105 protein-coding genes and 2 pseudogenes (2 of these 107 only partly in view) are annotated in these 112,397 nt (G+C 62.8%); 51 read left to right on the top strand and 56 right to left on the bottom strand.

Features of this window, described 5'->3' with window-relative positions; all coding sequences use genetic code 11:
* The 15 genes from AC3RCM_RS15280 to ureG form a co-directional block, all read left to right on the top strand.
* A protein-coding gene (locus AC3RCM_RS15280; protein ID WP_409320299.1) for a UxaA family hydrolase crosses the window boundary here: on the top strand, positions 1 to 55 show its 3' portion. The gene continues 1,487 nt to the left of window position 1, outside the view; only the last 55 of its 1,542 coding nucleotides appear in the window; its start codon lies off the left edge, out of view; it ends in the stop codon at positions 53 to 55.
* A 35-nt stretch (positions 56 to 90) separates the two neighbouring features.
* Positions 91 to 1,149, top strand: a complete 1,059-nt coding sequence (locus tag AC3RCM_RS15275) for an Ldh family oxidoreductase (RefSeq protein WP_336094869.1) — start codon at positions 91 to 93, stop codon at positions 1,147 to 1,149.
* Between the two features lie 20 nt (positions 1,150 to 1,169).
* A complete protein-coding gene (locus AC3RCM_RS15270; protein WP_409320298.1) occupies positions 1,170 to 2,387 on the top strand; it encodes a fumarylacetoacetate hydrolase family protein in 1,218 nt (405 codons plus the stop codon).
* A gap of 99 nt (positions 2,388 to 2,486) precedes the next feature.
* On the top strand, positions 2,487 to 3,794 hold the full coding sequence (locus AC3RCM_RS15265; protein ID WP_232968798.1) for an MFS transporter: 1,308 nt from the start codon (positions 2,487 to 2,489) through the stop codon (positions 3,792 to 3,794).
* A gap of 125 nt (positions 3,795 to 3,919) precedes the next feature.
* The gene (locus tag AC3RCM_RS15260) at positions 3,920 to 5,569 is read left to right on the top strand and encodes a VRR-NUC domain-containing protein (RefSeq protein ID WP_409320297.1); all 1,650 of its coding nucleotides are present in this window, start codon (positions 3,920 to 3,922) and stop codon (positions 5,567 to 5,569) included.
* Entirely contained in the window at positions 5,566 to 7,827 is a 2,262-nt protein-coding gene (locus tag AC3RCM_RS15255) for an ATP-dependent DNA helicase (protein ID WP_266022426.1), read from the top strand. The genes AC3RCM_RS15260 and AC3RCM_RS15255 overlap by 4 nt, the downstream gene beginning before the upstream one ends.
* Positions 7,828 to 8,195: 368 nt before the next feature.
* Positions 8,196 to 9,110: a site-specific integrase gene (locus AC3RCM_RS15250; protein WP_004576552.1), complete on the top strand. Its 915-nt coding sequence runs from the start codon at positions 8,196 to 8,198 to the stop codon at positions 9,108 to 9,110.
* Positions 9,111 to 9,387: 277 nt separating this feature from the next.
* Positions 9,388 to 10,221 (top strand): urease accessory protein UreD, encoded by an 834-nt coding sequence (locus AC3RCM_RS15245; protein ID WP_492628996.1) that lies wholly within the window; start codon positions 9,388 to 9,390, stop codon positions 10,219 to 10,221.
* Between the two features lie 9 nt (positions 10,222 to 10,230).
* Complete coding sequence (locus AC3RCM_RS15240; RefSeq protein ID WP_003253929.1) at positions 10,231 to 10,533, top strand: urease subunit gamma; 303 nt, start codon at positions 10,231 to 10,233, stop codon at positions 10,531 to 10,533.
* Between the two features lie 19 nt (positions 10,534 to 10,552).
* Positions 10,553 to 10,870, top strand: coding sequence for an urease subunit beta (locus tag AC3RCM_RS15235; protein ID WP_010953752.1), 318 nt, complete (start codon positions 10,553 to 10,555; stop codon positions 10,868 to 10,870).
* A complete protein-coding gene (ureC, locus tag AC3RCM_RS15230; RefSeq protein ID WP_014591285.1) occupies positions 10,867 to 12,570 on the top strand; it encodes an urease subunit alpha in 1,704 nt (567 codons plus the stop codon). Before AC3RCM_RS15235 ends, ureC begins: the two co-directional genes overlap by 4 nt.
* A 9-nt stretch (positions 12,571 to 12,579) precedes the next feature.
* Positions 12,580 to 13,089 (top strand): urease accessory protein UreE, encoded by a 510-nt coding sequence (gene ureE / locus AC3RCM_RS15225; protein ID WP_064493090.1) that lies wholly within the window; start codon positions 12,580 to 12,582, stop codon positions 13,087 to 13,089.
* Between the two features lie 18 nt (positions 13,090 to 13,107).
* A complete protein-coding gene (locus AC3RCM_RS15220) occupies positions 13,108 to 13,653 on the top strand; it encodes a HupE/UreJ family protein (protein WP_064493089.1) in 546 nt (181 codons plus the stop codon).
* Positions 13,653 to 14,327 carry an urease accessory protein UreF gene (locus tag AC3RCM_RS15215; RefSeq protein ID WP_492628995.1) on the top strand — a complete coding sequence of 225 codons (675 nt, stop codon included), beginning with the start codon at positions 13,653 to 13,655 and terminating at the stop codon, positions 14,325 to 14,327. Before AC3RCM_RS15220 ends, AC3RCM_RS15215 begins: the two co-directional genes overlap by 1 nt.
* An 11-nt stretch (positions 14,328 to 14,338) precedes the next feature.
* On the top strand, positions 14,339 to 14,962 hold the full coding sequence (ureG, locus tag AC3RCM_RS15210) for an urease accessory protein UreG (RefSeq protein ID WP_003253923.1): 624 nt from the start codon (positions 14,339 to 14,341) through the stop codon (positions 14,960 to 14,962).
* Between the two features lie 918 nt (positions 14,963 to 15,880).
* Here ureG and AC3RCM_RS15205 read toward each other — a convergent pair.
* The 12 genes and pseudogenes from AC3RCM_RS15205 to mcpP (AC3RCM_RS15150) all read right to left on the bottom strand — a co-directional run.
* On the bottom strand, positions 15,881 to 16,609 hold the full coding sequence (locus tag AC3RCM_RS15205) for a DUF899 domain-containing protein (RefSeq protein ID WP_198747073.1): 729 nt from the start codon (positions 16,607 to 16,609) through the stop codon (positions 15,881 to 15,883).
* A 94-nt stretch (positions 16,610 to 16,703) separates the two neighbouring features.
* Entirely contained in the window at positions 16,704 to 18,905 is a 2,202-nt protein-coding gene (locus AC3RCM_RS15200; protein ID WP_064491052.1) for an LTA synthase family protein, read from the bottom strand.
* A 135-nt stretch (positions 18,906 to 19,040) separates the two neighbouring features.
* On the bottom strand, positions 19,041 to 20,321 hold the full coding sequence (gene fapF, locus AC3RCM_RS15195) for a fibril amyloid transporter FapF (RefSeq protein ID WP_004577464.1): 1,281 nt from the start codon (positions 20,319 to 20,321) through the stop codon (positions 19,041 to 19,043).
* Positions 20,322 to 20,367: 46 nt separating this feature from the next.
* Positions 20,368 to 21,120 carry a fibril amyloid subunit FapE gene (fapE, locus tag AC3RCM_RS15190; RefSeq protein WP_010953760.1) on the bottom strand — a complete coding sequence of 251 codons (753 nt, stop codon included), beginning with the start codon at positions 21,118 to 21,120 and terminating at the stop codon, positions 20,368 to 20,370.
* A gap of 45 nt (positions 21,121 to 21,165) precedes the next feature.
* On the bottom strand, positions 21,166 to 21,846 hold the full coding sequence (fapD, locus tag AC3RCM_RS15185) for a fibril amyloid maturation endopeptidase FapD (protein ID WP_020191416.1): 681 nt from the start codon (positions 21,844 to 21,846) through the stop codon (positions 21,166 to 21,168).
* Between the two features lie 61 nt (positions 21,847 to 21,907).
* The gene (gene fapC / locus AC3RCM_RS15180) at positions 21,908 to 23,359 is read right to left on the bottom strand and encodes an amyloid-like fimbrin subunit FapC (protein ID WP_064491053.1); all 1,452 of its coding nucleotides are present in this window, start codon (positions 23,357 to 23,359) and stop codon (positions 21,908 to 21,910) included.
* A gap of 49 nt (positions 23,360 to 23,408) precedes the next feature.
* The gene (fapB, locus tag AC3RCM_RS15175; RefSeq protein ID WP_064491054.1) at positions 23,409 to 23,987 is read right to left on the bottom strand and encodes a fibril amyloid subunit FapB; all 579 of its coding nucleotides are present in this window, start codon (positions 23,985 to 23,987) and stop codon (positions 23,409 to 23,411) included.
* 1 nt (position 23,988) lies between these two features.
* Positions 23,989 to 24,426: a functional amyloid chaperone FapA gene (fapA, locus tag AC3RCM_RS15170; protein WP_014591274.1), complete on the bottom strand. Its 438-nt coding sequence runs from the start codon at positions 24,424 to 24,426 to the stop codon at positions 23,989 to 23,991.
* A gap of 297 nt (positions 24,427 to 24,723) precedes the next feature.
* The gene (locus AC3RCM_RS15165; RefSeq protein WP_064491055.1) at positions 24,724 to 25,293 is read right to left on the bottom strand and encodes an AAA family ATPase; all 570 of its coding nucleotides are present in this window, start codon (positions 25,291 to 25,293) and stop codon (positions 24,724 to 24,726) included.
* The gene (gene pnuC / locus AC3RCM_RS15160; protein WP_409320411.1) at positions 25,290 to 25,856 is read right to left on the bottom strand and encodes a nicotinamide riboside transporter PnuC; all 567 of its coding nucleotides are present in this window, start codon (positions 25,854 to 25,856) and stop codon (positions 25,290 to 25,292) included. The genes AC3RCM_RS15165 and pnuC overlap by 4 nt, the downstream gene beginning before the upstream one ends.
* 329 nt (positions 25,857 to 26,185) lie before the next feature.
* A pseudogene (gene mcpP / locus AC3RCM_RS15155) lies at positions 26,186 to 26,695 on the bottom strand (methyl-accepting chemotaxis protein McpP); the annotation flags it as partial.
* 411 nt (positions 26,696 to 27,106) lie between these two features.
* Positions 27,107 to 27,730: pseudogene (mcpP, locus tag AC3RCM_RS15150) on the bottom strand (methyl-accepting chemotaxis protein McpP); the annotation flags it as partial.
* A 390-nt stretch (positions 27,731 to 28,120) separates the two neighbouring features.
* On the opposite strand from mcpP (AC3RCM_RS15150), the gene AC3RCM_RS15145 reads away from it, so the two are divergent.
* Together AC3RCM_RS15145 and AC3RCM_RS15140 are read left to right on the top strand one after the other, a co-directional pair.
* Positions 28,121 to 28,951 (top strand): undecaprenyl-diphosphate phosphatase, encoded by an 831-nt coding sequence (locus tag AC3RCM_RS15145; protein WP_003253910.1) that lies wholly within the window; start codon positions 28,121 to 28,123, stop codon positions 28,949 to 28,951.
* Entirely contained in the window at positions 28,944 to 29,357 is a 414-nt protein-coding gene (locus AC3RCM_RS15140; RefSeq protein ID WP_064491057.1) for a DUF1294 domain-containing protein, read from the top strand. Before AC3RCM_RS15145 ends, AC3RCM_RS15140 begins: the two co-directional genes overlap by 8 nt.
* Before the next feature lie 58 nt (positions 29,358 to 29,415).
* On the opposite strand, the gene AC3RCM_RS15135 is transcribed toward AC3RCM_RS15140, so the two are convergent.
* The gene (locus AC3RCM_RS15135; protein WP_012052560.1) at positions 29,416 to 29,775 is read right to left on the bottom strand and encodes an MmcQ/YjbR family DNA-binding protein; all 360 of its coding nucleotides are present in this window, start codon (positions 29,773 to 29,775) and stop codon (positions 29,416 to 29,418) included.
* A complete protein-coding gene (locus AC3RCM_RS15130) occupies positions 29,768 to 30,670 on the bottom strand; it encodes a LysR substrate-binding domain-containing protein (protein WP_003253907.1) in 903 nt (300 codons plus the stop codon). The genes AC3RCM_RS15135 and AC3RCM_RS15130 overlap by 8 nt, the downstream gene beginning before the upstream one ends.
* Before the next feature lie 133 nt (positions 30,671 to 30,803).
* On the opposite strand from AC3RCM_RS15130, the gene AC3RCM_RS15125 reads away from it, so the two are divergent.
* Entirely contained in the window at positions 30,804 to 31,415 is a 612-nt protein-coding gene (locus tag AC3RCM_RS15125; RefSeq protein WP_020191409.1) for an FMN-dependent NADH-azoreductase, read from the top strand.
* Between the two features lie 68 nt (positions 31,416 to 31,483).
* On the opposite strand, the gene AC3RCM_RS15120 is transcribed toward AC3RCM_RS15125, so the two are convergent.
* The 3 genes from AC3RCM_RS15120 to AC3RCM_RS15110 all read right to left on the bottom strand — a co-directional run bounded on the left by AC3RCM_RS15120 (position 31,484) and on the right by AC3RCM_RS15110 (position 35,358).
* Positions 31,484 to 32,686: an NAD(P)/FAD-dependent oxidoreductase gene (locus AC3RCM_RS15120; RefSeq protein ID WP_492628994.1), complete on the bottom strand. Its 1,203-nt coding sequence runs from the start codon at positions 32,684 to 32,686 to the stop codon at positions 31,484 to 31,486.
* Positions 32,687 to 32,766: 80 nt separating this feature from the next.
* Complete coding sequence (locus tag AC3RCM_RS15115; RefSeq protein ID WP_014591264.1) at positions 32,767 to 33,366, bottom strand: helix-turn-helix domain-containing protein; 600 nt, start codon at positions 33,364 to 33,366, stop codon at positions 32,767 to 32,769.
* Between the two features lie 39 nt (positions 33,367 to 33,405).
* Positions 33,406 to 35,358 carry an oxidoreductase gene (locus AC3RCM_RS15110; protein WP_104887513.1) on the bottom strand — a complete coding sequence of 651 codons (1,953 nt, stop codon included), beginning with the start codon at positions 35,356 to 35,358 and terminating at the stop codon, positions 33,406 to 33,408.
* Between the two features lie 174 nt (positions 35,359 to 35,532).
* Between AC3RCM_RS15110 and AC3RCM_RS15105 the strand changes: the two genes are divergently transcribed.
* The 6 genes from AC3RCM_RS15105 to AC3RCM_RS15080 all read left to right on the top strand — a co-directional run bounded on the left by AC3RCM_RS15105 (position 35,533) and on the right by AC3RCM_RS15080 (position 39,574).
* Complete coding sequence (locus AC3RCM_RS15105; protein WP_064491060.1) at positions 35,533 to 36,576, top strand: ABC transporter substrate-binding protein; 1,044 nt, start codon at positions 35,533 to 35,535, stop codon at positions 36,574 to 36,576.
* Between the two features lie 22 nt (positions 36,577 to 36,598).
* Complete coding sequence (locus AC3RCM_RS15100; RefSeq protein ID WP_492628993.1) at positions 36,599 to 37,354, top strand: class II aldolase/adducin family protein; 756 nt, start codon at positions 36,599 to 36,601, stop codon at positions 37,352 to 37,354.
* 162 nt (positions 37,355 to 37,516) lie between these two features.
* Entirely contained in the window at positions 37,517 to 38,401 is an 885-nt protein-coding gene (locus AC3RCM_RS15095) for an EamA family transporter (protein ID WP_003253899.1), read from the top strand.
* A 70-nt stretch (positions 38,402 to 38,471) separates the two neighbouring features.
* Positions 38,472 to 38,792, top strand: a complete 321-nt coding sequence (locus AC3RCM_RS15090; protein WP_003258990.1) for a YbjQ family protein — start codon at positions 38,472 to 38,474, stop codon at positions 38,790 to 38,792.
* 138 nt (positions 38,793 to 38,930) lie between these two features.
* Positions 38,931 to 39,119, top strand: coding sequence for a hypothetical protein (locus tag AC3RCM_RS15085; RefSeq protein ID WP_003253897.1), 189 nt, complete (start codon positions 38,931 to 38,933; stop codon positions 39,117 to 39,119).
* Between the two features lie 143 nt (positions 39,120 to 39,262).
* Positions 39,263 to 39,574 (top strand): hypothetical protein, encoded by a 312-nt coding sequence (locus tag AC3RCM_RS15080; RefSeq protein ID WP_010953779.1) that lies wholly within the window; start codon positions 39,263 to 39,265, stop codon positions 39,572 to 39,574.
* A 46-nt stretch (positions 39,575 to 39,620) separates the two neighbouring features.
* Here the strand turns inward: AC3RCM_RS15080 and AC3RCM_RS15075 are convergent, their stop codons facing one another.
* Both AC3RCM_RS15075 and ampC read right to left on the bottom strand, forming a co-directional pair.
* Positions 39,621 to 39,953, bottom strand: coding sequence for a hypothetical protein (locus AC3RCM_RS15075; RefSeq protein WP_003253895.1), 333 nt, complete (start codon positions 39,951 to 39,953; stop codon positions 39,621 to 39,623).
* A gap of 330 nt (positions 39,954 to 40,283) precedes the next feature.
* Positions 40,284 to 41,396 carry a class C beta-lactamase gene (gene ampC / locus AC3RCM_RS15070; protein WP_492628992.1) on the bottom strand — a complete coding sequence of 371 codons (1,113 nt, stop codon included), beginning with the start codon at positions 41,394 to 41,396 and terminating at the stop codon, positions 40,284 to 40,286.
* Positions 41,397 to 41,502: 106 nt separating this feature from the next.
* Between ampC and AC3RCM_RS15065 the strand changes: the two genes are divergently transcribed.
* Positions 41,503 to 42,504: a bile acid:sodium symporter family protein gene (locus tag AC3RCM_RS15065; RefSeq protein ID WP_492628991.1), complete on the top strand. Its 1,002-nt coding sequence runs from the start codon at positions 41,503 to 41,505 to the stop codon at positions 42,502 to 42,504.
* 481 nt (positions 42,505 to 42,985) lie between these two features.
* Here AC3RCM_RS15065 and AC3RCM_RS15060 read toward each other — a convergent pair whose 3' ends face one another.
* The gene (locus AC3RCM_RS15060; RefSeq protein WP_064491064.1) at positions 42,986 to 43,579 is read right to left on the bottom strand and encodes an eCIS core domain-containing protein; all 594 of its coding nucleotides are present in this window, start codon (positions 43,577 to 43,579) and stop codon (positions 42,986 to 42,988) included.
* Positions 43,566 to 44,129, bottom strand: a complete 564-nt coding sequence (locus AC3RCM_RS15055; protein WP_020193790.1) for a TetR/AcrR family transcriptional regulator — start codon at positions 44,127 to 44,129, stop codon at positions 43,566 to 43,568. Before AC3RCM_RS15055 ends, AC3RCM_RS15060 begins: the two co-directional genes overlap by 14 nt.
* An 89-nt stretch (positions 44,130 to 44,218) precedes the next feature.
* Here AC3RCM_RS15055 and AC3RCM_RS15050 point away from each other — a divergent pair, with 89 nt between their 5' ends.
* Together AC3RCM_RS15050 and AC3RCM_RS15045 are read left to right on the top strand one after the other, a co-directional pair.
* Positions 44,219 to 44,950 (top strand): SDR family oxidoreductase, encoded by a 732-nt coding sequence (locus AC3RCM_RS15050; protein ID WP_064491066.1) that lies wholly within the window; start codon positions 44,219 to 44,221, stop codon positions 44,948 to 44,950.
* A gap of 28 nt (positions 44,951 to 44,978) precedes the next feature.
* Entirely contained in the window at positions 44,979 to 45,593 is a 615-nt protein-coding gene (locus tag AC3RCM_RS15045) for a 2-hydroxychromene-2-carboxylate isomerase (RefSeq protein ID WP_020192977.1), read from the top strand.
* Here AC3RCM_RS15045 and AC3RCM_RS15040 read toward each other — a convergent pair.
* From AC3RCM_RS15040 to AC3RCM_RS15020, 5 genes are all read right to left on the bottom strand, one after another.
* The gene (locus tag AC3RCM_RS15040; protein WP_231114224.1) at positions 45,566 to 45,865 is read right to left on the bottom strand and encodes a DUF7693 family protein; all 300 of its coding nucleotides are present in this window, start codon (positions 45,863 to 45,865) and stop codon (positions 45,566 to 45,568) included. The genes AC3RCM_RS15045 and AC3RCM_RS15040 overlap by 28 nt on opposite strands.
* Positions 45,866 to 45,867: 2 nt before the next feature.
* Positions 45,868 to 46,413, bottom strand: coding sequence for a cupin domain-containing protein (locus AC3RCM_RS15035; protein WP_003248033.1), 546 nt, complete (start codon positions 46,411 to 46,413; stop codon positions 45,868 to 45,870).
* A gap of 81 nt (positions 46,414 to 46,494) precedes the next feature.
* Positions 46,495 to 47,700 carry an MFS transporter gene (locus tag AC3RCM_RS15030; RefSeq protein ID WP_064491067.1) on the bottom strand — a complete coding sequence of 402 codons (1,206 nt, stop codon included), beginning with the start codon at positions 47,698 to 47,700 and terminating at the stop codon, positions 46,495 to 46,497.
* Between the two features lie 81 nt (positions 47,701 to 47,781).
* On the bottom strand, positions 47,782 to 48,315 hold the full coding sequence (locus AC3RCM_RS15025; RefSeq protein WP_064491068.1) for a cytochrome b: 534 nt from the start codon (positions 48,313 to 48,315) through the stop codon (positions 47,782 to 47,784).
* Positions 48,312 to 49,364 carry a catalase family peroxidase gene (locus AC3RCM_RS15020; RefSeq protein ID WP_010953791.1) on the bottom strand — a complete coding sequence of 351 codons (1,053 nt, stop codon included), beginning with the start codon at positions 49,362 to 49,364 and terminating at the stop codon, positions 48,312 to 48,314. Before AC3RCM_RS15020 ends, AC3RCM_RS15025 begins: the two co-directional genes overlap by 4 nt.
* Before the next feature lie 124 nt (positions 49,365 to 49,488).
* On the opposite strand from AC3RCM_RS15020, the gene AC3RCM_RS15015 reads away from it, so the two are divergent.
* On the top strand, positions 49,489 to 50,010 hold the full coding sequence (locus tag AC3RCM_RS15015) for a sigma-70 family RNA polymerase sigma factor (protein ID WP_492628990.1): 522 nt from the start codon (positions 49,489 to 49,491) through the stop codon (positions 50,008 to 50,010).
* Positions 50,007 to 50,759, top strand: coding sequence for an anti-sigma factor family protein (locus AC3RCM_RS15010; RefSeq protein WP_104887516.1), 753 nt, complete (start codon positions 50,007 to 50,009; stop codon positions 50,757 to 50,759). The genes AC3RCM_RS15015 and AC3RCM_RS15010 overlap by 4 nt, the downstream gene beginning before the upstream one ends.
* Before the next feature lie 40 nt (positions 50,760 to 50,799).
* On the opposite strand, the gene xthA is transcribed toward AC3RCM_RS15010, so the two are convergent.
* Positions 50,800 to 51,612 (bottom strand): exodeoxyribonuclease III, encoded by an 813-nt coding sequence (gene xthA, locus AC3RCM_RS15005; RefSeq protein WP_020192971.1) that lies wholly within the window; start codon positions 51,610 to 51,612, stop codon positions 50,800 to 50,802.
* A gap of 162 nt (positions 51,613 to 51,774) precedes the next feature.
* Here xthA and AC3RCM_RS15000 point away from each other — a divergent pair, with 162 nt between their 5' ends.
* The 3 genes from AC3RCM_RS15000 to AC3RCM_RS14990 are packed head-to-tail and all read left to right on the top strand — an operon-like array spanning position 51,775 to position 57,891.
* Positions 51,775 to 52,425, top strand: coding sequence for a GNAT family N-acetyltransferase (locus AC3RCM_RS15000; protein ID WP_104887517.1), 651 nt, complete (start codon positions 51,775 to 51,777; stop codon positions 52,423 to 52,425).
* Positions 52,426 to 52,477: 52 nt separating this feature from the next.
* Positions 52,478 to 54,220 carry an autotransporter assembly complex protein TamA gene (locus AC3RCM_RS14995; protein ID WP_492629690.1) on the top strand — a complete coding sequence of 581 codons (1,743 nt, stop codon included), beginning with the start codon at positions 52,478 to 52,480 and terminating at the stop codon, positions 54,218 to 54,220.
* Positions 54,217 to 57,891: a translocation/assembly module TamB domain-containing protein gene (locus AC3RCM_RS14990; RefSeq protein ID WP_492628989.1), complete on the top strand. Its 3,675-nt coding sequence runs from the start codon at positions 54,217 to 54,219 to the stop codon at positions 57,889 to 57,891. Before AC3RCM_RS14995 ends, AC3RCM_RS14990 begins: the two co-directional genes overlap by 4 nt.
* Positions 57,892 to 57,910: 19 nt before the next feature.
* Here AC3RCM_RS14990 and AC3RCM_RS14985 read toward each other — a convergent pair whose 3' ends face one another.
* The 4 genes from AC3RCM_RS14985 to AC3RCM_RS14970 all read right to left on the bottom strand — a co-directional run bounded on the left by AC3RCM_RS14985 (position 57,911) and on the right by AC3RCM_RS14970 (position 60,341).
* Positions 57,911 to 58,465, bottom strand: coding sequence for a DUF2589 domain-containing protein (locus AC3RCM_RS14985; RefSeq protein ID WP_010953797.1), 555 nt, complete (start codon positions 58,463 to 58,465; stop codon positions 57,911 to 57,913).
* 75 nt (positions 58,466 to 58,540) lie between these two features.
* Positions 58,541 to 59,185, bottom strand: a complete 645-nt coding sequence (locus AC3RCM_RS14980) for a DUF2589 domain-containing protein (protein ID WP_064490732.1) — start codon at positions 59,183 to 59,185, stop codon at positions 58,541 to 58,543.
* Positions 59,186 to 59,250: 65 nt separating this feature from the next.
* Positions 59,251 to 59,631, bottom strand: a complete 381-nt coding sequence (locus AC3RCM_RS14975; protein WP_010953799.1) for a Mor transcription activator family protein — start codon at positions 59,629 to 59,631, stop codon at positions 59,251 to 59,253.
* Positions 59,632 to 59,882: 251 nt separating this feature from the next.
* Positions 59,883 to 60,341 (bottom strand): hypothetical protein, encoded by a 459-nt coding sequence (locus AC3RCM_RS14970; protein ID WP_104887519.1) that lies wholly within the window; start codon positions 60,339 to 60,341, stop codon positions 59,883 to 59,885.
* A gap of 151 nt (positions 60,342 to 60,492) precedes the next feature.
* On the opposite strand from AC3RCM_RS14970, the gene AC3RCM_RS14965 reads away from it, so the two are divergent.
* Entirely contained in the window at positions 60,493 to 60,681 is a 189-nt protein-coding gene (locus AC3RCM_RS14965; RefSeq protein ID WP_003248064.1) for a hypothetical protein, read from the top strand.
* Between the two features lie 36 nt (positions 60,682 to 60,717).
* Here AC3RCM_RS14965 and AC3RCM_RS14960 read toward each other — a convergent pair whose 3' ends face one another.
* Positions 60,718 to 61,092: a hypothetical protein gene (locus AC3RCM_RS14960; protein ID WP_010953802.1), complete on the bottom strand. Its 375-nt coding sequence runs from the start codon at positions 61,090 to 61,092 to the stop codon at positions 60,718 to 60,720.
* A gap of 196 nt (positions 61,093 to 61,288) precedes the next feature.
* Here AC3RCM_RS14960 and pvdQ point away from each other — a divergent pair, with 196 nt between their 5' ends.
* Complete coding sequence (pvdQ, locus tag AC3RCM_RS14955; RefSeq protein ID WP_492628988.1) at positions 61,289 to 63,601, top strand: bifunctional acylase PvdQ; 2,313 nt, start codon at positions 61,289 to 61,291, stop codon at positions 63,599 to 63,601.
* Between the two features lie 121 nt (positions 63,602 to 63,722).
* Here the strand turns inward: pvdQ and AC3RCM_RS14950 are convergent, their stop codons facing one another.
* Both AC3RCM_RS14950 and AC3RCM_RS14945 read right to left on the bottom strand, forming a co-directional pair.
* Entirely contained in the window at positions 63,723 to 64,445 is a 723-nt protein-coding gene (locus AC3RCM_RS14950) for a UDP-2,3-diacylglucosamine diphosphatase (protein ID WP_104887521.1), read from the bottom strand.
* Positions 64,442 to 64,942: a peptidylprolyl isomerase gene (locus AC3RCM_RS14945; protein WP_010953805.1), complete on the bottom strand. Its 501-nt coding sequence runs from the start codon at positions 64,940 to 64,942 to the stop codon at positions 64,442 to 64,444. The genes AC3RCM_RS14950 and AC3RCM_RS14945 overlap by 4 nt, the downstream gene beginning before the upstream one ends.
* A gap of 248 nt (positions 64,943 to 65,190) precedes the next feature.
* Between AC3RCM_RS14945 and AC3RCM_RS14940 the strand changes: the two genes are divergently transcribed.
* Together AC3RCM_RS14940 and cysS are read left to right on the top strand one after the other, a co-directional pair.
* Positions 65,191 to 66,894 (top strand): glutamine--tRNA ligase/YqeY domain fusion protein, encoded by a 1,704-nt coding sequence (locus AC3RCM_RS14940; protein WP_003248073.1) that lies wholly within the window; start codon positions 65,191 to 65,193, stop codon positions 66,892 to 66,894.
* Positions 66,895 to 66,903: 9 nt separating this feature from the next.
* Complete coding sequence (cysS, locus tag AC3RCM_RS14935) at positions 66,904 to 68,286, top strand: cysteine--tRNA ligase (RefSeq protein ID WP_104887522.1); 1,383 nt, start codon at positions 66,904 to 66,906, stop codon at positions 68,284 to 68,286.
* Positions 68,287 to 68,601: 315 nt separating this feature from the next.
* Here cysS and AC3RCM_RS14930 read toward each other — a convergent pair whose 3' ends face one another.
* The 3 genes from AC3RCM_RS14930 to csiR all read right to left on the bottom strand — a co-directional run bounded on the left by AC3RCM_RS14930 (position 68,602) and on the right by csiR (position 71,421).
* On the bottom strand, positions 68,602 to 69,993 hold the full coding sequence (locus AC3RCM_RS14930) for a sensor histidine kinase (protein ID WP_104887523.1): 1,392 nt from the start codon (positions 69,991 to 69,993) through the stop codon (positions 68,602 to 68,604).
* Complete coding sequence (locus tag AC3RCM_RS14925) at positions 69,971 to 70,651, bottom strand: response regulator transcription factor (RefSeq protein ID WP_010953809.1); 681 nt, start codon at positions 70,649 to 70,651, stop codon at positions 69,971 to 69,973. The genes AC3RCM_RS14930 and AC3RCM_RS14925 overlap by 23 nt, the downstream gene beginning before the upstream one ends.
* A gap of 74 nt (positions 70,652 to 70,725) precedes the next feature.
* Positions 70,726 to 71,421: a DNA-binding transcriptional regulator CsiR gene (gene csiR / locus AC3RCM_RS14920; protein ID WP_010953810.1), complete on the bottom strand. Its 696-nt coding sequence runs from the start codon at positions 71,419 to 71,421 to the stop codon at positions 70,726 to 70,728.
* A 194-nt stretch (positions 71,422 to 71,615) separates the two neighbouring features.
* Here csiR and glaH point away from each other — a divergent pair, with 194 nt between their 5' ends.
* The 6 genes from glaH (at position 71,616) to proP (ending at position 79,279) form a co-directional block, all read left to right on the top strand.
* The gene (gene glaH / locus AC3RCM_RS14915; protein WP_010953811.1) at positions 71,616 to 72,593 is read left to right on the top strand and encodes a glutarate dioxygenase GlaH; all 978 of its coding nucleotides are present in this window, start codon (positions 71,616 to 71,618) and stop codon (positions 72,591 to 72,593) included.
* Positions 72,594 to 72,707: 114 nt separating this feature from the next.
* Entirely contained in the window at positions 72,708 to 73,958 is a 1,251-nt protein-coding gene (lhgO, locus tag AC3RCM_RS14910; protein WP_064490701.1) for an L-2-hydroxyglutarate oxidase, read from the top strand.
* Positions 73,959 to 74,109: 151 nt separating this feature from the next.
* Complete coding sequence (gene gabP / locus AC3RCM_RS14905; RefSeq protein ID WP_064490700.1) at positions 74,110 to 75,501, top strand: GABA permease; 1,392 nt, start codon at positions 74,110 to 74,112, stop codon at positions 75,499 to 75,501.
* A gap of 87 nt (positions 75,502 to 75,588) precedes the next feature.
* The gene (locus AC3RCM_RS14900; RefSeq protein ID WP_064490699.1) at positions 75,589 to 76,482 is read left to right on the top strand and encodes a PA4780 family RIO1-like protein kinase; all 894 of its coding nucleotides are present in this window, start codon (positions 75,589 to 75,591) and stop codon (positions 76,480 to 76,482) included.
* Between the two features lie 161 nt (positions 76,483 to 76,643).
* A complete protein-coding gene (gene hemB / locus AC3RCM_RS14895; protein ID WP_020192985.1) occupies positions 76,644 to 77,618 on the top strand; it encodes a porphobilinogen synthase in 975 nt (324 codons plus the stop codon).
* Positions 77,619 to 77,776: 158 nt separating this feature from the next.
* Entirely contained in the window at positions 77,777 to 79,279 is a 1,503-nt protein-coding gene (proP, locus tag AC3RCM_RS14890; protein ID WP_064490698.1) for a glycine betaine/L-proline transporter ProP, read from the top strand.
* On the opposite strand, the gene AC3RCM_RS14885 is transcribed toward proP, so the two are convergent.
* The 4 genes from AC3RCM_RS14885 to AC3RCM_RS14870 all read right to left on the bottom strand — a co-directional run bounded on the left by AC3RCM_RS14885 (position 79,280) and on the right by AC3RCM_RS14870 (position 83,968).
* The gene (locus AC3RCM_RS14885) at positions 79,280 to 79,981 is read right to left on the bottom strand and encodes a YoaK family protein (protein ID WP_088512230.1); all 702 of its coding nucleotides are present in this window, start codon (positions 79,979 to 79,981) and stop codon (positions 79,280 to 79,282) included. It lies immediately after the preceding gene.
* 9 nt (positions 79,982 to 79,990) lie between these two features.
* A complete protein-coding gene (locus AC3RCM_RS14880) occupies positions 79,991 to 80,620 on the bottom strand; it encodes a riboflavin synthase subunit alpha (protein ID WP_088512229.1) in 630 nt (209 codons plus the stop codon).
* A gap of 172 nt (positions 80,621 to 80,792) precedes the next feature.
* Positions 80,793 to 82,859, bottom strand: coding sequence for a maltose alpha-D-glucosyltransferase (gene treS / locus AC3RCM_RS14875; RefSeq protein WP_392522598.1), 2,067 nt, complete (start codon positions 82,857 to 82,859; stop codon positions 80,793 to 80,795).
* A gap of 191 nt (positions 82,860 to 83,050) precedes the next feature.
* Positions 83,051 to 83,968, bottom strand: a complete 918-nt coding sequence (locus AC3RCM_RS14870; RefSeq protein WP_010953821.1) for a LysR family transcriptional regulator — start codon at positions 83,966 to 83,968, stop codon at positions 83,051 to 83,053.
* Between the two features lie 120 nt (positions 83,969 to 84,088).
* Here AC3RCM_RS14870 and AC3RCM_RS14865 point away from each other — a divergent pair, with 120 nt between their 5' ends.
* The 3 genes from AC3RCM_RS14865 to AC3RCM_RS14855 all read left to right on the top strand — a co-directional run bounded on the left by AC3RCM_RS14865 (position 84,089) and on the right by AC3RCM_RS14855 (position 86,795).
* Positions 84,089 to 84,847: a 5-oxoprolinase subunit PxpA gene (locus AC3RCM_RS14865; RefSeq protein WP_064490695.1), complete on the top strand. Its 759-nt coding sequence runs from the start codon at positions 84,089 to 84,091 to the stop codon at positions 84,845 to 84,847.
* Between the two features lie 92 nt (positions 84,848 to 84,939).
* Positions 84,940 to 85,827, top strand: a complete 888-nt coding sequence (locus AC3RCM_RS14860) for a 5-oxoprolinase subunit B family protein (RefSeq protein WP_049586156.1) — start codon at positions 84,940 to 84,942, stop codon at positions 85,825 to 85,827.
* A complete protein-coding gene (locus AC3RCM_RS14855) occupies positions 85,824 to 86,795 on the top strand; it encodes a 5-oxoprolinase subunit C family protein (protein WP_014861077.1) in 972 nt (323 codons plus the stop codon). The genes AC3RCM_RS14860 and AC3RCM_RS14855 overlap by 4 nt, the downstream gene beginning before the upstream one ends.
* Positions 86,796 to 86,857: 62 nt before the next feature.
* Here the strand turns inward: AC3RCM_RS14855 and AC3RCM_RS14850 are convergent, their stop codons facing one another.
* Both AC3RCM_RS14850 and AC3RCM_RS14845 read right to left on the bottom strand, forming a co-directional pair.
* On the bottom strand, positions 86,858 to 87,706 hold the full coding sequence (locus AC3RCM_RS14850; RefSeq protein ID WP_104887526.1) for a TIGR03915 family putative DNA repair protein: 849 nt from the start codon (positions 87,704 to 87,706) through the stop codon (positions 86,858 to 86,860).
* On the bottom strand, positions 87,697 to 88,917 hold the full coding sequence (locus tag AC3RCM_RS14845) for a putative DNA modification/repair radical SAM protein (protein WP_104887527.1): 1,221 nt from the start codon (positions 88,915 to 88,917) through the stop codon (positions 87,697 to 87,699). The genes AC3RCM_RS14850 and AC3RCM_RS14845 overlap by 10 nt, the downstream gene beginning before the upstream one ends.
* A 142-nt stretch (positions 88,918 to 89,059) precedes the next feature.
* On the opposite strand from AC3RCM_RS14845, the gene mqo reads away from it, so the two are divergent.
* A complete protein-coding gene (mqo, locus tag AC3RCM_RS14840; protein WP_492628987.1) occupies positions 89,060 to 90,679 on the top strand; it encodes a malate dehydrogenase (quinone) in 1,620 nt (539 codons plus the stop codon).
* Positions 90,680 to 90,688: 9 nt separating this feature from the next.
* Here the strand turns inward: mqo and AC3RCM_RS14835 are convergent, their stop codons facing one another.
* Positions 90,689 to 92,017: a UDP-glucose dehydrogenase family protein gene (locus tag AC3RCM_RS14835; protein ID WP_020191326.1), complete on the bottom strand. Its 1,329-nt coding sequence runs from the start codon at positions 92,015 to 92,017 to the stop codon at positions 90,689 to 90,691.
* A gap of 244 nt (positions 92,018 to 92,261) precedes the next feature.
* Between AC3RCM_RS14835 and AC3RCM_RS14830 the strand changes: the two genes are divergently transcribed.
* Complete coding sequence (locus tag AC3RCM_RS14830) at positions 92,262 to 93,308, top strand: class I SAM-dependent methyltransferase (protein ID WP_064490690.1); 1,047 nt, start codon at positions 92,262 to 92,264, stop codon at positions 93,306 to 93,308.
* Positions 93,309 to 93,438: 130 nt separating this feature from the next.
* Here the strand turns inward: AC3RCM_RS14830 and AC3RCM_RS14825 are convergent, their stop codons facing one another.
* The 6 genes from AC3RCM_RS14825 to yghU all read right to left on the bottom strand — a co-directional run bounded on the left by AC3RCM_RS14825 (position 93,439) and on the right by yghU (position 100,407).
* Positions 93,439 to 94,683, bottom strand: a complete 1,245-nt coding sequence (locus tag AC3RCM_RS14825; protein ID WP_003248123.1) for a saccharopine dehydrogenase family protein — start codon at positions 94,681 to 94,683, stop codon at positions 93,439 to 93,441.
* A 32-nt stretch (positions 94,684 to 94,715) separates the two neighbouring features.
* Positions 94,716 to 95,813: a carboxynorspermidine decarboxylase gene (nspC, locus tag AC3RCM_RS14820; protein ID WP_003248125.1), complete on the bottom strand. Its 1,098-nt coding sequence runs from the start codon at positions 95,811 to 95,813 to the stop codon at positions 94,716 to 94,718.
* A gap of 184 nt (positions 95,814 to 95,997) precedes the next feature.
* Entirely contained in the window at positions 95,998 to 96,915 is a 918-nt protein-coding gene (locus AC3RCM_RS14815) for a pyridoxal-phosphate dependent enzyme (protein WP_198747064.1), read from the bottom strand.
* Positions 96,912 to 97,586: a helix-turn-helix transcriptional regulator gene (locus AC3RCM_RS14810; protein ID WP_104887529.1), complete on the bottom strand. Its 675-nt coding sequence runs from the start codon at positions 97,584 to 97,586 to the stop codon at positions 96,912 to 96,914. Before AC3RCM_RS14810 ends, AC3RCM_RS14815 begins: the two co-directional genes overlap by 4 nt.
* 82 nt (positions 97,587 to 97,668) lie before the next feature.
* A complete protein-coding gene (locus AC3RCM_RS14805) occupies positions 97,669 to 99,372 on the bottom strand; it encodes an amidase (RefSeq protein WP_266022367.1) in 1,704 nt (567 codons plus the stop codon).
* 192 nt (positions 99,373 to 99,564) lie between these two features.
* Positions 99,565 to 100,407, bottom strand: coding sequence for a glutathione-dependent disulfide-bond oxidoreductase (gene yghU / locus AC3RCM_RS14800; RefSeq protein WP_121783602.1), 843 nt, complete (start codon positions 100,405 to 100,407; stop codon positions 99,565 to 99,567).
* A 201-nt stretch (positions 100,408 to 100,608) separates the two neighbouring features.
* Here yghU and AC3RCM_RS14795 point away from each other — a divergent pair, with 201 nt between their 5' ends.
* Positions 100,609 to 101,655, top strand: a complete 1,047-nt coding sequence (locus tag AC3RCM_RS14795) for an alpha/beta hydrolase family protein (RefSeq protein ID WP_492628986.1) — start codon at positions 100,609 to 100,611, stop codon at positions 101,653 to 101,655.
* On the opposite strand, the gene AC3RCM_RS14790 is transcribed toward AC3RCM_RS14795, so the two are convergent.
* The 4 genes from AC3RCM_RS14790 to AC3RCM_RS14775 all read right to left on the bottom strand — a co-directional run bounded on the left by AC3RCM_RS14790 (position 101,617) and on the right by AC3RCM_RS14775 (position 105,740).
* A complete protein-coding gene (locus tag AC3RCM_RS14790; protein ID WP_076402995.1) occupies positions 101,617 to 102,810 on the bottom strand; it encodes an MFS transporter in 1,194 nt (397 codons plus the stop codon). The genes AC3RCM_RS14795 and AC3RCM_RS14790 overlap by 39 nt on opposite strands.
* Before the next feature lie 242 nt (positions 102,811 to 103,052).
* A complete protein-coding gene (locus AC3RCM_RS14785) occupies positions 103,053 to 104,639 on the bottom strand; it encodes an ABC-F family ATPase (RefSeq protein ID WP_010953836.1) in 1,587 nt (528 codons plus the stop codon).
* A 32-nt stretch (positions 104,640 to 104,671) separates the two neighbouring features.
* Complete coding sequence (locus tag AC3RCM_RS14780; protein ID WP_064490633.1) at positions 104,672 to 105,091, bottom strand: site-specific integrase; 420 nt, start codon at positions 105,089 to 105,091, stop codon at positions 104,672 to 104,674.
* Positions 105,092 to 105,266: 175 nt separating this feature from the next.
* Positions 105,267 to 105,740 carry an OsmC family protein gene (locus AC3RCM_RS14775; protein ID WP_017147656.1) on the bottom strand — a complete coding sequence of 158 codons (474 nt, stop codon included), beginning with the start codon at positions 105,738 to 105,740 and terminating at the stop codon, positions 105,267 to 105,269.
* A gap of 1,253 nt (positions 105,741 to 106,993) precedes the next feature.
* On the opposite strand from AC3RCM_RS14775, the gene AC3RCM_RS14770 reads away from it, so the two are divergent.
* Positions 106,994 to 107,251: a hypothetical protein gene (locus AC3RCM_RS14770; protein WP_020189883.1), complete on the top strand. Its 258-nt coding sequence runs from the start codon at positions 106,994 to 106,996 to the stop codon at positions 107,249 to 107,251.
* Between the two features lie 271 nt (positions 107,252 to 107,522).
* Here the strand turns inward: AC3RCM_RS14770 and AC3RCM_RS14765 are convergent, their stop codons facing one another.
* Positions 107,523 to 108,188: an SOS response-associated peptidase gene (locus AC3RCM_RS14765; RefSeq protein WP_457250315.1), complete on the bottom strand. Its 666-nt coding sequence runs from the start codon at positions 108,186 to 108,188 to the stop codon at positions 107,523 to 107,525.
* 119 nt (positions 108,189 to 108,307) lie between these two features.
* Positions 108,308 to 109,678, bottom strand: coding sequence for a response regulator c-di-GMP phosphodiesterase, NosR family (gene nosR / locus AC3RCM_RS14760; RefSeq protein WP_020189881.1), 1,371 nt, complete (start codon positions 109,676 to 109,678; stop codon positions 108,308 to 108,310).
* Positions 109,679 to 109,876: 198 nt separating this feature from the next.
* On the opposite strand from nosR, the gene AC3RCM_RS14755 reads away from it, so the two are divergent.
* Together AC3RCM_RS14755 and AC3RCM_RS14750 are read left to right on the top strand one after the other, a co-directional pair.
* On the top strand, positions 109,877 to 110,875 hold the full coding sequence (locus AC3RCM_RS14755; protein WP_064490630.1) for a cytochrome-c peroxidase: 999 nt from the start codon (positions 109,877 to 109,879) through the stop codon (positions 110,873 to 110,875).
* Positions 110,872 to 112,397, top strand: partial view of a DAHL domain-containing protein gene (locus AC3RCM_RS14750; protein ID WP_492628985.1) — the 5' portion only. The gene runs 289 nt beyond the window's last position; only the first 1,526 of its 1,815 coding nucleotides appear in the window; the start codon lies at positions 110,872 to 110,874; its stop codon lies off the right edge, out of view. Before AC3RCM_RS14755 ends, AC3RCM_RS14750 begins: the two co-directional genes overlap by 4 nt.

The following is a 112,397-nucleotide window of genomic DNA, read 5'->3' as shown; positions in this document are numbered from 1 at the left end:
GCACGGCTACGGGCAAAACGAGTTCGTCCCGTGGCAGATCGGCGCCGTGACCTGATCGACCGCTCCCGTCCCATTTGCGAGGCAACTGCAATGATTCAAACCACGCTGTACAACGTGCAAGCGCTTACCACGTTTGTCGAGCAACTGTTCATGAAAGCCGGAGCCGACGTGGACGTCGCCCAGGTGGTGACCCGTGTGCTGCTCGAAGGCGAACTGCTCGGCCACCGTACCCATGGCCTCAACCTGGTCAGCCGCTACATCGACGGCATGCTCAGCGGCCAGGTCAAGGCCAGCGCGCAGGCGCTGGAACAGGTCGCCGACAGTGGTATTTCCAGCCTGTTCGACGGCCACTACGTGTTGGGGCCCTATTGCGTCAGCCGGGCACTGGATTGCGCGGCCGCGGGCGCGACCAAGCAGGGCATCGGTATTGCGGTAGTACGCCGCGCTGCCCATATCGGCTGCCTGGCCGCCTACCTCAAGCCATACACAGACCAAGGGTTGCTGGCCATGGTCTACTCGTCGGATCCGTCGGTGGGGCTGGTCTGTGCTCATGGCGGCATCGACCCGGTGTACACCCCCAACCCGATTGCTGCCGGTATCCCGACCCAGGGTGAGCCGATCCTGCTGGATGTCAGTATGTCCACCGTCACCCTTGGCCTGGTCGGCCAATGCCGCGATGCCGGCCGACGTCTGCCGCACCCGGTGCTGGTGAGCAATGACGGGCAGCTCAGCGATGACCCGGGCGATTTCTTTACCCGCCCGCAAGGCAGCATCCTGCCGCTCGGCGGCCAGGCCTTTGGCCATAAAGGGTTTGCCCTTGCGCTGTTGGTCGAAGCCCTCACCTCGGGGCTGGCCGGCCATGGGCGCAAGGATGCACCGGACCAGTGGGGCGCCTCGGCCACTGCGCTGGTGATTGACCCGCGCATGTTCGGCGGCCTGGAGGCGTTCCTCGACGAAACCAGCTTCCTGGGGGGATTGGTTCTGGCAAGCCGCCCGCTCGACCCCGAACGCCCGGTACGCCTGCCGGGGCAAGCAGGCCTTGCCCTGCGTCGACAGGCCTTGGAGCAGGGCGTGAGCCTTTCGCCGCAGCTGATAGCCGACCTTGAGCGCGTGGCTGGGCAGTTGCAACTGCCGGGACTTTTCCAATGATGCAAAGCAAGGGAACACAGATGACTGATCGAACGAACGCCAATCAACCGCTGCCACTGAGCCATGATGCCAGCGTTTTCGACCGCGGCAGCTGGGTAGGGCGCGTCTGGTTGCCGGAGCAGGGGCCGGCGGTGGTGCTGGTGAAAGCCGGCGCCGTCTACGATATCAGCACCCACGTGGCGACCGTCTCGGCACTGCTGGAAGTGGCCGATCCGGTGGCCTACCTGCGTGCCTTGCCGCTGGCCGAACCCTTGATTGCACTGCCGGCATTGCTGGGCAACAGCGATCCCGCACGGCGCACCCCGCACCAGCCGTGGCTGCTGGCGCCGATCGACCTGCAAGCGGTGAAGGCCGCTGGTGTGACCTTCGCCACCAGCCTGCTGGAGCGTGTGGTGGAAGAACAGGCTAAGGGCGACCCGGCCAAGGCCGACGCCATCCGTGACACCCTGGCCAGCCGCATCGGCGCCGACCTGTCGCAGATCGTGCCCGGTTCGGCCCAGGCCGAAGCGCTGCGCAAGGTGCTGGTAGAGCAGGGCCTGTGGTCGCAGTACCTGGAGGTGGGTATCGGCCCGGATGCCGAAGTGTTCACCAAGGCCCAACCGCTGTCCGCGGTTGGCCACGGCGCAGACATCGGCATCCACCCCAAGTCCAGCTGGAACAACCCAGAGCCGGAAGTGGTGCTGGCCGTGTCGAGCAATGGCAGCATCAAGGGCGCCATGCTCGGCAACGACGTCAACCTGCGCGACTTCGAAGGGCGTAGTGCGTTGCTGCTGTCCAAGGCCAAGGACAACAACGCTTCCACTGCACTGGGCCCGCTGCTGCGGCTATTTGACGAAAGCTTCGGCCTGGACGATGTGCGTGCTGCCGAGGTGGACCTGCGGGTGGAAGGCGAGGACGGCTTTGTCCTGTCCGGGCGCAGCTCCATGCGCCAGATCAGCCGTGACCCGCAAGACCTGGTGCAGCAAACCCTCAACGAAAACCACCAGTACCCTGACGGCCTGGTGCTGTTCCTCGGTACCCTGTTCGCCCCCAAGCAGGACCGCGATCAGCCGGGTAACGGCTTTACCCACAAACCGGGTGACGTGGTGAGCATCAGCAACCCGCAACTGGGTACCCTGTGCAACCGCGTGACCACCAGCGATCTGGCACCGCAGTGGGACTTCGGCCTGCGCGCGTTGATCGACAACCTCGGCCGACGTGGCCTGCTGGAGGTCGCGGCCACCGCCCGCCCGCTTTGAACGGCTCGCTGCGTCAGGGAGGGGCGCAGCATCATCGAGGGATCGTCAAGGCGCTGACAGCGCGGCAACAATAATAATAAAGGTCATCACATGAACCCAATGAAGAAGTACCAGCGCATTACCGTCGTGTTCCTGCTGCTGATCGGCATCGTCAACTACCTGGACCGTAGTGCGCTGTCGATCGCCAACACCTCCATCCAGAAAGACATGATGATCAGCCCGTCGCAGATGGGCATCCTGTTGTCGGCGTTTTCCATTGCCTATGCCTTTGCCCAGTTGCCAATGGGCATGATCATTGACCGCCTGGGCAGCAAGATCGCCCTCGGCGCCTCGTTGCTGGGTTGGTCGGTTGCCCAGGCGGCGTTTGGCATGGTCAACAGTTTTGCCGGTTTCATGGGCCTGCGGGTGTTGCTGGGGATTGGCGAGGCGCCGATGTTCCCATCGGCGGCCAAAGCATTGTCGGAGTGGTTCGACGCCAACGAGCGCGGCACCCCGACCGGCGTGGTCTGGTCGTCGACCTGTCTTGGCCCCTGCCTGGCGCCGCCGTTGCTGACGCTGTTCATGGTCAACTTTGGCTGGCGCGGTATGTTCATCATTACCGGCGTGATCGGCGTGGTGCTGGCGCTGTGCTGGCTGACCTTCTACAAGAGCAAGGCCCGTTTTCTGGCAGAGCTTGCCGCCGAAGGCAAACCGCTGCCGAGTGAGCGCCAGGCTGCGGCCGCCACGGCAACCGCGCCGAAGGCTTCGTACTTTGCCGGCTGGCTTGATCTGTTCAAGCACCGCAGTACCTGGGGCGCGGTGTTGGGTTTCATGGGGGTGATCTACATGCTCTGGCTGCACCTGACCTGGCTGCCGGGCTACTTCGAGCGCGAGCATGGCCTGGACCTGTACAAGACCGCCTGGGTGGTGTCGCTGGCGTATGGCTTCGGTGCGGCGGGGACCATCGTTGCCGGGCGCTTCTGTGACTGGCTGGTAAGGCGTGGCATGAGCGTGCTGGGCAGCCGCAAGTTCAGTGTCATCACTGGCCTGGTGCTGGCAGCGCTGTTCACCTTGCCACTGTCGTTCGTCACCGGCCTGACGGGGTGCATCATGCTGCTTTGCCTGGCGCTGTTCAGCATCAATATGGCCAGTGCCACCGCCTGGATGATCGTCAACACCATTGTCGACAGCCAGCGCGTGGCTTCGTTTGGCTCGATCCAGAACTTCGGCGGTTACATCGCAGGCTCGGTGGCACCGATCGCGACGGGCTTCAGCATCCAGTACTCGGGCTCGTTCACCACAGCGTTCATGATCAGCGCGGTGGTGGCGCTGTGCTCGGCGGTGGCGTACTTCCTGCTGCTACAGGCACCCATTGGCAGTGCCAAGGTCGAGGCGGGCGGGATGGCTGGCGCAACTGAACAGGCGTGAACGCTACGGGGGCTGCAATGCAGCCCCTGAAGTATTGGTGGATCGTCAGGCGACCCGCGGCGCTTGTCAGGGATGGGTATCTGTATGTATAAACAGTGCCTGTTGCCGCAACCTGACCTCCGCCCGTGATCGCCCATTCCGTCGACGACCCGTTCTACTACCTGCATAACTTCCGGCAGGTCGTGCTGTGGGTCGAACAGCGCTACCAGGACCTGCTCGATGACCAGGAACTGGCCTTCATCCGTACCTTCAGTCAACTGCAAGCGCCAGCCCAGGCCTTGATGGTGCGCATGGTGATGCGCAAAGGCGAGTTGTTTCGCAGCGATCGGCTCGACTACGCCGAAATCGGCGATACTGCGCTGGCGCTGCAGCCGTTGCTCGCCCTCGGCTGGGTACGGGAGCCCGAGCAACTGGACCTTGAACAGCTGTTCGCGTTGCTGCGCAAGGAAGAACTGGCCCGCTGCTTCGCCCGGCAACTGAGCCGCCCGCGCGCGGCCAAGCATGAGTTGTTGGCACAGCTGCAACCCCTGGCGCTGGCAGCCCGGTCACTGGTCGAGTGGTTTCCTGACAGCGAGGTGCGCATCCTGCAGTGGTGCCTGCAACCTCTGTGCGACCGCATGCGCCTGCTGTTCTTCGGCAACCTGTACCAGGACTGGTCAGACTTCGTCCTCGCCGACCTGGGCGTGCTGCGTTACGAGCAGGTGCCGTTCAGCCCTGATTCGCGTGCCTTGCAGCAACGTGTCGATGTCGACCTGGCCATGGCCCTGCACCAGTGCGCCGAGCGCCTGGAGCAGGGCGGCGACCCCCTGCCGATCCTTGCCACCCTGCAGGGCCTGCACAGCAGCAACCCCTGGCTGGCCCGGCGCCATGCGCGGCTGCAGTTCGCCGTGGGCCAACAATGCGAACGCCTGGGTGAATGGGACCTGGCCACGGCTGTGTATGCGCAGTGCAACCATCCCCAGGCGCGCATTCGCCAGGTGAGGGTGCTGGAGCGCAGCGAACAGTGGCACCAGGCCCATGCACGGGCGTTGCAACTGGCAGCGGCACCTGCCAACGCGCTGGAGGAGCAGGCGCTGCAGCGCATGCTGCCACGCCTGGCGCGCAAACTCGGCGGCCCGCCACAGCGGCGCCAGCGCACCACGCCGCTGGAACTGATCGAGCTCGAACTGCCCCGTGGGCACGCTGCGCTGGGTGTTGAAGAAGCCGTGCGTCAGCACCTGATGCAAGAGGGGGGGCAGGCGCATTACGTGGAGAACACGCTGTTCAACAGCCTGTTTGGCCTGTTGTGCTGGGAGGCCATCTTCGCTCCAGTGCCCGGCGCATTCTTCAACCCGTTCCAGGCCGCGCCACAGGACCTGCACGACAGCGACTTCCAGCAACGGCGCAGTGCACTGTTCGAACGCTGCCTCGGGCGGCTCGACGAGGGTAGCCATCGCCAGGCGATTCTCGACTGCTACGTGGCCAAACAGGGGCTGCAGTCGCCGTTCGTGTCCTGGTCCATGCTCAGCGAGGAACTGCTGGAACAGGCCTTGGCGTGCCTGCCGGCCGCGGCGCTCAAGCAATGTTTCCTGCGCCTGTTGCAGGACATTCGCAGCAACCGTGCCGGCATGCCCGACCTGATTCAGTTCTGGCCCGAGCAGGGCCGTTATCGCATGGTCGAGGTCAAGGGGCCCGGTGACCGCCTGCAGGACAATCAGCTGCGCTGGCTGGAGTTCTGCAGGCAACACGGCCTGCCGGTCGCGGTGTGCCACGTGCGCTGGAGCGAAACACCTTGAGCTACAGCGTAGCGGTGCGCGCCTTGTGTGAGTTCAGCGCCAAGGTCGGCGACCTGGACCTGCGCTTCACGCCATCGCCCACCGCCCAGGAGGGTATCGAAGGGCATCAGCGGGTGGTCGCACGGCGGGCTGCTGGCTACGAGTCGGAAATCGCCCTTGAAGGCCAGTTCGAAACCCTCAGGGTGCGGGGCCGTGCCGACGGCTATGACCCTGCCAGCAATCGTCTGGAAGAGATCAAGACGCACCGTGGCGATCTGGCGCGTCAACCGGCCAATCACCGTCAGTTGCACTGGGCACAGGCCAAGGTCTATGGCTGGTTGATGTGCCAGGCACGACAACTGCCGGCCATCGAGGTGGCGCTGGTGTACCTCGACGTGGACAGCGACGGCCAGACGCTGTTCACTGAGCACTGTTCGGCTGCCGAGTTGCAGGCCTTCTTCGAAACCCAGTGCCAGCGCTTTCTGGGCTGGGCTCGATGGCAGCAACGACGCTTGGCCGAACGTGACCAAGGCCTGCTGGCGCTGAGTTTCCCCTACCCACAGTTCCGAAAGGGCCAGCGGCAGTTGGCTGAAACCTTGTACAAGGCGGTGAGCACCGGTCGTTGCCTGATGGCCCAGGCCAGCACCGGCATTGGCAAAACCCTTGGTACCTTGTTCCCGCTGCTCAAGGCCATGGTGCCGCAGCAGCTGGACAAGCTGTTTTTTCTCACCGCCAAGACACCAGGCCGGGCACTCGCCCTGGATGCCATGCGCCAGATCACCGATGCCACGCCGCAACCTGCCCTGCGCACACTGGAGCTGATCGCTCGCGACAAAGCCTGTGAATACCCGGACAAGGCCTGTCATGGTGAGTCCTGCCCATTGGCCGCAGGCTTCTACGACCGTTTGCCGGCTGCGCGCGAGGCTGCGGCAGCACTGCCGTTGCTCGACCGCGCCAACCTGCGTGAAGTGGCCTTGGCGCACCAGGTGTGCCCGTACTACCTGGGCCAGGAGATGGCGCGCTGGGCCGACGTGCTGGTCGCCGACTACAACTACTACTTCGATGCGCATGCTTTGCTGTTCGGCCTGACCCAGCTCAATCAGTGGCGAGTGGCAGTACTGGTGGATGAAGCGCATAACCTGGTCGAGCGTGGGCGCGGCATGTACAGCGCCAGCCTTGACCAGGGCCAGCTGCTGGCGTTGCGCCAGAGCAAACCGCCTGGGCTGGTCAGTGCGCTGGACCGCCTGAACAGGCAGTGGAACGCCCTGTATAAAGAGCAGCGTGCGCCGTACCAAGCCAGTGAGTCGCTGCCTGAAGGCCTGCTGCGCGCCCTGCAGCAGTGCGTCGGGCTGATTCAGGAGCAGATGAACCAGACGCCCACGCACATCGATCCCCAGGTGTTGCAGTTCTACTATCAGGCCTTGCAGTTCAGCCGGGTTGCCGAGCTGTTCGACGAGCACTTTCTGTTCGACATCAGCCAGCGCCAGGGCCCGCGCAAGCGGCGGCTGGCCACGCTGTGCCTGCGCAATGTCACCCCGGCACGGCTGCTGGCACCGCGCATGCAGGCGGCGCGCAGTGTGACGCTGTTTTCCGCCACGTTGAGCCCACGGCATTTCTACAGCGACCTGCTGGGCATGCCAGCCGATACTGCCTGGCTGGACGTGGCCGCGCCGTTCAGTGCCGAACAGCTGGAAGTGCGCATTGCCAGCCAGGTATCCACCCGTTACCAGCAGCGCCAAGCCTCCCTGGCGCCGATCGTTGACCTGATTGCCCGGCAGTATGAGCGCATGCCGGGTAACTACCTGGCGTTCTTCAGCAGCTTTGAATACCTGCAACAGGTGGCAGGGCTGTTGGCCGAGCAGCATGGGCAGATTCCGCTGTGGTCACAGGAGCCGGGCATGGACGAGGCGGCCCGCCAGGCATTTCTCGATCGCTTTGTCGCCGATGGCCGAGGTGTGGGCTTTGCCGTATTGGGCGGCGCTTTCGGCGAAGGGGTGGATTTGCCCGGCACGCGGCTGATTGGTGCGTTTGTCGCTACCCTGGGGCTGCCTCAGGTCAACCCGGTCAACGAGCAGTTCAAACAGCGCCTGGGGCGGCAATTTGGAGCGGGTTTCGATTACGCATATCTCTACCCGGGCGTGTGCAAGGTGATCCAGGCGGCGGGCCGGGTTATTCGGGGTGACCAGGACCGTGGTGTACTGGTGCTGATTGACGAACGCTTCGCCGAGCCCCGGGTGCAGCAGATGTTTCCAGGGTGGTGGGCGGCGGCTATTGTCTAGCGGTACTTTGGCCGCTGGTGATCAGCCGTAATCAGGCAAAAAGTATTTATGCAGGTCTCATCAGCATTTGTGGGGGGCGCTTTGGGGCCCTGTCGCGACACAAGGCCGCGCCTGGCTGTGTTGACCGGGCATTTCGTCTGCCCGGGGCTGCGGCAGGACCGGCAGGTTCGTTCAGTAGGCATCAATTGGGGTAAGATCACGATCCGTGCCAGTTGCAAAGCCCTTGAATACCAAGGTGATGGCACTTCTCAGGGTCCGAATGACACGCGCGTGTTGCGGTCATTCGGACTGGCTTGGCTGTCGTTTTGACTTGCTTCAGGGTTTGCCTGGTTCAGTGCCGGCTGACGCTTCGCTACAGGATTCACGTTTTGTCCGACCTCTCGAAAAATCCGCTGCTGCAGTACATGGCCCGTCTGGCCCCATCCAGCCAGCAAACCATGCGCTACATTCTTCAGGACGCCGCCGACCGGCTAGGTTTTGTCGACTGCAACATTGTCGATGTGCCTTGGCATCGGCTCGAGCCGGGCCATGTGATTGCACTGGTGGCTGCCCTGCGTGCCGATGGTTACGCGCCCAACAGCTCGTCGCTGTACGTCAACGCGATTCGCGGGGTGATGAACGAGGCCTGGCGTCAGGGCCTGATCGACCACGAGCAGCTGTTGCGTATTCGCGAGGTCAAGCCAGCCACAGGCTCGCGCCTGCCGCCAGGGCGCAACCTGCGCCGCAGCCTGATCCGCGAACTGATGGATGTGTGCGCTGCCGACCCGCGGCCACAGGGGGTGCGTGATGCGGCGATCATTGCCTTGCTGTACGGTACCGGCATGCGCAAGTCGGAGTCGGTCGACATCGACCTTGACCAGGTCGACTTCGAGGCACGCAGCCTGCAGGTGGTGGGCAAGGGCAATCACCAGCTGGTCAAGTACGCACCGCCGTGGGCGTTCGAGAAGCTGCAGGCCTGGCTTGAACTGCGCCGCCAGGACCTGCCTGCCGGGGCGGAAGATGACCCGTTCCTGTTCAACCGCATCCGTCGCGGCAATCACATTACCCGGGCACGCATTACCAAGCATGCGATCTACTACATAGCCCGCCAGCGCGGCGCGCAGGTGGGGGTGAAGATCATGCCGCACGATTTTCGCCGGGCATTCATTACCCGGGTGATCGAAGAGCACGACCTGTCGATTGCGCAGAAGCTGGCGCACCATGCCAATATCCAGACCACGGCCATCTATGACCGGCGTGATGACAACGAGCGTCGGCGTGCCGTGGACCGCTTCGATTACTGAGGCTTGATATTGTGGGGCTCAACGCAGCCCCATTTTCACGTATGCCGGCACCGAAACAGGGCCGACACACGCCCCTGCTTTGTGCGCCATTCCCCCGCATGCCCGATGCCAGAGCGGGCACTGCACAGGTTTCATCATCGTTCACCTGCGAAGTTGGCCCGCAACCTGCTATATCCAGCCTGCGAATTTGATCGAGTGGTCAGGCCGTGCGCGCTAGCAGGCGCCCGCGCCGGACCCTCTAAACGGCCAGCAGGCCACGGATTTCAGGGGCCGCAGGATGTCGCTCGCGGAGCAGATCGAACAACAGCAAGACGATGCGGGCTGGAGTGCTCACCTGCAGTTGCGCTTTGTCCAGCGTGACGGCGTGACCCGCCTTGGTGCGTGGAAGCATTTCGGACCTCTTTTGGTGCAGCGGCCTTTCTATCCTGAAGGTGCGCCGTGCCATGTCTATGTCCTGCACCCGCCAGGCGGCATCGTCGCCGGCGACCGCCTGGAACTGGACATTCACCTGGAACCGGGTAGCCACGCGCTGCTGACCATGCCCGGCGCCAGCAAGTTCTACCGCAGCATCGGCCCGACCGCGCGGTTGGCCCAACGCTTCCATCTGGCCGCGGGCAGCACCCTGGAGTGGCTGCCGCAGGACAGCATCTTCTTCTCCGGCGCCCGGGCCAGCCTCGCCAGCCGTTTTACCCTTGAACCGGGCGCCCGCCTGCTGGCCTGGGAAACCCTGTGCCTGGGCCGGCCGGTCATGCACGAGCGTTTCGACCACGGCGCCCTCGACAGCCTCTTGCACATCGAACTGCCTGACGAGGTTGGCCTGCATGAGCGCCTGCGTCTCGCAGGCGGGCACCTGGGCAAGCTGGGTGGGCACCCGCTACTCGCCACCTTCTGCGCCGCACCTGCCAATCAGGCCGTGTTGGAGCAGGTTCGCCCGCTACTCGATGAATTGGGCAACCCGGCCGGTGCGACCCTGCTCGGGTCGTTGCTGGTGATCCGGGTGCTCGACCATGACAACCAACACCTGCAACGCACCCTGCAACGCCTGTGGCATGTGCTGCGCCCGGCCATCCTCGGCCTGCCAGCCTGCCCACCGCGTATCTGGGCTACCTGAGAGAGCACCATGGAGCTTACCCCGAGAGAGAAAGACAAACTGCTGCTGTTCACTGCCGCGCTGCTGGCGGAGCGGCGGCTGGCCCGTGGCCTGAAGCTCAACTACCCGGAGGCCGTGGCGCTGATCAGTGCCGCGGTGCTCGAAGGCGCCCGCGATGGCCGCACAGTCGCCGAACTGATGAGCCTGGGGCGTGAAGTGCTGACCCGTGAGCAGGTGATGCCCGGTATCGCTGAAATGCTTCACGACGTGCAGGTCGAAGCGACCTTCCCGGATGGCACCAAGTTGGTGACCGTGCATGACCCCATCGTCTGAAACCGCCAAGGAGCGTCGCATGATCCCAGGTGAAATCCAGGTCGCCGCGGGCGACATCGAGTTGAACAGTGGCCGAGAAACGGTCAGCGTCAGTGTGGCCAACCATGGCGACCGGCCGGTGCAGGTCGGCTCGCACTACCACTTCTATGAAGTCAACGACGCGCTGGTGTTCGACCGGGCGCCCACCCTGGGCTTTCGCCTGGACATCCCGGCCGGCACTGCCGTGCGCTTCGAGCCGGGTCAGGCGCGTACCGTGCAACTGGTGGCTTACGCCGGCAAGCGTGAGGTCTATGGTTTTCAGGGCAAGGTGATGGGCGCGCTGGAGGGCAGGGCATGAGCCGTATTTCCCGTCAGGCCTATGCCGACATGTTCGGGCCCACAGTTGGCGACCGCGTGCGCCTGGCCGACACTGCGCTATGGGTGGAGGTCGAGAAAGACTTCACGATCTACGGCGAAGAGGTGAAGTTCGGCGGCGGCAAGGTCATTCGCGATGGCATGGGGCAGGGCCAGATGCTGGCGGCCGAGGCCATGGACCTGGTGTTGACCAATGCGCTGATCATCGACCACTGGGGCATCGTCAAGGCCGACATCGGCATCAAGCATGGACGCATCGCGGTGATCGGCAAGGCCGGCAACCCCGATGTGCAGCCGGGCGTGAACGTGCCAGTCGGGCCAGGGACCGAGGTGATCGCGGCCGAGGGCAAGATCGTCACCGCCGGTGGTGTCGATTCGCATATCCACTTCATTTGCCCACAGCAGGTGGACGAGGCATTGAACAGCGGTGTCACCACGTTCATCGGCGGTGGAACCGGGCCGGCCACTGGCACCAATGCCACCACCTGCACGCCCGGCCCCTGGTACCTTGCGCGCATGTTGCAGGCTGCCGACAGCTTGCCGATCAACATCGGGCTGCTGGGCAAGGGCAATGCCTCGCGGCCGGACGCGCTGCGCGAGCAGATTGCCGCAGGCGCTGTCGGGCTCAAGCTGCATGAAGACTGGGGCTCTACGCCAGCAGCCATCGACTGTTGCCTGGGCGTGGCCGAGGAAATGGATATCCAGGTGGCAATTCACACCGACACCCTCAACGAGTCGGGCTGTATCGAAGACACGTTGGCGGCCATCGGCGACCGCACCATTCACACCTTCCATACCGAAGGTGCCGGTGGCGGCCATGCCCCGGACATCATCCGTGCGGCGGGCCAGGCCAACGTGCTGCCATCCTCGACCAACCCGACCCTGCCTTACACGATCAACACCGTGGACGAGCACCTGGACATGCTCATGGTCTGTCACCACCTGGACCCGAGCATCGCCGAGGACGTGGCCTTCGCCGAGTCACGCATTCGCCGCGAAACCATCGCTGCCGAGGATATCCTCCACGACATGGGCGCCTTTGCCATGACCTCGTCCGACTCCCAGGCCATGGGCCGGGTTGGCGAGGTGGTGCTGCGCACCTGGCAGGTGGCGCACCAGATGAAGCTGCGTCGCGGGCCGCTGGCACCGGACACCCCATACAGCGACAACTTCCGGGTCAAGCGCTACATCGCCAAGTACACCATCAACCCGGCACTCACCCATGGCATCGGTCACGAAGTGGGCTCGGTGGAGGTCGGCAAGCTGGCCGACCTGGTGCTGTGGTCGCCAGCGTTCTTTGCGGTCAAGCCGGCCCTGGTGCTCAAGGGCGGGATGATCGTCACCGCGCCCATGGGCGACATCAACGGCTCCATACCCACCCCCCAGCCTGTGCACTATCGGCCGATGTTCGGCGCGCTGGGTGCGGCGCGGCATGCCACACGCATGACATTCCTGCCCCAGGCGGCAATGGACCGCGGGCTGGCCGAGGAGCTGAACCTGCGCAGCCTGATTGGCGTGGTCAACGGCTGTCGGCGGGTACGCAAGCCGGACATGGTCCACAACACCCTGCAGCCGCTGATCGAAGTCGATGCGCAGACCTATCAGGTGCGTGCCGATGGCGAACTGCTGGTCTGCGAACCGGCCAGCGAACTGCCGCTGGCCCAGCGCTATTTCCTGTTCTGAGGAGCACAAATGATTGTCTTGAGCCGCCGTATCTCCGAACCCGGCACGCGGGTTGTCAGTGGCACTGTCACCCTCGACGTGGACAGCCGTATCAAGAGCCGCCTGCGAGTAACCCTGGACGATGGCCGCGAAGCCGGGCTGATGCTGGAGCGCGGCCACCTGCTGCGCGGAGGTGAACTGCTGGCCGATGCCGAGGGCACCCAGCTGATCCGCGTGCTGGCGGCGCCCGAGGCGGTGTCGACGGTGCGCTGTGCCGATCCACATCTATTGGCCCGCGCCGCCTACCACCTGGGTAACCGCCATGTACCGCTGCAGATCGAGCCCGGGCTGTTGCGCTTCCAGCACGACCATGTGCTGGACGACATGCTGCGGGGGCTGGGCCTGACGGTAGAGGCCGAACAGGCCCCGTTCGAGCCTGAAGCGGGCGCTTACCAAAGTGCACCGCATGGCCACAGCCACAGTCATGCCCATGGCCATGGCCACGATCACCCGTTCGTACGCCTGCCTGCCCATTCCTGAACTGCCCTGGAGCAACCGATGAAAAAGACTTTCGCCCTGTTTCTGTTGATGCTGGCACTGCCAGCCTTCGCCCATCCAGGCCATGACAGCAACCCGCTGCAGGACGGCCTGCTGCACCCGCTGACCGGGCTCGATCACCTGCTGATGCTGCTGGGCACCGGCGTGCTCGCCGCGTTGACCCGGCGCAACCTGACGTTGCCTCTGGCGACTCTGGCGGCCATGTTCGGTGGCGCTGTGTGCGGTCACCTGTTCGGCGATGTGCTGGGCATGGAAACCCTGATTGCCGTGTCGCTGCTGGTGGCTGCCGGGGCGGTGCTGCTGCCGAGCCGCCAGTTGCTGCTGGCCATGGCCATGCCGGTGTTCGCCCTGTTCCATGGCTGGGCCCATGGCGTAGAAGCCACCCCGAGCGCTTTCTGGCAATTCAGCGCAGGGTTTGTCGCGGTCAGCGGCTTGCTGCTGGCCGCGGGCTTTGCAGTCGGTTGCCTGCTGCGCCGTCACAGCGGCCTGCAGAAGGCCTTTGGCGGTGGCCTGTTGGCCGGCGCCGCGCTGGTACTGGCCGGTTGATGAACAGCGACCTGGCGCTGCTGCGCCTGCTGCAGTTGGCCAGCCCCGGCTTGCCGGTGGGTGGTTTTACCTATTCGCAAGGCCTGGAGTGGGCGGTCGAGGCCGGCTGGGTTCGGGGCGTGGACAGTTTTGTCGGTTGGCAGCGTGAGCAGGTGCACGACACCCTAGCCTGCCTCGACTGGCCGGTGCTGGCGCGTCTGTACCATGCTTGCCAGGCTGAAGACGCCGAAGTGTTCGGCCACTGGAGCCGGTTCTTGCTGGCCAACCGCGAAACCGCCGAGCTGCGCCTGGAAGAACAGCAGCGCGGCGCAGCGCTGGCGCGGTTGCTCGACGGCTGGCAACTGGGCCAGGCACCGGCCTGGCGCGCCAGCCTTGAGCTGACCCAGTTGGGCGGTATGGCCTGGCTGGCTGCACACTGGGCCATCCCGCTGCGCCAGCTGGCATTGGGCCATGGCTTTGCCTGGCTGGAGGGCGCGGTCATGGCCGGGGTCAAGCTGGTGCCGTTCGGCCAGCAGGCTGCCCAGACCTTGCTACGCGACCTTGGCGCCGACTTGCCCGCTGCACTGGACCAGGCGCTAGCCCTGGGCGATGACCAGCTCGGCGGCGGCCTGCCGCTGCTGGCCATCGCTTCATCGCGTCACGAAACCCAATACACCCGTTTGTTCCGTTCCTGAGGACTGCCTGCATGCAAAGCTATCAACAACCCCTGCGCGTCGGTGTCGGCGGCCCGGTCGGCTCTGGCAAGACCGCACTGCTGGAAGCGCTGTGCAAGGCCATGCGCGATCACTACCAGATCGCCGTGGTTACCAACGACATCTACACCAAGGAAGACCAGCGCATCCTCACTGAGGCCGGCGCCCTCGAGCCGGAGCGCATCGTTGGCGTTGAAACCGGTGGCTGCCCGCACACGGCCATTCGTGAAGACGCCTCGATGAACCTGGCGGCGGTCGAAGCGCTGGCGCGCAAGTTCGGTAATCTTGAAGTCATTTTCGTGGAAAGCGGCGGTGACAACCTCAGCGCCACCTTCAGCCCGGAGCTGGCTGACTTGACCATCTACGTGATCGACGTGGCCGAGGGCGAGAAGATCCCGCGCAAGGGCGGCCCAGGCATTACCAAGTCCGACTTCCTGGTGATCAACAAAACCGACCTGGCGCCTTATGTAGGGGCTTCACTGGAGGTGATGGAGCGCGACACCCAGCGCATGCGGCCGCAGCGGCCCTGGACCTTCAGCAACCTGAAGAAGGGCGAGGGGTTGCAGGCGGTGATCGATTTTATCGTTGAGCGTGGGATGCTGGGGGTGCGAGCCTGACAGATCGAGGTCTCTGTGCGGGCATGTCCGCAGAGAGACCAACGCGGTGGCTGGCACCGGCTCTGCCGGTGTTCGCGGGTAAACCTGCTCCTACGACGGGCTGTGTCCAATCACCGATGTGTGTCCACCAACGATCTGTGTGTAGGAGCGGGTTTACCCGCGAATACGGTAGCGGCGGCGACGGTGAACGGCGGGTGAAAATTGACCAGCAGGCCCGGCCCTTTCGCGGGTGAACCCGCTCCTACACGACGGGCTGTGTCCAATCACCGATGTGTGTCCACCAACGATCTGTGTGTAGGAGCGGGTTTACCCGCGAATACGGTAGCGGCGGCGACGGTGAACGCCGGGTGAAATTGGTCCGCAGGCCCGGCCCTTTCGCGGGTAAACCCGCTCCTACACGACGGGCTGTGTCCAACCTCCGATGTGTGTCCACCAACGATCTGTGTGTAGGAGCGGGTTTACCCGCGAATACGGTAGCGGCGGCAACGGTGAACGATTGGTGGAGATTAGCCAGCAGGGCCGGCCCTTTCGCGGGTGAACCCGCTCCTACACGACGGGCTGTGTCCAACCTCCGATGTGTGTCCATCATCAATCTGTGTAGGAGCGGGTTTACCCGCGAATACGGTAGCGGCAGCAACAGTGAACGGCGGGTGGAAATTGGCCAGCAGGGCCGGCCCTTTCGCGGGTGAACCCGCTCCTACACGACGGGCTGTGTCCAATCACCGATGTGTGTCCACCCCGATCAGGTGTAGGAGCGGGTTTACCCGCGAATACGGTAGCGGCGGCAACGGTGAACGGCGGGTCGAGATTGGCCAGCAGGCCCGGCCCTTTCGCGGGTGAACCCGCTCCTACGGGGCGACCGCGCAAGCCTTCGAATGTTGATCAAGACAGTTGCCCCACAGGTGTGTGTTGCCTGCATCATTTGTGACAACAGTGAGGCTTGTCCGGTTGACCTTCATAGCGGTCATGGTGCCGCACCCAGTCCATGGTCCCACCTTCGTTGCGCCCCAGTGGCGCAATGTCGAGGAAGTTGTAGGTGTTGACCAGAATGTCCAGCCCGCGGGCGTAGGTTGAGTAGGTGTGATACACGCTGCCGTCGCCTTCGCGGAAAAACGCACTCAAGCCGGGCAGCTCGCTTTCATTGCCCTCGTACGGCTCATAGTTGTACTGCCGCTGGCCTTCGCTGCCGACACTGACGCCAAAGTCCTCGTTGAAGTCGCTGCCATGCGACGAATACCACGGGAACTGCCAGCCCATGCGCTGGCGAAATGCCTGGAATTCGGCATACGGCGCCCGAGACACCGCCACCAGCGACACATCGTGGTGGGCCAGGTGCAGATTGGCGCCGTCAAAGTGGTCGGCCAGAAAAGAGCAGCCGGGGCAGCCCTCGCTCCAGCCTTCGGCGAACATGAAGTGGTAAAGCAGCAACTGGCTGCGGCCTGCGAACAGGTCGGCCAGACTCAACGCGCCGTTTGGCCCGAAGAAGCGGTAATCCTGCTCGACCTTTACCCAAGGCAGGGCGCGACGGGCTGCAGCTAGCGCGTCGCGGTGGTGGGTAAATGCTTTTTCGTGCAGCCACAGTTGCTGGCGAGCCGCCAGCCACTGGCTGCGGGAAACCACCGGGTGCCTGCTTTCGCGGGTGCTCATGGTGCTGTCTCCTCGCTGGGGGATTCACACCTTGGTCGAGTACGACCAGGTCGATTCGACAAGCACCGGTGGCCGGGCGATGAGCGGTATCTGCTTAGCCCGAATGGGCGATATGCCCCTCGGCCCGTTCATCGGCGCCGTCATCCTCACCAGGCAGGGCGGTGATCACGCTGAAGTCGCTGACTTCTACCTTGCCGCCGCCATAGCCCAGCAAGTGGAAGGAAAACGCCTTGCGCTCGGTCGGGTTGTCGAAGCTGAACTCCATCTCCAGTGGCGCGTCGGTGGTGACCTTTACCTCTTCTGGCAGGCCCAGCGGCACGTCCTGTTCCAACTGCTTGGCCTTGAGCCGGATGTAGGCCGCACGTTTGGGGTCCAGCGAGCGGACCTTGACCCGCACGCGGGTGTGCGAGCCTCCGGGCATTTCCAGATACTGGGCGCCAATGAGGTTGTCGGCCCAGTCATCGTCAATGCGCTTGCGCAACTTGATCGGCGAAGGGCCGCCGAACTGGTAACGCAGGTTGAGCGGGGTTTGCAGCAAGGACTGGTCGAGCACCACGGCCAAGGCGCCGATCTGTTGGCCCAGCAGGCTGTCGGCCGGACCGAGGTAGCGGGCCTGGTCGGCGATGAAGCCTTCACTGGCATAACGCCGGCAGCGCTGCTGGAAGTCACATTCGGTGAACAGGCCCTGGCCGTTGTGGTAGCGCAGCATGCCGTTGGTGTAGGAGATCATCTCGCGGCCGCTGTCGTAGTCGCGGTACAGCGAGCGACCGCCAAGCGCGACGGGAATGGGCAGTGCGAAGTAGTCGAGCAGCGAGGTGGCCAGGTCGATATGGCCGTAGGTGCCGCGCTTGATGGTTGGCAGCTGGGCCTGCTCCGGCGCCAGGGTAAGATTGAAGCCCCAGGACGAGGCCAGGCGCACGCCATCGATGCCGTGGGACTCGTCGGAAGTCACCACCACCAGTGTGTCCTTGAGGACGCCCTGGCGCTCAAGATTGTCAAGAAATGCCCCGACTGCGTCATCCAGGTAGGCGACCGCTGCCTGTTTCGGTGTGGCGTAGCGCTCGAGGTACTCGGCCGGCGCCGAATAGGGCTGGTGGGTGCCCACGGTGAGCAGCGTCAGCATCCATGGCTTGTCCTGCTTCTGCAACTGGCCCACATAGCCCAGGGCGCCTTCGAAGAAAGCGCGGTCATCCTTGCCCCATGGGAAGTGCAGGTAGTTCTTGTTGCTGAACCACTCCTGGCCATGCACCGCTTCGAAACCGATGTGCGGCATGATGCGGTCCTTGGCCATGAAGCGCAGGCCCGCGCCTTGCAGGTAGTGGGTGGTGAAACCGGCCTGGCGCAATTGTGCCGGCAGACAGGCCTGGTTGCGTTGGTTCTGGGTCAGCAGTTCCACGCCCTTGGGCGTGCCGTTGGCCAGCTTGTCGTAATCGCCGCACAGCATCGCATACAGGCCACGGATGGTCTGGTGGGTGTGCAGCACGTAGTCTGGGGTGTTCATGCCGCGCTCGGCCCATTTGCTGAGCTTGGGCATCAAGTCTTCGTTGAAATGGCTGTTCAGCGCCTGGCGGTTAGGTCGCAGGTAGGCGCCCGGGATGCCTTCCAGGGTAATCACCAGCAAGTTGCGGGCGCTTCCCGGGCCGGCAAGCAGCCTTTGCCCATGCAGGTCGGATTGAGTCAGGCCGCTGCTGGCCAGCGGGGTGAAGGTTTGCGTGTGGCCCATCCAGCCTTCGACCTGGCGTTGCAGGTTACCGACGCCGGCAGACATCAACTGGTGGGGGAGGTTGTATTGCCGCCACTGGTCGGCATCGGAAGGTAGCAACTGCTGGCTGCCCCAATGCGCGCCGAACAGCAGTACGGGTATGGCCCAGGCTTTGCGCGGCAGTGGCTGGCTACGCCGAGCACGGCTGCGCCACGCAAAGGCCAGCCAGGCCAGCAGGCCGCCACCCAGGGCCCAGGGGAGCCAGGCATGGGCCAGGCCGCCACCGGTCGAATTCTCCATGAATTGCGGGTCGGTCAGGTAGTTCAGGTCGGCGCTGGTGGGCAGTCGGCCCACTGCGCTCACCAGTTCGGCCGAGGCCACCCACAGCGCCGCCCAGGCCAGCAGCACCGGCAGCGCCAGCCACCACGGCCTGCGGTGTAGCAGCACTATCAACAGGCTGCCGAGGGCGAGATCGGACAGGTAACCGAACGGGTTGGACCAACCCAGCATGGCGCGCGTACCCAGTGGGATCACCAGCACCAGAGCCGCCAAAGTGGCAAGCCGGGTGCTTGGGTGGTCGGACAGGTTCTTCACAAAAACTTCCCTTTTGCCATTAAATCGTCATGCATCTGTGCTTGATGATATCAGGCCAGGGCAGGGAAGGCGGCCGGTTACAAGGCTTGTAACCAAAGCCGGGCCCGTTCGCACAGGCCCGGCCGATGGCAACTATCAGAAGTAATAAGGGAATTTCAGGCTGAAAGAAAAGTCAGGTGCGTCATCGGTCAGACCAATGGACAGGTTGGGCACGATGGTCAGGTTGTCGGTGGCGGCGAAGGTCAGGCCAATATTGAAGTTGGCGGCGTTGTAGTCACTGTTGGAGATCGATTGCCAGTCGCCGCCATCAGGTTTGATCTTGCTCTTGCGGGCGAACTGGTCAGATACCGAGAACGACATGCTCATCTTTTCGTTAAGGGCAAAGGCGATGCCCCCGCCGATCTGCCACGAGTCGCCAAGCTTGACGTCACCCGGCACCTTGCTGTTCACCTGCGGACTGATGTCGCTGAACGAGTCTTGCATGTTGTAGGTGTAGGACAGGCTGCCGAACAGCACGGCCGGGTCGAAGGTCTTGACCAGCGAGATGCCCGGTGTGATCGACCATACACCGTTGCCGGTCGGTAGGCTTTCCGGTACCGCGAGGTTGTTGTTGCCGTCCACCTCGCGCAGTTTGATGCCGTAGGGGTCTTTGCCGGTCGGTGCCTTGATGCGCAGGGTGGCCACTGCGTCAGGCCAGGTTTCGTCCTCGTCGAGGAATTTGTAGGCAACCCCGACGTTGATATCGCCGATTTCCGGGTCGCGGGTCACGCTGGCATCGGAAGTGGTTGCCCCGGCCCCCCCCGCACCACCGGACGAGTAGGTGGACTCGCGGTAAACCACGGGGACGTTGATATCGAACTGCCAGCGCTGCGCCAGGTTATAGCGGGCAGTCATGTCCAGGGTCCAGTTGTCAGCCTTGATCCGGTCGAGGTTGATGCTGCCGAGGAAGATCGAGTCCAGTGCCAGAAAGCCATTTAGGGTCAGCGCACGGGTATCGTAATGGGTATAGGTGACGCCGGTTTCGAAGCTGAACTTGCCCCCGCCAAAGAATCCGCTGGCTTCGTCATACAGGTTGGAAACGCTTTGCGCCGGCTCGGAATCGGCTGTCAGCGCCTGGCCGTAGGAGCTCCCTGTAGTGCCCGGTGCGCCAGAAGCGACGGTCTGCGCACCTTTCACCCCCTCGGCCGGAGACTTGACCAAGCGTTTGGGTTGCGCGGCAGCAGGGGCCTCCTCGACTTGGCGCACACGTTGCTCCAGCACCATCAGTGCCTGTTGCTGTGCCTCATAGCGGCGTTTGAGTTCAATCAGTTCCTGCTTCAGCGCTTCGACTTGTGGGTCGGCGGCTGCGTAAAGTGCGGTGGCGGGGGCCAAGGTCGTCAAGCACACAAAAGCTCGGAGCGTAAAAGATCGGTACATGGAGTTGCCGTCCCTTCCAACTACTTTCGATGAGACTGAGCGTAGATCAGTATCCGAAGGTGCGAAGACCTTTGAGCTGGTCGAGGCTACCGTTGAGGGAAGCCGCTGTCGGCACGCTCTCGCGCATGACAACGTTCAGGGTGGTGACGTTGTTGACCAGGTTGCCATTGCCAAGCAGCGTCGAGTTCTGCAGCAGGCCACCTTGGGCCAGGCGTTGAACGCTGCTGCCCTGGTTGTTGCTGGCATTGATGTTGAGCTGCACGCCTACACCGCTGGAAGACACACTGAGCGCGCCGGCGCCATTTTCCCCGACCAGGGTCTGGCCGGCGGCCAGTACCTGGCCTTGCTGTTGTACGGCGGGTGCCTGGTTGGCTTTGGTCACGTTGATATCGACGTTGTTGTAAGCGGCGTTGTTGTCACCGGCTGCACGGACCACCTGGGTCACACCTTCGGTGGTGGTCAGGCCGTTGCCGCCCGTTACCACGCCAGTCCCGGCAGCAGAAGCGTTGCTCGGCGCCGGACCTGCGCCTTTTTTGTCAATCATCGACACATAGAACTGGGGTTTGATGGTCGATTGCTGAACCTGCAGCGTGGACGTTGCCCCGATCACATCCCCTTTTGTATTTTGCCAAGTACTGGACATGACGATGCCGAAGCTCACGATTCTTCCGGGCATCACATAGCGGCCCCGCAGGTTCGCCAGCTCCTGGTCCTTCAGTTCAATGGGTTTCAACGCCTCTGCGTGACTGGGCAAGCTGGCTGCCAGGCAGGCGATGGCCAACCACAATGAAGTCTTCATGAAATGCTCCCTGGAGCCTCATGCTCCTTGTCATTAGAACAGTCGTTAGAAGAAGTCGCTTCTGATGAAGCCGAAGTCCAGCAGCTCTGAGTCCTGCACGGGGGTGAAGTTGTTCACCCGGCCCTTGGCGGTCAGTGGCAGGGGCGGGTCGAGCAGGATGTTGTTCTTGTCGTAACCCTGGCCGATCACCGCGAAGATGATGCCGTTCCAGCCCTTGAGGAAATCGTCGACCTTGTATCGTTTGTGGCCCAGCACCGGATCACCGACGTACACCCAACCTTTGTCGACTTTCTGCATGACCACGAAGTGCTTGTAGCCGCGCACATCCATCAGCACCACGACAGGAATGCGCACGCTGTGCAGGGTTTCGGGCGCCACCCGGTAACCGCGGGCACGCATCCCGAGGCTTTCGACGTAGCGCTTCATGTCGAGCATCGAGAAGCCTTGCGTGCGCACAAGGTCCTGGTCGGCGTGGGCCAGCATGCCTTCGATGATCTGATGTTCGTCCACATCCAGCCAGTAGGCCTGGCGCAGGATGGTCGCCAGCGCGGCCGCGCCGCAGCTGAAGTCGGTCTTTTGTTGCACCAGGTCGGCGAACTTGCGTTCGCGCAAGCTCTGGATCGGTTTGAACACCACGGCGCCGCCCGGCAGGACGGACAGCGGCATTTGTGCAGCTTCGCTCACGCTGGCCAGGCACAGCAAAAACGCCAAGGCGAAAATACGCATGATCGGGTGCCTTACGGTGTGTTGAAGAAAGGCCCCCCGAAGGGGGCCTCAAGCACAGCGGTCAGAACGAGGTGTTGGAGATGGCCAGCGAGTTGCTTTGCTGGTTGCCCACACCGGCTGCTACGTTCACGCCCAGGTTACCGCTGCCACCGTTCACCGAACCGCTAAGGGTTGCAGTGTTGGTGACGGGGTTGGCCCAGCCGGTCGGGGTCAGCACTTGGAAGGACACAGTATTGCTCAAGTCGTAAGCGCTGCTTTCGCTGTAGCTCTTCGAAACGTCGTTCGAGGATTCTTTCGAATGCTCGCCAGACTTCGAGAACTCAGACGCAGAAGCATTCTCGTACGAAGAGTCGTGAGACTTGGTGTACGAAGACTCCTTGGACTTGTCGTAGGACGACTGATGCGACTTGTCGTAGTTGGAGTCGAATGCTTTCTCGAACGACGAGTCGTATGCACTTTCGTGCGACTTGTCGATCGACGCATCCAGCGACGCATTCAGCGAGCCTTCGAAGGAGCTGGAATCGGTACGCTCGAAACGACCAAAGTCGGTGGTCCGGGTACGCGAGGCGCTAACGTCAGCGTCCAGCGAGGCTGTCAGGCTGGCGCTGCTCGACGCGCTGTGGCTGCCGCTGGCAGAGCCACTGGCATCCCAGCCGAACGAGCCACTTGCGCTCGAGTTGTGGGAGCCGCTGGCACTGCTGGATTGCGAGCCGCTGGAGTCCCAGCCACTGGAGCCGCTGGAGCTGGCGCTATGCGCACCGGCGAGGCTGAAGCTCGAAGACGAGCTGCGGTCGTCGGTCGAGTTGAAGCTGCCTTCCTTCGAGCTTGAGCCGCTGGCCGACTTGGTGATGGTAATCGTATCCACCCGGTAGGTGCGGTCGGCGCTGTTGTTTACAACCAGGCCTGGGCCGTCCTGATTGGCCGAAGCCGTGGCAGTGGCGTTGCCCAGCGGAGCACCGGTGTTGGCGATGGCCATGGTGTTTTTCTGCTGGTTGAGGTCGCCACCGGCAACGTTGATGCCGATGTTGCCCTCAGCCCCGCTGGCTGAGCCGCTCATCACAGCCGAAGACTGGGTCGAGTAGTTGTCGACCCGGTTGTTTCTGCTGGTTTGCACAACGTCAGCCGTGGCACTGGCCATGCCGAACACGAAGCTGTTGTCCAGGCTCGAGTCGGAGCCTGCGTTGGCAATGGCAGCGGCGTTGTCTTGCTGGTTGCCGTTACCGGCCGCCACGTTTATGCCAACGTTGCCGCTGGAGCCGGTGCCAGAGTCACTCATCTCGGCTTCGTTGATGGTGCCTTCATTGGAGATGCGGTTGCGAGTGCTGGTTTGGGTATCCCAGGCATTGGCCGTTGCATACACAGGGATCTTGGTGGGTGGAGGATTGTGATGACCATTGTTATGGTGGCCGTTATGGTGGTCATTACGCCGATCATTTTGCCCAGCTTGTACAGCAACAGCCATGACCGCAGCAATTGCGAAAACCAGAGGCTTGATTGCCATCGAGGGTTTCATGGTGATTCTCCGTACGCTATTAGGTTAAGTGTCGTTCTTAACTGCAGGGTCAATCCGCGACCCGGATGCTCAAGGTGTTGGCCATTCGGTTTCCCACCCCGGCACTCTGGTTCAACTGGATCACCCCTCGGCTACCGGTGAAGGCCTGGTCACTGGTAGTGACCTGGCGATAGCCTGCTGGAATGTCAGTTGCTCCTGAGTTGTTGATCAGCGCCACGTTCTGTTGCATGAGGACGCTGTCGTCGATGCTTTGCGGTTGTGCACCAATGCTGATGCTCAGTGCGTTGGCTTGCTGGGTGTTGGCACCTGCGCTCTGGTTGACCCCCAGGGCGCCGCTGCCGTTGCTGAAAGCGTTGCCCTGGATGGTTGAGCGCGCGTCCATCGCGGGGTCGGCGGGCGTGTTGAGCCGTTGCCGGATCTGAGTGCTTGCATTGGCTTCGGGGCCGACGGCGATGGCGCGCGCATTGACCTGCTGCTGTTTGTCACCAGCGGCCTGGTTGACAGAGAGGTTGCCCTGATAGCGGCTGCCGGAGCTGTCGATATCAGCGTTGTTGATGACCGGAACCAGGGATTGCGCAAAGGCCGGTGCAGTGCAAAGGGCGGCCAGCATCAGCAGTGTGCGCTTCATCTCACTTGCCCCCGCCGGTCAGAATCTGCAGCGGCGCGAGGCCACGCTGCACGCTCGAGTTGACCATGTTCGAGATACCGTTACCCGACCCCGTACCGCGTCCGCCCGCCAAGTTGGGAAGCTGGTTCTGGTTGCCGAGGTTGCCACCCAGGTTGTTGGTCTGCTGGGTGACCAGGTTGCTGATGCCTGCACCACTGCTGATGCTGGCGAAATCGCCATCGCTCAGCTCGTTGGTTTGCTTGAGCACGTGGGCAGAAGGGTTGGCATTGACGGTGGTAGGGCTCGGGTCTGGAATCAGCGGCGGGATGGTCGCGTTGCGCACCTGCACATCGCGCTTGATGATGATGATCCCCTTGTCCGCCTGAGCCGTCAGGCTGAGTGACCCCAGTACACAACCCACCAGTAATAGGTGATAGAGGCGTTTGTCACGTTTCCTCACGACGGCAACTCCTTCTTTGAGCGCTGGGCCTGTTCAGCGATGCGAACGACAGAGCAGAAGGTGTGCCGCTTTTTAGAATACGTTTCAGATCAGATAGTTAGGGCAAGAGGCTGACAAAATGCGGCGCATGCTGTCTCAGGCTTGAAACAGCTTGCCCTGCGCGTTGCCGGCAAAGTCAGCTGTGGCCTTGATGGGAAGGGTTTTTGCAAGTGTGTTTCACGGGCTTGACACTGCCCCCAGGACAGGGGGAAGCCCCGCAATTTCGGGGGCTTTGCCCCACCGGGGTGTGTCAGTGGTTTAACACTCGGTTGGGCATGATGGCGCATCGCTACCAAGCAGCATAGCAACCGATTGCAGGGCCAGCAATTGGCGTTGCGGCCAATTGCCATCAAGTATTTGGTGCGGTTGGTTGTGTCGCCTCAGCCACGCCTGGCTGTCGTCGAAAAAGCGCTGACGATCACTGAGGTCGGGTTGGCAACGCTGCCCATCGGCAATCCAGTCCACCCCTTGCGGGCTGAGCAACAGGTGCAGGTCGTAACGCCGTGCCAGCAGTGCCTCTTCCAGCCAGGTTGGGCAGTCGTCGAACAGTGCGTGGCTCCAGAGCATGTTGCTTAGCAGGTGGGTGTCCAGAATTAGCAGCGGGGGCGCCTGCTCACGTGCACGGTCCTCCCATGCCAGTTGTCCGCGGGCGATGGCGGGAATATCGGCGTAGCAGGTGTCACGGCATTGCTGGTCGATGAAATGACGCACGTATTCGCCCACCACCACGCCACCAAAATGTGCCTGGATCACCCCGCTGAGCCAGCTTTTGCCACTGGATTCTGGGCCGCACAGTACCAGCACTTTCATTGCTTGCGGCGCACTCATGGCTGTACCAACGCCGGGTCGCGCCGCCATTCCAGCCAGCCGCGTACAGCAATCAGGGTGAGCACGGCGAAGAAGCCTGCGGTGAAATACAGCTGCTGATGCAGGTATTGGCCCACATAGACGATGTCGACCACGACCCACAGTGGCCAGCACTGCAGGCGTTTCTGCGCCATCCACAGTTGCGCTACCAGGCTGAATCCGGTCAGGGTGGCATCCAGCCAGGGCAGGGCGGCATCGGTCCAGTTGGCCATGGCCGCGCCGAGGGCAGCGCTCAGCAGCACCCCGGCGGCCAGGCCGGTGAGCAGTGCCGGGCGTAGCAGACGGGAGACCTGACGGGCGTCTTCAGCGTGGTCGGGGCGCTTCCATTGCCACCAGCCGTACAGTTGCAGGATGGCGTAGGCCACTTGCAGCAACATGCCCGAGTACAGCTTTACTTCGTAGAACAGCCAGCCATAGATCAGCACCATGACCAGGCCGATCGGCCAGCACCAGGCGTTCTGCTTGACCGTGAGCCAGACAGCGGTTACGCCGAGGAGGGCGGCAATGAGTTCAAGGCCGGACATCGGCGATCCTTGGAGACTACGGGGAAGGGGCGAGATTGTAGCGGGTCGGCCGGTGAAGGTGTAGGGCGCAGCGGTGGGATACCCCTTTGTAGGAGCGGGTTTACCCGCGAACACCGGCAGCGCCGGTGCCATCCACCGCGTTGCTTCCTTCGCGGGCATGCCCGCTCCCACAGGGATCGCGCCAGCTTTTAGAAATTGAGCTCCCACTCGGATCGCGCCAGCTTTCAGAAATTGAGCAAGACAGTTGCTCCCACAGGTTGCAGCACAGGCTTCAAGGTCACTCGATACCTGCTGGAGCAGGCCTGCCCGCTCCCCCAAAGGGCTTGTTCTCAGACCCGGAACTGCCGCAACAACTGCTCCAGCTCTTCGCTCAAGCGCCCCAATGCCACCCCGGCATCGCTGGACTGACGCGCCGCATCGGCGGTCTGCTGCGACAACCCGGCAGTATCCAGCACATTGCGGTTGATCTCTTCGACCACATGCGACTGCTGCAAGGTGGCGCTGGCAATGGAGGCGTTCAATGCGGTGAGGTTGTTCAGCACCTGGTTGATGGCGTCCAGGCTGGCGCCGGCCTCGCGTGCTTGTTCGACAGTCTGGCGCGATGCCTCGCTGCTGGTGTCTATGGCCTTGACCGCAGCGTCCGACTGACTCTGCAGGTGCTCGATCATGGTATGAATCTCGGCCGTCGATTGTGCTGTACGCTGGGCCAACAGTCGCACCTCGTCGGCGACCACGGCAAAGCCTCGGCCTTGCTCGCCAGCCCGTGCCGCCTCGATGGCGGCATTCAGCGCCAGCAGGTTGGTCTGTTCGGCAATGGAACGAATCACGTCCAGCACGCCGCCGATGCGCGTGCTGTGGCCGGCCAGGTCGCGGATTACCTGTACGGCCTCATCGATGGTCAGCGACAGGCGGTCGATCTGCGCCAGGCTGCCGTGGATGGCCTGCTGGCCGTGCGTCACCTGTTGTTGTGCCGTACGCATTTCTCCGGCGGCCTGTTCAGCGGTCTTGGCCACGTCCTGCACGGCGTAGGTCACCTCATTGACTGCAGTGGCCACCTGGTCCATCTGTAACGATTGCTGGGCACTGCGCTGTTGTGCGGCACCTGCATTGTCACCGACGTGCCCGGCGGACTGGGCCAATGCGTGGGCCGCGCCTTGCAGTTGGCCGACGACACCTTGCAGTTTGCCGTTGAAACGGTTGAAGTGCTCGCCAAGGTGGGTGATCTCGTCGCGGCCATGGGTGTCCAGGCGCCGGGTCAGGTCGCTTTCGCCGCTGGCGATGTTACCCATTGCCTGCACCGCTTCCTGCAGCGGGCGGGCGATGCTGCGGGCAATCAGCATGACCACCAGCGCCATCAGCAGGGCAATGCCCACGCCAACCAGCGAAGCGTCGCGTAACTGGCGAGCGAATTCGGCCTGCACGTCATCGACGTACACGCCCGAACCGATGATCCAGCCCCACGGCTTGAACAGCTGAATATACGAGGTCTTGGCTACCGGCTCACTGGCGCCGGGCTTGGGCCAGCGATAGTTGACCGGGCCGGCGTCCTGCTGGCGGGCAAGGGCGACCATTTCGTTGAACACGGCGAAACCATCGGGGTCGCGGATGGCGGAAAGGTCCTGGCCGTCGAGCTTGGGGTTGGCCGGATGCATGATCATCTTCGGCCCCAGATCGTTGATCCAGAAATAGTCGTCATGGTCGTAGCGCAGCGCGCGCACTACCTGCAGCGCCTGTTGCTGGGCGGCTTCGCGGCTGAGCGTGCCGGCAGCTTCCAGGCCTTGGTAATAGGCCAGCACACCCGCGGCGGTCTGCACCACGTGGCGGGTTTTCTCCGCCTTGGCCTGGTACAGGTCACCATGGATCTGCCGCAGCATCAGCAGGCCCAGTACCACCAGCATGGCCACCGCCACCACAAGGATCAGCCACAGGCGCCGACTGATTGACATCGATCTCAGAGTGTTCATCCATCAGCTCCCGCATTGTTCTTTTTATTGAGGTGCATCGAAGCATGCTTTGCAGCGAGCCCACACCCGACTAATGGCTAAGTGCTATGTTGGTGATAGTCTGCAACGGGTCAGGTAAAGCGATTGCCAAGGGGCTCTGTCAGGATTTCGGCCGCGCAAGATGAAACCTTTAACAGGCGTGAACTTTTCTACTGGCGTTGCGCCCAACAGTCGCTGTAAAAAAGCCGGGCCGTGTAAGGCAATTTCAAGCAAATCAAGAACAAGGGGCCTGCGACAAGCAGCGCTCCATCCGGGGGAATGATGGATTTTTGGACTGCCTTCCAGGCAATCATCTTAGGCGTGGTCGAAGGGCTGACGGAGTTTTTGCCGATCTCCAGTACCGGTCACCAGATTATCGTCGCCGACTTGATCGGTTTTGGCGGCGAACGGGCCATGGCTTTCAACATCATCATTCAGCTGGCGGCGATCCTGGCGGTGGTGTGGGAGTTTCGCAGCAAGATTTTCGAAGTGGTCTTCGGCCTGACCCACCAGCCCAAGGCGCGCCGCTTCACGGGCAACCTGCTGCTGGCGTTCATGCCGGCGGTGGTCCTGGGTGTGCTGTTCGCCGACCTTATTCACGAATACCTGTTCAACCCCGTCACCGTGGCGGCGGCTTTGGTGGTGGGGGGCGTGATCATGCTCTGGGCCGAGCGCCGTGAGCACCGCGTGGAGGTGGACCATGTGGACGACATGCGCTGGAGCCATGCGCTGAAAATAGGCTTCATCCAGTGCCTGGCGATGATCCCGGGCACGTCGCGCTCCGGTTCTACCATTATCGGTGGCCTGCTGTTCGGCCTGTCGCGCAAGGCAGCGACCGAGTTCTCGTTCTTCCTGGCAATGCCGACCATGGTCGGTGCGGCGGTGTATTCGGGCTACAAATACCGTGACTTGTTCCAGCCCGGCGATCTGCCGGTGTTCGCGCTCGGCTTCGTGACTTCGTTCATCTTCGCCATGATTGCCGTACGGGCGTTGCTCAAGTTCATTGCCAACCATAGCTACGCGGCATTTGCCTGGTATCGCATTGTGTTCGGCCTGTTCATTCTGGCGACCTGGCAGTTCGGTTGGGTCGACTGGTCCACGGCACATGGCTGAGGCGCTGCGTGGGCAACGGGCTGAAGGCGTGCGCAACGTGCGCCTGAAGCTGCTGCTGTTGGGCGTGCTTTGCCTGTTGCCCGGCCTGGGGGCGGCGCGCATGGCCTGGAACGATCAGGCCTGGTGGCCGTTGGCGTTGTACCCGGCCATGAGCCTGATCAGCCTGTTGCTGTATTGGCAGGACAAGCAGCAGGCACGTAACCAGGCCTGGCGTACACCCGAGAAAGTGCTGCATGCCAGTGAACTGCTCGGTGGTTGGCCGGGGGCGCTATTGGCGCAGCAGCTGTTTCGGCACAAGACCCGCAAGGTGTCGTTCCAGGTGGTGTGCTGGGGGATTGTGCTGCTGCACCAGGTGTTCTGGGCAGACTGGCTGTTTCTTGACGGGCGTTATCTGCCCCTTGGCTGATGTGCAGTTGTACCGGCCTCTTCGCGGGTAAAGCCGCGAAAGGGCCGGTACAGGTCGATCACATGACCAACCCCACCTGCAACCGCTTGGGCAACCGACGCACTACCAGCTGGTGCGACCGCTGCAACACATCACACAGTTCATCACGCCCCATGGGGTAGGGCGGCGCCATGCTGACCCACCGTGCCCGCGCCAGGTACGGCGCCGGCCGTATCCCGGGGCGATCGCAATAACCCAGAAACAGCTCGTCGGCTACCTTGAACGACAACCCGGCACCCGCCAGGTCGAGAACCGCGAACATCTTGTTTTCTGCAACCGAAAACACTCGGATGCCGCCCCATTTGTAGTCTTCCCGCGCACCCGGCAGGCTTAGGCAAAATGCCGCTACCTGGGCTTCGCTCATCTTCCGTTCAGACATACCGCTCTCCACAAGCCTCGAATGACGCCGCCAGGTGATCGATCCACACCCGGACTGCAGGCAGCAGGCCACGCCGGTGTGGGTAAACCGCCTGCAGGTAGCCACCCGGCAGCGACCAGTCTGGCAGCAGGCGCACCAGTTCGCCGCGTTCCAGTTCCTCTTCACAGAACATGCTGGGCAGCGCAGTGAACCCCAGGCCGGCACGTACAGCAGCGTTACGTACTACGAAATCGTCGATCGCCAAGCGTGGCTCCAGCGCTATTTCCTGCTGTTTGCCATGGGGGCCGAACAGGCGGAAGTGTACCAGCCGGTCTGCTTCGGCTGCGCCCAGTACGGGCAATGATGCCAACTCGCCCGGTTCGCGAATGTGGTCGGCAAAACCGGGTGCGGCCACCAGTTGCATTTGCGCCTGGCGCAGGCGGCGGGTGACCAGGGCCGGATCTTCGTCGCCCAGGTCGCGTACGCGCAACGCCACATCAATGCCTTCGGAAATCAGGTCGACCCGGCGGTTGAGCAATACCATGTCCAGTTGCACCAGCGGGTACTGCTCGAGAAAGCGGCTGATCACATCCGGCAGGAAGGCGTGTGCCAGTGCCACCGGGCACGATACCCGTAAACGCCCGCGCGGCTCACTGCTCATGCTGGCCACGGTCTCGTCGGCGGCTTCGGCCTCCAGCAACATGGCCTGGCAATGATGCAAGTAACGTTCACCTACTGCGGTGAGCTTGAGTTGCCGGGTGGTGCGCTGCAACAGGCGTGTGCCCAGGCGCTCTTCAAGCTCGGCGATACGCCGCGACAGGCGCGACTTGGGAATGCCCAGCTGGCGCCCGGCGGCGGCGAATCCGCCGGCTTCGACGACGCGCGCGAAGTAGAAGAGGTCGTTGAGGTCTTGCATGGGAATGTCTCACTGTTCCATATGTGGGACAAACTAACGCATTTTTGCTTACTTATCAGCTATTGGTCACTTCGATAGGATTCTCCCCATCGTGATCGCCCACAGCTGCGGTCTTCACTCACAGGAGAGTCCCATGAAACTGTTGCACATCGATTCGAGCATCCTGGGCGACAATTCCGCCTCGCGTCAGCTGAGCCGTGAAGTGGTCGAAGCCTGGAAGGCTGCAGACCCAAGCGTTGAAGTGGTTTATCGTGACCTGGCTGCCGATGCCATCGCCCACTTCTCCGCTGCCACCCTGGTCGCTGCAGGCACCCCTGAAGACGTACGCGACGCAGCCCAGGCTTTCGAAGCCAAGCTGAGCGCCGAGACGCTCGAAGAGTTCCTGGCTGCCGATGCCGTGGTGATTGGTGCGCCCATGTACAACTTCACTGTGCCGACCCAGCTCAAAGCCTGGATTGACCGCGTGGCCGTCGCCGGCAAGACCTTCCGCTACACTGAAGCCGGCCCGCAAGGCCTGTGCGGCAACAAGAAAGTGGTGCTGGTTTCCACTGCGGGTGGCCTGCACGCTGGCCAGCCGACTGGCGCCGGGCATGAAGACTTCCTGAAAGTGTTCCTGGGCTTCATCGGTATTACCGACCTGGAAATCGTCCGGGCCCACGGCCTGGCCTATGGCCCGGAGCAGCGCAGCCAGGCGATCGATGCTGCACAGGCGCAGATTGCCAACGAGCTGTTTGCTGCTGCCTGATCAAGGGAGCGGTTGGTTGCAAGCGTGGCCCTGTCGAAGCACAAGGCCACTCCAACCTGTAGAAGCGTTCAGGCCACCGGGATAAGCGGATCAGCTGCCGCCAGGGCCGATGCCCGGTCAGCCGCTGGCGGATAAATCCACACTGAATTGATCTGGCGCTTCAGCGCCTTGGCTTCGGCCTTGTCCTCCGGTGGCGAAACCTCACGGTCCCATCCTTCGGTGTACACCGCGCCCCAGGCCCCCAGGTCCAGGCACGTCACGTATTTGGGCTGGCTGTAAGCCATTGGTGCTACGCCAAGCAACTCGGCAGCGGCATTGTTGCCCGCATGGCGCCCCAGCGCAATCGCATGCTGGCACGACATCACGGCATGATTGCCAAGCTCGTCACAGGTGGCGTAGGCCACGTCTCCAGCTGCATACACGGCATCATTGCCCTTGACCTTCAGGTTGCCATCGACATGCAAGCGGCCGCGGTTGTCGCGCTCGCCGCTGATCTGTTCGGTGAGCGGGTTGGCCTTGAAGCCAACCGTCCAGACCACCGTGCTGGCGTCGATCCGCTGGCCGTTGTCCAGCTGCACACCGGCAGGGTCTACCGAAACTACTGTGGCACCGCAAACCCACTCCACGCCCAGGGCCTCGCATGCCTGCTCGATGGCTGGGCGGATGCCGTCACCCAGCGCTGCGCCAATCCTGGCACCGCGGTCGATTACCACTACGCGCAACGCGGCGTCTTCACCCAGTGTCGCGCGCAAGCGGGCCGGCAATTCGGTGGCCGTCTCGATGCCGGTAAAGCCGCCCCCGGCTACCACCACGGTATTGCGTGCCGGCGTGTTCGGCAGGCTGGCCAGTGACTTCAGGTGGGTTTCCAGGCGTGCGGCGCTGTCGAGCTTGTCGACGTCGAAGGCATGCTCGATGCCGACCATGTCAGGGCGCTCGAGCTCACTGCCGCAGGCCATGATCAGACGGTCGTAGGGCAGGGTGCAGCGAGTGCCGCTGCGAGTGCGATAGCCCACGCGGCGGGCCGCTTCATCGATGTGGTAGGCCGTGCCCTGCACGAAACGGACATTGACAGCGTCGAACAGCGCCTGCAGTGGTGCGGCCATGGTATGCACGTCTGGCTCGTAGAAGCGCGGACGCACATGCAGTTCAGCCTGGGGCGCGAGCAAGGTGACCTCGACGCCTTTGTTGCCGTTGAGGTCAAGCTGGCGGATGGCGCTGAGTGCGCTCCACAGGCCGGCAAAGCCCGCACCAATGATCAGGATCTGCTTCATGGTTGTGCTCCTTTGAAGTTCGGTGGACAAGGTAGACCGTATTGCCGGTCAACGGTGTTACCAGTGCTTGCTGGAGTGCTTCAGAATGTTGGCGGCGTGATCACCCAGATCACCACGGCATCCACTTCACCGGGGTTGCCGTAGCGGTGAGGTTCCTGGCTCGAGAAGCTGAAGCTGTCGCCTTCACTCAGCTGGAAATGCCGCTCGCCTACCCACAGCTCAAACGTGCCGCTGAGCAGGTAACCGGCTTCTTCGCCGTCGTGGCTGTAGCTTTGCTGGCTGTAGGTACCTGGCGGGAAACGTGAGTGCAGCATCTCCAGCTGGCGGTTGGGCTGGGGGGTGAGCAGTTGATCGACGATGCCATCTTCGTAATGCACGCTCAGGCGGCTGTTGCGCCGCACCACATAGCCTTGGTCTTCGGGCGCGGTGGTGGCCTCGCTGGCGAAGAACCACTGGATGGTCACGCCCAGGCTGCGGGCGATGTTGAACAGCGCCGGGATCGACGGGTAGGAGAGGTTGCGCTCCAGCTGGCTGATGTAGCCTGCGGTCAGTTCACTGTGTGCGGCCAGCTCCGCCAGGGTCATGCCGCGGCGCTTGCGCAGGCCGCGGATGCGGGTGCCGAGGAACTGCGGCGCGGCGCCCCCGGGTTCGCTGGCGGGGGGCTGGGGGGGTTGGCTCATGCGCGTCGGTCCATCGCAAAAGCCGCAGTATGTACAGCCTCAGAGCGCCCAGGCAACCGTCAGGCCATCGTGAATCGCTTCTTCGGCCGTGCGCGGTGCCAGGCAGTCGCCAATCCGCCGTACGTCCACCACACCTGCCAGTTCAGTGGCCAGGCGGTCTTGCGGTTGATGCCCCATGCACAGCACCAAGGTGTCGATGCCTTCGAAGATCATCGGATCGCCGCTGGCGGTGTGCTGCAGGTACACCGTGTTGTCGTCGCTGCCATACAGGCGTGCGTATGGGGTGACAGGGATACCCAGGCGATGCAGCTCGCCGGCCAGTTGGTCACGTACGTAAAGCGGCAGGCTCTCGCCGCAATGAGTACCGTTGACCGCCAACTGGACCTGATGGCCTTCGCGCACCAGGCGTTCGGCGATACCGGGGCCGATCCAGTCACAGCGCCAGTCGATCACCAGCACCGAACGCCCCGGTTTCACCTCATTGCGCAGCACTTGCCAGGCGTCCACTACCTGAAGCTCGCCGGTACGCTCGAACGCCGGCCAGTAGGGGATGGCGCCGGTAGCGGCAATGACCAGATCAGGGCGCTCACGTTCGACCAGTGCGCGGTCGACCCGGGTGTTGCGCACCACTTCTACACCTGCCAGGGCCATTTCCCGTTGAAGGTTGGTGCTGGCACCCCCGAACTCGCTACGCCGTGGCAGTAGCTGGGCCAGCAGCACCTGCCCACCGAGCTGCGGGCCCGCCTCGTACAGCGTGACCTGGTGCCCGCGCGCGGCGGCCACGGCGGCGGCCTTCATGCCGGCAGGCCCGCCGCCGGCGACCATTATGCGCTTGGGCGAGGAAGTGGGCGTGAGGTGCCCGTACTGCAACTCACGCCCGGTTTCCGGGCGCTGGATGCAGGAAATGGGCAAGCCACGATGGAAATGGCCAATGCATGCCTGGTTGCAGGCGATGCAGGCGCGCACGTCTTCGACCTGGCCGCGTTCGGTCTTGCCTGGCATCGACGGATCGCAGATCAGCGCCCGGGTCATGCCGCACACATCAGCCTGGCCGCGGGCCAGGATCAGCTCGGCTTCCTGGGGCTGGTTGATGCGCCCGGTGACGAACAGGGGGATAGCCAGCTGTTGCTTGAAGGTGCCAGCCTCGCGGGCCAGGTACGCCGGTTCGATGGCCATCGGCGGCACGATATGGACCGCGCCCCCCAGCGAGGCCGAGGTACCGGCGACGATATGCAGGTAGTCGAGCTGGCCCTGCAAGGCCACGGCAGCAGCCAGTGACTCGTCTTCACTCAGGCCCTGGCTGTCGCGCTCGTCAGCGCTGATGCGCAGGCCAATGATGAATTGCTCATCGGTGGCGGCGCGCACTGCGGCCAGCACTTCGCGCAAGAACCTCAGGCGCTGATCCAGGTCACCGTTGTAGCCATCGCTGCGTACGTTCACACGCGGGTTGAGAAACTGCGCGGGCAGGTAGCCATGGCTGGCCACCACCTCGACGCCATCCAGCCCGGCCTGGTGCAGGCGGCGGGCGGCGCTGGCGTAGCCCTGGACGATTTCGTCGATCATTGCCTGGTCCAGCGCCCGTGGCATCACCCGGAAGCGCTCATTGGGCACCGCAGAGGCCGAGTAGGCTACCGCCAACAGGCCGTCTGCCGATTCCATGATCTCCCGCCCGGGGTGAAACAGTTGCGACAGCACCACGGTGCCGTGCGCGTGGCAGGCCTCGGCAAGCTGCCGGTAGCCATCGATGCAGGCATCGTCAGTGGCCATTAGCACATGCGAGGTGTAGCGGGCACTGTCGTGCACCCCGGCGACCTGCAGCACGATCAGGCCGACGCCGCCGGCAGCGCGGTCGCGCTGGTAGGCGATCAGCTTGTCGTTGACCAGGTTGTCGGTGGGCAGGCAGGTGTCGTGACCGGTGGACATGATGCGGTTTTTCAAGCGTTTGCCGCGGATCTGCAAGGGCTCGAACAGGTGTGGGAAGGCGGTCTGCATCAGGCGGCTCCGGTGCGGTGTTGTTATTTTTACTTATAAAAGTGTAGCGATAGTAAAAAATCAACTTGTTTTTTTACTTGCGTCTGTCTAGGTTTTCCTCACTCGCATGGCGAGGGTGTGACCTCAGAACAACAAGAAAACGGGCCCGTCGGGCACCGCCAGGAGGAAACTACGATGCAGCTATATCCACGTGTGACCGGCCTTTGTGCGGCCTTGTTGGCCCTTGGCCTAAGCAATGCGCAAGCTGCGCAGCAGATGGTCGTGGTCGGTTATGGCGGTGCAGGCCAGAAGGCCCAGGATGAGGCGATCTTCAAGCCCTTCATTGCCCAGGACGGCAGCCAGCTGATTCAGAGTGAATACAACGGCGAAATGGCACGGATCCAGGTCATGGCCGACACCGGCAACGTCGATTGGGATGTGGTGCAGATCGAAGGCCCTGACTTGATGCGCGGCTGCGACGAGGGGATCTACGAGCACCTGGACTGGCAGCGCCTGGGCCATGCAGCCGAACTGATCCCGGCAGCCGCACAGGATTGTGGGTCGGCCGCGCTGGTCTGGAGCGTGGCTATTGCCTACGACCGCAGCAAACTGGCCCAGGCGCCGGCGTCGTGGGCCGACTTCTGGGACGTCGACAAGTACCCTGGCAAGCGCGGCCTGCGCAAGCGTGCGGTGTACAACCTGGAATTCGCACTGTTGGCTGACGGAGTCAAGGTCGAGGACGTTTACCGGGTATTGTCCACGCCGGCAGGTGTCGAACGGGCCTTCGCCAAACTCAGCGAACTCAAACCCCATATCCAGTGGTGGGACGCCGGCGCTCAACCCGCGCAATGGCTGGCAGCCGGTGACGTGGTCATGACCTCCACCTACAGCGGACGAATTGCGGTGGCGGCGCAGCAGGGCAGCCCGTTGGCCGTGGTATGGCCTGGCAGCCTGTACGGTATGGACTATTGGGCGATCATCAAAGGCTCGCGGCATGTCGACCAGGCCAAGCGGCTGATTGCCTATGCCAATCAGCCGGATACCCAGGTGCGGTATGTACAACAGATCCCCTATGGGCCCACCAATACCCAAGCCGCGGCCAGGCTTGACCCGGCGCTGGCCAACTGGGTACCCACTTCGCCACAGAACCTGCAAGGGGCGCTGGCCATGAACGTGGAATTCTGGGTCGATCATGGTGAAGAACTGGAGCAACGCTTCAACGCCTGGGCCAGCAAATAGCGTTCAGTAAAGGGGCAACAAGATGACTGAAACGGAACTAAGCCTGCGTCGGGAGCTGGCTGCCTGCTACCGGCTGATCGCGCACTTTCGCATGAGCGATCTCATCTTCACGCATATCTCCCTGCGCCTGCCTGGGCCGGAGCACCATTTCCTGATCAACCCGTATGGCCTGCTCTTCGAGGAGATCACAGCGTCCAGCCTGGTGAAGATCGACCTGCAGGGGCGGCCGGTGGGGGCTGCCCGTCACCCGGTCAACCCGGCCGGGTTCGTCATTCACAGTGCCATTCACGCTGCCCGCGAGGATGCCCAGTGCGTGCTGCACACCCACACCCGCGCAGGTTGCGCGGTGGCCGCACTGGAATGTGGCCTGCTGCCGGTCAACCAGATGTCCATGGAGTTTTACGGCAATGTGGCTTACCACGCCTACGAGGGCGTCGCGCTGGACATGCATGAACAGCAACGGCTGGTGGCCGACCTGGGCAACAAGCCAGTGATGATGCTGCGCAACCATGGCCTGTTGACCACGGGGCGCAGTGTGGCTGAAGCCTTCTTGCGCATGTACTACCTGGAGAAGGCTTGCGAGATCCAGTTGGTGGCGCAAAGTGCTGGGCAACTGATATTGCCGACGACCGAAGTGTGCGTGCGTACCGAACGGCAGTTCAACGCGCCGGGGAGAGGGTTGAAGCAGGGGGAACTGACCGACCCAGATGCGCTGCAATTGGCGTGGGCGGCGTTGTTGCGAATGTTGGAAAAGGTGGCGCCTGGTTATCAGGATTGAACCTGTGCTTGCTGATTTGGCAGTTGGTCGTCCAGCCGACAGCGGGCAGACGGAACAGTCACTGTAGTGCAACCATTGGTTTCAACTGTGCTGGTCCCTTTTCAAGGAATACCGTTATGCTGTAACGAAATATGTCTAAAAAGCCTGCAGAAGGAAGTCGCAATGCCACTCAAGGACCTGCTTATCGCCCTGGTGGTGATTGTCGCCTGGGGCGTCAACTTTGTGGTCATCAAGGTTGGCCTCGACGGGTTGCCACCGATGTTGCTGGGGGCATTGCGTTTCTTGCTGGTGGCGTTCCCGGCGATCTTGCTGGTCAGGCGGCCCAAACTGCCGTGGCGCTGGCTGATCGCTTACGGTGCGACCATTTCACTGGGCCAGTTCGCGTTCCTGTTTCAGGCCATGTACAGCGGCATGCCGCCAGGGTTGGCTTCGTTGATCCTGCAGTCGCAAGCCTTCTTCACCCTCGGTTTTGCTGCGTTGTTTCTCGGTGAGCGGCTGCGCCTGGCCAGCGTGCTGGGGCTGCTGGTGGCGGCCGGCGGCCTGGCACTGATCGGCAGCGAAGACGGCGGCCATGTGCCCATGCTGGCGTTGGTGCTGACCCTGTGTGGTGGTGCGATGTGGGGCCTTGGCAACATCATTACCCGGCGGTTCGGCTCGGTCGACCTGGTCGCGTTGGTGATCTGGGGTGGGCTGATACCGCCACTTCCATTCCTGGCACTGTCCTGGTGGCTGGAAGGCCCCGAGCGCATTGGCCATGCCTTGGCCAATATCAGTTGGAGTTCGGTGCTGGCCCTGGCGTATCTGGCCTTTGTGGCCACCATGCTCGGCTACAGCCTGTGGAGCAAGTTGCTGTCGCGTCACCCGGCAGGCAAAGTGGCGCCATTCTCGCTGCTGGTACCGGTGATTGGGCTGAGTTCGTCGGCATTGCTGCTGGGAGAGCGCCTGACCGCTACGCAGGGCTGGGGCGCATTGCTGGTGATGGCCGGCCTGCTGGTGAATGTATTCGGTGCACGCATCGGTCAGCGTTTGCGGGCTGCCAACGCGTAAAGCGCTTAAATCTGCTGACCTGCGCTCTGTTAGAATCGGCCTCTTTCTGCCAGGCCAACGGAGCGCATCCATGATCATTTCCACCACCAGCCAGCTCGAAGGCCGCCCGATTGCCGAATACCTGGGCGTGGTCAGTTCCGAATCGGTGCAAGGTATCAACTTCGTGCGCGATTTCTTTGCACGGTTTCGCGACTTCTTCGGTGGCCGTTCGCAAACCTTGGAAAGCGCGCTGCGCGAGGCCCGGGAGCAGGCCACTGAAGAACTCAAGGCCCGGGCACGACAGTTGCAAGCCGATGCGGTAGTGGGGGTGGATTTTGAGATCAGCATGCCGTCGGTACAGGGCGGCATGGTCGTGGTATTTGCCACCGGTACGGCAGTACGCCTGAAGTAAAGCCTTTTGCCATTGGTCGGCTGCAAGGTTCTTGTCCGGTCGGTCCGCAAATGACCAGCTAGTCTCACTTTCACAGGCCGCGTTTCCTGGGCAACTTGTCTGGTTGCCGACGCGACCGCCACTGGAGGGAGACTGGGCATGAGCGAATCCTTTTTCGAAGACCTGAACGATGCGTTCCCGATCAACAGCCAGGTGCGTTGCGGCCAGGCGGCATTTCGCCTGGGTTTCGCCCACATGACGCTGGATGATTCCGAACAGCTCCAGCCTGCACATTTGCAGCGCAGCAAAAAAGGCCGCTTCATGCCGCGGGTACCGCTCAAGAAGTGATCCCGCGCCTGCACACGCCCCCCGCCCAACGGCGGGGTTTTTATTGCCATTCGTTGATCCGCCTCATGGTATTGCCCGGTAGCGCTCGCCGGATGGCCCGGCCTGTGGTTTTCTGACGCGGCATTCCAGCAACGGAGGATTGAATGCTCATGCGAGTCAGGGAAGAAACCTATTGGCAGTGGGCCGACGCACAGCTGCACAGCCGCTGCCACGACGAAGCACTCAGCGACGGCACCACACTGGACGTGCAGGTGCGCTTGTCGCGCCTGGGGGCGACGCAGCTGTTTCTGGGGTTGTACGCCGGGGATGGGCGGGCGTTGCTGGAAGAGTATTACCCCGCGCTGCCGGGCGAGACCATGACCCGTGCGCTGGTGTGGGGTGTCGACCGCGCCCGGGCGATGGCAACAGGCGCCTTGCCTCTGCCGGAAACCCGTCTGCAGCGGCGCCAGGCATGAAAAAGCCCGGCCTATGCAGGCCGGGCTCTGGTAAGGGTGCGAACCCTCAATTCAGCGGTTCGATCACCTTGACTGCCTGCTGCTCACGGGCAGCGGGCCATTCTTGTTGCAGGGTCTGCAGCACGCGGCCAACGAATTCAGTGTCGGCGGCGGCTTTCTTGCCGACGTAGCCTTGGCCACGGCGGTAGACCTTGAAGCGGGCACGCATGCTGGGCAGGTGCTCTTCAAATTCATCTTCGACGGTGTTCGGTGGCAGGCGGTCGAGGCGCACTTCACCGGTTTGGCTAACCCACAGCAAATGGTCGTCAAGGCTGTCCTTGCGCACGGCGAACAGCTGGGCCAATTGGTCGATAGTCGGATTGTTGTTCAAGTTCATCATAAAGCCCCCATTACCCATTCGTAGGTGATTTTCACAGTTGGCGCTATCACGGTGTAGCGCACTACCAAGGCTGCTACAGCAGCATCGCAACAGGGGCTTTCTCACGCTGCCTTTTGGACAGTTTCCCTCTCCACGGACGGCCTGCGTTACCGCGCAGGCCGTCTGGAACACCCTTGCCACCGCTCCCGATCGGGGAGACGGCTTCATCATGCCCAAGCGCGATGAACGGCGTCAACCATTTTGTAGTGAATATTTTTGCTCACTACATTCTGTCGTTTTGTCCGACAATCAAAGCTCGCGTTATAAGCCGGAAAGGATGTCGAAGGCGGCTTAAACCCGCGCCTGGTTGGGGTAATTCCGATTGGCCAGCAGCACGACTGCCAGCTGTTCTGCCGGCACGAACGCGGCGTACGCGCCGAAGCCGTTGGTGGCGCCGGTCTTGTTGTACCAAGCTGCCGGCAGCGCGGGCAGGGCCGGCTGCAAGCGAGTGGTGGCCTGCGGTTCGCGGATCAGCTGTGGGCTGTTGCCATCGATCAGTGTGCTCAGCGTGACCGGGTAGGGGTAGCGTTCCCAGCCCAGGCCTTGCGTCATGGCGCCAACCTGGAAGTAGCCCTGCTGGGTAATAGCGGTGGCTTTCGCCAGGGCCGGTGGCAGGCCCTGCGGCTGCATGTGCAACCGCACATAGCGCAGCAGGTCGCTGGCGCTGGTTTTGATGCCGTAGGCCTCATCGGCGTAAGGGCCGGGCCCTACACGCACCGGCTTGTCGTCGGCGTCATACCCTTGGGCATAAAGCCCCTGAGCGCTGGCCGGAACCTGAAGGTAGGTATTTTTCAGGCCCATCTTCGTCAGCAGGCCCTCACTCATCAGCGTGGAAAACGGTTGATGCTGCGCACGGGCGGCCAGGTCACCGAACAAACCCAGGCTGGGGTTGGAGTAGCAGCGCTGGGTGCCAGGTTTGGCGCGAGGTTGCCAGTGGCGGAAGAAATCGACTACCTGTTGCGGTGTTTGTACGGTGTCGGGGAACTGCAGTGGCAGGCAGTCGGCGCTATAGGCGCCCAGTTCCAGCACCGTCGCGTCGCCGATGGGGACGCCGGCCAATGCCGGGTGATAGCGCTTGGCCGGGGCCTCGAGGTCAAGCTTGCCCTCGGCGCTGGCAAGCGCGGCCAGGGTGGCCGTGTAGGTCTTGCTCAGCGAACCGATCTCGAACAGCGTATCGCGGCTGACCGGTACGTTGTCGGCCTTGCTGGCCACACCGTAGCTGAAGTAATGCGCGTGGTCGCGTGCATAGATGGCCACAGCCATGCCGGTGATGCCTTGTTCCTGCATGAGCGGGCGGATGATCTGGTCGACCTTGGCCTGTAACTGGTCGTCGGCCTGGGCGCTGGCATGGCCTAAGGCAAGGGTAATGGCGGCTGCAAGTGCAGCCAGACGTGGGCGGAGCATGGTGAGTCCTTTTGTGGAGCGTGTCCGTTGAGCGATACCACTCGGGGTTCCGGCGTTAGCGACGGGGAGCCAAAGACCTTATCGTCTGCCCACCCACCATGACAAGATGGATACAGTGATGAAGTATTTGCGCATGTTATTTGACAATTTCACCCTGGCCTTGCTCGGTGTGGTACCCATCGCCACCGTACTGCCTTGCTCGGGCGATGGCGCGGTGTATTTCGGCTGGCTGACCAACCTGGCCATTGGCCTGTTGTTCTTCTTGCATGGCGCCAAACTGTCCCGTGAAGCCATCATTGCCGGTGCCGGGCACTGGCGCCTGCACCTACTGGTGTTCTCCTGTACTTTCGTATTGTTCCCGCTGCTGGGCCTGGCGTTCAAACCTCTGTTCGTACCGCTGGTAGGTAACGAGCTTTATCTGGGCATCCTGTACCTGTGTGCCTTGCCTGCAACCGTGCAGTCGGCCATTGCCTTTACCTCGCTGGCCCGCGGTAACGTGCCAGCGGCTATCTGCAGCGCGGCGGCCTCCAGCCTGCTGGGTATCTTCCTCACACCGTTGCTGGTGATGTTGTTGCTGGGTGCCAGTGGTGATACAGGTTCCGGCCTGGATGCGGTGTTGAAGATCACTTTGCAGCTGCTGGTGCCGTTCGTTGCCGGGCAGGTCGCGCGGCGCTGGATCGGTGCCTGGGTCAAGCGCAATGCGCGCTGGCTCAAGGTGGTGGACCAGGGGTCGATCCTGCTGGTGGTGTACACCGCCTTCAGTGAGGCCGTGGTTACCGGTTTGTGGCACACCGTATCGCCGCAGCACTTGGCGGGGTTGTTCGTGGTGTGCGCAATTCTGCTGGCAGTGGTGCTGTTTGGCACCCGCTTGCTTGGCAAGGCGCTGGGCTTTGACCTTGAGGATCGCATCACCATCCTGTTTGCCGGCTCCAAGAAAAGCCTGGCTACGGGTGTGCCCATGGCCCAGGTGTTGTTCGTGGGCAGTGGCATTGGCGCGATGATCCTGCCGCTGATGCTGTTCCACCAGATACAGCTGATGGTGTGTGCTGTGCTGGCGCAGCGTTATGCCAGCCGTGAGCAGGCGGTGGAGGCTTCGGCGGTGTCTTGAGCGCCTTTACGTTCCCATGTAGATGCTGTGTTGGCGGTCAAGCTTTTCTGCGGTGCTGAGAGCTGAAAAGCTTGGTCGTATCAAAGGGGTGATAGCCGCGAAGAGGCCGGGCCTTCTGGCCAATCTCCACCCGCCGTTCAGCGTTGTGGCCGCTACCGTATTCGCGGGTAAACCCGCTCCTACACAGATCGGGGTGGACACACATCGGGGGGTGGGCGCATGCCGTCGTGTAGGAGCGGGGTGACACACATTGGTGATTGGGTGCATGCCGTCGTAGGAGCGGGGTGGACACACATCGGGGGTTGGGCGCAGGCCGTCGTAGGAGCGGGTTTACCCGCGAAAGGGCCGGGCCTGCTGGCCAATCTCCACCAGTCGTTCTCCGTTGCCGCCGCTACCGTATTCGCGGGTAAACCCGCTCCTACCGGCTGAATTTTGCGCCGGGCAAGACAGGCGCTGTAGATGTGGAGCGTAATGGCAGCGATCAGCGGGCCAGGCCTGAACGACGCTCGCGCAGCGCCTTGTCGACTTCGGCCTCGATCTTGTAGGCCGGCCCCTCCAGGTCGTCGAAGTTGCGCGTATAGCGTCGGGCAAACTCCTCCACGCCCAGCTCCTGATACTGCTGCACATGCTTGAGCTCGTGCGCCCACAAGGCCACGTTGTCCTCGGCATCGGCGGCCCGGCGGAAGATGATCGTGTCGATCAGTGTAACGGCGTTCACATCGGGGTTCTGCAATAGCGCATTGGCTGCGCTGATCTGTTGCTCATCCCCCACCCGGAAGCGCGCCGCGTCGAGCACGGCAAAGTCATACCAGGGTTCCAGCTGCGCCCGAATATGCAACGGAATCGGCTGCACACCGCTGGCCGTGGCTTCGTCGCGGGCCTGGCGCAAGGCGTATGCCAGGCTGGACGAGGCCATGACCTCCACATCCTTGAGGATCTGTCCGGCCTGGCCTGGATCGATCGGGGCGCAAAAGCAGCCCATCAGACACACTTGATACTGCCCAGGCGGGCAGGCCTGTTCGGCAAGCGCAGGGAGGGCCAATAGAAAACCCAGCAGGGCACTAATCCGCCTCATGCAGGGCCTGTTCGACAAACTGGCGGCTGGCGCCCAGTACCTGCGCTTGCACGCTTTCACTGGCCAGCATGCGCCCGACCAGCAATGCCCCTACGCACTGGCTGATCAGCACCCAGGCCAGCTGCTCATCCTCCAGGGTTGTGCTCCAGGCCCGGTGCAGTTCTACCAGCCAGTGCTCAGCCACTTCACGCACCGGCGTGTCGGCCCGGGCGATTTCCACACCCAGCGGCGGCAACGGGCATCCACCTTCGGCATTGCGCAGGTGGGCCAGGCTCAGGTACTGCTGCAGGCAGCGGCCCAGGCGTTCACGGTTGGCTCCCTGGTTGGCCAGGCGTGCCAGGGGGCTGTTGCTCAGCTCCTGGCGTACCACCTCGGTAAACAGGTCGTCCTTGGACGGGAAGTGGTTGTAGAAGGCACCGCCGGTCAGGCCGATCGCTTTCATCAACCCGGCCACGCCGGTACTGGCAAAACCCCCGCGCTTGGCCAGCGCGCCGCTGCTGGCCAGCAACCGTTCGCGGGTTTGCTGTTTGTGTTCGTTGGAATAGCGCATTCACATGCCTCGGCAAACAGGCTTGACGATGACCGCGATCATAACATAGCGTTCGTTTACTAAACGATCATTTACCAATGGAGGCAGGCATGTCAGAACAACAAAAAGTCGTGCTGGTGATCGGGGCGGGCGACGCCACTGGCGGCGAGATCGCCAAGCGTTTTGCGCGTGAGGGCTATATTGCCTGCGTAACCCGTCGCCAGGCCGACAAACTGCAGCCGCTGCTGGAGGAAATACACGCCGCTGGCGGCCAGGCCTACGGTTTCGGCTCTGATGCGCGCAAGGAAGAGGAGGTGGCCGAGCTGGTAGAGACTATCGAGCGTGATATAGGTCCGATTGAGGCATTTGTCTTCAATATCGGTGCGAATGTGCCGTGCAGCATCCTCGAGGAAACCCCACGCAAGTACTTCAAGATCTGGGAAATGGCCTGCTTTGCCGGTTTCCTCACCGCGCAGGCGGTGGCCCGGCGCATGGTTCAGCGTGAGCGCGGCACCCTCCTGTTCACCGGCGCTACAGCCGGTACCCGCGGCGCAGCCGGTTTTGCAGCCTTCGCCGGGGCCAAGCATGGCTTGCGTGCCCTGGCGCAGAGCATGGCGCGCGAGTTGGGGCCACGCAACATCCATGTCGCCCATGTGGTGGTGGACGGTGCCATCGACACGGCCTTCATCCGCGACAGCTTCCCCGAGCGCTATGCCCTCAAGGACCAGGATGGCATCCTTGACCCGGCGCACATTGCCGACAGTTACTGGTTCCTGCACGCCCAGCCCCGCGATGCCTGGACCTTCGAGCTGGACCTGCGCCCCTGGATGGAACGCTGGTAACCCCCGTTAACATGCAAGGACCGTCACCATGCAAACGTCTGTCGATTTCTTTTTTGACCTGGGTAGCCCGGCCAGCTACCTGGCCTGGACCCAACTGCCGAACCTGTGTGCCCGCCACGGCGCTACGCTGCGCTACCGGCCAATGCTGCTTGGCGGGGTTTTCCAGGCTACCGGCAATGCTTCGCCGGCCATGATCCCGGCCAAAGGGCGCTACATGTTCACCGACCTGGCCCGCTTTGCCGAACGCTACGGTGTGCCGTTCGGGATGCCGCCGGGCTTCCCGGTCAATACCCTGACGTTGATGCGCGGCGTGACAGGGACCCAGTTGCGTTCACCTGATCGGTTCGAGGCATTGCTATCGGTGCTGTTCACTGGGCTGTGGGTACAGCGCCGCAACCTGAGCGACAGCGCTGTGCTGAATGAAACACTCGCGCAGGCAGGCTTCGACCCGCAGGTTTTTCATGCCCTGGCCGCTGACAGCGAAGTAAAAGCAGCGCTAAAGCAGGCGACCGAGGCCGCTGTGGCGCGCGGGGTGTTTGGCGCGCCCACCTGTTTTGTCGGTGATGGGATGTTCTTCGGCCAGGACCGCCTGGACTTTGTCGAGGAGGCGCTACGTCAGGGGGCCAGCAGCCTCTCCAGCTGAGTGCGCTCCCACAGGCTGAGCAGGTCGGTGGGGTTGGTGCCATAGCGCTGCCAGTGTTCGAGGCCGGCCTGTTCGCCGTCGGGGGCTTGGCAATGAACGCAATGCGACAGGCCTTCGGTATCCAGGGCCAACGTCAGTTGCCAGCCCTGGATGCCGACATCGACCAGGCCGCCATCGCGGCGTGCAGCCACCTCAAGGTGATGCACGCCAAGGGCCACATTACGCAGGCACTGATAGACATCCCGGGCGCTCAGTGAAGGTCTGTGGGTCAAGATCAGAAATTCGCCGGCGTGTTGGCGCTGATGATCTCGGCCTCATCCGGGCCGATGTTCTTGAAACTGTGCGGCAGGGTCGTAGGGATGTAGTAGCCGTCGCCCGAATTGAGCACGCTGACCTGGCCGTCGACCCACAGCTCGACTGTGCCACGGGTGACCAACCCGCATTCTTCGCCTTCAGCGTGCACGATCGGCTCGCCAGAGTCGGCGCCGGGTGCATACAGCTCACGCAGCATGCGCATTTGGCGGCCTTCGACGCTGGCGCCGACCAGCAGCATGCGCAGGCCATTGCGGCCCAGGTCGGGTTGTTCGCCACCACGGAATACGTAGCGTTCCTCACGCACCGGCTCGTCGAAGCTGAAAAACTCCGCCAGGCTCATGGGAATGCCTTCGAGCAGTTTTTTCAGGGAGCTGACCGAAGGGCTGACGCGATTCTGCTCGATCTGCGAGATCGTCGAATTGGTCAGCCCGCTGCGACGGGCCAGTTCCCGTTGGGAGAGGTTGTTGCGTTCACGCACCAGTTTGAGTCGCGTCCCCGTGTCCATAGCCGCCTTGTAATCAGAGGTGTCAATAATAATGAGCGATGCGCATTAAAACACACTCTGCGCCCTTGCGCGCTGTGCTTCTCAAACCCGCTGCTCACGCGGCATCGGCCACAGCCCGACCAGCAGCAACAGCACGGCCACGGCCAGGAATGGCAAGCGCGGATCAAGGGCATACACCAAGGTACCGGCGAGCGGCCCGATCACCGCGCCCATGCCTTGGGCGGCGCCAATGGAACCGGCCGTGGCACCTTGTTCGGTGGCCTGCATGGCATTGGCCGCCAGTGCCGAAAACGCCGGGAAGACGAAGCCCATGCCGGCCGCCGCAACAAAATAGCAAGCCCACAGCCACGGCGCCGTGGTGGCCAGCGAGCCACAGGCAAAGCCCAGTGCCGATACCGTGGCACCCACCCGGATCATCTTCAGCGGTGGCCACTCCAGTTGGCGCAGTATCACCTGGGCCAGCATCAGTGCCACACCCACGGTGGTCAGGGCGATGCCAGCCGCCTGGGCCGCTTCGGCAGGGCCCAGATGCAAGCGGTCAAGGGCAAAGAAACCGACGATGATCTGCGACACGGTCACGCTGAGCATGGCGCTGAATGCCACCAGCAGCGGCCGGCGCAGGCGCGGGTCGTTCAGCCGCACCGGGCTGGGGACGTGGCTGTGCGGCAGCGCCTGTGGTTTGAGGGTGAAAAACAGCACGAGGAAGGCAGTGGCCGGCAGCAGCGACATGATATGGAACGGCAGGCTCAGGCTGTGCCGCGCCAGCAGTGCGGCCAGCGCCGGCCCGACCACCAGACCGACGGCGTTGGCCGCCCCCAGTGAGGCCATGGCCCGCGCCCGGCGTTGCGGCTCCACATGGTCGGCGATCAGCGCGTTGCAGCCTACCGGGATGGCGGCATAAAAGGCGCCGATGCAACCACGCGCGATCATCAGGCCGATGAACGCCAAGGTCGCCCCCGGCATCCAACGCAGTGCGCCTTCGACGAACAGGCACAGCAGCCAGTAGGCCAGGGTGAAGCCGGCGCTGCCCAGCAGCAGGATGCGCCGGCGGCCCAGGCGGTCTGCCGCGCGGCCCCAGGGCCGGGCCAGCAGCACCCAGACCACGCCGGCCACGGTCACGGCGGCGCCGGCTTGCCAGGTGGCCATGCCAAGCTGGCGGGCTATCGGGCCGATCAGGGCGACGAACGCCATCATCGACATGGTGCAGGCCATGTTGGCCAGCAGCAGCGGGCGCAGGTTCAGGGTGCTGGCAGGCAGAAGGGTTGCAGGATCCTTTGCGACGTTCATGGGCAGTCCAGGGCAGAGTGGCAAACAAAACCGATATTATTAGGAATCATTATCGACTGTCGAACCCCGTGCTGCTACCGTTCATTCGCTGCGGTGCAAGGGGCCAGGCCACATGCTACGCAACACACCGTCACGGCGCACCCACGCATGCATCAAGGCGGCCCCCACATGCACCAGCACCGTGGCAAACAGCAGGTAGCCGGCCCAGCCATGGGCCTGGCGCAACACGGCATATAGCTGCAGGTTGTGGGGGGCGATGGCGGGCAAGCCGAGCGGGCGCGGGTAATCGCCTGCCGACAGCATGGCCCAGCCCAGCAGCGGCATGGCCAGCATCAGGCCATAGAGCAGCAGATGCGAGGCTCCGGCGGCCCAGCGCTGCAGTTTTGGCAGGTCGTTCGGCAGGGGCGGGTGAGGTAGGGTCAGGCGCACAGCGATGCGCAGTACCACCAGCACCAGCAGGGCCAGCCCGGTGGCCTTGTGCAGGCTGATCAGCACCGGGTGGCGTAGCGACAGGTCGGCGACCATGCTCACGCCGATGAACAGCATGGCAAGAATCAGCACGGCCATCAGCCAGTGCAACAAGCGGGCGAAAGGGTGGAAGGCTTGAGGTTTCATGGCTTGGCTCCGGTGCTGAGCGATTCGCGGCTACGGCGGTTGAACGATTCCGAATAGGCGGCCGAGCGGGCGGCGAGGATCGGGTCGGCCGACGCCTCTATACCGCGCGGCAGGATCAGCGGGTCGAAGTTGAGGTCGCGGCAGGCCCCTTGCTCGGGGGCGTCGACCTGTTCCAGCACCAGAGTGCCGGCGTCCACGCTGCGCCGCTCGGCGGGCCACGGCCGTGCAGGGTCGTCCACGGCATCGCCTGGTTCGGCCAGTACCAGGCGCAGCGTCCAGCGCAACGGGCCTTGGGCAAGGCGCTGCTGCAAGTCGTGTTGCAGGAATTGCTTGTCATCAACTTGCGCGGGTAATGCTGCAAATGCAGTTTGTGGCTCGAGCTGCCAACGCACCGGATGCGCCGCGCCAGCTGCGTCGATCAGGCGGAAGGCATTGATACTGTGGTATTGCGTGTTGGCGAAGCTGTCGCTGGGTTTGTAACCCGCCGCCCATTGGCGAAACGCCGCGCTTTCCGGGTGGGCGGCGAAGAACGCCTGCAGCTTGCCAGGGTCCGGTTTGCCGGTCGCCGGGTCTGGTGCACTCGCCAGTACTTGCTGGTAGAACGCTTGCGGCGTGCTGACTGCCAGCACCGGAGGGTTGTTCATGCCCGTCCGCCAGACCTGGCCGTCGTCGGTGCTCAGCTCAATCGCCAGGCTGCGTACCGGTATACCCGTATCCGGGGCGAACGGGTTGGCACCGCCAATGGCAAAGCGGCCAACCACCGGCACCCGTTGCTGGCTGAAGGCGCGCGCCGTGGACAGGTTGGCGGCCTGCCCGCTGGCCTGGAAGTAGCCGCTCACGCACAAGCCCTTGGCGTGGTTCTTGCGGTAGCCTGGGTAATGCCCGGCCTGGGCTTCGAAGGTGTCGATGATGCGTTGTGGCGTCAGTCGGGGGGCGCCGAGCCAGCCAGCGGCATAGGCAAAGCCGGCACCTGCGGCCAGCAGCACGCCGCCAATGGCGGCCAGGCGCAAGGCTTTGGCCGGGCCGTGCAAGGGTGTGTTCATGGTCATCGTCCGGTTCAGTGAAGGTGCCAGTACGACGTGTCAGAGAAAAAGTTATTCCCTCATCGGGAATAGAATTTGTTCACAGGCGTCTGCCCTTTACACTGACAACCCCAGAGGCCGGGACCTAGCCATGCATGATTTGGACGACCACCAGTGGCGCGAGCTGCTGGCCCGCCTGCGCCGCTTTGCCGTGTGGTTGACCCGCGAGCCGGGCAGCGCCGACGACCTGGTGCAGGCTACGGTCGAGCGGGCCCTGAGCCGTCGCGACCAGCAACGGGACGCCGATGCCCTGCGTGTCTGGCTGTTCACCATCCTGTATCGACAGTTCCTCGACGGTAAGCGCCGTGAGCGATTGCATGCGCGCTGGTTGTCCTGGTTCGGCCGTAACGAGCACGACGATGAGCCGGCCGGTGACAACCTCGAAACCATCGTCCTGGCACAGGCCGACCTGCAGGCGTTTGCCCGGCTGACGGCGGAGCAGCGTGCCTTGTTGTTGCTGGTCAGCATCGAAGGCTTGAGTTACAAGGAGGCCGCCCAGGCCTTGGGCATCCCCATCGGCACTGTGATGTCGCGCCTGTCGCGCGCGCGCAATGCCTTGCGCGAACTGACCGAGGGCAACCCCCAACCCCCGGCCTTGCGGAGACTGAAATGACGCGCCTGATCCCCAGCGATGATGAATTGCACGCTTACGTCGATGAGCGCCTGGAACCTGTGCGCCGGGCCGAGGTGCAGGCCTGGCTGGCGGCCAACCCGCAAGCTGCGGCACGGGTGGAAGGCTGGCGCGCCGATGCCCGAAGGCTGCGCACAGCGCTGGCCGGGTTGGGCGAGCTGCCCGGTGCGGCGCAGCTGGACCTTGGCCAGTTGCGTCGGCAATTGCGCCAGCGTCGGCAGCGGCGCTGGGCTGCGGCGGCGGTAGTGATGCTGGCGTTGGGTGTGGGGGGCTTGGGCGGCTGGCAAGTGCGCGATGCAACCCTGGCGCGGGTCGACCTGCCCATGGCTGATGCTGTTCAGGCGCACCGTTTGTTCGCCAGCAGTGAAGCACTGGATATCCAGGCCAGTGATCCTGGGCAGTTGCGCGACTGGCTGGGCCGCCATTTCAGCCGGGTGGGCCAGTTACCGGACCTGGCGGGGTATGGCTTCAAACCGGTGGGCGCGCGCTTGCTCAGCAACGAGCAGGGGCCGGCTGCATTACTGGTGTTCGAAGATGGCAAGGGCCAGCGCATCAGCCTGTTCCTGCGCTCGCCGGGCAACCTTTATCGGCGCATGCCGGACGGGCAGCGGGTCGATGGCCAGCTGGAGGCGCGGTACTGGTCGCATGGGGCTTATAACTTTGCCCTGGTCAGCGCGGCGGACGATGTGCGTGGGGCGGGGGTGGGGGAAGCGTTGAGGTTGGGGTTGTGAGTGTGGGCCCAAGGCGTGCACCTTGGGCCCGTCACCAAAATCAGCTCAACTCCAGCCAGATCGGCGCATGGTCCGACGGCTTTTCCATCCCGCGCAGCTCATAGTCCACGCCCGCTGCCTTGATGCGCGGCACCAGCGGCTGCGAGGCCATGATCAGGTCGATGCGCAGGCCGCGCTTGGGCTCGTCCTCGAAGCCGCGGCTTCGGTAGTCGAACCAGCTGAAACGGTCGGTCACGTCCGGGTACAGGTGGCGGAAGCTGTCTACCAACCCCCAGCCTTTCAAACGTTCCATCCACTCACGCTCTTCCGGCAGGAAGCTGCACTTGCCGGTCTTCAGCCAGCGTTTGGCGTTGTCCGGACCGATGCCGATATCACAGTCTTGCGGCGAGATGTTCATGTCGCCCATCACCAGCACTGGATGGTCGTTGCGGAACTGGCTTTCCAGCAGTGCCTGCAGGTCACTGTAGAAGCGCTGCTTGGCCGGGAACTTGGTGGGGTGGTCGCGGCTTTCACCTTGGGGGAAATAGCCGTTCATGATGGTGATCGGGCTGCCGTCGGCATCGGCGAAGGTACCCCAGATGAAGCGGCGCTGGGCATCTTCTTCGTCGGTGGCAAAGCCCTTGTGCAGGCTCAGCGGCGCCTGGCGCGACAGCAGGGCCACGCCGTAGTGGCCTTTCTGGCCATGGTAGTGCACGTGGTAACCCAGTGCCTGCACGTCGGCCAGCGGGAACTGATCGTCGCTGACCTTGGTTTCCTGCAGGCCGATCACGTCCGGCTGGTGCTTTTCGATCAGCGCCGCCAGCTGATGCGGGCGGGCCCGCAGGCCGTTGATGTTGAAACAGACGATCTTCATGGAAAGACAATCCCGGTAAAAGGCGCGATGCTAGCCGACATCGACCTGCATCACCAGCATGGCGGCCAGGCGAGCCTGCTGCTAACGTGCTGTTGGGGGTGAACGAAGCGCGCTGGGGCACCTCCAAGGCACTGAACGCCCATTCCAGGAGGTCTGCCCGCAATGCCCGAAACCACAGCCGCCCCGGCCCGTGTCTGCCTGCTCGACGATGGTTACAGCCGCGAGGCACGTTCGCTGCTGTACAACGCCTACCGCCACGAGCCCACCTTCGCCTATATCTTCGAAGCCCAGCGCCCGGGGTATGAGCGGCGTCTGCGGGTGATGGTGCGCGAATGGGTGCGCCAGCACTTCTACCTGCAACTGCCCGCCATTGGCCTGCTGGTCGAGGACCGCCTGATTGCCCTGGCCCTGATCGTGCCGCCGCTGCGCAGGCTGGGCGTGGCCGACAGCTGGGCCTGGCGCCTGCGCATGATGCTGGGTACCGGCCTGCGCTGTACGCGGCGCTACATGGACTACCAGGCTGCGTTGGCCAGCTGTCTGCCCACTGACCAGGTGCATGTGCTGCCTTTGCTGGGGGTGCATCCGCAATTTCAGGGCAAGCATTACGGCGAGCAATTGTTACAAGCCGTGCACGGCTGGTGCGCGGAAGACCCAGGCACCCAAGGGGTGGTGCTGGACACCGGTAACGAGCACTACCTGGCTTTTTACCAGCGTCAGGGTTATGAGGAAATTGGCGAAGTAGCTGTAGGACCGATCCGAGAGAGGGTGTTCTTTCATCCTAATCCAGTCTCTTCAAAACCCGCTTTTGCCTGAACAGGCCGCCAGGCGGCTCCCTTGAGCGCCCGGCTCTGGTAGCATGCGCCGCATGACGTATTCAGGAAGATTGACCTGGGGCCTGGTTTTCTGGGTCGCCAGTTTCGCAGCATGGGGCCAGAGCGAGTTGTTGGTGAAGGTGAAGCCGGCCAACAAGGCGCTCAAAGCCAATGTCGAAGGCTATATAGGCACATTGGGTGACCGCGACGAAGAAGCACTTTTGCGCTTCAGTCGCGGGGCAGAGGAGCAGGCGCGCAAAGCGGCGCAGGCACTTGGCTACTATCAGGCGCAGATCGATACCGAGGTCAAGCCCGCCAGCGACGCAGACCATCCCCCACAACTGATCATCAGCATCAACCCGGGCGAACCGATTCGCCTGCGCAACGTGACCGTGCGCATCGAGGGCCCAGCAAGCGAGATGAAGGCCTTCCGCGTGCCTGACAGCAAGGCGCTGCGGCCGGGTGAGCAACTCAATCACGGCCATTACGAGGATGCCAAGCGGTTGATCCAGAACCAGGCGTCGCGCTATGGCTTCTTCAGTGGGCGCTTCAGTAGCCAGCGCCTGGCCGTCGACCCGCAAGCCGGTGTGGCGGATATCGAACTGGTCTACCAGAGTGGCCCGCGTTATCGCCTGGGCGCCGTCACCTTCGGTGGCGACACACCGCTGGACGAGGACCTGCTGCAGCGCATGGTGTCGTTCAAGCCGGGTACCCCTTACGACTCGGAACTGGTCGCAGAGCTGAACAACGACCTGCAATCGAGCGGCTATTTCGAAGGCGTGCGCGTGGATGCGGCGCCCACTGCTGCTGTGGGCGAAGAAGTCCCGGTGGATGTTCATCTGGAAACCCGTAAACCACGCACCATGGGCCTTGGCCTGGGCTTCTCGACCGACGTCGGGCCGCGCGGCAAGGCCAACTGGACCCGCCACTGGGTCAACCCACAAGGCCACAGCTATGGCTGGGAAACCGAACTGTCGGCCCCGCGCCAGAACGTCGGCCTGTGGTATGACATTCCCCGCGACCCGCCGCTGACCGACAAGCTGCGCTTTGCCGGCGGCTACCAGAACGAGGAGCTTGCCGGCACCGACACGCTCAGCAAGCTGTTGACGGTCGGCCCCGAGTGGCACAGCAAGCTGCCCAGTGGCTGGCAGCGGGTGATTTCGCTCAAGTACCAACGCGAAGAATATCGCCTGGGTGACGACTCCGGTTTGAGCAACCTGCTGATGCCGGGCGTCAGCTTTTCCTTCCTGCGCAGTGACAACCGTATCGATCCGCACAACGGCTATCGCCTGCAGTTCGATGTTCAAGGCGCCAAGGAAGGGCTGGTGTCCGACACCAACCTGCTGCACGGCAACGTATTGCTCAAAGGCCTGACCACACTCGGCCACAACCACCGCTTTCTCGGACGCGTACAGTTTGGTGGCAGTGCGACCAATGGCTTCAAGAACAACATTCCGCCGTCGCTGCGTTTCTTCGCGGGTGGCGACCAGAGTGTGCGCGGTTACGACTACCAGACCCTGTCGCCAAAGAACAGCGACGGTGACCGTATCGGCGGGCGCTACCTGGTGGCAGGCAGTGTCGAGTACCAGTATTCGTTGACCGAAAAATGGCGGGTCGCGACGTTCGTCGACCAAGGCAACTCGTTCAACGACCTGGAGCTGCCCAGCCTCAAGACCGGTGTCGGCTTTGGTGTGCGCTGGGTATCGCCAGTCGGGCCGCTGCGCCTGGACCTGGCCAAGGCGCTGGATGACGAAGGGGGCATTCGCCTGCACTTTTCCATGGGGCCCGAGCTGTGAAACGCGTAATCAAATTTACTTCACTGGGCCTGCTGGGGGGCGTCGCGAGCGTGGGCCTGGTGCTCGGCTTGCTGCTGGGTACCCAGGCCGGCAGCCGCTGGGTACTGGGCAAGGTGCCCGGGCTTGAAGTGGCCGACTTCCAGGGTCGCCTGGCGGGCAGTTGGCAGGCCAGCCGGCTAACCTGGGCCGACGGCGGCAGCACGGTAGAGATGCAGGCGCCGTTGCTGGCCTGGTCGCCTGCCTGCTTGCTGCGCGCGACCTTGTGCATTGACCGGTTGCAGGCAGACCGCATTGACATGGCCTTTGCGCCAAGCACCGAACCCACCGAGAGCGCCCCGCTGCAATTGCCGACCCTGCGCTTGCCGCTGGCCATCGAACTGGGCGAGGTCAAGGTCGGGCAGCTGCGCCTGGATGGAAGCGATCTGCTTGGCGATTTGCAACTGGCTGCGCACTGGACCAACAGCGGGATACGCATCGACAGCCTGCGACTGCTGCGCGACGACCTGCAATTGAGCCTACAGGGCGACCTGCAACCCGAAGGCGACTGGCCGGTAACACTACAGGCGCAATTGCAGTTGCCTGCGGTAGACGAAAAACCCTGGCAACTGGCACTGACGGCCAATGGCCAATTGCAGAAGACGTTGGAACTCGCCGGCACCAGCAGTGGTTACCTCGATGCCACATTGAGCGGGCAGTTGCAGGCACTGGCCGAGCACCTGCCGGCGACCTTGCACATCCGCTCCGAGGCGTTCAAGCCGGCTGGTGCGTTGCCTGACACCCTGCAATTGAACGCGCTCGAGCTCGATGCCAAGGGCGATCTGCTCGATGGCTATAAACTGTCCGGCAAGGCCAGCCTGCCGGCCGAGCAGTCACCGATCGCCTTGGTCCTGTCCGGTCTGGTCGACAGCAAAGGCGCCAGGCTCGATGCCCTGGACCTTACCGCCAGCGACAGCCAAGGGGTCAAGCTGCAAGCCACGGCTGACTGGCAGCAAGGCCTGAGCGCCGATGCGCAGCTGGACTGGCAGGACTTCCCGTGGTTGCGCCTGTACCCGATGGAGACCCCGCCCGAAGTCACCCTCAAGCGCTTCAATACCCAGGTGCATTATCGCGATGGCAATTACCAGGGGACTTTCACCGGGGACCTGGACGGCCCGGCGGGAGCGTTCAGCATCGCCAGCCCGTTCGAAGGTGACCTCACCCAGGTGAAACTGCCGCAGTTGGCGCTGACCGCCGGCCAGGGCAAGGCAGCCGGCAGTGTCGCCGTACGTTTTGCCGACACCCTGGCCTGGGATGTCGACCTGCAGCTCTCCGCGCTCGACCCGGCCTATTGGCTGGCCGAACTGCCGGGTACCCTGGCGGGGCCACTGCGCAGCAAAGGCGAACTGAAAGGCGATACGCTTACCCTGGATGCCCAGCTTGACCTCAAAGGCCGCCTGCGTGGCCAGCCAGCCATGCTCAAGGCCGAGGCCCAGGGGGCAGGGCAAAGCTGGACCCTGGGCACACTGGCCATCCAGCTGGGTGAAAACCGCATCAACGGCAGTGGCAGCTTGCAACAGCGCCTGGCTGGGCGAATCGACCTTGACTTGCCGCGCCTGGGCCAGCTGTGGCCAAGGCTACAAGGCCGGGTCAAGGGCCGGCTGGATGTCGCCGGCACCTTGCAGGCCCCGCAAGGTACGCTCACCCTCCAGGGCCAGCGCTTGGCCCAGGCCGAAAACCGCCTGCAGCAGCTGGACCTGGATGCCCGCCTGGACAACGCCCAACGCGGTGTAGTCGAGCTCAAGGCAACCGGTATCCATCTGGGTGACACAGCCTTGGGCACGTTGCAAGCCAACGGCAAGGGCGACATTCGCCAACAGGCCTTGACCCTGGCGCTGGACGGCCCGCAGCTCAAGCTCGACCTTGGCCTGGATGGTCAGTTGAACAAAGGTGACTGGCGCGGCCGATTGGCCACTGGCCGAATCCAGGCCGGTGGCCAGGACTGGCAGTTGCAGGCGCCTGCACGCCTGCAGCGGCTGGCCAGCGGCCAGCTCGACTTCGGGGCCCACTGCTGGCGCTCCGGCCAGGCAAGCCTGTGTGGCGACGACCAGCGACTGGCCCCCGAACCGCGCCTGCGCTACCACCTCAAGCAGTTCCCGCTGGGCAGCCTGGCCCAGTGGCTGCCGAAGGACTTTGCCTGGCAAGGCCTGCTCAATGCCGACATCAACCTGGACATCCCGGCCAGCGGCCCCAAGGGCACTGTCGTAGTCGATGCCAGTGGCGGCACCCTGCGCGTGCGCGACAAAGGCCGCTGGATCGATTTCCCTTATCAGACCCTGCGCCTGGACAGCACGCTGGCACCGCGGCGCATCGATACGCGCCTGGCGTTTCGCGGTGAGCGCCTGGGTGAGCTGAACGTCAACGCCCGGCTCGATCCGCTGGGCAAGAACAAACCGTTGTCGGGTGATTTCCGCCTGGCCGGGTTGGACCTGTCGGTGGCCCGCCCATTCGTGCCCATGGTCGAACGCCTGGCGGGGCAGCTCAATGGCAGTGGTCGGCTTTCAGGCACCTTGCTGGCACCTCAGGTCAACGGCAACCTGATGCTCAGCGGTGGCGAAGTCAGTGGCGCCGAGCTGCCGGCCAGCCTTCAGGACCTGTCATTGCAGGCGCTGATTGCCGGCGAGCAAGTGCAGCTCAACGGTAACTGGCGCAGTGGCGAGGCGGGACGTGGCCAGTTGAGCGGCAACCTCACCTGGGGGCAGGCACTGGGCATGGACGTGCGTCTGCAAGGCCAGCAACTGCCGGTCGCGGTCGAGCCCTACGCCACACTGGAAGTTGCCCCGGACCTGACCTTGCGCCTGATCGATGACAAGCTGGCGGTGACCGGCAAGGTGCAGGTGCCCAAGGGCAAGATCACTGTACGTGAGCTGCCGCCGTCCACGGTCAAGGTGTCGGATGACACGGTAATCGTCGGTCACCAGACCGAGGAAGGCAAACCACCCATGGCCATGGCCATGGACATCGATGTCGAAGTCGGCCGCGACAAGCTGTCGTTCAGCGGCTTCGGGCTGACTGCCAACCTGCTGGGTCATGTGCACATCGGCGATAACCTCGATACCCGTGGCGAACTGAGCCTGGCAGACGGCCGCTACCGTGCCTACGGCCAGCGCCTCACCATCCGCCGGGCGCGTCTGCTGTTCGCCGGCCCGATCGACCAGCCGTATCTGGACATCGAAGCGATCCGCAAGGTTGACGATGTGATAGCCGGCATCCGCCTGAGCGGCAGCGCCGAGCAGCCGACGACCAAAGTGTTCTCGGAGCCGGCCATGAGCCAGGAGCAGGCGCTTTCGTACCTGGTCTTGGGCCGACCATTGGGCAATACCGGCGAAGATAACAACATGCTCGCCGAGGCAGCGCTGGGCCTGGGCCTTGCCGGGAGCGCCGGCATTACCGGCAGCCTGGCGTCGAGCCTGGGGATCGACGACTTTCAACTGGATACCGAAGGTTCTGGCAACAGCACCAGCGTGGTCGCCAGCGGTAACATCACCGAGAAGCTCAGCCTTCGTTACGGGGTGGGCGTGTTCGAACCGGCCAACACGATCGCATTGCGTTACAAGCTGAGCAAGAAGGTCTACCTCGAGGCCGCCAGTGGGCTGGCAAGCTCACTGGACATCTTCTACAAGCGCGACTTCTAGGCCCGCAGCGTGGCGGCCATCAACGGACGGTGGCCGCCTCGATGAACTCGTTGGTGTCGGGTGAGGGTGGTGGGGTGGTGGCGCGTACCGGGACGATCAGGTTGGTGTATTCCTCGATCAACCGGTTCAGGGCCTCTGGCGGTTCGCTTGCCTGGAACTGCATGCGGATCTGCACTTCGTCCGGGTCGCGGTTTTCGCCCTGACGGCCTTGGCCGCCAATGGTGACCTTGAAGCTCGCGGCCTTGCTCTCGCTTGCGGTCAGCAGTGCCTGCTGCGCCTCGGTGCCTTTGACCCTTACCGACAGGTCGACCTGCATGCGCTCAAGGGCCAGGCCTTTCGGTGACACCAGCGCAAACAGGGGGACGCGCATGATGTGCTGCCCATCCATGGCCACCTCGACCATCTTGGCTTTCATGGGGGCGCCCAGCGCCTCGGTGTCGCACTCGAAAAACTGGTCGAACAGGTTGATGTACTGCTGGGCAATCAGGCTGTTGGTGGCACTGGCGGCTTCTTGCAGGCCACGGGTAATTTCACGCAGGTCAATGGAGGTCATGGGGGCGGGGGGCTTTTGCAATGATTCGACTCCTCAGGCCAGGGTGTGCCCCTCCCACTACCGGCAGGAGGGGCTGTCGGGTCAAGTGCCAGTGTCTTACGGGGTCGCCAGGTTCGCAGGCGCGGGCCGTTTCAAGGTATCCGCCTGGGATATTTCGTCCGGGCTTTCCAGTTCGGCGGTTCGGACAACGGTTGGCTTGGTCGCGGCATCAGTGAGGAACTCGATTACCCTCATCATCGCTTCGGGCGGTTCCTGACGCTTCAGGGTCGTGTTGAAGGCATAGCGGGCGCGGGTATCTGTTTTGCGGGTTTGCGTGGATTTGTGGCTCACGCTGCCTTTCACGTTCAGCCTGAACGGCCCCCATCCGAGTGAGCCGGTAACTTCTGCATTCATGTCCTTGCTGGAAACATCTTCCGACATCTGGTTGATAACCAGCTCGAACTCTACAGTGCCCTCTTCGATGGAAATGTTCGGGTGGGTAATGGCCGCCATCAGCGGCACTTTCATGGTCTTGCTGACCACGCCTTTGTATTCGCCCTGTTCGTCGACGATGGTTTCGTCGTAGTCGAACTGGATGGCCACTGCCTTGCCATCCTGGACGCATACCTGCATCAGGAAGTCGGCGTACGATTTGCTGGCGGTGACCTGCGCCTGGACCATGGCCTGCAAGGGACCGGCGATCATGCGGTCCATCGGCAGGGCATTGATCACGGAGCCTATAAGGCTGTTATCTATCGACATATCGGGAAGCTCGCTCTGTGTAGTGGGTTAAGGCAGCCGCGAATAGCTGCCAAGGTGTTCGGGCGTCAGCGCTCGCAAAGCTCCTGGCGCCGGATGTTGCCGATCTGCCGCAGGCTCAGGCCGTACTTGTTGGCCAGCAGGCTGCGGGACAAACCGTTGGCGCTTTCCTTCTGGATCTGCTGGTTGCGCAGCTGACGCAGAAAGTGGTCAGCCTTGGGGATCTCCAGGGCGACCCCGGCAAAGCGCTTGATCAGTGCGTCAAGCGCTTCGGCCGGCAGCACGTCAGCGAGCTTGGTGCGCTCGCGGTGCTTGGGGATGTACTTGGGCCTGCCGCCGTAGGCGCAGGTCAGTTGGTAGGCGTTTTCGATGCCGATACAGTCGATCAGGGCCTGCAGCGAGTGGGGCAGTTGGCTGATATCGATCTGGCTCAAATCTGGCATTTGCATATGGCGCTCCTTCGGGGTGGATGGGATGTGCGACCCGATCACCCGCGGCGTTGTGTCGAAGGTGTGAGCAAATTCTGTGCGACAGCCGAGGCGCGTCGCTAGGCGGCATATGGGTTGGGGGTTGTAGCTTCGGTGAACAGGATTTGCAGGCAGCGATATCTGGCGCTGTAGGAAATGGCGTGGACATCTGGCTGCGCCTCCTGGTTTCCTGTCGGGGCGCTCGCGATGATGCGCAGTGGGTACAGCACCCCTCAATCGCACGGGTAGCTGCTCAGCAAACTGGCGCTACCCAGATAGGCTTGAGGGGTGGCGCGCATGCCCGGCGGCAACGTGCGCCAATCGACCAGCAGGCACAGCGCGTGCAACGGCTGGCCGTTGCGCTGGCCGATGACCTGGTCGGCAAAATGGCGGCGGTACAGTACCTGGGTCTGATTCAGTGGCTGTGCCTGGTCGGCCTGCGCCAGCGTTTGTCGGGCCAGGCCGGGCAAGCGGGCTGTGGGCACGCTGAAATGTACCGGTGCGGCGTCGGTCTGCAGGTAGCCGGCCTGGCGTACGCGTTGCCACAGTTGTTGCCATTGGCTGGCACCGGCATGGGTGGCCAACTCGCGGCCCAGTTCGAGCAGGTGTTCGGTCGGCGTCTGCTGGGTGTCCAGTGCATGAAGGGAGAGCGGGGTCAGTAACAGCGATGCGAACAGCAGGGGTTTGTACATGGTGCCTCCGGCGTGGGTGCTAGGAAGCCCCATGCTTTCAGGCTGACGTCACCCCACCCAGCAGGAAATCCAGCGCCGGGGGCGGTGACCGTTGTATCATTGCCGCGGCTCGTTGCGAGCCATTTGCCCCTGATGTTGCAAGGAACATTCGATGACACACGTGCAGCGCCTCAAATATTCACTTCTGATCATCCTGGTGGTACTGGGCCTGATGCTGGGCCTGTCCCACCTGCAGAAGCAGGGCACGATCAGTGAGCAGACCTTCCAGATGCTGGCCATCGCCATTGCCGTGGTGGTCGTGGTGATCAACGGCATTCTGCGGCGCAAGGTCAAGCCCTGATCTGCGCGGGCCGGCCAGGTATGGCCGGCCATGCGCTCAACGCGAGGGTGTTTGCTCCAGTACGGCGCGCGCCTGGGGGTTAAGCCTGTAGCACTTGTCGCTACCCAGTTGTATGACGCCTTCGGTGCACAGGCGCTTGAGCACTTCACGCACACTGAGGAACGACAGCGGGATATCCAGTTGTTCCAGTTGTGCGTGCACCCCGCGCACGCCAATACTGCGGCCATTGCGGTCGGCGGCGTGCAAGGCGTCGATAACCTTGAGGCGGATCAGGCTGGTGCGCAGGCCGAAGGTGCGCAACAGCTCGCGGATCTGTTCATTGCCGATTCGTTCTTCGGCAAACACGTCCTGTCCCTTGGACGTTTTGCCTGGGACGCGCCCGGCCTGGACCGAGGTTTGCGGGTTGTACATGCGAATGCTCCTTTTCGTGGACGAACCCGAAATGTGGGTGGCTCACTTACTAGGACGAATGAGCACGCAAAAACTGCAACCCATTCGTGAAAAAAATGCCTGTTTCTCATCAAGACGTTCCATCGCCTTGTAATACGTAAAATATTCATCTGGCCATTCGTCTGATCGGGATGACCCCCGAACCCGAGGAGTGCCCGTGTTTTCACTTTGCCGTCCCATGACCTGCGCCGGCCTGGCCGCTGCCCTGGTGGCCTTCAGCGTCGGTGTGCAGGCGCAGCCCGCGCCAGCCGATGCCAGTGCCCAGATCCGTTACACCCGTTACGGCGTACCGCATATCGTGGCCAAGGATGAGCGTGGCCTGGGCTATGGCGTCGGCTATGCCTACGCCCAGGACAACCTATGCCTGCTCGCCAATGAAGTGCTGACCGTGAGCGGTGAGCGCTCACGTTATTTCGGCGCCAAGGGCCAGACCCTGGAGCAGCGTGACAACCTGGCCAGCGACCTGTTCTTCACCTGGCTCAATAGCCCAGCGGCGGTCGATGCCTTCCTGCAGGCGCAACCCGCGCCGGTGCAGGCATTGCTGGCGGGTTACGCCAGCGGCTACAACCGGGCGTTGGTCGAACGCCGTCGTCAAGGGCTGCCCGCCGAGTGTGGCGATGGTGAGTGGGTGCGCCCCATCAGCAGCCAGGATCTGGTCAAACTGACCCGCCGGTTACTGGCCGAAGGCGGTGTCGGGCAGTTCGTCGAGGCGTTGGCAGGGGCGCAACCGCCAACGCTGGCCGGTCAGCAATCGTCAGCGGGCTTTGCCACCGCGCTGGTCCGGCAGGAGCGGTTCGCCGCGGAGCGTGGCAGCAATGCAGTGGCAGTAGGCGCGCAGCGCTCAGCCAATGGCCGCGGCCTGTTGCTGGCCAACCCGCACTTCCCGTGGATGGGCGGCATGCGCTTCTACCAGATGCAACTGACCATTCCCGGTCAGCTCGATGTGATGGGCGCGGCGTTACCAGGCCTGCCGGTGGTCAACATTGGTTTCAACAAGCACCTGGCGTGGACGCACACCGTCGACACCTCCAAGCACTTCACGCTCTACCGCCTGCAACTCGACCCCAAAGACCCGACCCGCTATGTGCTCGATGGCAAGTCGCTGCCGATGGCCCGGCAAACCATCCGTGTCGCGGTCAAAGGCACGGATGGCAGCCTGAGCCAGATTGAGCGGCAGGTCTACAGTTCGCAGTTCGGCCCGGTGGTGCAATGGCCAGGCCGCCTGGACTGGGACGCGCAGGCGGCCTACAGCGTGCGAGACGCCAACCTTGAGAACTCGCGGGTGTTGCAGCAGTGGTACCAGATCAACCGAGCCGACAGCCTGGCGGCATTGAAGGGATCGGTCGAGCAGTTGCAAGGTATCCCTTGGGTCAACACGCTGGCCGTGGATCAGGGAGGTCGGGCCTTGTACCTGAACCAGTCGGTAGTGCCCTATGTTGACCAGCAACTGTTGGATACCTGCAGCAACCCGCGGGCGCAAGGGCGCCTGGTGGTGCTGGATGGCTCGCGTAGCGCCTGCCAGTGGAAGGTTGACGCGCAGGCGGCGCAACCGGGCATCTTCCCGGCGCGGCTGCTGCCAAGCCTGGAGCGCGAAGACTTCGTACAGAACTCCAACGACCCGGCCTGGATGGCCAACCCGGCGCAGCCGCTGACCGGCTACTCGCCACTGGTCAGCCGCAATGACCAACCACTGGGCATGCGTGGCCGCTTTGCCTTGCAACGCCTACAGGGCAAAGCCCGGTTAGGTGTAGATGAATTGCAGCGCATGGTCACCGATGACGAGGTGTACCTGGCCAGCCTGGTGTTGCCAGACCTGCTGCAATGGTGCAAGGGCGCCAGCGCAGATGTGCAGGCCGTGTGCAGCAGCCTGGCCGCCTGGAACGGCAAGGCCGACCTCGACAGTGGTATGGGCCTGGTGCACTTCCAGAACCTGTTCAATGCGCTGGCCGAGCACCCGGAAAGCTGGCGAGTGGCATTCAATCCGGCCGACCCGCAGCATACCCCGCGCGGCCTGGCTGTCGAGCAGGCGGCGGTAAGCAGGCTGGTTCATCAGGCAGCACTGGCGTCGCTCAAGCAGGTCAGTGAAAGCGGCGTTGCCGAGGCGGCACGCTGGGGGCAGGTGCAACAGGCCCTTGATGGCACGCCGGTACCGGGCGGCCCGCAGGCGCTAGGGGTGTACAACGCGATCTACAGCGTGCCGCACGGGCAGGGCAAGCGGCTGGTGGTGAGTGGCACCAGCTACCTGCAACTGGTCAGCTTTACCGACAAGGGGCCAGAAGCCCGTGGCCTGCTTGCGTTTTCCCAGTCGAGTGAGAAGGCTTCGGCGCATGCCAGTGACCAGACCAAGGCATTTGCGGTCAAGCAACTGGCGGTGATTCCGTTTACCGAAGCTCAGATCAAGGCAGACCCGGCGTATCGGGAAGTGGTGATCAGTGAGCGGGACAAGGGGGTGGTAGTCAGCCAGCCCTGAAGCGTCAGCCTGCGCCGGCCCATTCACGGGTAAACCCGCTCTCACAGGAAACGCTCCGCTTGCAGCGTTGATGCGGAGCCTGTGGGAGCGGGTTTACCCGCGAAGAAGGCGACCCGCCGGGTCAGGAAAACTCGAACGGCGCCAGCTGAAAGCCCTGCTCGTCAACCTGCAAGGCCCAACCGCGGCGGTCCCAGTCGCCCAGCACGATACGCCGTGCCGGCTGGCCATCGACCATCAGCTTGTGAATCGCTGGCCGATGGGTATGGCCATGCACCAAGGTGCGTACGCCATGCGCCGCCATCACCTTGGGGACTTCTTCCGGCGTGACGTCGACGATTTCGGTGGACTTCATCCGCACTTGCGTGCGGCTTTCGCTGCGCAGCTTGCGGGCCAGCTTGTAGCGGGCCGACAGCGGCAGGTGGCGCAGGATCCACAAGCTCAGCGGATTGCGCAGCAGGCGGCGCATCTTCATGTAGCCCAGGTCGCGGGTGCACAGGGTGTCGCCGTGCATCAGCAGCACCTGTTCACCGCCCAGCTCGATCACGCTGGGGTCGCTCAACAAGGTGCAGCCAGCGGCATCGCAGAAGGCCTGGCCAATCAGGAAGTCACGGTTGCCATGCATCAGGTAGATGGCCGTGCCACTGTCGCTCAGCCGGCGCATGGCCTGGCAGATCGACTGCTGGAAGGGCGTCATGGCATCGTCGCCAATCCACGCTTCGAAGAAGTCACCAAGGATGTACAGGGCCTTGGCGTGGCGGGCGCGGCCGTCTAGCAGATCAAGAAACGCCCGGGAAATATCCGGGCGTTCTTCTTGCAGGTGCAGATCAGAGATCAGCAGAATCACTCAATGATCTCGGCTTTCTCGATGATCACGTCGTCCTTCGGTACGTCCTGGTGGCCAGCTTTGGAACCGGTGGCCACTTTTTCGATGGCGTCGACCACTTCACGGCCTTCGATCACTTCACCGAATACGGCATAACCCCAGCCTTGCACGTTCTTGCCGCTGTGGTTGAGGAAGTCGTTGTCGGAGGCGTTGATGAAGAACTGCGCCGAGGCGGAGTGCGGCTCCATGGTACGGGCCATGGCAATGCTGTACTTCTTGTTCTTCAGGCCGTTGTCGGCTTCGTTCTGGATGCTGGCGCGGGTTTTCTTCTGGCTCATGCCAGCCTCGAAGCCGCCGCCCTGGATCATGAAGCCTTTGATCACACGGTGGAATACGGTGCCATTGTAGTGGCCGTCCTTGACGTACTGAACGAAGTTTTCGGTAGTCAGCGGCGCTTTCTCGGCGTCCAGTTGCAGGACGATGTCGCCGTGGTTGGTGCTCAGTTTGACTTTGGACATGCTGAAACTCGCTCTTTCAAGGCAATCAGAAATTAGGGTGCGCAGGGCGCGGGTTATCACCAGACGCAGGATCAGGCGATCGCGACACATGGCGCGCACTGGCCATTTTGCCAGGCTGCGGCAAAAAGCCGTGATAAATCACATCAGTTTGTCCGGGCGCGGCTGTCAGCAGCTTGACTGCTTCGGCTATGATAGGCCCTTTGATTCAATCGGCCTACCCAGGCTGGACACACGCATTCAAGGATCCTATGAGCAAGCCCACTGCCGACAACGCGCCCAACGCCGCTGCCAAAGGCGCCCCCGCTGTCCCTGCGAACTTCCTGCGGCCGATCATCCAGGCCGACCTGGACTCGGGCAAGCACAGCAGCATCGTCACCCGTTTCCCGCCAGAGCCCAATGGTTACCTGCACATCGGCCACGCCAAGTCGATCTGCGTCAACTTCGGCCTGGCCAAGGAATTCGGCGGCGTCTGCCACCTGCGTTTCGACGATACCAACCCGGCCAAGGAAGACCAGGAGTACATCGACGCCATCCAGAGCGATGTGAAGTGGCTGGGCTTCGACTGGGCCGGCGACGTGCGCTATGCCTCCGACTATTTCGATCAGTTGCACGACTGGGCGGTCGAGCTGATCAAGCGCGGCAAGGCCTACGTCTGCGACCTCACCCCTGAGCAAGCCAAGGAATACCGCGGCAACCTCAAGGAGCCGGGCAAGAACAGCCCGTTCCGCGAGCGCAGCGTGGAAGAAAACCTCGACCTGTTCGCCCGCATGAAGGCTGGCGAATTCCAGGACGGCGAGCGTGTGCTGCGGGCCAAGATCGACATGGCCTCGCCAAACATGAACCTGCGCGACCCTATCCTGTACCGCATTCGTCATGCCCACCACCACCAGACCGGCGACAAGTGGTGCATCTACCCCAACTACGACTTCACCCACGGCCAGTCGGATGCCATCGAGGGCATTACCCACTCGATCTGCACCCTGGAGTTCGAAGGGCATCGTCCGCTGTACGACTGGTTCCTCGACAACCTGCCGGTGCCGGCACACCCGCGTCAGTACGAGTTCAGCCGCCTGAACCTGAACTACACCATTACCTCCAAGCGCAAGCTCAAGCAGCTTGTGGACGAGAAGCACGTCGACGCCTGGGACGACCCACGCATGTCGACCCTGTCCGGCTTCCGTCGCCGTGGCTACACGCCGGCTTCGATCCGCAACTTCTGCGAAATGATCGGCACCAACCGTTCCGACGGTGTGGTCGACATGTCGATGCTCGAGTTCAGCATCCGTGACGACCTGGACCGCACCGCGCCACGCGCGATGTGCGTGCTGCGCCCGCTGAAGGTGGTCATCACCAACTACCCGGAAGGCCAGGTCGAGCAGCTTGAGCTGCCACGTCACCCGAAGGAAGACATGGGCGTGCGTGTGCTGCCGTTCTCCCGCGAGCTGTACATCGACCGCGACGACTTCATGGAAGAACCGCCGAAGGGCTACAAACGCCTGGAACCGGCCGGTGAAGTGCGCCTGCGCGGCAGCTACGTGATTCGTGCTGACGAAGCGATCAAGGACGCCGACGGCAACATCGTCGAACTGCGTTGCTCGTACGACCCCGACACCCTGGGCAAGAACCCTGAAGGCCGCAAGGTCAAGGGCGTGATCCACTGGGTGCCGGCCGAAGGCAGCGTCGAGTGCGAAGTGCGCCTGTACGACCGCCTGTTCCGCTCGCCGAACCCGGAAAAGACCGAGGAGGGCGGCAGCTTCCTGGACAACATCAACCCTGCTTCGCTGCAAGTGCTCAGCGGTTGCCGTGCCGAGCCGTCGCTGGCCCAGGCGCAGCCCGAGGACCGCTTCCAGTTCGAGCGCGAAGGCTACTTCTGCGCCGACCTGAAAGACAGCCAGCCGGGCCGCCCGGTGTTCAACCGCACTGTCACCCTGCGTGACTCCTGGGGCAGCTGAGGAACCGCCGTGCTTACCATCTACAACACCCTGAGCAAAGCGAAGGAAACCTTCAAGCCGCTGGATGGCAACAAGGTGCGCATGTACGTGTGCGGCATGACCGTGTACGACTACTGCCACCTGGGCCATGGCCGCAGCATGGTGGCCTTCGACCTGGTCACCCGCTGGCTGCGCAAGAGTGGCTATGAGCTGACCTACGTGCGCAACATTACCGACATCGATGACAAGATCATCAACCGGGCCAACGAGAACGGCGAAAGTTTCGACGCCCTGACTGCCCGCATGATCGACGCGATGCACGAAGACGAGCGCCGCCTGAACATTCTGCCGCCGGACCAGGAGCCGCGTGCCACCGACCATATCGCTGGCATGCACGCGATGATCCAGACCCTGATCGACAAAGGGTACGCCTACGCGCCAGGCAATGGTGACGTGTACTACCGGGTCGGCAAGTTCGTCGGCTACGGCAAGCTGTCGCGCAAGAAGATCGAAGACCTGCGTATCGGTGCACGCATCGAGGTCGACGAAGCCAAGCAGGACCCGCTCGACTTCGTCCTGTGGAAGGGCGTCAAGCCGGGCGAGCCAAGCTGGGAATCGCCATGGGGCCCGGGTCGCCCGGGCTGGCACATCGAGTGCTCGGTCATGTCCACCTGCTGCCTGGGCGAGAGCTTCGACATTCACGGTGGCGGCAGCGACCTGGAGTTCCCGCACCACGAGAACGAGATTGCCCAGAGCGAGGCGGCCACTGGCAAGCAGTACGCCAACGCCTGGATGCATTGCGGCATGATCCGTATCAACGGCGAGAAGATGTCCAAGTCGTTGAACAACTTCTTCACTATCCGCGACGTGCTCGAGAAGTACCACCCGGAGGTGGTGCGCTACCTGCTGGTGGCCAGCCACTACCGCAGCGCGATCAACTACTCGGAAGACAGCCTGCGTGACGCCAAGGGCGCGCTGGAGCGCTTCTACCACGCCCTGCGCGGCCTGCCACGGGTGGCGGCCAAGGGTGGCGAAGCGTTTGTCGAGCGCTTCAGCGTGGCGATGAACGACGACTTCGGCACCCCCGAAGCCTGTGCCGTCCTGTTCGACCTGGTGCGCGAGATCAACCGCCTGCGCGACAGCGACGTGGAGGCTGCTGCTGGCCTGGCCGGTCGACTGCGCGAGCTGGGTGATGTGCTGGGTGTGCTGCAACTGGAGGCCGATGACTTCCTGCGTGCTGGTGCCGAAGGCAAGGTCGATGCGGCTGAAGTCGAGGGCTTGATCCAGGCGCGCCTGAAGGCGCGTGCGGACAAGAACTGGGCCGAGTCCGACCGCATTCGCGATCAGCTGACCGCCATGGGTGTAGTGCTGGAAGACAGCAAGGGCACGACTACCTGGCGCCTGGCTGACTAAAGCAACTGGGGCTGCGTTGCAGCCCTTCGCGGGCATGCCCGCTCCCACAGGTTGGCGCGACATTTCAAGTGTGCGCTATCTCTGTGGGAGCGGGCATGCCCGCGAAGGGCCGCAAAGCGGCCCCAGCTTTTATTTGCCTAGGCCCGCAAGCGGGCAGTGCAATACCAGCCTGGCCCCACCCAATTCGCTTTCGCCGATCTCCAGCCCGAAGCCGCATGGCGGTGGCCTCCCACAGGGATAGCGCACACTTGAAATGTCGCGCCAATCCTGTGGGAGCGGGCATGCCCGCGAAGGGCCGCAAAGCAGCCCCAGCTTTTATTTGCCTAAACCCGCAAGCGGGCAGTGCAATACCAGCCTGGCCCCACCCAGTTCGCTTTCGCCGATCTCCAGCCCGAACCCATGCAGGTCGACGATCGCTGCCACGATCGACAACCCCAGCCCGAAGCCGGCATGGCGGTGGCCCTCATCGCTGCGATAGAACCGTTTCAGTACAGCCGTGCGCTCGGCTTCGGGAATACCAGGCCCGCTATCCTCGATCGCCATGTGCACGCCGCTGTCATCCTGCGTGGCGGTGATGCGCACCCGACCACCCTCGGGCGTGAACTTGATCGCGTTGCCCACCAGATTCGCCAAGGCCTCGAACAGCAGTTCGCGGTCGCCGTGCAACGCCGGTAGCTGCGCAGGTTGGTGCAATTGCAGTTGAATGCCGCCATCCTCGGCCAATGGCAGGTAAAAATCATGCAGTTCTACCAGCAGCTCATGCGGGTCAAGCTGGATGAAGCCGGCGCGGCGCTGGCGGTCTTCCAGCTCGCTGATGCGCAACAACCCGCGAAAGCGCGCCATCAAGGTGTCGGTTTCGCCAATGGCCTGGTCCAGCGCTTCGGCTTGCGCAGAATCCACGTCGCTTTGCTGGCGAATACGGTACAGCTGGGCGCGCAGGCGGGTCAGCGGTGTGCGCAGGTCATGGGCAATGTTGTCGCACACACCCTTGACCTCATGCATCAGCCGTTCGATACGGTCGAGCATGGCATTGACGATCGCCGCAAGCATGTCCAGCTCGTCGCGGCGGGCCGACAGTGGCAGGCGGTGGGTCAGGTCGCCGGCGACGATCAGTTCGGCCTGGGCCTGGATCGCCCGTATACGCTTGAGCGGCCTGCGCCGTAGCAGGTACCAACCGGCAAAACCCGGGATCAGGGTCAGCGAGATGCCCCAGAGCAGGGCGTGCAGGATGATTCGGGTAACCACGAACAGCGAGCCATTGTCACGCACCAGCACCAGCCACCGGCCATCCTGTACCTTGATTGCCACCGCGTCGCAGCTGTCGCGGGGCATGCGTGGGTCGTCGGCATCCAGGCAGCGTTCCAGCTCATGGATCTTGCCATCCAGTCTGAGCTCTGGGGGCAGGGCTCGCACGGTGCCGCCAATCGGGTTGAGCTGGCTATCGAACAGGCCGTAGGCGTCAAAGCTGCGCTCCTCGAAGGCCTGGCTGGCAATCAGGGCGTCGTCCAGTTGCTTGCCGCTCATGTGGGCGAACAGGTGCTGGCGCTGCAGCATGGAATGACGGGTGAGTTTGTTCAGGTAGCTGGAGACCTCGAAGTACAGCACCCCCATGAGGATGCTGCTCCAGGCCACGAACAGAAAGCTGTACAGCGCCAGCAGGCGGCTGGTAGAAGAACTCCAGCCTTTAGACGGGTTCAGCAATGGCATAGCCGGAGCCCCGTACCGTACGGATCAGCGGCGACTGGCCGGGTGAGTCGATCTTCTTGCGCAGGCGGCCGATGTGCACGTCGATCAGGTTGGTGCCCGGGTCGAAGTGATAGCCCCAGACTTCCTCGAAAATCATCATCCGCGTGATCACCTGGCCGCTGTGGCGCATCAGGTACTCCAGCAGCTTGTACTCGGTGGGCAACAGGTTGAGGGTGTTGTCACCGCGGCGCGCTTCGTGGCTGATCAGGTCCAGCTGCAGATCGGCAACCTGCAAGCGGGTCTGGGTCGTGGGTACGCTGTTACGGCGCAGCAATACCTCGACTCGCGCGGCCATTTCGTCGGAGGCGAACGGCTTGGTCAGGTAGTCGTCTCCGCCGGCACGCAGGCCGCGCACCCGCTCATCGACGTCGGAGAGGGCGCTGATCATCAGGATCGGCGTAGCGATCTTGAGGTTGCGCAGGGTGGTGACGATGGTCAGGCCGTCGACCTCGGGCAGCATGCGGTCCAGGGTGATCAGGTCGTAGCCGCCCGCAATGGCTTTGGCCAGGCCTTCACGGCCATTGTCGGCCCAATCCACTTCCAGACCGTGGCTGGTCAGTTCGGCGACGATTTCCTGGCCGGTGACGGCGTCGTCTTCGATGGTCAGTACGCGAGGCATGCTGGTTCCTGGGCATCTAATGGAGATCTGATTGTGCCAAAGAATAGACAACCGGCGATTTAAGAAAAATTCATCTAGCGGGCACCGATGCCTTCGGCGTGCATGATCTGCGCAATGATCGGTACCGGTGTCATCAGGTGCGAGCGCATCATGGCGCTGGCGGTTTTGGCATCCCGGGCGAGGATCACCTCGACCAGTGCCGCATGCTCCTGGCGCTTGAGCGCCAGCGCCTCTTCGGAAAACACCGTCTGCGTCAGCCACAGGTGGCGGTAGCGCTCGGCCTGGTCGAACAGGTAGGTGCGTGCCTGCAGCAGGTGCTTGGAGCCGCAGCCCGAGGCAATGGCAGTATGAAACGCCTTGTGCCGCTCGTCCCACACATCCAGCCGCTGCTCGCGGGTTTTTACTTCCACCACCTTGGCCAAGGTATGCGAGTGGGCCAGCACCGATGCCTCCCAGGCGTCATCGCCGCGCTCGATGGCCAAGGCAATGATCATCGCTTCCAGGTTGGCGCGGGCGTCGTAGATGTCGTTCATCTCATCCAGCGACATGGGCGCTACCCGGTAGCCTTTCTGGCTGATCGCGTTGACCAGATGCTCGGCCACCAGTTGCGACAGTGCTTCGCGCAGCGGGCCCACACCCAGGTCGTAGCGTTCCTTGAGGGTGCTCATCAACAGCTTTTCACCGGGCTTGAACACCCCGCGGATGATGTCCTTCTTGAGCCTCTCATACCCGCTGAATGCTGAGTTTTGTCGGGGGGCGAGCGCTTCCAAGATCCTGTTCCTCAAAACGTTTTGCCGATCATACCGAAACCCTCTGCCGACGAAAAACAATGGACAAACACGATAATTGTCGCTGAAACATAAAAATGTAGACATTTTAAGTTAGTGGCGATATTTTTACCTCGCCCGCACTGATCCAGGTCATGACCGGACGGCGCCACCTACTTTTTAGCCAGGACACTGCCATGAACGCCTTTACGCAGATCGACGAACTTGTCATGCCACTGCCTCTCGAACCGCAGGGCTACACCATCGCCCCCTCGAAACAGTCGCCGCGCCTGCTGGAACTGACCTTTGCCCGGGAAACCGTCGAAGCGTTCGTGCAGGCCGTTGCCCAATGGCCGGTGCAGGCATTGGAGTACAAGTCGTTCCTGCGTTTTCGTGTAGGCGAAATCCTTGACGAGCTGTGCCAGGGCACGCTGCGTCCGGTGCTGCTCAACACCATCCTCGACCGTGCCACAGGCGGTATGCTGATCACCCCGATCGGCCTGGATGACGTGAGCCAGGCCGAGGACATGGTCAAGTTCACCACCGCCTGCGCTCACCTGATCGGCCGTTCCAACTATGACGCCATGAGTGGCCAGTTCTATGCGCGCTTCGTGGTGGTCAACAGCGACAACTCCGACAGCTACCTGCGCCAGCCCCACCGGGTCATGGAGCTGCACAACGACGGCACGTTCGTGAACCAGATCACCGACTACGTGCTGATGCTGAAGATCGACGAAAAGAACATGGAAGGCGGCAACTCGCTGCTGCTGCACCTGGACGACTGGGAGCAGTGCGAGGCGTTCTTCCGTCACCCTCTGGCCCGCCGCGAAATGCGCTGGACCGCACCGCCGAGCAAAAAGGTTGCCGAAGATGTGTTCCATTCGGTATTCGACACTGATGCCGAAGGCCGGCCGACCATGCGCTACATTGACCAGTTCGTGCAGCCGGAAAACTACGAGGAAGGTATCTGGCTGAACGCCTTGTCCGAGTCGCTGGAAGGCAGCGGCAAGAAGGTCTCGGTACCGGTAGGCGTAGGCAGTTTCCTGCTGATCAACAACCTGTTCTGGCTGCATGGCCGCGATCGCTTCACCCCGCACGAGGGCCTGCGCCGCGAACTGATGCGCCAGCGTGGTTACGTCGCCTTCCCCAAGCCGCTGTACCAGCGCGGGCAATAATGACAGGGCGCGGGGCGGGCGCCCGCCCACGCGTTTTTGCACAAAACTATGCCACCAGGCCCCGTGCGGGCTTTGGTGAGCCTGCCAGGCAATGCCTGCGTGTGAGGTAAGGCTGTGTACGATTTCATCATTATTGGCGGCGGGATTGTGGGCATGTCCACGGCCATGCACCTGATCAAGGTCTACCCGGACGCGAAGATGCTCCTGCTGGAGAAAGAGTCTGGCCCGGCCCGCCATCAGACCGGCCATAACAGCGGCGTGATCCACGCCGGCGTGTATTACACCCCCGGCAGCCTCAAGGCGCGCTTCTGCCTGGAAGGCAACAAGGCGACCAAAGCCTTCTGCACCCAGCACGGCATTCGCTTCGATGAGTGCGGCAAGCTGCTGGTAGCCACCAACGATCTGGAAATGCAGCGCATGAAGGCGCTGTGGGAGCGTACGGCGGCCAATGGCCTGGAACGCTACTGGCTGTCGGCTGACGAGTTGCGCGAGCGTGAGCCCAACATCGTCGGTATGGGGGGCATCTTCGTGCCGTCCAGCGGCATCGTCAATTACGCCCAGGTGACTGCTGCGATGGCCGCAGAGTTCCAGCGTGCCGGTGGCGAAATCCGCTATGGCGCCGAAGTGGTCGGCCTGCAGGAACAGGCAAATGAAGTGATCGTGCGCACCCAGCGTGATGAATTGCGCAGCCGTTTCCTGGTGACCTGCTCGGGGCTGATGGCTGACCGCGTGGTGGGCATGCTCGGGCTGCGTACCGAGTTCGTGATCTGCCCGTTCCGTGGCGAATACTACTTGCTGCCCAAGCAGCACAATCAGATCGTCAACCACCTGATCTACCCGATTCCCGACCCGTCGATGCCCTTCCTGGGGGTGCACCTGACCCGCATGATCGATGGCACCGTCACCGTAGGCCCCAACGCTGTGCTGGCGATGAAGCGCGAGGGCTACCGCAAGACCGATGTCAGCCCCAGCGACCTGTTCCAGACCCTGACCACGCCCGGCATCCTCAAGGTGCTGGCGAAGAACTTCCGCCCGGGCCTGATCGAGATGAAGAACTCGCTGTTCAAGGGTGGGTACCTCAAGCAGGTGCAGAAGTACTGCCCGAGCATAACCAAAGCCGACCTCACGCCTTACCCGGCCGGCGTGCGTGCCCAGGCGGTGTCGCGCGACGGCAAGCTGATCGACGATTTCCTGTTCGTCAACACCGCGCGCAGTGTCAACGTGTGCAACGCACCGTCGCCAGCCGCGACCTCGGCCATACCGATCGGCGCCTACATCGTCGAGAAAGTGTGCGAGCAGGTTGGCCTGCAGGGCGGCAGCTTCCCCAAGGCCGACCGGTCGGCCAACCATAGGGCCGCCAGCTGACCCCCCGGTAACACCTTCTGCGGTTTCGTTTTACTCAACCCGTACTGCCCTGCTCACCATTCAGGGCAGGGCGGGCTTTTTTCGCGCCTGCGTCGGTGACGTGCAGCCGGCGGCCCCTGCGTGGGCATGACAAAAACAACAAGGTAGCGCCATGCAAACCCACAAGAACAATTTGAGTCATGGATTGAAATCCCGGCATGTCACCATGCTGTCCATTGCCGGCGTGATCGGCGCCGGGCTGTTTGTCGGCTCTGGCCGCGCCATCGCCGAAGCGGGGCCTGCCACCATCCTGGCCTATATCCTGGCGGGCGGCCTGGTGGTGCTGGTCATGCGAATGCTGGCTGAAATGGCTGTTGCCTCCCCGGACACCGGCTCGTTTTCAACCTACGCTGACCTCGCCATCGGCAAATGGGCCGGTTACACCATCGGTTGGCTGTACTGGTGGTTCTGGGTGCTGATCATTCCGATCGAGGCCAATATCGCCGCTACCATCATCAACTCCTGGGTCCCGCAGCTGGAGATCTGGGTGTTGTCGTTGGTGATCACGTTGCTGCTGACGGCCACCAACCTGTTCAGCGTGAAGAATTACGGTGAGTTCGAGTTCTGGTTGGCACTGGTCAAGGTGGTGGCCATCGTCAGCTTCATCGCCCTGGGTGTTTGCGCCATTTTCGGCCTGTTGCCGGGGTCCGGCGTCAGCGGCGTCTCGCGTTTGTGGGATACGGGGGGCTTCATGCCCAACGGCTTTGGTGCGGTGCTGAGCGCGATGCTGATCACCATGTTCTCGTTCCTCGGGGCCGAGGTGGTGACCATTGCTGCGGCTGAATCCGACGAGGCGGGCAAGCATATTTCCAAGGCCACCAATTCGGTGATCTGGCGGATAACGCTGTTCTACATCCTGTCGATCTTCATCGTCATCGCACTGGTACCGTGGACCGACCCACGCCTGGCGACCGAAGGCTCTTATGTCACGGTGCTGGACACCCTCGGCGTGCCAAATGCCAAGGCCATCATCGACTTCGTGGTGCTGACGTCGGTGACCAGCTGCCTCAACTCGTCGCTGTACACCGCCTCGCGCATGGTCTATTCGCTTAGCCGCCGTGGTGATGCCCCGGCCTGTGCCCAGATAACCAGCCGCAGTGGTACACCCGTGGTGGCAGTCTTGTTGTCGACGGGGGCTGCATTCCTGGCGGTGATCGCCAACTACCTGGTGCCGGCCCAGGTATTTGGCTTCCTCATGGCAAGCTCCGGTGCCATTGCCTTGCTGGTGTATCTGGTCATCGCCATTTCCCAGCTGCGCCTGCGCCAGCGCCTGACGGCACAGGGCAAGACACTGGGTTATCGCATGTGGCTGTTCCCGTGGCTGACCTGGGGGGTGATCCTGTTCATCAGCGGTGTACTGGTATTGATGCTGTTCCGCCCGGATCATCGCCTGGAAGTGGTCTCGACGATGGTGCTGGCGGTGTTGGTGGTGTGCTCGGGGGTGCTGGTGACCCGGCGCCGGGCGCGTGGCGGGGCCGTGGCTGGCGTGGGGCAGGGCGCCTGATTCGTCCGGCCTGAAGACAGACGAGCAAGACGCATCAGGCTGTGAGAGGATGTCCGCCAACAAAGCCAGGACCCTGAACGCAGCCTGATGAAGACACCTAAAAGAATCGAACCGTTGATCGAAGACGGCCTTGTCGACGAAGTACTACGGCCGTTGATGAGTGGCAAGGAAGCCGCTGTGTACGTGGTGCGCTGTGGCAGCGAGGTACGCTGCGCCAAGGTCTATAAAGAAGCCAACAAGCGCAGTTTCCGCCAGGCCGCCGAATACCAGGAGGGCCGCAAGGTACGCAACAGCCGTCAGGCCCGGGCCATGGCCAAGGGCAGCAAGTACGGCCGCAAAGAAGCCGAAGATGCATGGCAGAACGCCGAAGTGGCAGCGCTGTTCCGTTTGGCCGCCGCCGGGGTGAGGGTGCCCAAGCCTTACGACTTCCAGGACGGCGTGCTCCTGATGGAGCTGGTCACCGATGCCGATGGCGATGCGGCCCCACGGCTGAACGACGTACACCTCGAAGCGGAGGATGCCCGCGCGTTCCACGCCTTCGTCATTCGCCAGGTCGTGCTGATGCTGTGTGCCGGAATGGTGCATGGCGACCTGTCCGAGTTCAACGTGCTGCTCGGCCCGGACGGGCCGGTGATCATCGACCTGCCGCAGGCAGTGGATGCAGCCGCCAACAACCACGCCTTCAGCATGCTGCAGCGCGATGTGGACAACATGGCCCATTATTTCGGGCGCTTTGCCCCGGAGCTGAAAAGCACCCGCTATGCGCAGGAGATGTGGGCGTTGTACGAGGCCGGCGAGTTGCTGCCCGACAGCCCGTTGACCGGGGTGTTCGAGGATGACGAACATGAAGCTGACGTAACCGGGGTGATGCGCGAGATCGACGCCGCCCGGATGGACGACGCTCGCCGCCGTGCAGCACGCGCCGAGGCCGAGCATGGGGCGGCCAAGGCAGAGGAGGTAACGCCGCCCTGGCTGCAGTAGTTTATTCCTGTACCGCCTCTTCGCGGGTTTACCCGCGAAGAGGCCAACACAGGCAAACCCCGGCCGTTGCCATTGACGCAAGACACAATCTCGTCATTTAGCCTTTTCACTGGCGCGCGACAGGCATAAGGTATACGCCGTTCAAATTCCCTGGAGCTGTCATGTCCAACCAATTCCCGTCCGTTCGTCCCCGCCGCCTGCGGCAGAACGAGTCCCTGCGCACGATCTTCCAGGAAACCGAGTTCCGCCTTGAAGACCTGATCCTGCCGATCTTCGTCGAAGAGGGCATCGATGATTTCGTGCCGATCACCAGCATGCCTGGTGTCAACCGTATCCCCGAGAAGCTGTTGGCCCAGGAAATCGAGCGCTATGCCCGCGCCGGTATCAAGTCGGTGATGACCTTTGGCGTATCGCACCACCTGGATGCCGATGGCAGCGACACCTGGAACGAAAACGGCCTGGTTGCGCGCATGTCGCGTATCTGCAAGGACACCGTGCCGGAAATGGTGGTGATGTCCGACACCTGCTTCTGCGAATACACCAGCCACGGCCACTGCGGCGTGCTGCATGACCATGGCGTGGACAACGACGCCACCCTGGCCAACCTGGGCAGGCAGGCAGTCATCGCCGCTGCTGCCGGTGCCGACTTCATTGCCCCCTCGGCGGCGATGGACGGCCAGGTGCAGGCTATCCGCAGTGCCCTGGACGGTGCTGGCTTCCACGACACCGCGATCATGGCCTACTCGACCAAGTTCGCCTCGTCGTTGTATGGCCCCTTCCGTGAGGCCGGCGGCACCGCACTGAAGGGCGACCGCAAAAGCTACCAGATGAACCCGATGAACCGCCGCGAAGCGGTGCGCGAGTCGCTGCTCGACGAGCAGGAAGGGGCGGACGTGCTGATGGTCAAGCCGGCCGGTGCCTATCTTGATGTGATCGCCGACATCCGCGCCGCTTCGCGCCTGCCACTGGCGGCGTACCAGGTGAGTGGCGAGTATGCGATGATCAAGTTCGGTGGGCTGGCCGGTGCCATCGACGAAGGCCGGGTGGTGCGCGAAAGCATTGGCGCAATCAAGCGTGCCGGTGCCGACCTGATCCTGACCTACTTCGCCATGGACCTGGCGCGCGAAGGTATCTGAAGCCAGGCCTTGGTCATGAAAGCCGCTGCCATTGCAGCGGCTTTTCTTTGGGCGCCGTTGAATAGTGCCGCAAACGCACAAAAAAACAGTAAGCGCTGAATTATTTAGTGTCCTGTTGTATCTGATCCCTTAGAGCATTCATCGACAGGGATACGGGTATGAAACCTCGCAAGAAAAGCGTCCAGCCAATCGGCCTGAAGGACATTACCATCGTCGACGACGCCAAGATGAAGAAGGCGATCACAGCCGCCGCGCTGGGCAACGCCATGGAGTGGTTCGACTTTGGGGTATATGGCTTCGTCGCTTATGCCTTGGGCAAGGTGTTTTTCCCCAACGCCGACCCCAGCGTGCAAATGATCGCGGCCTTGGCCACCTTCTCGGTGCCGTTCCTGATCCGGCCTCTTGGCGGGTTGTTCTTCGGCGCCTTGGGCGACAGGTTCGGGCGGCAGAAAATCCTCGCCGCGACCATCGTGATCATGTCCCTGAGCACCTTCGCCATCGGCCTGATACCGTCCTATGCAAGCATTGGTATCTGGGCGCCGATCCTGTTGCTGCTGGCCAAGATGGCCCAGGGCTTTTCGGTGGGTGGCGAATACACCGGTGCCTCGATCTTCGTTGCCGAGTACGCGCCTGACCGCAAGCGCGGCTTTCTCGGCAGCTGGCTGGATTTCGGTTCGATTGCCGGCTTTGTCCTGGGCGCAGGGGTGGTGGTGCTCATTTCCACGGTGCTGGGTGAAGAAAAGTTCCTCGAATGGGGCTGGCGCCTGCCGTTCTTCCTGGCCCTGCCGCTGGGCATCATCGGCCTTTACCTGCGCAATGCGCTGGAAGAAACACCTGCGTTCCAGCAGCACGTCGACAAGCTGGAGCAGGGCGATCGTGAAGGCCTGGCGTCCGGGCCCAAGGTGTCGTTCAAGGAGGTGGCCACCCAGCACTGGCGCAGCCTGGTGACCTGCATCGGCGTGGTGATTGCCACCAACGTCACCTACTACATGCTGCTTACCTACATGCCCAGCTACCTGTCGCACAACCTGCACTATAGCGAAGACCATGGCGTGCTGATCATCATCGCGATCATGGTCGGCATGCTGTTCGTGCAGCCGATCATCGGCCTGCTCAGCGACAAGTTTGGCCGACGGCCGTTCATCATCGTCGGCAGTGTCGGCCTGCTGGCCTTGGCCATTCCGGCATTCATGCTGATCAACAGTGGGGTGCTTGGGCTTATTTTCGCCGGCCTGCTGATCATTGCCGTGCTTCTGAACTTCTTCATCGGCGTGATGGCCTCGACGCTGCCGGCCATGTTCCCCACGCACATCCGTTACAGCGCCCTGGCCAGCGCCTTCAACATCTCGGTGCTGATCGCCGGCCTTACCCCAACCCTCGCTGCGTGGCTGGTGGAGACCACAAACGACCTGTACATGCCTGCCTATTACTTGATGGTGATCGCTGCTGTCGGCCTGGTCACCGGCCTGACCATGAAGGAAACCGCCAACAAGCCCCTGCGCGGCGCCGCACCCGCGGCGTCAGACATCGAAGAGGCGCGTGAACTGCTGCAGGAGCACCACGACAACATCGAGCAGAAGATCGAGGACATCGATGCGCAGATCGCCGAGTTGGAAGCCAAGCGCGAAAAACTGGCACAGCAGCACCCGCGTATCGAATGATCAGCGCGGCATGTAGCCACGCTGCCAGGAACGCGGTATGAACCGCGATACCAGTGCCAGCACGCAGGCCAGCGCACAGCTGCCGGCCAGCGCCTGCAGGCCCAGGTGTTGTTGCAACCAGGCGCCGAGCGCGGCGCCCAGCAACATCCCGGCCCAAGGTACCAACTGCACCCGCCAGCCATTGCGCCGCTCGCCCAGCAGCCAACGCCCCAGGCCGCGGCCGAAACGCGACAGGGCGCCCGTTACGTAAGTCAGGCCGATGGGCAGGCCATTCACCTGCTCGACTACTGCATTGATCATGCCCATGGCCAGCGTGGCCGCCAACAGCGCAGGGAAGGTGGCCGGCAGCGGCCACGCTGCCGCGAAAGCCAGCAGTGCGGCAACCACCAACAACACCGGCCAGGCTCGACGGCGCAATCCGTGAGCCAGGAGCACACCCAGCGCATTGCCCGCGACAAAGCCCAGTACCGCGCCACTGAGGCGTAGCACCAGGGCCAGGTCTGCTTCACTGATGGCCACCGCCAGGCGTGTGGTGTTGCCACTCATGAACGACACGAAATCGCCCAGTGCCAGCAAGCCGATGGCATCGGTCATGCCGGCCAGCACCGACAGGGCGGCGACCAGGCCGAGGCCGACGCGACCACGCATTACCTGCAGGCGCAAACGCCTGGCTGAGCGCGCGGGGAGGGCGTTAGGGAGCATGTGCAGGCCTCAGGGCAGCAGTTTTTCGCGGGCCAGGGTACCTTTGATGGTGCGCTCTACCACATCGACCAGCACCATGGTCTGATGGTCGACCTCGATGTTGAGCAGCTCACCTGGGTGGTAGCTGGCGAAGGTGGTCTGCCGCAGGGTTTCCGGGATCAGGTTGATGGTGATCACGTTGTCCTCCACGTCAGCGACCGTCAGGCTGCAGCCATTGACCCCGATGAAACCACGCGGGAACACGTACTTGCCCCATTGCGGCGGCATGCGGAACTTGATGAAGGCGCCGGTTTCCTTGATCGACAGCTCGACGATCTCGGCGGTGGTGGCGATGTGGCCAGCCATCAGGTGGCCGCCGACTTCGGCGTTCATCTTCGCCGAACGTTCGATGTTCACGCTCCGGCCAGGCTTGAAGCTGCTCAGATTGGTGCGTTCGAGGGTAGCGGTCATGGCGTCGAACCTGACTTGGCTGCCGTTGATTTCGGTCACGGACAGGCAGGTACCTTCGACACTGACGCTGGCACCGATTTTCAGCTCGTCGAGCAGTTCCGGGGTGAGGTCGATGGTGAACTGGTTGTGGCCCGGGTAGGTGGTCACATCAAGCAGAGGGCGGACGGCCTGGACGATGCCGGTGTACATGGAGTTGCTCCTGGGCACGGAAAAGAAAACTTCCGAACGCTATGCCCGTAGCGCAGTAAATGCAAGACCGGCTTCCTGGCTGGCAAGCCGGCTTGCGAGTCTGGCGCCTGCGCGGGGCAGGCGGCGTGCTTGTGGGCGAAACCGGTTTGCCGACGGCAGGGCCACTGCAGATTCAAACATGCCCGCTGCTGTTGACGATCCGCAGGCACAGCGCCTCGTACGGATCCAGGTTCACCATCAGGCGCCCGTCCTCGGTCAAATCGCCTTCGACCGTCTCGTTGATCATGTCGACCACCGGCCCAGGTGTGAACCCGGTCAACAGCAGTTCCTCGGCAATCGCGTCCTGGCCGAAGTTCAGCGCAGTGATCTGGATACCGCGCCCGGCTGGCAGCTCGTGCACCATCACCAGCAGCCCCGGGCTGCTCACCTCAGGTACCAGCACCTGACGGCTGGTGGCGATGCCGTAGGCCTGGCGCACAGCCAGCAGTTTCTTCACCTTGCAGGCAAATGAATCACTCTCGTCCAGCTGCCTGTCCAGGCTGCCGTACAGCGCCCGGGCACGCGGCATGCCCCGCACAGAAGCCTCTGCCTGTGGGTCAAGCCCGGCCAGGTCATAGCCGCCCCGGTGAATCCAGCGGGTATCGCCATCGAGCATGCGTTCGGCAACCGCTTCGGCGGGCAAGGGCAGGGCACCGACCAGGTCCCAGCCGGACAAGGCGACCACCCCCGGCTGCATGGCGTTGTACATGACCAGCAGCAGGTGCACCTTCTTGATCAGTTCGATATCCGCTACGCCAATCTGTTCGAGGTCGCGAATACCCAGTGCAGCAGCGATCAGGCTGGCGGTGGTGCAGGCAATGCCGTTGGTCACGAAGCGCAGGTTGTACGGCGCATGTTCCCCCGACAGCCGTTCGTAGATTTCTTCGCGGATATGTTCACGCAGGATGCTGCCAGGCAGGGTCTGGCCCTTGTACAGGTACATGTCGTGCGCGTGCAGTGTCCAGAAGTGCACCAGCTCCACGGTCAGCTCGTCATGGTTTTGCAGGGCATGGATCAGCGAGGCCGGGTCGATGCCGAAGGCGTGCATCTCCTTGAGCATCAGGCGCAGGAACTCGGTGTCGCCCGTCAGCAGCGCATGCTGGTAGGCCGGCCGGGTAATGAAATCGTAGGACAGGTCGGCACCACCCTTGGACATCTGCGCAATGTCATCGAGGGTCAGGTTCAGCTCCTGGAAGCTGAAACCGCCGGCCTTGCGGATCATGCCACCGATCAGCTGGTTGCCGACGAGCGACAGCGGGTGGCTTTCTGACCAGGCGGTGCCGCTGGCGCGGGTTTCCACGCCGAGAAAGCCGTTGGCGTCCAGGCGCAGGCCGCGTGCACCCAAGCAGTCCAGGGCGTGCAGCGCGTCACCAATGATCATCTGTTGGGCGGCGAAGGTAGGGTCCAGCCAGTTCAATGAGGGCTGGCCTTCTTTGAAGTAGTGCAGGTACACCCAGCGGCGGGTCTTGCCGTCGACGCCTGTGATCGGCGGCGTGGCGCTCCAGTCGGTTTCCTTCACGCCCGGCTCGAAGAAGATTACCCGTTGCAACTGGCCAACGATGTAATGGCGCGCCTTCAGCTCGTCACACTGCGCTGGCAGGAGATTGACCGCATCGCGCCCGGCGGGCACCTCGGGCAGCAGCGTCCAGTCTTCTTCACGGATCTCGACCATGTGGTACAGCCCCGGGTAGGGGCCATGGGCGAGCTCGGCCAGGCGGAAGTCGGCGCCCTTGCCGGTGTGCGAGGGGATCAGGTCGTCGATGGTCACGGCATTGTGCGCAGCGGCCATGCGGCTCATCTGGATCAGTTCCTGCTCGCTGCCGTACAGTGGGTCGATGTCGAAGCTGATGCGGTCGAAGTTGCCGTCCACGCTGGGGGTGAGTTCGCGGCCGCGGATGCCACCGGACAGTTTGATCGGGCCGGTGTGCAGGCCCTGTACGCCGATCTCCGACAGTCGCTTCCACAACGCTTCGTGGGCCAGGGCACCGAGCACCGAGCAACCCTCGGGCGCGATGATGGCGTCGGGGTAGACCGTCAGCCACACCGAGGCGATTTCGGTGGCGCGGCGGGGCTGGGCCTCGGCATAGGGTTGCTGCCACAGGCGCGACTGGCCTGAGTACAGGCTGGCGCGCGCCTGGGAGGCCTTGAGCATGGCGCGGTCTTCGAGCCATTTGACGTACGACGGGTCGGGCTGGGTCATTTCGCGTCCTCTTTGCGTGTCGGCACCGGCTCAGGTTATGACGGCGCTGCGGCCTGAACGTTCGGCTCGAGATGGGTGTTGGTTTCTTCGCGGGCTTGCCCGCTCCCACAGGCTGTCATACCGCTGAAGATTTGCGCTGCACCTGTGGGAGCGGGCGCGCCCGCGAAGAGGCCGGGCCTGCAAAGGCAGGATCAGCGCCGGGCCGACAACTGCTGCGGTGCCAGAAACGCATCATGGAAGTAATTGCGCACCGCCTGCATCGCCGGGCTGAATGCCCGTTCCCGGTGCCAGGCCAACCCCACGCTCATCGGTGTGACCGGGTCGCTGATGGTCACCGTCTCGATGCGCTTGCCCTCCAGCGACCACGGCCGGTGCACCAGGTCCGACAGGATCGCCACTCCGCTGCCATTGGCGACCATGCTGCGCACGGCCTCCACCGAACTGGTCCGCACCCTTACGCTTGGTCGTTGCCCGGCCTGCTCCCAGTAGCGCATGGCACTTTGCTCGGCCTCATCCACGGTCAACAGGATGAACGGCTCACAGGCCACCTCGGCCAGGCTCACGGCCGAGCGCTCGCACAGCGGGTGATGCCCGGGCAGCCACAGCCGGCGCTCGGAGTTGAACAGGGTTTCCGAGACGATGTCGGGGTGGGTGAGGTTGGCGGTGAGCACCACCGCCATGTCAAAACGCCCCTCCAGCAGGCCTTGCTCGATGGCGCTGCGCTCCTGCTCGTACAGCTCCAGGGTCACGCCTGGATGCCAGTGCTCCAGGCGCTGCAAGTGGTGTGGCAGGAAGTAGCCGATCACCGTGTAACTCGCCGCCAGGCGCAACAGGCCACTGGCACGCACGTCCGGTAGCGGGCTGTTCAACGCATCGTCGACACTGCGCAGGATGACGTAGGCACGGTTCAAGAAGTGGCGGCCGGCTTCGGTCAGGCTCATGCCTTGGGCCGAGCGCTGGAACAACAGCACGCCGAGCATCGCTTCCAGCTCCTTGATGGCTGTGGTCACTGCCGACTGGGAGATGTTCAGGTGGATCGCCGCTTGGGAGATCTGGCCGATTTCAGCGGTGGCAACGAAGTAGCGGACCTGGCGCAGGGTGAGTGACACGGTAGGCTCCCGGGGTATCTGTTTTTCAGAAGGTACCCCATCTGTTTATAGATCTTCCCAAGGGGGTGCAGAGAATCTAACGTGGCTTGCATGCAGTCACAAGTGCCAGGAGACGCGGTCATGCAAGCAGTGGATTTCAACTCGGACATGGGGGAGGGCTTTGGCCCGTGGACCATTGGCGATGGCGTCGATCACGAACTGATGGGCTACATCAGCAGCGCCAACATCGCCACCGGTTTCCACGCCGGCGACCCCGGCACCATGCGCCGCACCGTCGAGCGCGCCAAGGCACTGGGCGTTGCTGTGGGGGCACACCCGGGGTTCCGTGACCTGGTCGGCTTTGGCCGCCGGCATATCAATGCCTCGGCGCAGGAACTGGTGGACGACATGCTCTATCAATTGGGCGCGTTGCGTGAAATCGCCCGTGCCCAGGGCGTGCGTCTGCAGCACATCAAACCGCACGGGGCGTTGTACATGCACCTGGCGCGTGACGAAGAAGCCGCGCGCTTGCTGGTGGAAAACCTGCGGGTGATCGAGCCGGAACTGCTGCTGTTCTGCATGCCAGGTTCGGTGATCTGTCGCATTGCCCAGGAACTGGGGCAGCCGGTGATTCGCGAGTTCTATGCCGACCGCGAGTACGACCTGAGCGGGTCGATCGTGTTTACCCGCAATGTGCGTGGCTACGAGCCCCAGGCCGTTGCCGAGCGGGTGCTGCGTGCTTGCCGGCAAGGCGTGGTGCGCACGGTCGAAGGCCAGGACCTGGCGATCGAATTCGATTCCATTTGCCTGCACAGTGACACCCCGGGCGCGCTGGACCTGGTCGAGGCCACGCGCAGGGCACTGGATGCGGCCGGCATCGTGGTGCGGGCACCGCGCTGAACCCGTCAGGCATCCGGCAAACCGACACGCCGGAGCCCGTGCATCTTGTTTTCGCCTGCCTTTCTATAAAGATTTCAAGAAAAGGAACTGTCATGGCCGAACCGCTTGCTACAACCCCGATCCGTTACAGCTTCGGCGCCGACGAGCACCTGTTTGCCGAAGTCAGCGAAAGCATGTCGCTGGAGGCCTTTTTCAAGGGTATGGCCGTCACCCGTGCGGTGGAGCGCATGGCCCTGGATGGCGTACTTGATGTGTGCCTGGCCAATGCGTCGTTCCAGGTCCGCTTCGACCCGGACCGTATCGCCCCCGAGGCACTGCTCGAAGCCGTGCGCGGCGCCGAGGCGCAGGCGGTGGCCGAGCGTTCGTTGCAGACGCGGATCATCGAGATCCCGGTGCTGTACAACGACCCCTGGACCCATGAAACCCTGATGCGCTTTCGGGATCGCCACCAGGACCCGACCAGCACTGACCTGGAGTACGCCGCGCGCATCAACGGCCTGGCCGATGTCGAGGCCTTCATCGCCGCCCACAGTGGCGCGCCATGGTTCGTGTCGATGGTGGGCTTTGTCGCCGGCCTGCCGTTCATGTTCCAGATGGTCGAGCGCGAGCGGCAGCTGCAGGTGCCCAAGTACCTGCGACCCCGTACCGACACGCCCAAGCTCACCCTGGGCCATGGCGGCTGCTTTGGTTGCATCTACTCGGTGCGCGGGGCGGGGGGCTACCAGATGTTCGGCGTCACCCCGGCACCGATCTACGATCCGCAGCAGACCTTGAATTACCTGAAAGAGCACATGGTGTTCTTCCGCCCGGGTGACATCGTGCAGTTCAAGCCTATCGACCGCCGCACCTACGACCAGGCGGTGGCGGAAGTGGAGGATGGCTGCTTCGACCTGCGCATTCGCCCGGTGGCGTTTTCCCTGGACGCCTTCCTCGCCGACCCGGTCGGCTACCCCAAATCGTTGCAGGAGGTGCTGGCATGATCAAGGTACTCAAACCGGGGCTGGCCACTTCTGTACAGGACCTGGGCCGCGAAGGTTACTACCACCTGGGTATCCCACCGTCCGGCGCACTCGACCAGTACGCCTTGAGCGCAGCCAATCACCTGGTGGGCAACCCGGCCGGCGCTGCGGGCCTGGAGTGTGCGCTGGTGGGGCCGGAGCTGGAGTTCCAGCAGGACGCACTGGTCGCTGTGTGCGGTGCGCAGATGCCAGCGTTGCTCGATGGCCGCGAGCAGCGCCCGGACACTGCGTTTGCCGTGCGGGCCGGGCAAGTGTTGCGTTTCGGCTTTCCAACAGCGGGCGCCCGGGCCTACCTGGCAGTGGCCGGAGGCATCGATGTGCCCGAGGTACTGGGTAGCCGGTCCACCTACGCGCTGGGCGCGTTGGGTGGCTTTCATGGGCGCAAACTGATGGCGGGCGACCTGCTGCCGGTCGGCGTGCCCAGCGGCAAGACCCGTGCCGGTGCAAGCTTGCCCATGGCCCTGCGTCAGGCCCTGGGGGGCGAGGTGGTGTTGCGGGTGGTGCCTGGGCTGTACTTCCACCGCCTGACCGAAGCTGCAGCGCAACGTTTCTTCACCGACGCCTGGACGGTTGGCTCCGAAGCGGACCGTATCGGATATCGCTACAAAGGCGGCAGCGCCTTGAGTTTCCAGCCTCGCGAGCAGCCGTTCGGTGCCGGGTCGGACCCGTCCAATATCGTCGACAGCTGCTACCCGATTGGATCGATCCAGGTGCCGGCAGGGTTGGAACCGATCATCCTGCATCGCGATGCAGTGTCGGGGGGCGGCTACGCCATGATCGGCACGGTGATCAGCGCCGACCTCGACCTGATCGGGCAGATGCAGCCCAACCAGCAGGCGCGGTTCCTGCCGGTGAGCCTGGAGCAGGCACTGGAGGCACGGCGTTCGTACAAGAAGAAGCTGGCCTGCCTGGCCAGGCTCTTCAGCTGAGCATGATGTTTTCGCTGTAGCTGCGGCCTTGTGTCTCGACGGGGCCGCAACAGGCTCCGCGGCTACACCGAGCGCGCAGGCTTGCTGATGGTCTTGCCGGTTTGCGAGGCCACCTCAAGGGCTTGGCCGTCTCGCTGTTTGCCTTGGCGCGCCAGGCCTTCAAGCTGCGGTATCAGCATGCCTTCCGGCAAATGCCGCCAGAACCGCCCTGGCATGTGCAGGCGCAAGGCATCCGGGTTGAGGCGGGCCGGGTTGAAGGTGTGGCGGTAGTAGGTGCGCCAAAGTTCGGCGCCGGGGTCTTCGGCGTTGCGGGCCCACTGGCGCCAGGGCTCGGGGCACTGTCGCTGGTAGTCGAACGACTGGCCGTCGAAGCGAATGCCATCCTGTGGCGTGGCAATCAACCAGCGCAAACGCCCCAGGCGATCGGCAAAATGCGCGCTGGCACTGTGCAGAATGTCGTGTGCCGGCTCGTGATAGGCCACCAGATCCAGCTGCAAGTGCTCAGCCAGTTCCTCAGGCAACGGCACGAAGCGTACAAACGCGTGCAAGTGATGCGCCTCGCGGGTTACCTGCTTGATGCGCCGTTGCAGCTCACTGCCCAGCCGGTCACCGGCCAGCATTGCCGTGCGGTCGCCATGGGCGACGCGCCACAGCACTTCATACAGCAGGTTCCAGCGCTGCTCGCCACGGTAGCGAGAGGCCTGCTCCAACTGGCTCAGCAGTGCGGCCGGGACTTTGGCCCGGAAAGGGCCAGGCCCTTCAGGCGGCGCAGCCGGCACGGCCAGCAGGTCAGCCATCGGGCCTTGCGACCAGGTGACTTCCGACGGGTCGATGCCATGGCTCAACAACCCCCGGGCCTGCTCGCGCCAGGTGGCGAACAGGTCGTCGCAGTCGAGTGCGATCACCCCCATAACCCCATCTGCACGGGCGCTGGCGGCTCACTCAAGCGCGCTCGCAGCAAGCCGCTGCGCAGCTCGGCCTGGGCGGGGCGGTAGTCGCTGGTGACGATGAACGGCCGTGCCTTGTCCAGCACGCAGCGCAGCTGGATCAGGTCGTCATAACGGATGCGCCGCTCCCGCCGCAGGGCGACCAGGCGCTGTACGCTGCGCAGGCCGATGCCGGGGATACGCGCCAGTAGCGCAGGTTCCGCGCGGTTCACGTCCAGCGGGAAGACTTCGCGGTTGGCCAGCGCCCAGGCTAGCTTGGGGTCGATGTCCAGTGCCAGGTTACCGCTGTGGCCCAGCAGCTCGCCAGCCTTGTAGCCATAGCCACGCAGCAGGAAGTCGGCTTGATACAGGCGGTGTTCGCGCAGCAGCGGTGGTGCGGCGAGGGGCACGCTGCCGGGGCTGTCGGGGATCGGGCTGAAGGCAGAGTAGTACACGCGCTTGAGGCCGTAGCCCTGGTACAGCGACTCGGCATTGCGCAGCAAGGTACTGTCGTCGGTGCTGTCGGCGCCGACGATGACTTGGGTGCTCTGCCCGGCCGGGGTAAAGCGCGGCGCCCTGGGCTCGTTGGCCACGGCCTGCTGGCCCTGATGAATCACGCCCATGGCCTGGCGAATGGTGTGCCCTTGCTTTTCCGGCGCCAGGCGCTTGAGGCTGGCGTCGGTGGGCAGTTCGATGTTGACACTGAGGCGGTCGGCCAGGCGCCCGGCCTCTTCGATCAGCAGCGGGTCGGCATCGGGGATGGCCTTGAGGTGGATGTAGCCGCGGAAGCTGTGTTCTTCGCGCAACAGCCGGGCCACACGGATCAGCTGCTCCATGGTGTAGTCCGCCGAGCGGATGATGCCAGAGCTGAGGAACAGGCCGCTGATGCAATTGCGCCGGTAGAAGTCCAGGGTCAGGCGCACCACTTCCTCGGGGCTGAAGCGTGCGCGCGGCACGTTGCTGGAGCGGCGGTTGACGCAGTACTGGCAGTCGTACAGGCAGAAGTTGGTCAGCAGTACCTTGAGCAGTGATACGCAGCGGCCGTCGGGGGTGTAGCTGTGACAGATACCCATGCCGTTGGTGGCACCCAGGCCGTCAGCGCCCCGCGAGTTACGCTTGGGCGCGCCGCTGCTGGCGCAGGAGGCGTCGTACTTGGCTGCGTCGGCAAGGATGCCGAGTTTGGCGATGAGTTGCATGGCGCTGTCTCGCAATACTGAATATTCATACAGTATTTTGAGATTTGATGGATTGCAAGCAGTTTGCGCCAGCCATGCCCGACCCTAACCGTCAGCTAAGCTTTGGCTGAGTCTTGCAGGGCAACGAGGCATGGGAGAGGTTATGAAGATCACCATCAAGCCAACATTGGCGCTGGCCGGCCTGGCGTGGGCAATCGCTATGCTCAATGCCCAGGCTGCAGAAACCCGAAAGGTCGATGTGCTGCTGGTAGGCGGCGGCATCATGAGTTCCACCTTGGCTGTGTGGCTCAACGAACTGGAACCCGGCTGGTCGATGGAAATGGTCGAGCGCCTGGACAAGGTGGCCGAAGAAAGCTCCAACGGCTGGAACAATGCGGGTACCGGCCACTCGGCCCTGGCTGAGCTGAACTACACGCCGGAAAAAGACGGCAAGATCGACATCAGCAAAGCGGTGGAAATCAACGAATCCTTTCAGGTGACCCGGCAGTTTCTTGCCTGGCAAGTGAAACAGGGCGTGCTGAAAAACCCGCATTCGTTCATCAACACCACCCCGCACATGAGCTTTGTCTGGGGCGATGACAATATCCGCTTCCTGAAGAAGCGCTACGAGGCGCTGCAGACCAGCCCCCTGTTCAAGCCCATGCAGTACTCCGAAGACCACGAGCAGATCCGCAAATGGGTCCCGCTGATGATGGAAGGCCGCGATCCCAACCAGAAGCTGGCCGTGACCTGGACGCCGATCGGCACCGACGTCAACTTTGGCGAGATCACCCGGCAGTATGTGGGTTACCTGCAGACGCGGCCGAACTTCGATCTCAAGCTGTCGAGCGAAGTGCAGGACATCACCCGTAACGACGACGGTTCCTGGCACGTCGAGTACAAGAATCTGAAGAATGGCAGCAAGGCAGCCACCGATGCCCGGTTCCTGTTCATCGGCGCTGGCGGGGCGGCACTGCCGCTGCTGCAGAAGTCGGGTATCGACGAGGCCAAGGACTATGGCGGCTTCCCGGTCGGTGGCTCGTTCCTGGTCACTGACAACCCGGCTATCGCCCAGCGCCACATGGCCAAGGCCTATGGCATTGCCGCAACCGGTGCGCCGCCCATGTCGGTGCCGCACCTGGACACCCGGGTACTTGATGGCAAGCGCCTGATCCTGTTTGGGCCGTTCGCCACCTTCTCGACCAAGTTCCTCAAGCAGGGCTCATTGCTTGACCTGCTCGCCAGTACCAGCGTGCACAATGCCTGGCCGATGGTGCGGGTAGGGGTACGCGAGTTCGACCTGGTGCAGTACCTGATCGGGCAGGTGCTGCAATCGGACGATGACCGCTTCGAAGCGCTGCGCACCTACTTCCCCGAGGCGAAGAAAGAAGACTGGCGGCTGTGGCAGGCGGGCCAGCGGGTGCAAATCATCAAGAAAGACGAAGCGTTGGGCGGCGTGCTCAAGCTCGGTACCGAGGTGGTGACGTCCAGGGACGGCAGTATCGCCGGCTTGCTGGGGGCTTCTCCCGGTGCGTCGACCGCTGCGCCTATCATGCTCGATGTGTTGAACAAGGTGTTCAAGAACAAGGTGGCGTCGCCCGAGTGGCAGGTCAAGATCAAACAGATCATCCCGTCCTATGGCATCCGCCTGAACGACCACCCGGATCAGCTAGAGAAGGAGTGGGCATACACCAACGAGGTGCTGCAGCTTGAGCCGCCTGTCAGTCCGCAGCGCCCTGAGTCGATAAGGCCGGCTGACAGCCAGGGAGTGGCCAGCCGGTAATCATTGCAGTCAAGCTGGCGCAATCTTGCCACGTCCGATGCCGTAGTAAGTCAGCCCTGCCGAGGCCATGTGCTCGGGTTCGTACAGGTTGCGGCCATCGAACACCACCCGGTCGGCCAGCTGCTGCGGCACCTCGTCCAGGTTGAGCACACGGTAGTCCTGCCATTCGGTGACGATCACCAGGGCATCGGCGCCCCGCAACGCATCGTCCTTGCAGGGCACCAGTTGCAGGTCGGCACGCGGGCCGTAGTGGCGCCGGATTTCTTCCATGGCCTGAGGGTCGTGAGCCTGCACCCGCGCGCCCGCGGCCCACAATGCTTCCAGCAGGACCCGGCTGGAGGCTTCGCGGATATCATTGGTATTGGGCTTGAACGACAAGCCCCACAGGGCAAACACCTTGCCCCGCAGGCCGCCGGGGTAATGGCGCTGGATCTTGCTGAACAGCCGGCCCTTCTGCTGCTCGTTGACCGACTCTACTGCGCGCAGCAACTGTGTCTCGAAGCCTTCCGCCTCGGCACTGTGGCGCAGGGCTTGCAGGTCTTTGGGGAAGCACGAGCCGCCAAAACCGCAGCCGGCGTAGATGAAGTCGTAACCGATGCGCGGGTCCGAGCCGATGCCACGGCGCACCATTTCGATGTCGGCCCCCAGGTGCTCGGCCAGGTTGGCGATCTCGTTGATGAAGGAAATCTTGGTGGCCAGCATGCAATTGGCTGCGTACTTGGTCAGCTCGGCACTGCGCGCGTCCATGACCATGAACTTTTCGCGGTTGCGGTTGAACGGCAGGTAAAGCTCGCGTAGCAACTCCACTTCGGCCGCTTCTGCGCCGCCGATGATGATGCGCTGGGGGCGCATGCAGTCATCCACCGCAGACCCCTCCTTGAGAAACTCCGGGTTGCTGATCACCTGGAAGCGGCTGGTATCGGCCACGGCCTGGGCGATGCGTGCCTTGATGCGGTGTACCGTACCCACCGGCACGGTGGACTTGTTGACGATTACTTTGGGCCCGTCAGCGTGTTCGAGGATGCTGTCGACCACGGCGAAAACGTGCTTCAGGTCGGCGCTGCCGTCGGCTTGCGGTGGGGTACCGACGGCAATGAACTGCAACCGGGCATAGTTGGCAGCGGCTGCGGCATCCGTGGTGAAGCGTAGCCGACCGCAGGCGAGGTTCTTCTCCAGCAGCGGCGCAAGGCCGGGCTCGAAGATCGGGCAATGGCCTTCACTCAGGCTGGCCACCCGATCGGCATCGACATCCATGCACAACACCGAATGGCCTACCTGGGCCAGGCACACCGCCTGGGTCAGGCCGACATAGCCGGTTCCGAAAACCGTGACCTTCATTTGACAGCTCCTTGATAGGAAAGCTGAAAAAAAATGTCACATCGTTGTTTAGGAATTGTGACCTGAGGGAAATGCTCGTGGACCATATGGCCGTTATTCCACGTCGCCCAGGCAGAGCATCTAAACTTACTGACAGCTCGCAGTTGCGTGTTGTACCGCGAACGAAAACCCTTGAACCGACCACCGCCTTCCCGGAGCGGACGTCCCTCGTTGGCGATGGCCTTCTTGCAGAGGAGGGCAGGTCATGGACGAGGCAAGGCTTCACGATTTCATGGGCAAGCTGGTGGGCGACATGGGCGCGGCGGCGACACTGGCCAATGTCATTCTCGGCGATGAACTGGGGCTGTACCGGGCCATGGCCGACAGCCAGGCGGTTACCCCTGAGCAACTGGCGGAAAAGACCGGCTGCCACCCGCGGCTGGTGCGCGAATGGTTGAATGCCCAGGCGGCATCGGGCTACATGGTCCATGACAAGGGTCGTTTTGTGCTGCCTGAAGAACAGGCCATGGCCCTGGCGCTGGAGGACTCCCCGGCCTACATGGCCGGCGGCGCGGCAGTGGTGGCGGCGCTGTTCCATGACAAGGACAAGCTGGTAGCTGCCATGCGCGGCGATGGCGGGTTGGCCTGGGGCGATCACCACCCGTGCATGTTCAGCGGTACCGAGCGGTTTTTCCGGCCGGGGTATCGCACCTTCCTGGTTGCGGATTGGCTGCCGGCACTGGAGGGTGTGGTGGCCAAGCTGCAGGCGGGCGCCAAGGTGGCGGACGTGGGCTGCGGTCATGGTGCCTCGACGCTGGTGATGGCGCAGGCGTTTCCGGCGTCGACCTTCGTGGGGTACGACTATCATCAGCCTTCGATCGTCACCGCCAACGCGCGTGCGCGGGAAGCGGGGTTGGAGGGGCGGGTGAGCTTCCAGCAGGCCAGCGCCAAGGAGTACCCGGGGCATGACCATGACCTGGTGTGCTTCTTCGATTGCCTGCACGACATGGGTGACCCGGTCGGGGCAGCCCGGCATGCCTACCGTGCTTTGAAGGCTGACGGCACGGTCATGCTGGTTGAGCCGTATGCCGAGGACTCGCTGGAGGGTAACCTGACACCGGTCGGGCGCTTGTTCTATGCGGCGTCGACGTTTATCTGCACGCCCAATTCGTTGTCGCAGGAAGTGGGGCTGGGGTTGGGCGCGCAGGCCGGGGAGGCGCGATTGCGGGCCGTCTTCGAGGAGGCGGGGTTCAGCCGCTTCCGGCGGGCGACGCAGACGCCGTTCAACCTGATTCTGGAGGCCCGCAAGTAGAGCGTGATCTTGCGCCGGCCTCTTCGCGGGCTTGCCCGCTCCCACAGGTTACGTGCTTGTTTCAGGGCTGTGGCGATCCTGGACCTGGAAAGCAGAAGGGGTGCTGCATGGCACCCCTTCTGTTTGTCGCTTAGGCTTCAGCGTCCCAAGGACGATCGCCTTTTTCATCTTTGACGCGGGTCGGCAGGCCCATCACGTCCAGCGCCTTGAGGAACGGCTCGGCTGGCAGCTCCTCGACGTTGACCATGCGCTTGGCATCCCACTCGCCACGAGCGACCAGCAGGGCAGCGGCCACTGGCGGTACACCGGCGGTGTAGGAAATGCCCTGGCTGTCGGTCTCGGCATAGGCTTCTTCGTGGTCGGCCACGTTGTAGATGAACACTTCGCGCGGCTGGCCATCCTTGGTGCCTTTGACCAGGTCGCCGATGCAGGTCTTGCCGGTGTAGCCAGGGGCCAGCGAGGCCGGGTCTGGCAGTACGGCCTTGACCACTTTCAGCGGTACCACTTCCAGGCCTTCGGCGGTTTTCACCGGTTGCTCGCTGAGCAGGCCCAGGTTTTTCAGAACAGTGAACACGTTGATGTAGTGCTCGCCGAAGCTCATCCAGAAGCGCACGTTCGGGACGTTGAGGTTCTTCGAAATCGAGTGAACTTCATCGTGGCCGGTCAGGTACAGGTTTTGCGAGCCTACCACTGGCAGGTCGTCGGTACGCTTGACCTCGAACATGGTGTTGCTGGTCCACTGGCTGTTCTGCCAGCTCCACACTTGTCCGGTGAACTCGCGGAAGTTGATTTCCGGGTCGAAGTTGGTGGCAAAGTACTTGCCATGCGAACCGGCATTGACGTCGAGAATATCGATCGAATCAATGCTGTCGAAATACTGCTGCTGCGCCAGCTTGGCGTAGCTGTTCACCACACCCGGGTCGAAACCGACGCCGAGAATGGCGGTAATGTTCTTTGCCTGGCACTCTTCGAGGTGTTTCCACTCGTAGTTGCCGTACCACGGTGGGGTCTCGCAGATCTTGCCCGGCTCTTCGTGGATGGCGGTGTCCAGATAGGCGACACCCGTATCGATGCAAGCACGCAGCACCGACATGTTGAGGAAGGCGGAACCCACATTGATCACGATCTGCGATTCGGTTTCGCGGATCAGCGCCTTGGTTGCCTCGACATCGAGGGCATTGAGCGAGAAGGCCTGGATGTCGGCGGGTACCTTGAGGCTACCCTTGGCCTTGACGCTGTCGATGATGGCCTGGCATTTGGAGATGTTCCGTGACGCGATGGCGATACGACCCAGTTCGTCGTTATGCTGCGCGCACTTGTGGGCCACCACCTTGGCGACACCTCCTGCACCAATGATAAGAACGTTCTTCTTCAATTTACCCTTTGCTCCTTACTTGAAAGCCGGTCTTACGACAGGCTGGAAACGTAGTCTTCGAAACCGAACTCGCGGACGACTTCGACGCTGCCGTCGAGCTGCTTGACCACGATGGAAGGCATCTTCAGCCCGTTGAACCAGTTTTTCTTGACCATGGTGTAGCCCGCCGTGTCGATGAACGACAGGCGATCGCCAATGGCCAGCGGACGGTCGAATTGGTACTCGCCGAAGATGTCACCGGCCAGGCATGACTTGCCGCAGACCATGTAGGTATGCTCGCCGTCATTGGGGGCCATCTTGGCGTTGAGGCGGTAGATCAGCAGGTCGAGCAGGTGCGCTTCGATCGAGCTGTCGACCACGGCCAGGTGCTTGCCGTTGTACAGGGTATCGAGCACGGTCACTTCCAGCGAGGCGCTGTTGGTGATGGCGGCTTCGCCCGGCTCCAGGTAAACCTGCACGCCGTATTTTTCCGAGAACGCCTTCAGGCGCGCGCAGAAGGCGTCTACTGCATAGTCTTCACCGGTGAAGTGAATGCCACCACCCAGGCTGACCCACTCGACCTTGTGCAGCAGGTGGCCGAATCGCTCTTCGATGTGCGTGAGCATCTTGTCGAACAGGCCGAAGTCACCGTTCTCGCAGTTGTTGTGGAACATGAAGCCGGAGATCTGTTCGATCACCTGTTCGATCTTCGCCGGGTCCCATTCGCCCAGGCGGCTGAACGGGCGGGCCGGGTCGGCCAGCAGGTAGTCGGAGCTGCTGACCTGCGGGTTGACGCGCAGACCACGCACCTTGCCTTCGGACTGTTCGGCAAAGCGTTGCAGCTGGCCGATCGAGTTGAAGATGATCTTGTCGCAGTTCTCAAGCATCTCCTCGACCTCGTCGTCGGCCCAGGCCACGCTATAGGCATGGGTTTCGCCGGCGAACTTCTGGCGGCCGAGCTTGAGCTCGAACAGGGAGGACGAGGTGGTTCCGTCCATGTACTGCTGCATCAGGTCGAACACCGACCAAGTGGCGAAGCACTTGAGGGCGAGCAGCGCCTTGGCACCGGAGTGTTCGCGCACGTAGGCGATCTTCTCCATGTTGCTGAGCAGCTTGGTTTTATCGATGAGGTAATACGGCGTCTTGATCATTTAAAGGCCCCCGGCCAGGCCGGCCAAAAAAAGGACACGCATTGTGCCTTCACTTGCCGCAGACCGAAAGGGCGGGATACGCATTTCGTCAGGGTTGACGCCATTGCGTGGGCTTTTCGGTTGCGGCGAGCCTAGTAGATCAGGTGGATGTGACTGTCGTAATCACCCCCGACAGATGGCAGCTTCAGTCTGCCTGCTGCAGCCAGGCCTTGATCTGCTCCAGTGTTGCGGTAGCGCCGCCACAGACCACCACCAGGACATTGCGCAAGGCGCCCAGTGCCTTGGCATCATAGGCCACTGCCAACGCCGCCCCGCACGCGGGCTCGACCAGCACACGGTGGTCCAGCAAGAACCGCTCACAGGCCTCCAGCGCTGCGCGATCGCTGACCAGATGGCTGTGCACCGGATGCTGCTGCACGCATATCAGCGCCTGATCAGCCACACGCTTGGCCCCCAGCGACGTCGCCACCGAGGCGATGCGCTCCAGCTCCACCGAATGCCCGGCCTGCATGGCCGCATGCAGCGACGCCGCGCCCTCGGTTTCTACTGCCAGCACCGGCACATCGCCCCAGCCATTGCGCTTGAGCCCCTCCACCACGCCACTGAGCAAGCCGCCACCGCCGACTGACAACACCACCGCGTCCGGCTTAAGGCCGGCTTCGGCCACTTCATCCACCAGGCTGGCATGCCCGGCCCACAGCAGTGGGTCGTCGAACGGGTGGATGAAGGCATCGTTCGGGCCTACCAGTGTCTGTGCCAGGGCGTTGGCCTCTTGCCAGGAACTGCCGTGCACCACCACCTTGGCGTCTTCCAGGTGCAGCAGCTGCTTGGCCCGTTCGGTGGTGGTTTCGGGTACCACCACGGTCACCGGCACCCCCAGCTTGCGTCCGGCGTAGGCGACTGCCAAACCGGCATTGCCACCTGACGAGGACACAAAGTGCCGGGCGCCACGCGCGTGGTGTACCTCGCAGGCGTGGCCTACACCGCGCAGTTTGAACGAACCGCAGGGTTGCAGGGCGTCGAGCTTGAGCCAGATATTACGACCGGCCGCCAACGACAGCGGGCGCGACTCGATCAGGGGGGTATGAATGTGCAAGGTCATTGGCTGGCTCCGCGTAGTTGCTCGAGGTAGTTGTAAATGGTGTAGCGCGTCACGCCGAGGGCGCTGGCAGCCTTCTCGACGCCGCCCTTGACGATGAACAGGCCGCGCTCCTGCATGACGCGCACGGCCTCGACCTTGGCCTGTTTGTTCATCCGCCCCTGGCCGCTGCGCTGCAGGGCGGCCTGGATGATCTCGCTCATCAGCAGCTCCATGTCGGCAGGTTCGTTGACCGCAGGTATGGCCCCCAGTGGCTGCAACTGCTGGAGAAAGTTCATGGCAGCATCCAGGCCGGTGACGTCGGTGTTGACGCACAGGCTGGCGAACGGGTGGCCGCTGCTGTCACGGAAGATAGCCGTGGCACTTCGTAGCGTGCGGCCTTTGAGCGTAGTGGGGTAATCGGGCAGCACCACCGGCTCACGGCCGTGCTGGTCGGCCGAGGCCTGCATCAGTGCCTTGAAGCCCTGGTCCTGCTCCGGTGCGGCGAGGATCGGGCTGCCTACGCTGCGGCCGGACAGATGACCGTTGACGATCGCCACCACCGAGTGTTCGGGGTGGTCAAGGTCGTGCAGGAGTATTTCCATGTTGCGCGCGGCAACGCTGCCCAGGGCCTGGATGGCGGCCTTGAGCACGGTGAGGGTGAGTTGGCGTTCTTCGCTGGGGGTGATAGGCATGGCAGATCGCAAAATCAACTGTTTGTGTATTTTTACACATATGGTTGAAATTCGCGATCTGCTTTTAGGGGCCCTGTAAGACTCAGCCGAGCGCCGGCGTGCGCGGCGGAATCATCCGGCGCGAGCCAGTCGACTCAAAGGCGGCAGCAAAACTCAGCAGCGCGTTGTCGCTATAGGCCTTCCCGGCAAAGGTCAGCCCCACCGGCATACCGATATCGGCCATCACGCCCATCGGCACGGTCACGGTCGGCACGCCCAGGTGACGGATTGCCAGGTTGCCGTTGGCTACCCAGATACCGTTGCTCCAGGCGATGTCCGCCGATACCGGGTTGATATCGGCATCGGCCGGGCCAACGTCGGCTACGGTGGGGAACAGCACCGCGTCCAGGCCCAGCTTGTCCATCCAGTCTTCCAGGTCCAGCTTGCGGGTCTGCTCCAGGCCGCGCAGGCCGTCGGGCAGGGTCTCGATCTGGTCCCAGGTCTTCAGGCCACGCTTGGCCATGTTGACGTACTCGTCCATGCCGGCAGCCAGGTCATCTTCACGGTTAGGCAAGGTGCCCGGGTCGTGGGGGAAGATCTTCAGCCCGTCGACATCGGCCAGGCGGTTAAGCTTGGGGTCATCGTTGGCGCGCAGGAAGTCGTCAAAGGCCCAGCCCGACAGTTCCCACAGTTCGTCATGCAGGAATGCCTTGCTGACGATGCCGCGGTTGTACACGGTCGGCGCACCTGGGCGGTCGCCTTCGCAGTTGGACACCAGCGGGAAGTCCACTTCCAGTACTTCGGCACCCGCTGCTTCCAGGGCCTGGCGCGCTTGTTGCCACAGGTCGATCACCGTGGCGCGGGTGTTGATGCGTTGGCCGGTCGGCCCGCCGATGCCTGGCTTCTCGGAGGTGCCTGCTTCGGGATCGGCATTTATATACATGCGTGGTACGCCAAAGCGCTTGCCCTTGAGCGCGCTGGCATCTACCGCCAGTTCAAGGTACGACGCCGGACGTACCGTCGAGGCAGCGGGGATCGGCACCCATGGCTGCAGGCGCCACAGGTCGCCGCGCTTGTCGGCGTCATCGGCTACCACCACGTCGAGGATTTCAAGGAGGTCGGCCATGGTGCGGGCATAGGGCACCACCACGTCCATGGTCGGCGTCAGCGGCCAGTTGCCACGCACCGAAATCACCCCGCGCGACGGGGTGTAGGCGCACAGGCCGTTGTTGGACGCCGGGCCACGGCCGCTGGACCAGGTTTCTTCGGCCAGGCCAAAGGCGCTGAAGCTGGCGGCGGTGGCGGTACCGGCACCGTTGGACGAGCCTGAGGCGAAGGGCGCGGTCAGGTAGTTGGCGTTGTACGGGCTTTCGGCGCGGCCATAGACGCCGCGCTGCATGCCACCGTTAGCCATGGGCGGCATGTTGGTCTTGCCCAGGCACACGGCACCGGCGGCGCGCAGGCGCTCGATGGTGAAGGCGTCGCGCTGGGCGACCAGGTCCTTGAAGGCAGGGCTGCCGGAGGCGGCAGTCAAGCCTTTGACCAGGTAGCTGTCCTTGGCGGTGTAGGGGATGCCGTCCAGCGGGCTAAGCACCTGGCCCTTGGCGCGGCGGGCGTCGGAGGCCTCGGCTTCTTTCAGCGCCTCCGGGTTGCGCACCACTACGGCGTTAAGGGCTGTGGCTGTGTCGGCGCCATCGTAGGCGTCGATGCGCGCCAGGTAGGCCTTGACCAGCTCGACCGCTGTCGTGCGGCCCGACTCGAGCGCGTCGCGCAGCTCGGCAATGGAAACCTCGGTTACCTCGATCATGCGTTCACCAAAAAATGTGCAGGTGGGGGCTAATGCGAGGAGTGTACAAGAAGGGCTTGGCCGACGCAGGTTTGCGCAGGGGCAAATGGTTTTATGCAGGGGGGCATTGTCGGGGGCATTCACAGGTTTTGCCCGGCCCATTGTGGGGGGCGGCCTTTCAGTCACCAAAGGGCCGCTCCCACACGGTTTGCGTCAACCTTCCAAGTCTGCGGCGCTATGGCGCTCCGGCACCTGGCTGTGTTCATCTCCCCAGGTACGGTTCACGCGTGTACCGCGCTGCACAGCAGGGCGCTGGGCGATGTCCTCGGCCCAGCGCTGTACGTTCGGGTACTCGTCAACCGCCAGGAACTGCGCGGCGTCATACAGGTTGCCGCGCACCAGCTGGCCATACCACGGCCACACGGCAATATCAGCGATACTGTATTCATCGCCGCCCAGATAACGGCTTTCGGCCAAGCGGCGATCAAGTACGTCCAGTTGACGCTTGGCCTCCATGGTGAAGCGGTTGATGGCGTACTCGAACTTTTCCGGTGCATACACGTAGAAGTGGCCAAAACCACCGCCCAGGTAAGGCGCCGCACCCATCTGCCAGAACAACCAGTTCAGGCATTCGGTGCGCGCAGCCGGCGATTTTGGCAGCAAAGCACCGAATTTCTCTGCCAGGTACAGCAGTATCGAGCCTGATTCGAACACCCGCACCGGCGGCTCCACGCTGCGGTCGAGCAGGGCAGGGATCTTCGAGTTGGGGTTGACCTGGACGAAGCCACTGGAAAACTGATCACCCTCGCCGATGCGGATCAGCCAGGCATCGTATTCGGCACCGGCGTGGCCCAGGGCAAGCAGCTCTTCAAGGGCAATGGTGACCTTGACGCCATTGGGCGTGGCCAGGGAATACAGCTGCAGCGGGTGTTTGCCCAGCGGCAGGTCCTTGTCGTGAGTCGGGCCGGCGACCGGGCGGTTGATGCTGGCGAACTGGCCGCCGGAGGCTGCGTCGTTGCGCCAGACTTTGGGTGGCACGTAGGCAGGCTTGCTCATGCATGAATCTCCTTCAATGGCGCGAAAACGGTCACGTGAAAACCTTGACCTGCATCTATGCCACGGGTTCGATGCAATGCGCAAATGCACAGGGTGCAGGCGCAGCTTGCATGACGGCGGTTTCATCCAGTTTTCATCCGGCACAAGCCTGGCCGGTTTTATGCTGGCTTACCACTTCGTCCTGCAAGGAACCGCTGGCCGATGACCATTGCACGCTGCGTGTTGGCGCTGGTCCTGCTCGGCGGCCTTTTGGCCCGCGCCGAGGCCACGCCGTGGGTTGCCGGCCTGCACCTTATGACCTTGACCGACCCGGTCGATAGCCGCCCGATGCAAGCCCTGGCGTTCTACCCGGCCGTTGGCAAAACCCGTATCAGCCGTATAGACGGGTATCCCGTCGACGTGGCCGAAGAGGCGCCCGTGGCCATGGGCCGATTCCCGTTGCTGGTGCTGTCTCACGGCAATACGGGCAGCCCACTGGCCTTGCATTACCTGGCAACGTCGTTGGCGCGCCAAGGGTTCGTGGTGGTGGCGGTGGTGCACCCGGGGGACAACGTGCGCGACCACAGCCGCCTTGGCACCCTGAGCAATCTTTATGGGCGGCCGCTGCAAGTCAGCGCGGCGATCACCGCAGCGCGCGATGATGCAGTGGTCGGGCCTTATCTGAATGACGGCAAGGTGGGTGTGATTGGCTACTCGGCCGGCGGAGAAACCGCGTTGATCCTGTCTGGCGCACGCCCCGACCTGGAGCGTCTGCGTCAGTACTGCCTGGAGCGCCCGCATGACGCAGACGCCTGCAAGACCCACGGCATCCTGATTGCCGACCGCAGCGAACTGGCGCCCGAGACCGACCCGCGAGTGGGGGCGGTCATGTTGATGGCGCCGCTGAGCCTGTTGTTCGGGCGCCATGCGCTGGCCGGGGTGCAGGTACCCGCACTGATCTACAGTGGCGACAGCGATCAGCTTGTGGCAGTGGACCGTAATGCCGAGGCCCTGGCCCGCAAACTGCCGGTCACACCGGACTACCGCCTGTTGGCCGGTGCCGGGCATTTCGTGTTCATGGCCCACTGCGATGCCGAGCAGTACGCGCGAATGCCGGCGCTGTGCAAGGACGCCGACGGCGTCGACCGCCGGCATATCCATCATTCGCTGCAGCGAGAAACGGCAGCGTTCTTCAGCCAGGCGCTGGGGGCGCCAGCGCCGGCTCAGCGTTCAGCTGCGACGGGCGCGCCGCGCCAGCCACAACGTTAGGCCGACCCCGGCTAGGGCGAGCAGGGCAGCCACGCAGAAGATCGAGGCATACCCCAGGTGTACCGCCACGGCGCCCATCACCGGGCCGGCAATGGCCAAGGCCATGTCGAAGAACACAGCATAGGCGCCCAGCCCTGCGCCGCGGCTGCTGCTGGGGACTTGCTTGATCGCTTCCACGCCCAATGCCGGGTAAACCAGCGACAGCCCGAAACCGGTCAGCCCGGCGCCAACCAGCGCCCAGGGCGGCGAGGGCGCCAGCCACAGAAGGCTCAGGCCAAGCACTTCGGTGGCCATGCAGGCGACCGCCACGTTGTAGCCACCAAAGCGGTTGACCGCGTTGACGAACAGCAGGCGCGAAATGATGAAGCACACGCCAAACGCACTCAGGCACCAGGCCGCGCCGGCCCAACCGCGCTCGAGGTAATACAAGGTGACGAAGGTGGTCAAGGTGCCGTAGCCGATCGAGGCCAGGGTCAAACCCAGGCCACACGGGGCAACCCGGCCGAACGCCGACCAGAAGGGCAGGCGCTCGCCGCGCACCACGACCATGTCGGGGCGCTTGCGAAGCACCAGCAGGGCAAGGGTTGCCAGCACCAGCAAAGCCGGCCCCAGCACGCTGAAGTCCAGCCCGTCCACGGCCAGCACGCCAACTGGCGCACCGATGGCGATCGCGCCATAGGAGGCGATGCCGTTCCACGAGATGACCCTGGCAGTGTGTTCGGGGCCGACCTGGCTGATACCCCAGCTCAAGGTGGCCACGCCGATCAGCCCTTGGGCGATGCCCAGCAGCAAACGGCCACCGAGTAGCAGTGTCAGGCTCAGCAGCGGTAAGGTGAGGGTCCAGGCTGACAGCAACGTCAACACCCCGCAACCGGCAATCCCCAGCAGGCCAAAGCGGATGGCCTGTTTCCCTCCCAAGGTGTCCGCCACCCTGCCTGCAAAAGGGCGGCTCAGCAGCGTGGCCAGGTACTGCAGGCCAATGGTTACACCGGCGATCACAGCGCCAAAGCCGAGCTGGTCGTGCACATAGCTGGGCAGCACCGCGATCGGCAGGCCGATGCAGAGGAACGCAATGAAGGTATAGAAAACGATCGACAGGATCTGCAGGGTGATGTGCAGCGTGTTACTGGCGGGGGCAGGTTGTTGCGCGGTCATGGGCTCTTTCGCGGGCGGGCGGTTGGGCGTGCTCCCATCATGGCCGTTGCGCGAAGGAAAAGACAGCAGGCTAACGAATTATTCGTCGGGCCGTGCCGGTCGGTGGGATGGGGATGGACTCTTCGCGGGCTTGCCCGCTCCCACAGGGACCGCACAGGTATTGGACGCTTGTGGGGCCTTGGGAGAGCGGGCAAGCCCGCGAAGAGGCCCGGCCATCCGAGATGGCCAGGCCGTCCCATCAATCAGACCAGCACACCCTGGCTACGCAGGTAGTCGTCGTAGGTACCGCTGAAGTCCACCACACCATCGGCCGACAGCTCGATGATGCGCGTGGCCAGCGACGACACGAACTCGCGGTCGTGGCTGACGAACAGCAGGGTGCCCGGGTAGTTTTCCAGCGCCAGGTTCAGCGCTTCGATCGATTCCATGTCCAGGTGGTTGGTCGGCTCGTCCATCACCAGCACGTTCGGTTTCTGCAGGATCAGCTTGCCGAACAGCATGCGACCTTGTTCACCACCGGAAATCACCTTCACCGACTTGAGGATCTCGTCGTTGGAGAACAGCATGCGCCCCAGGGTGCCGCGGATCACCTGCTCACCAGAGGTCCACTGGCCCATCCAGTCGAACAGGGTCATGTCGTCTTCGAAGTCGTGGGCGTGGTCCTGGGCGTAGTAGCCCACTTCGGCGCTGTCGGTCCACTTCACCGAGCCCGCATCCGGGGTCATCTCGCCGACCAGGGTGCGCAGCAGGGTGGTCTTGCCAATACCGTTGGGGCCGATGATCGCAACGCGCTCGCCCGCTTCGACGGTGATGTCGAAGTTCTTGAACAGCACCTTGTCGTCGAAGGCTTTGGCCATTTTCTCGACGACCACGGCCTGGCGGTGCAGTTTCTTCGCCTGTTCGAAACGAATGAACGGGCTGACGCGGCTGGACGGCTTGACCTCGGCCAGCTGGATCTTGTCGATCTGCTTGGCACGTGAAGTGGCCTGCTTGGCTTTGGAGGCGTTGGCCGAGAAGCGGCTGACGAAGGTCTGCAGCTCGGCGATCTGGGCTTTCTTCTTGGCGTTGTCCGACAGCAGCTGCTCACGCGACTGGGTGGCTGCGGTCATGTACTCGTCATAGTTGCCCGGGAACAGGCGCAGCTCGCCGTAATCCAGGTCAGCCATGTGGGTGCAGACGCTGTTGAGGAAGTGCCGGTCGTGGGAAATGATGATCATGGTGCTGTTACGCGCCGTGAGGATCGTTTCCAGCCAGCGGATGGTGTTGATGTCCAGGTGGTTGGTCGGTTCGTCGAGCAGCAGCACGTCCGGGTCCGAGAACAGCGCCTGGGCCAGCAGGACACGCAGCTTCCAGCCCGGTGCCACTTCGCTCATCGGGCCGAAGTGCTGCTCCAGCGGAATACCCAGGCCCAGCAGCAGTTCACCGGCGCGGGACTCGGCGGTGTAGCCGTCCATTTCGGCGAATTCGGTTTCCAGCTCGGCGACGGCCATGCCGTCTTCTTCGGTCATTTCCGGCAGCGAGTAGATACGGTCACGCTCGGCCTTGACTTTCCACAGCTGGCCGTGGCCCATGATCACCGTGTCGATCACGGTGAATTCCTCGTAGGCGAACTGGTCCTGGCGCAGCTTGCCCAGGCGGGTATTCGGCTCGAGCATGACCTGGCCTGCGGACGGCTCCAGGTCACCGCCGAGGATTTTCATGAAGGTCGACTTGCCGCAACCGTTGGCGCCGATCAGGCCGTAGCGGTTGCCGTTGTTGAATTTGACGGAAACGTTTTCGAACAGCGGCTTGGAGCCGAACTGCATGGTGATGTTAGCGGTAGAAATCAAGTGCTTGTCCTGCGGGGGTTCCAGAGGTGTATTTAGGCCCTGTCGTCAGTCTTGGGCCAATTTTGGGCCAATTCGACTCGGGGCGGCAGCTTCTCCAGCTCCCTCCAGTCCGAGGAGGAGCTGATCCATTTCGCGTAGGTAGAGAGCAACATCTCGACGCTGTGGCCAAGCTGGCTCGCGATGAACGCGGGGTTCATCCCAGGCATCAGGCATAGGGTGGCGTAGGTGTGGCGGGTGTCGTACTGACGGCGTTCACGGATGTTCAGCGCCTTCAGCGCCGATTTGAAGGGGCGGATTGTAACACTTGGCTCGTTGATCCACAGCCCACCTTTGCTAGGTTGGAACACGAAGGGGCTAGTCAGGTGGGCCGACTTGGACGCCATGCGACGAAGGGTAGCCATTCGCTGGGCCTGGTTGATGGCGCTCAATGCGCGCTCGTTTAACAGGACCACCCGATGATGCTTGGTTTTCGTCTGGTCAGGTTTTCGCTTTGGATTGATCGCGGTCGGTTGTGATTATCAGCTTTCGACCTTTATCGGCCTCTCGTGAAAGAGTGTCTCCCCCCTCTATTGATAGCGTCGATTGGAAGCCATTGCTAAACAACGGAAGCAGTCGTATTCAAAACATCTAGTCTTGATGCTTGATAACAGCACTGCATCTGATAGGGAAGTTGACTGAGTTGGCAATAAAACATTCGTGGTGAGCATCGTCATGCAGGCGTCTTGCAAGATCCAGATTTGACTGGCTGCTGATAATGACCTGAGGCCTTAACTCAGCGTCTTTGAAATGGCCCTTGCGCTGGCCATCCCCTTCAAGCATCCGGCCCACCGGGTAGTCGACATATTCCAAGACGTTCACGTTGTTGACTGCGCACAGATGAAGATACCAAAGCTTGTGGCAGGCCGAGATCGAGGCCAGCAACATGTCTTCAGGGTTCCAGCGTTCAGGGTTCCCGCGAAAGGCGGGGTCGGCAGAGCCAAGGATCGGTGCCTTGCCTGGAGCCTCCACGTTGAAGTCTCTCTGGTATGCCGTGTAACTGGCAGTGCCTTCACCCGTGTTACCTATCCAATTTACCGTGACAGCGTAATGGTGTTCTTTCATGGTCACTCCTGTGTCGAAAGATGGCCGGAAAATCTTGCCCATCGCTTGGGTGCTGTTATCTTGCTCTCGATTGAGGGCTCTCCACCAGCATCCAGTGTTTGCAGCGACGCATGAGCAATCCGAGCACATGCAATGATCCGAACTGCGAATAGTCCTGATTGCTGATTTTCTCGTGCTCTCTGTCGTGTCCTGGGCTTGAGGGTATCGAAACCCTATCTCAAGCTTGGGGCCTCAACACGCAAAATGGTGCTTCAGCTCAACGGAGCCTTCGCCGCCGCCTCGATCGCGTCGAGGTCCAACTCAATTGTTTCGGGCATGACGATTCCTTGGCCGCTCTTGCGACCGGCCTGTGCTTTAATGGGCGATTGTTGAAATGGATTTTTCTAGCGAGGGATAACGCTTATGTTTGCTGTCGGAATTGCGCTTCTTGCCGTTGGATTAGGCACTTCAAATCCTGGGCTCTGGATACCGGGCGCCGCGCTCATGGCTGCCTGCGTCGTGAAACGAGCACGCAGCTGACCCCTTGGCCCCCATATCGCGGCAGTGAATAGAGGGGGAAGGGGACAGGGGTTACACAGAAAGAGTACGGATTTGCCCTCAGATCAGAAGGACCTGCGCTGCGGTGCGGTCGTCCCTCAGCTTTTGCCCGGACGTGCGCCCACCTGGATCTGTGTGTAAGAAAGTGAAGCCTGTCGACCCGCACGGCGGCTCCGTATTGACTCACCGTGTTCTCTCATCTGGATAAAAAAATGTAATACACACCTTAAGCAGTGGATTCATTGGAACAGCTGTGTATTCTGTCTCTCCAGTCAAGAATATGAGTTCTAGGTCCGTTCCATGCGTAATCGCGGCAAAATCTATTGGGAATGGGCCAATTCTGCGTTGCATTCCCGCAACTACGATGAGCGCCTTCCCTGCGGCACTTTAATCAACATCCAAGCCCGACTCTCACTTGAAAACGCCACTCAACTTTTCTTGGGTATCTACGGGAAAAAAGGCGTGCTCTTGCTCGAAGAGGTACACCCTGACTGCCGTGGACAGAAACTGTCCGCGGCGATGGCCTGGGCGCTCGAGCGTGCTCACGACTGGGTCGCCAAGGCGTTTCCTGCGCCCAAGGCACCAGGGCCTGAACCACTCCCGCGCAGAGGCTCGCGTCTTCACGGATAACGATGCAGGGAAAACGGAACGCTCGTCAGATCGCTTGAGTCGTATCTCCATCAAAAGCGCATTGAGGCGCCCAGTTGGAGAAAGTGATGAGCCTTCAGTCCACCAGTCATGACCTTTACGTGCATTCCTACCTTGGTTACCAGGCATCGATTTACGTGCTGTGGGAGTCGAGCGTCGAATTTCCCACGGGGATGTTGGTCGAGGTAGGGAAGCCGGGCGCAACGGCGCGAACCCTGCGTGTGAGTCGACCATTCTCCTCTTCGACAGAAGCCATTCTCGAAGGGAAGGTTATGGCTGAACAGTACGTGGAAAGTCAGAAAAGCGGAGCTTGTGCTGCCAGGTGAGTTCGCCGAGGTCTGATCGGACCCACCGCAACCACGGGCAGGTCGACCGCCTGCGAATCTGTGCAGCTGTTGATAACGGTATTCCCTGTTCATCGAGTCGAGCCATTTCAACAGTAACCGCTTGCGTAAGTGCCGTTGTGGACGGTGGTGTTACCAGTCGTCGTGCTGCGCGGGTTCCAAAGTCGACCCGGTCCCCGAGTCGAAACCCTGCACATCAGTGGTCGATGATGTTGCGCTGCCGGTACTTGGGCCGGCATGGTCTACTACCGCTTCACTGAAGCGGCTCTATCAGCGCGGCGCCTTGGTTGCGCACATTGCCAATGGCTGTGCTCACTCGATACCACTCGAAGGCCTCGGCTGGCTCGCCCAGGTTGAGCGCCATTTGCTCGGCTTGTTCGCCCGGCGTCGCGGGTTGCATCCACTCACGCGCAAGGTCTGGGGCCAAAACCACTGGCCTGCGGTCGTGCACATCTACCATTCCGCCCCGGGCATCGGCCGTAATGATGACGAACCCGTCATTCTCGCTGCCAGCGAACTGGCCGATGCTGGCGCAAAGGGAAGGGCGCCCGTCCCGGCGTCGGATGTAGTACGGCTGTTTCTTCGGTCCGCCTTCATCGACCCATTCATACCAGCCGTCGATCGGCGTTATGCCTCGGTGGGGCCAGATCGCCCGGAAGAAGGGGCCGTGTGCGACCTTTTCGACCCTGGCGTTAATCGGCGCAGCACGGTCGGTCGCCCAATGCGGCCGCCAGCCCCATCTCACCAGGTCCGCCCGCGGGCCTGCTTCATCCATTCGCAGCACTGCCACCAGCGTGGTCGGAGCGACGTTGTACCGGCCAAGTGGCTGGTCGCCGACGTTGTTCCGCCAGGCCTCTGGCAGGCTCAGGGTTTCGACAAAGTCGTGTATGCCTCGGTACTGACTCAACCTTCCACACATGCGCGGCCCTCCTGCCAGAGCAAGCATAGCGCTTGGGCGTATCGCCGGTGTGGAGGGGCGACGGCGTGCCGTACGCGCAGTCCTGGCGGTGCAGGGCTGAATGAACGCCCCAATGCCATTCAGCACGGCGCCAAGTCTGATCTTCCAGGCGTTATAGGCTCGTTCGAGGGGACCCGAACGAAAATGCAGTACTTACCACCCTCCATCGATTCAAAGGCCACCAGCTTCTCCACCAGCGCGGCGCTCAAAACCTTGCCGGCGTTAAGCAGCAACATGCCGTTGTCGGCGTTCAGGTTGCGCGCAAGCACCATTCCCGGCGCCAGGTCACGGGTGGTACACACCTGGACTTCAGGGTCCACCAGGGTGAGATCGCTGTGGAACGAGGCGCAAACCTGGACGAAATCCTCAAGGAGTGCTGGGTCATACAACCGGCCGGCGTACTTGCGCAGGTAGAGCAAGGCCTCGTCACTGTTCATCTGCCGTTCAAGAATCAAACCCCGTTGCAGCTCAACGAAGTCCACGGCCAGCTTGAGCAAGCGAGCGCCGAACGGGATAGCTTCACCCTTGAGCCGGTCGGGGAAACCGCTGCCGTCCCAGTGTTCCTGGTGATGCAGGATCAGGCGCGCGGCATCTTTCATGGGCTCAAGGGTCATCAGCAGCGCTTCACTTTGGCGTGGGTAGTCGCGATAGCGGTCGCGGTCGCTGTGCATCAACTGGTCCGAAGGGGCAACGATCATGCTATCCGGCCAACTCAATTTGCCTATGTTGTACAGCGCCGCAGCCATGGCCAGATCGCGGCTGATCGCCTCGTCCAAGGCGTGGGCCCGACAGTAGCAACGCACCAGTTCGATGATCTGTCGATTGGTCTGCTTGGCTGGAGGCAGCCGCAGATTAGCCAACATCGAGAACACTTCAGTCCCGGTCACATAGCTGTGTTTCAGTTCTTCGTAGGCCAGGTCGAGCATGTCAGCGGTCTGCTGCAGCTCCGCGGTACGGGCTGCAACGCGTTTCTCCAGGTCGTTATTGAGCAGTCTCAACTGGGCGTTCTGCCGACGTGCCAGCAGCTCCAGGCGTTGGCGCTCGCGTTCGGAATGCTGGTGCTCCAGGGCCTGGCGCAAGGTCAGTAGCAATTCGTCGTCGTTCCAGGGCTTGCTGATGTAACGGTGGATCTGACCGTCATTGACGGCCTTGATGATTGCGCTCGGGTCGGCGTAGCCGGTCAGCAAGATCCTGACGGTCGATGGGTGATGCTGATTGATCTGTGCCAACAAGGTGGCGCCGTCCATACCAGGCATGCGCGCATCGCTCATCACCAGGTCTACCGGGCCCTCGGCCATCTGCGCCAGTGCCTGTTCGCCGCTGGTCGCCAGCTTCACGTCATAGGGTTGGCCACGCAATAGCCGACGCAGACTGCTAAGGATCGACTCCTCGTCGTCCACTAGCAACACGGTCGGCCGATAGGGTGGGTTCGGGTTCGGTTGCACTTCCATGGCAGGCCTCACGCGGTCGATCTATGGAGGCACTCGAGCTCAACGAGTGCTTAGGTCAAAGGCTAGATCATTTTTCCGCGACAGGTGTCGGAGCAAGGCGTGGCGGGTGGCAGGCAAATTGTCTGGAAGGCATCTAACCTGACGGCATGGCACCACCCTTCTGTATATCCGTAAGCCCAGGGAAAAGGATTCTCCCGGATGTTCGCGCAGACAACCTGTCGTTTTCGTTCCGTTCTTCACCCGCAGCGCTTGCGACGTTGCCTGAGCCTGTGGGTGCTACTCGTTCTGAGTGTGGACAGCGGGGCCGAGCTGCTGGACGAGCCGCTCAAGCCACTGCCTCCGATTCCCGCTCTGGCACCTGGGCGTGTCGAGCTGGGCCGCCAGTTGTTCAACGATCCGCGGTTGTCGCGCAACGGCACACTGTCCTGCGCCAGTTGTCACCGTCTGGACACGTACGGGGTCGATGGCCGGGCGTTCTCCATGGGTGCAGATGGCCTGCCGCTTACGCTCAATACGCCAACGGTACTCAATGCCAGCCTTAATTTCCGGCAGTTCTGGGATGGCCGGGTCGAGTCACTCGAGGAGCAGGGGGATGCCGTGATCACCAGCGCTCACGAGATGGGCGGAGACTGGCGCGTGATCGAGCAGCGCATCGCCGCAGACGTGCGTTACCGCCAGGCGTTCAAGGATGCCTACCTGGACGCGGTGACAAAGGACAACATCCTCAGCGCGTTGGCCGATTACCAAAGGACGCTACTTACCCCCGGCGCACGCTTCGATCGTTACCTGCAGGGCGATACCGAGGCGCTCACCCTGGACGAAAAATACGGCTACCAGCGCTTCAAGGACTATGGCTGCATCGCCTGCCACCAAGGGGTGAATATTGGGGGCAACATGTTCCAGAAATTTGGCGTGTTCGGCGACTACATCGCTGACCGCGGCAACCCCACCGAGGCGGATCAGGGCCGCTTCAACGTGACCGCAGAGGAGGCCGACCGGGGGGTGTTCAAAGTGCCGAGCCTGCGCAATGTGGCGATGACCGCGCCCTATTTTCACGATGGCTCGGCGCCTACGCTGGAGCGTGCGATCGACGTGATGTTCCAGTATCAGCTTGGACGAATCCCAAGCGATGAGGACCGCAGGCTCATCACGCTGTTCCTCAAAACCCTTACTGCTGAAAAGGCGGGTCAGCCATGAGGGTGATTTCCCGGCGTACAAGCCTGATTCTATTCAGTGGGTTGGTCTTTGTACTGGCGTCGATGCTGCTGTACTTGTACCTGAATTCCGGGTCAGAGCAGACCCAGACCTACAACGAATCCCGAGATCTCATTCGTCAGCTCAAGCAACAGGATGCTGTATGGGAAAACGAGGTGCTCAAGGCCCGGGTAGCCGTCTCCCATAACTACGATCCACTTGTGATTCCTCTCAAGGAGATGAAGCGGCTGTGGGCACGATTCGACCGCCGGGAAGCCGAGCAAGGGCGCGATGACTCAGACCAGTGGCGCGATGCCCATGACGGTTTTCTTTCTGCGTTCGGGGAAAAGGCTCGGCTCGTGGAGCAATTCAAGTCGCATAATGCCTTGCTGCGAAATTCGTTGGCATTTCTACCCACCGCCGAGGACAGTATTCAGGCCCAGATCAACACCATGCTGGCCCCGAATCGGCAGGAGGTACACGGATTCGTCACTGACACCTATGACCTCTTGCTGAGTGCCCTGGAGTTCGCGCAGGTTACCTCTGTGGAAAGGGCTGCCGAGATAGAGGTGGGGTTAGGCAACTTGGCTGTTAACACGGAGAACCTGCCCAAAGAATTCCAGACGCCCCTCAATCTGTTGAGCAATCACGTGGCGTTGATCCTGCGCGAGCAACCTGTCGTCAACCGCCTGCTCGAGCAGATCGAGGCGATCCCGGTTGCCGAGCGCCTGGATACGATCACCAGCCTTTTGGACAGGGATCAACAGCAGGTTGAAAAGATCAACCGTAAAAACCATCTCTACACGTTATGGCTATCAGGCTTGCTGATGTTCTCGGTCATTTGCCTGGCAGGGCTGCTGGTGCGCAGTTTCGCCGAGGTGAGACGGGTCAACAACGCATTGCAAAGCGCCAATGACGTCCTGGAACAGCGGGTCGAGGAACGCACCCTGGCGCTCCGGAACGCTCAGAGCGAGCTGTTCAACGCCGCGCGCCAGGCAGGTATGGCGGAGATCGCCACCAATGTGTTGCATAACGTGGGCAACGTGCTCAACAGCGTGAACACATCCTCTGATCTCATCGCTCGAACGTTGCGCAGCAGCAAAACCCAGGGTTTGGGCAAGGCCATGCAACTGTTTCGCGAGCATGCCACTGACATCGGTCGGTTTCTCGACGAGGATCCCAGAGGCCGGTTGCTTCCTGGCTACCTCAACCAGCTGACCGAGGCGATCGCCGATGAACAGAAGGAGATGGCGATCGAGCTGGAACGAATGAACAAGAGCATCGACCACATCAAGGAAGTGGTGGCCACCCAGCAATCCTATGCCGGCGCTAAAAATGTGCCAGAGCCGCTGTCGGTCAACGACCTGGTCGAGGACGCGCTGCGCATGAACGCAGGCGCGTTGACCCGGCATCAAGTGAGGGTAGTGCGCGACTTCGCAGATCTGCCTATGGTGATGGGCGACCGGCATCGGCTGTTGCTGATTCTGATCAACCTGATCAGCAACGCCAAGTACGCCATGTCCGG

The organism is Pseudomonas sp. GW823-FHT05G12, assembly GCF_058795575.1.
This window is presented reverse-complemented; position numbering and strand designations above follow the sequence as displayed.

Bases quoted from the DNA above. Each gene is read 5' to 3' on its own strand.
- AC3RCM_RS15090 (WP_003258990.1), top strand. From the start codon at position 38,472: ATGATCATTTCCACCACCAGCCAGCTCGAAGGCCGCCCGATTGCCGAA.
- AC3RCM_RS14980 (WP_064490732.1), bottom strand. From the start codon at position 59,185: ATGTCGATAGATAACAGCCTTATAGGCTCCGTGATCAATGCCCTGCCG.
- proP (WP_064490698.1), top strand. From the start codon at position 77,777: ATGAAACCTCGCAAGAAAAGCGTCCAGCCAATCGGCCTGAAGGACATT.
- AC3RCM_RS14940 (WP_003248073.1), top strand. From the start codon at position 65,191: ATGAGCAAGCCCACTGCCGACAACGCGCCCAACGCCGCTGCCAAAGGC.
- AC3RCM_RS15215 (WP_492628995.1), top strand. From the start codon at position 13,653: ATGAACAGCGACCTGGCGCTGCTGCGCCTGCTGCAGTTGGCCAGCCCC.
- AC3RCM_RS14965 (WP_003248064.1), top strand. From the start codon at position 60,493: ATGACACACGTGCAGCGCCTCAAATATTCACTTCTGATCATCCTGGTG.
- xthA (WP_020192971.1), bottom strand. From the start codon at position 51,612: ATGAAGATCGTCTGTTTCAACATCAACGGCCTGCGGGCCCGCCCGCAT.
- AC3RCM_RS14805 (WP_266022367.1), bottom strand. From the start codon at position 99,372: ATGATCGAGGTAACCGAGGTTTCCATTGCCGAGCTGCGCGACGCGCTC.
- AC3RCM_RS14885 (WP_088512230.1), bottom strand. From the start codon at position 79,981: ATGCTCCCTAACGCCCTCCCCGCGCGCTCAGCCAGGCGTTTGCGCCTG.
- AC3RCM_RS15065 (WP_492628991.1), top strand. From the start codon at position 41,503: ATGGATACAGTGATGAAGTATTTGCGCATGTTATTTGACAATTTCACC.
- nspC (WP_003248125.1), bottom strand. From the start codon at position 95,813: ATGATCAAGACGCCGTATTACCTCATCGATAAAACCAAGCTGCTCAGC.
- AC3RCM_RS14975 (WP_010953799.1), bottom strand. From the start codon at position 59,631: ATGCAAATGCCAGATTTGAGCCAGATCGATATCAGCCAACTGCCCCAC.
- AC3RCM_RS14845 (WP_104887527.1), bottom strand. From the start codon at position 88,917: ATGCAACTCATCGCCAAACTCGGCATCCTTGCCGACGCAGCCAAGTAC.
- AC3RCM_RS15165 (WP_064491055.1), bottom strand. From the start codon at position 25,293: ATGAGTGCGCCGCAAGCAATGAAAGTGCTGGTACTGTGCGGCCCAGAA.
- AC3RCM_RS15045 (WP_020192977.1), top strand. From the start codon at position 44,979: ATGCAAACGTCTGTCGATTTCTTTTTTGACCTGGGTAGCCCGGCCAGC.
- fapD (WP_020191416.1), bottom strand. From the start codon at position 21,846: ATGCGTATTTTCGCCTTGGCGTTTTTGCTGTGCCTGGCCAGCGTGAGC.
- AC3RCM_RS15035 (WP_003248033.1), bottom strand. From the start codon at position 46,413: ATGGACACGGGGACGCGACTCAAACTGGTGCGTGAACGCAACAACCTC.
- AC3RCM_RS15095 (WP_003253899.1), top strand. From the start codon at position 37,517: ATGCCACTCAAGGACCTGCTTATCGCCCTGGTGGTGATTGTCGCCTGG.
- ampC (WP_492628992.1), bottom strand. From the start codon at position 41,396: ATGCTCCGCCCACGTCTGGCTGCACTTGCAGCCGCCATTACCCTTGCC.
- AC3RCM_RS15205 (WP_198747073.1), bottom strand. From the start codon at position 16,609: ATGAGCACCCGCGAAAGCAGGCACCCGGTGGTTTCCCGCAGCCAGTGG.
- treS (WP_392522598.1), bottom strand. From the start codon at position 82,859: ATGACCCAGCCCGACCCGTCGTACGTCAAATGGCTCGAAGACCGCGCC.
- AC3RCM_RS15110 (WP_104887513.1), bottom strand. From the start codon at position 35,358: ATGCAGACCGCCTTCCCACACCTGTTCGAGCCCTTGCAGATCCGCGGC.
- AC3RCM_RS14790 (WP_076402995.1), bottom strand. From the start codon at position 102,810: ATGACCGCGCAACAACCTGCCCCCGCCAGTAACACGCTGCACATCACC.
- AC3RCM_RS15030 (WP_064491067.1), bottom strand. From the start codon at position 47,700: ATGAACGTCGCAAAGGATCCTGCAACCCTTCTGCCTGCCAGCACCCTG.
- AC3RCM_RS15115 (WP_014591264.1), bottom strand. From the start codon at position 33,366: ATGAGCCAACCCCCCCAGCCCCCCGCCAGCGAACCCGGGGGCGCCGCG.
- AC3RCM_RS14795 (WP_492628986.1), top strand. From the start codon at position 100,609: ATGACCATTGCACGCTGCGTGTTGGCGCTGGTCCTGCTCGGCGGCCTT.
- AC3RCM_RS14835 (WP_020191326.1), bottom strand. From the start codon at position 92,017: ATGAAGGTCACGGTTTTCGGAACCGGCTATGTCGGCCTGACCCAGGCG.
- AC3RCM_RS15220 (WP_064493089.1), top strand. From the start codon at position 13,108: ATGAAAAAGACTTTCGCCCTGTTTCTGTTGATGCTGGCACTGCCAGCC.
- AC3RCM_RS14815 (WP_198747064.1), bottom strand. From the start codon at position 96,915: ATGACCTTGCACATTCATACCCCCCTGATCGAGTCGCGCCCGCTGTCG.
- fapB (WP_064491054.1), bottom strand. From the start codon at position 23,987: ATGAAGCGCACACTGCTGATGCTGGCCGCCCTTTGCACTGCACCGGCC.
- AC3RCM_RS15010 (WP_104887516.1), top strand. From the start codon at position 50,007: ATGACGCGCCTGATCCCCAGCGATGATGAATTGCACGCTTACGTCGAT.
- AC3RCM_RS15075 (WP_003253895.1), bottom strand. From the start codon at position 39,953: ATGATGAACTTGAACAACAATCCGACTATCGACCAATTGGCCCAGCTG.
- fapE (WP_010953760.1), bottom strand. From the start codon at position 21,120: ATGAAGACTTCATTGTGGTTGGCCATCGCCTGCCTGGCAGCCAGCTTG.
- AC3RCM_RS14865 (WP_064490695.1), top strand. From the start codon at position 84,089: ATGCAAGCAGTGGATTTCAACTCGGACATGGGGGAGGGCTTTGGCCCG.
- AC3RCM_RS14855 (WP_014861077.1), top strand. From the start codon at position 85,824: ATGATCAAGGTACTCAAACCGGGGCTGGCCACTTCTGTACAGGACCTG.
- ureG (WP_003253923.1), top strand. From the start codon at position 14,339: ATGCAAAGCTATCAACAACCCCTGCGCGTCGGTGTCGGCGGCCCGGTC.
- AC3RCM_RS15265 (WP_232968798.1), top strand. From the start codon at position 2,487: ATGAAGAAGTACCAGCGCATTACCGTCGTGTTCCTGCTGCTGATCGGC.
- AC3RCM_RS15130 (WP_003253907.1), bottom strand. From the start codon at position 30,670: ATGCAAGACCTCAACGACCTCTTCTACTTCGCGCGCGTCGTCGAAGCC.
- AC3RCM_RS14995 (WP_492629690.1), top strand. From the start codon at position 52,478: ATGACGTATTCAGGAAGATTGACCTGGGGCCTGGTTTTCTGGGTCGCC.
- AC3RCM_RS15060 (WP_064491064.1), bottom strand. From the start codon at position 43,579: ATGAGGCGGATTAGTGCCCTGCTGGGTTTTCTATTGGCCCTCCCTGCG.
- AC3RCM_RS15105 (WP_064491060.1), top strand. From the start codon at position 35,533: ATGCAGCTATATCCACGTGTGACCGGCCTTTGTGCGGCCTTGTTGGCC.
- AC3RCM_RS14770 (WP_020189883.1), top strand. From the start codon at position 106,994: ATGAGCCTTCAGTCCACCAGTCATGACCTTTACGTGCATTCCTACCTT.
- AC3RCM_RS15135 (WP_012052560.1), bottom strand. From the start codon at position 29,775: ATGTCTGAACGGAAGATGAGCGAAGCCCAGGTAGCGGCATTTTGCCTA.
- nosR (WP_020189881.1), bottom strand. From the start codon at position 109,678: ATGGAAGTGCAACCGAACCCGAACCCACCCTATCGGCCGACCGTGTTG.
- AC3RCM_RS14830 (WP_064490690.1), top strand. From the start codon at position 92,262: ATGGACGAGGCAAGGCTTCACGATTTCATGGGCAAGCTGGTGGGCGAC.
- AC3RCM_RS15245 (WP_492628996.1), top strand. From the start codon at position 9,388: ATGTCGCTCGCGGAGCAGATCGAACAACAGCAAGACGATGCGGGCTGG.
- AC3RCM_RS15000 (WP_104887517.1), top strand. From the start codon at position 51,775: ATGCCCGAAACCACAGCCGCCCCGGCCCGTGTCTGCCTGCTCGACGAT.
- AC3RCM_RS14755 (WP_064490630.1), top strand. From the start codon at position 109,877: ATGTTCGCGCAGACAACCTGTCGTTTTCGTTCCGTTCTTCACCCGCAG.
- AC3RCM_RS14765 (WP_457250315.1), bottom strand. From the start codon at position 108,188: ATGTGTGGAAGGTTGAGTCAGTACCGAGGCATACACGACTTTGTCGAA.
- hemB (WP_020192985.1), top strand. From the start codon at position 76,644: ATGTCCAACCAATTCCCGTCCGTTCGTCCCCGCCGCCTGCGGCAGAAC.
- AC3RCM_RS14960 (WP_010953802.1), bottom strand. From the start codon at position 61,092: ATGTACAACCCGCAAACCTCGGTCCAGGCCGGGCGCGTCCCAGGCAAA.
- gabP (WP_064490700.1), top strand. From the start codon at position 74,110: ATGCAAACCCACAAGAACAATTTGAGTCATGGATTGAAATCCCGGCAT.
- AC3RCM_RS15015 (WP_492628990.1), top strand. From the start codon at position 49,489: ATGCATGATTTGGACGACCACCAGTGGCGCGAGCTGCTGGCCCGCCTG.
- yghU (WP_121783602.1), bottom strand. From the start codon at position 100,407: ATGAGCAAGCCTGCCTACGTGCCACCCAAAGTCTGGCGCAACGACGCA.
- AC3RCM_RS15025 (WP_064491068.1), bottom strand. From the start codon at position 48,315: ATGAAACCTCAAGCCTTCCACCCTTTCGCCCGCTTGTTGCACTGGCTG.
- AC3RCM_RS14850 (WP_104887526.1), bottom strand. From the start codon at position 87,706: ATGGGGGTGATCGCACTCGACTGCGACGACCTGTTCGCCACCTGGCGC.
- AC3RCM_RS14880 (WP_088512229.1), bottom strand. From the start codon at position 80,620: ATGTACACCGGCATCGTCCAGGCCGTCCGCCCTCTGCTTGATGTGACC.
- AC3RCM_RS14775 (WP_017147656.1), bottom strand. From the start codon at position 105,740: ATGAAAGAACACCATTACGCTGTCACGGTAAATTGGATAGGTAACACG.
- AC3RCM_RS15275 (WP_336094869.1), top strand. From the start codon at position 91: ATGATTCAAACCACGCTGTACAACGTGCAAGCGCTTACCACGTTTGTC.
- fapF (WP_004577464.1), bottom strand. From the start codon at position 20,321: ATGTACCGATCTTTTACGCTCCGAGCTTTTGTGTGCTTGACGACCTTG.
- AC3RCM_RS15020 (WP_010953791.1), bottom strand. From the start codon at position 49,364: ATGACCATGAACACACCCTTGCACGGCCCGGCCAAAGCCTTGCGCCTG.
- AC3RCM_RS15120 (WP_492628994.1), bottom strand. From the start codon at position 32,686: ATGAAGCAGATCCTGATCATTGGTGCGGGCTTTGCCGGCCTGTGGAGC.
- AC3RCM_RS15050 (WP_064491066.1), top strand. From the start codon at position 44,219: ATGTCAGAACAACAAAAAGTCGTGCTGGTGATCGGGGCGGGCGACGCC.
- AC3RCM_RS14810 (WP_104887529.1), bottom strand. From the start codon at position 97,586: ATGCCTATCACCCCCAGCGAAGAACGCCAACTCACCCTCACCGTGCTC.
- fapC (WP_064491053.1), bottom strand. From the start codon at position 23,359: ATGAAACCCTCGATGGCAATCAAGCCTCTGGTTTTCGCAATTGCTGCG.
- AC3RCM_RS14970 (WP_104887519.1), bottom strand. From the start codon at position 60,341: ATGTACAAACCCCTGCTGTTCGCATCGCTGTTACTGACCCCGCTCTCC.
- AC3RCM_RS15270 (WP_409320298.1), top strand. From the start codon at position 1,170: ATGACTGATCGAACGAACGCCAATCAACCGCTGCCACTGAGCCATGAT.
- AC3RCM_RS14945 (WP_010953805.1), bottom strand. From the start codon at position 64,942: ATGTCCAAAGTCAAACTGAGCACCAACCACGGCGACATCGTCCTGCAA.
- pnuC (WP_409320411.1), bottom strand. From the start codon at position 25,856: ATGTCCGGCCTTGAACTCATTGCCGCCCTCCTCGGCGTAACCGCTGTC.
- AC3RCM_RS15125 (WP_020191409.1), top strand. From the start codon at position 30,804: ATGAAACTGTTGCACATCGATTCGAGCATCCTGGGCGACAATTCCGCC.
- ureC (WP_014591285.1), top strand. From the start codon at position 10,867: ATGAGCCGTATTTCCCGTCAGGCCTATGCCGACATGTTCGGGCCCACA.
- AC3RCM_RS14860 (WP_049586156.1), top strand. From the start codon at position 84,940: ATGGCCGAACCGCTTGCTACAACCCCGATCCGTTACAGCTTCGGCGCC.
- AC3RCM_RS15055 (WP_020193790.1), bottom strand. From the start codon at position 44,129: ATGCGCTATTCCAACGAACACAAACAGCAAACCCGCGAACGGTTGCTG.
- AC3RCM_RS14930 (WP_104887523.1), bottom strand. From the start codon at position 69,993: ATGCCATTGCTGAACCCGTCTAAAGGCTGGAGTTCTTCTACCAGCCGC.
- AC3RCM_RS15100 (WP_492628993.1), top strand. From the start codon at position 36,599: ATGACTGAAACGGAACTAAGCCTGCGTCGGGAGCTGGCTGCCTGCTAC.
- AC3RCM_RS15085 (WP_003253897.1), top strand. From the start codon at position 38,931: ATGAGCGAATCCTTTTTCGAAGACCTGAACGATGCGTTCCCGATCAAC.
- glaH (WP_010953811.1), top strand. From the start codon at position 71,616: ATGAACGCCTTTACGCAGATCGACGAACTTGTCATGCCACTGCCTCTC.
- ureE (WP_064493090.1), top strand. From the start codon at position 12,580: ATGATTGTCTTGAGCCGCCGTATCTCCGAACCCGGCACGCGGGTTGTC.
- AC3RCM_RS14925 (WP_010953809.1), bottom strand. From the start codon at position 70,651: ATGCCTCGCGTACTGACCATCGAAGACGACGCCGTCACCGGCCAGGAA.
- AC3RCM_RS15145 (WP_003253910.1), top strand. From the start codon at position 28,121: ATGGATTTTTGGACTGCCTTCCAGGCAATCATCTTAGGCGTGGTCGAA.
- mqo (WP_492628987.1), top strand. From the start codon at position 89,060: ATGAAGATCACCATCAAGCCAACATTGGCGCTGGCCGGCCTGGCGTGG.
- AC3RCM_RS15140 (WP_064491057.1), top strand. From the start codon at position 28,944: ATGGCTGAGGCGCTGCGTGGGCAACGGGCTGAAGGCGTGCGCAACGTG.
- AC3RCM_RS15080 (WP_010953779.1), top strand. From the start codon at position 39,263: ATGCTCATGCGAGTCAGGGAAGAAACCTATTGGCAGTGGGCCGACGCA.
- AC3RCM_RS15240 (WP_003253929.1), top strand. From the start codon at position 10,231: ATGGAGCTTACCCCGAGAGAGAAAGACAAACTGCTGCTGTTCACTGCC.
- AC3RCM_RS15235 (WP_010953752.1), top strand. From the start codon at position 10,553: ATGATCCCAGGTGAAATCCAGGTCGCCGCGGGCGACATCGAGTTGAAC.
- AC3RCM_RS14900 (WP_064490699.1), top strand. From the start codon at position 75,589: ATGAAGACACCTAAAAGAATCGAACCGTTGATCGAAGACGGCCTTGTC.